At 59.1% G+C, this 115,343-nt stretch carries 92 protein-coding genes and 1 pseudogene (1 of these 93 running past the window's edge); 34 read left to right on the forward strand and 59 right to left on the reverse strand.

All coding sequences use genetic code 11. The annotated features are described in order from the left end of the window. The 4 genes from HGP17_RS23565 to HGP17_RS23580 all read right to left on the reverse strand — a co-directional run. Window positions 1–3,091: Ig domain-containing protein (locus HGP17_RS23565; protein ID WP_168812895.1), on the reverse strand; the 3,091-nt coding region annotated here is incomplete at its 3' end. A 1,046-nt stretch (window positions 3,092–4,137) separates the two neighbouring features. Next, entirely contained in the window at window positions 4,138–5,259 is a 1,122-nt protein-coding gene (locus HGP17_RS23570) for a siderophore-interacting protein (RefSeq protein ID WP_168812896.1), read from the reverse strand. 19 nt (window positions 5,260–5,278) lie between these two features. Next, window positions 5,279–6,400, reverse strand: a complete 1,122-nt coding sequence (locus HGP17_RS23575) for an ABC transporter substrate-binding protein (RefSeq protein WP_168812897.1) — start codon at window positions 6,398–6,400, stop codon at window positions 5,279–5,281. 10 nt (window positions 6,401–6,410) lie between these two features. Further along, the gene (locus HGP17_RS23580; protein ID WP_168812898.1) at window positions 6,411–8,561 is read right to left on the reverse strand and encodes a TonB-dependent siderophore receptor; all 2,151 of its coding nucleotides are present in this window, start codon (window positions 8,559–8,561) and stop codon (window positions 6,411–6,413) included. A 158-nt stretch (window positions 8,562–8,719) separates the two neighbouring features. Between HGP17_RS23580 and HGP17_RS23585 the strand changes: the two genes are divergently transcribed. Further along, window positions 8,720–9,373 (forward strand): TetR/AcrR family transcriptional regulator, encoded by a 654-nt coding sequence (locus HGP17_RS23585; RefSeq protein WP_168812899.1) that lies wholly within the window; start codon window positions 8,720–8,722, stop codon window positions 9,371–9,373. A 113-nt stretch (window positions 9,374–9,486) separates the two neighbouring features. Next, window positions 9,487–10,236, forward strand: coding sequence for a 4'-phosphopantetheinyl transferase superfamily protein (locus HGP17_RS23590; RefSeq protein WP_246704201.1), 750 nt, complete (start codon window positions 9,487–9,489; stop codon window positions 10,234–10,236). A gap of 69 nt (window positions 10,237–10,305) precedes the next feature. On the opposite strand, the gene HGP17_RS23595 is transcribed toward HGP17_RS23590, so the two are convergent. The 17 genes from HGP17_RS23595 to HGP17_RS23675 all read right to left on the reverse strand — a co-directional run bounded on the left by HGP17_RS23595 (window position 10,306) and on the right by HGP17_RS23675 (window position 39,923). Then, complete coding sequence (locus HGP17_RS23595) at window positions 10,306–17,469, reverse strand: non-ribosomal peptide synthetase (protein WP_168812901.1); 7,164 nt, start codon at window positions 17,467–17,469, stop codon at window positions 10,306–10,308. Window positions 17,470–17,598: 129 nt separating this feature from the next. Further along, window positions 17,599–19,080 carry a hypothetical protein gene (locus HGP17_RS23600; protein WP_168812902.1) on the reverse strand — a complete coding sequence of 494 codons (1,482 nt, stop codon included), beginning with the start codon at window positions 19,078–19,080 and terminating at the stop codon, window positions 17,599–17,601. Beyond that, entirely contained in the window at window positions 19,073–23,188 is a 4,116-nt protein-coding gene (locus HGP17_RS23605) for a non-ribosomal peptide synthetase (RefSeq protein WP_168812903.1), read from the reverse strand. Before HGP17_RS23605 ends, HGP17_RS23600 begins: the two co-directional genes overlap by 8 nt. A gap of 101 nt (window positions 23,189–23,289) precedes the next feature. Next, the gene (locus HGP17_RS23610; protein WP_168812904.1) at window positions 23,290–24,657 is read right to left on the reverse strand and encodes a condensation domain-containing protein; all 1,368 of its coding nucleotides are present in this window, start codon (window positions 24,655–24,657) and stop codon (window positions 23,290–23,292) included. Continuing rightward, window positions 24,654–27,128 (reverse strand): condensation domain-containing protein, encoded by a 2,475-nt coding sequence (locus HGP17_RS23615; protein ID WP_168812905.1) that lies wholly within the window; start codon window positions 27,126–27,128, stop codon window positions 24,654–24,656. Before HGP17_RS23615 ends, HGP17_RS23610 begins: the two co-directional genes overlap by 4 nt. Window positions 27,129–27,147: 19 nt before the next feature. Beyond that, entirely contained in the window at window positions 27,148–28,740 is a 1,593-nt protein-coding gene (locus HGP17_RS23620) for an amino acid adenylation domain-containing protein (protein ID WP_168812906.1), read from the reverse strand. Between the two features lie 506 nt (window positions 28,741–29,246). Then, entirely contained in the window at window positions 29,247–30,242 is a 996-nt protein-coding gene (locus HGP17_RS23625; protein WP_168812907.1) for an isochorismate synthase, read from the reverse strand. 321 nt (window positions 30,243–30,563) lie between these two features. Next, window positions 30,564–32,216 carry an AMP-binding protein gene (locus tag HGP17_RS23630; RefSeq protein ID WP_168812908.1) on the reverse strand — a complete coding sequence of 551 codons (1,653 nt, stop codon included), beginning with the start codon at window positions 32,214–32,216 and terminating at the stop codon, window positions 30,564–30,566. A gap of 1 nt (window position 32,217) precedes the next feature. Further along, window positions 32,218–33,075 (reverse strand): alpha/beta hydrolase, encoded by an 858-nt coding sequence (locus HGP17_RS23635; protein ID WP_168812909.1) that lies wholly within the window; start codon window positions 33,073–33,075, stop codon window positions 32,218–32,220. Beyond that, window positions 33,072–34,451 carry a salicylate synthase gene (locus HGP17_RS23640; protein WP_168812910.1) on the reverse strand — a complete coding sequence of 460 codons (1,380 nt, stop codon included), beginning with the start codon at window positions 34,449–34,451 and terminating at the stop codon, window positions 33,072–33,074. The genes HGP17_RS23635 and HGP17_RS23640 overlap by 4 nt, the downstream gene beginning before the upstream one ends. Window positions 34,452–34,466: 15 nt before the next feature. Then, window positions 34,467–34,712, reverse strand: a complete 246-nt coding sequence (locus HGP17_RS23645) for an MbtH family NRPS accessory protein (protein WP_168812911.1) — start codon at window positions 34,710–34,712, stop codon at window positions 34,467–34,469. Continuing rightward, window positions 34,712–36,094, reverse strand: coding sequence for a SidA/IucD/PvdA family monooxygenase (locus tag HGP17_RS23650; protein WP_168812912.1), 1,383 nt, complete (start codon window positions 36,092–36,094; stop codon window positions 34,712–34,714). Before HGP17_RS23650 ends, HGP17_RS23645 begins: the two co-directional genes overlap by 1 nt. Before the next feature lie 441 nt (window positions 36,095–36,535). Then, window positions 36,536–37,351 (reverse strand): arginase family protein, encoded by an 816-nt coding sequence (locus tag HGP17_RS23655; RefSeq protein ID WP_168812913.1) that lies wholly within the window; start codon window positions 37,349–37,351, stop codon window positions 36,536–36,538. Between the two features lie 27 nt (window positions 37,352–37,378). Further along, complete coding sequence (locus HGP17_RS23660; RefSeq protein ID WP_168812914.1) at window positions 37,379–38,053, reverse strand: HAD family hydrolase; 675 nt, start codon at window positions 38,051–38,053, stop codon at window positions 37,379–37,381. A gap of 180 nt (window positions 38,054–38,233) precedes the next feature. Beyond that, window positions 38,234–38,806: a DUF308 domain-containing protein gene (locus HGP17_RS23665; protein ID WP_168812915.1), complete on the reverse strand. Its 573-nt coding sequence runs from the start codon at window positions 38,804–38,806 to the stop codon at window positions 38,234–38,236. A 55-nt stretch (window positions 38,807–38,861) separates the two neighbouring features. Further along, the gene (locus tag HGP17_RS23670) at window positions 38,862–39,179 is read right to left on the reverse strand and encodes a hypothetical protein (protein WP_168812916.1); all 318 of its coding nucleotides are present in this window, start codon (window positions 39,177–39,179) and stop codon (window positions 38,862–38,864) included. Between the two features lie 162 nt (window positions 39,180–39,341). Next, complete coding sequence (locus HGP17_RS23675; protein WP_168812917.1) at window positions 39,342–39,923, reverse strand: TetR/AcrR family transcriptional regulator; 582 nt, start codon at window positions 39,921–39,923, stop codon at window positions 39,342–39,344. A 216-nt stretch (window positions 39,924–40,139) separates the two neighbouring features. Here HGP17_RS23675 and HGP17_RS23680 point away from each other — a divergent pair, with 216 nt between their 5' ends. Continuing rightward, the gene (locus HGP17_RS23680; protein WP_246704202.1) at window positions 40,140–41,186 is read left to right on the forward strand and encodes a YihY/virulence factor BrkB family protein; all 1,047 of its coding nucleotides are present in this window, start codon (window positions 40,140–40,142) and stop codon (window positions 41,184–41,186) included. A gap of 100 nt (window positions 41,187–41,286) precedes the next feature. On the opposite strand, the gene HGP17_RS23685 is transcribed toward HGP17_RS23680, so the two are convergent. From HGP17_RS23685 to HGP17_RS23705, 5 genes are all read right to left on the reverse strand, one after another. Beyond that, window positions 41,287–42,168, reverse strand: coding sequence for a carbohydrate ABC transporter permease (locus HGP17_RS23685; RefSeq protein WP_168812919.1), 882 nt, complete (start codon window positions 42,166–42,168; stop codon window positions 41,287–41,289). Beyond that, window positions 42,165–43,058: a sugar ABC transporter permease gene (locus HGP17_RS23690; protein WP_168812920.1), complete on the reverse strand. Its 894-nt coding sequence runs from the start codon at window positions 43,056–43,058 to the stop codon at window positions 42,165–42,167. Before HGP17_RS23690 ends, HGP17_RS23685 begins: the two co-directional genes overlap by 4 nt. A 66-nt stretch (window positions 43,059–43,124) precedes the next feature. Next, complete coding sequence (locus HGP17_RS23695) at window positions 43,125–44,384, reverse strand: extracellular solute-binding protein (protein ID WP_168812921.1); 1,260 nt, start codon at window positions 44,382–44,384, stop codon at window positions 43,125–43,127. A gap of 72 nt (window positions 44,385–44,456) precedes the next feature. After that, window positions 44,457–45,551, reverse strand: a complete 1,095-nt coding sequence (gene ugpC / locus HGP17_RS23700) for a sn-glycerol-3-phosphate ABC transporter ATP-binding protein UgpC (protein ID WP_168812922.1) — start codon at window positions 45,549–45,551, stop codon at window positions 44,457–44,459. A gap of 46 nt (window positions 45,552–45,597) precedes the next feature. After that, on the reverse strand, window positions 45,598–48,342 hold the full coding sequence (locus HGP17_RS23705) for a sugar-binding domain-containing protein (protein ID WP_168812923.1): 2,745 nt from the start codon (window positions 48,340–48,342) through the stop codon (window positions 45,598–45,600). A gap of 149 nt (window positions 48,343–48,491) precedes the next feature. Between HGP17_RS23705 and HGP17_RS23710 the strand changes: the two genes are divergently transcribed. Beyond that, window positions 48,492–49,517, forward strand: coding sequence for a LacI family DNA-binding transcriptional regulator (locus HGP17_RS23710; protein ID WP_348648984.1), 1,026 nt, complete (start codon window positions 48,492–48,494; stop codon window positions 49,515–49,517). A 105-nt stretch (window positions 49,518–49,622) separates the two neighbouring features. After that, window positions 49,623–50,081 (forward strand): GNAT family N-acetyltransferase, encoded by a 459-nt coding sequence (locus HGP17_RS23715; RefSeq protein ID WP_168812924.1) that lies wholly within the window; start codon window positions 49,623–49,625, stop codon window positions 50,079–50,081. A 130-nt stretch (window positions 50,082–50,211) separates the two neighbouring features. Here HGP17_RS23715 and HGP17_RS23720 read toward each other — a convergent pair whose 3' ends face one another. Next, the gene (locus HGP17_RS23720) at window positions 50,212–50,625 is read right to left on the reverse strand and encodes a VOC family protein (RefSeq protein WP_168812925.1); all 414 of its coding nucleotides are present in this window, start codon (window positions 50,623–50,625) and stop codon (window positions 50,212–50,214) included. A gap of 71 nt (window positions 50,626–50,696) precedes the next feature. Here HGP17_RS23720 and HGP17_RS23725 point away from each other — a divergent pair, with 71 nt between their 5' ends. Then, window positions 50,697–51,419 (forward strand): YafY family protein, encoded by a 723-nt coding sequence (locus HGP17_RS23725; RefSeq protein ID WP_168812926.1) that lies wholly within the window; start codon window positions 50,697–50,699, stop codon window positions 51,417–51,419. Window positions 51,420–51,672: 253 nt separating this feature from the next. Continuing rightward, on the forward strand, window positions 51,673–52,068 hold the full coding sequence (locus tag HGP17_RS23735; RefSeq protein ID WP_348648985.1) for a LysR substrate-binding domain-containing protein: 396 nt from the start codon (window positions 51,673–51,675) through the stop codon (window positions 52,066–52,068). Between the two features lie 26 nt (window positions 52,069–52,094). On the opposite strand, the gene HGP17_RS23740 is transcribed toward HGP17_RS23735, so the two are convergent. The 4 genes and pseudogenes from HGP17_RS23740 to HGP17_RS23755 form a co-directional block, all read right to left on the reverse strand. Further along, the gene (locus HGP17_RS23740) at window positions 52,095–52,565 is read right to left on the reverse strand and encodes a hypothetical protein (RefSeq protein ID WP_168812927.1); all 471 of its coding nucleotides are present in this window, start codon (window positions 52,563–52,565) and stop codon (window positions 52,095–52,097) included. Further along, entirely contained in the window at window positions 52,562–53,230 is a 669-nt protein-coding gene (locus tag HGP17_RS23745; RefSeq protein ID WP_168812928.1) for an alpha/beta family hydrolase, read from the reverse strand. Before HGP17_RS23745 ends, HGP17_RS23740 begins: the two co-directional genes overlap by 4 nt. Window positions 53,231–53,391: 161 nt before the next feature. Next, on the reverse strand, window positions 53,392–54,231 hold the full coding sequence (locus tag HGP17_RS23750) for an oxidoreductase (RefSeq protein ID WP_168812929.1): 840 nt from the start codon (window positions 54,229–54,231) through the stop codon (window positions 53,392–53,394). Window positions 54,232–54,284: 53 nt separating this feature from the next. Beyond that, window positions 54,285–54,539: pseudogene (locus tag HGP17_RS23755) on the reverse strand (Atu4866 domain-containing protein); the annotation flags it as partial. An 89-nt stretch (window positions 54,540–54,628) separates the two neighbouring features. Here HGP17_RS23755 and HGP17_RS23760 point away from each other — a divergent pair. Together HGP17_RS23760 and HGP17_RS23765 are read left to right on the forward strand one after the other, a co-directional pair. Beyond that, window positions 54,629–55,537: a LysR family transcriptional regulator gene (locus HGP17_RS23760; RefSeq protein WP_168812931.1), complete on the forward strand. Its 909-nt coding sequence runs from the start codon at window positions 54,629–54,631 to the stop codon at window positions 55,535–55,537. A 1,037-nt stretch (window positions 55,538–56,574) separates the two neighbouring features. After that, window positions 56,575–57,027 carry a hypothetical protein gene (locus tag HGP17_RS23765; protein ID WP_168812932.1) on the forward strand — a complete coding sequence of 151 codons (453 nt, stop codon included), beginning with the start codon at window positions 56,575–56,577 and terminating at the stop codon, window positions 57,025–57,027. Between the two features lie 217 nt (window positions 57,028–57,244). On the opposite strand, the gene HGP17_RS23770 is transcribed toward HGP17_RS23765, so the two are convergent. Together HGP17_RS23770 and HGP17_RS23775 are read right to left on the reverse strand one after the other, a co-directional pair. Next, a complete protein-coding gene (locus HGP17_RS23770; protein WP_348648986.1) occupies window positions 57,245–57,877 on the reverse strand; it encodes a CatB-related O-acetyltransferase in 633 nt (210 codons plus the stop codon). 171 nt (window positions 57,878–58,048) lie between these two features. After that, entirely contained in the window at window positions 58,049–59,230 is a 1,182-nt protein-coding gene (locus HGP17_RS23775) for an MFS transporter (protein ID WP_168812933.1), read from the reverse strand. A 100-nt stretch (window positions 59,231–59,330) separates the two neighbouring features. On the opposite strand from HGP17_RS23775, the gene HGP17_RS23780 reads away from it, so the two are divergent. Further along, window positions 59,331–60,725, forward strand: a complete 1,395-nt coding sequence (locus HGP17_RS23780) for a PLP-dependent aminotransferase family protein (RefSeq protein ID WP_168812934.1) — start codon at window positions 59,331–59,333, stop codon at window positions 60,723–60,725. 93 nt (window positions 60,726–60,818) lie between these two features. On the opposite strand, the gene HGP17_RS23785 is transcribed toward HGP17_RS23780, so the two are convergent. Continuing rightward, complete coding sequence (locus HGP17_RS23785; protein WP_205926101.1) at window positions 60,819–61,532, reverse strand: class I SAM-dependent methyltransferase; 714 nt, start codon at window positions 61,530–61,532, stop codon at window positions 60,819–60,821. A 98-nt stretch (window positions 61,533–61,630) separates the two neighbouring features. On the opposite strand from HGP17_RS23785, the gene HGP17_RS23790 reads away from it, so the two are divergent. After that, window positions 61,631–62,395, forward strand: coding sequence for an AraC family transcriptional regulator (locus tag HGP17_RS23790; RefSeq protein ID WP_168812935.1), 765 nt, complete (start codon window positions 61,631–61,633; stop codon window positions 62,393–62,395). 156 nt (window positions 62,396–62,551) lie between these two features. Continuing rightward, the gene (locus HGP17_RS23795; protein ID WP_168812936.1) at window positions 62,552–63,760 is read left to right on the forward strand and encodes a trypsin-like peptidase domain-containing protein; all 1,209 of its coding nucleotides are present in this window, start codon (window positions 62,552–62,554) and stop codon (window positions 63,758–63,760) included. 85 nt (window positions 63,761–63,845) lie between these two features. Here HGP17_RS23795 and HGP17_RS23800 read toward each other — a convergent pair whose 3' ends face one another. From HGP17_RS23800 to HGP17_RS23845, 10 genes are all read right to left on the reverse strand, one after another. Then, window positions 63,846–64,691 carry a sugar phosphate isomerase/epimerase family protein gene (locus tag HGP17_RS23800; RefSeq protein ID WP_168812937.1) on the reverse strand — a complete coding sequence of 282 codons (846 nt, stop codon included), beginning with the start codon at window positions 64,689–64,691 and terminating at the stop codon, window positions 63,846–63,848. A 43-nt stretch (window positions 64,692–64,734) separates the two neighbouring features. Then, window positions 64,735–66,156 carry a mannitol dehydrogenase family protein gene (locus HGP17_RS23805; RefSeq protein ID WP_168812938.1) on the reverse strand — a complete coding sequence of 474 codons (1,422 nt, stop codon included), beginning with the start codon at window positions 66,154–66,156 and terminating at the stop codon, window positions 64,735–64,737. A gap of 2 nt (window positions 66,157–66,158) precedes the next feature. Then, complete coding sequence (uxuA, locus tag HGP17_RS23810; RefSeq protein WP_168812939.1) at window positions 66,159–67,355, reverse strand: mannonate dehydratase; 1,197 nt, start codon at window positions 67,353–67,355, stop codon at window positions 66,159–66,161. Between the two features lie 45 nt (window positions 67,356–67,400). Next, entirely contained in the window at window positions 67,401–68,186 is a 786-nt protein-coding gene (locus HGP17_RS23815) for an amino acid ABC transporter ATP-binding protein (protein ID WP_168812940.1), read from the reverse strand. Continuing rightward, entirely contained in the window at window positions 68,183–68,842 is a 660-nt protein-coding gene (locus tag HGP17_RS23820) for an amino acid ABC transporter permease (RefSeq protein ID WP_168812941.1), read from the reverse strand. Before HGP17_RS23820 ends, HGP17_RS23815 begins: the two co-directional genes overlap by 4 nt. Then, on the reverse strand, window positions 68,839–69,504 hold the full coding sequence (locus tag HGP17_RS23825; RefSeq protein WP_168812942.1) for an amino acid ABC transporter permease: 666 nt from the start codon (window positions 69,502–69,504) through the stop codon (window positions 68,839–68,841). Before HGP17_RS23825 ends, HGP17_RS23820 begins: the two co-directional genes overlap by 4 nt. Before the next feature lie 111 nt (window positions 69,505–69,615). Continuing rightward, the gene (locus tag HGP17_RS23830) at window positions 69,616–70,449 is read right to left on the reverse strand and encodes a transporter substrate-binding domain-containing protein (RefSeq protein WP_168812943.1); all 834 of its coding nucleotides are present in this window, start codon (window positions 70,447–70,449) and stop codon (window positions 69,616–69,618) included. 23 nt (window positions 70,450–70,472) lie between these two features. Beyond that, window positions 70,473–71,198 carry a GntR family transcriptional regulator gene (locus HGP17_RS23835; RefSeq protein ID WP_168812944.1) on the reverse strand — a complete coding sequence of 242 codons (726 nt, stop codon included), beginning with the start codon at window positions 71,196–71,198 and terminating at the stop codon, window positions 70,473–70,475. 250 nt (window positions 71,199–71,448) lie between these two features. Beyond that, a complete protein-coding gene (locus tag HGP17_RS23840) occupies window positions 71,449–72,315 on the reverse strand; it encodes a hypothetical protein (RefSeq protein WP_168812945.1) in 867 nt (288 codons plus the stop codon). After that, complete coding sequence (locus tag HGP17_RS23845) at window positions 72,290–73,033, reverse strand: hypothetical protein (RefSeq protein ID WP_168812946.1); 744 nt, start codon at window positions 73,031–73,033, stop codon at window positions 72,290–72,292. The genes HGP17_RS23840 and HGP17_RS23845 overlap by 26 nt, the downstream gene beginning before the upstream one ends. Window positions 73,034–73,534: 501 nt before the next feature. On the opposite strand from HGP17_RS23845, the gene HGP17_RS23850 reads away from it, so the two are divergent. Continuing rightward, the gene (locus tag HGP17_RS23850) at window positions 73,535–75,163 is read left to right on the forward strand and encodes an MFS transporter (RefSeq protein WP_168812947.1); all 1,629 of its coding nucleotides are present in this window, start codon (window positions 73,535–73,537) and stop codon (window positions 75,161–75,163) included. 128 nt (window positions 75,164–75,291) lie between these two features. On the opposite strand, the gene HGP17_RS23855 is transcribed toward HGP17_RS23850, so the two are convergent. Beyond that, the gene (locus HGP17_RS23855; RefSeq protein ID WP_168812948.1) at window positions 75,292–76,221 is read right to left on the reverse strand and encodes an aldo/keto reductase; all 930 of its coding nucleotides are present in this window, start codon (window positions 76,219–76,221) and stop codon (window positions 75,292–75,294) included. Between the two features lie 330 nt (window positions 76,222–76,551). Between HGP17_RS23855 and HGP17_RS23860 the strand changes: the two genes are divergently transcribed. Beyond that, window positions 76,552–76,833: a hypothetical protein gene (locus tag HGP17_RS23860; protein ID WP_168812949.1), complete on the forward strand. Its 282-nt coding sequence runs from the start codon at window positions 76,552–76,554 to the stop codon at window positions 76,831–76,833. 39 nt (window positions 76,834–76,872) lie between these two features. Here the strand turns inward: HGP17_RS23860 and gcvA are convergent, their stop codons facing one another. Then, window positions 76,873–77,751, reverse strand: coding sequence for a transcriptional regulator GcvA (gcvA, locus tag HGP17_RS23865; RefSeq protein ID WP_168812950.1), 879 nt, complete (start codon window positions 77,749–77,751; stop codon window positions 76,873–76,875). A 182-nt stretch (window positions 77,752–77,933) separates the two neighbouring features. Here gcvA and HGP17_RS23870 point away from each other — a divergent pair, with 182 nt between their 5' ends. Together HGP17_RS23870 and HGP17_RS23875 are read left to right on the forward strand one after the other, a co-directional pair. Continuing rightward, on the forward strand, window positions 77,934–79,349 hold the full coding sequence (locus HGP17_RS23870; RefSeq protein ID WP_168812951.1) for an amidase: 1,416 nt from the start codon (window positions 77,934–77,936) through the stop codon (window positions 79,347–79,349). 5 nt (window positions 79,350–79,354) lie between these two features. Next, window positions 79,355–80,614, forward strand: a complete 1,260-nt coding sequence (locus tag HGP17_RS23875) for an MFS transporter (protein WP_168812952.1) — start codon at window positions 79,355–79,357, stop codon at window positions 80,612–80,614. 125 nt (window positions 80,615–80,739) lie between these two features. On the opposite strand, the gene HGP17_RS23880 is transcribed toward HGP17_RS23875, so the two are convergent. Together HGP17_RS23880 and HGP17_RS23885 are read right to left on the reverse strand one after the other, a co-directional pair. Continuing rightward, a complete protein-coding gene (locus HGP17_RS23880; RefSeq protein ID WP_168812953.1) occupies window positions 80,740–81,183 on the reverse strand; it encodes a hypothetical protein in 444 nt (147 codons plus the stop codon). An 82-nt stretch (window positions 81,184–81,265) separates the two neighbouring features. After that, entirely contained in the window at window positions 81,266–82,054 is a 789-nt protein-coding gene (locus tag HGP17_RS23885) for a lysozyme inhibitor LprI family protein (RefSeq protein WP_205926102.1), read from the reverse strand. Between the two features lie 264 nt (window positions 82,055–82,318). On the opposite strand from HGP17_RS23885, the gene HGP17_RS23890 reads away from it, so the two are divergent. Then, on the forward strand, window positions 82,319–82,645 hold the full coding sequence (locus HGP17_RS23890) for a nuclear transport factor 2 family protein (protein ID WP_205926103.1): 327 nt from the start codon (window positions 82,319–82,321) through the stop codon (window positions 82,643–82,645). A 7-nt stretch (window positions 82,646–82,652) separates the two neighbouring features. On the opposite strand, the gene HGP17_RS23895 is transcribed toward HGP17_RS23890, so the two are convergent. The 8 genes from HGP17_RS23895 to HGP17_RS23930 form a co-directional block, all read right to left on the reverse strand. Continuing rightward, window positions 82,653–83,276: a TetR/AcrR family transcriptional regulator gene (locus tag HGP17_RS23895; RefSeq protein WP_246704184.1), complete on the reverse strand. Its 624-nt coding sequence runs from the start codon at window positions 83,274–83,276 to the stop codon at window positions 82,653–82,655. Window positions 83,277–83,438: 162 nt separating this feature from the next. Next, window positions 83,439–84,737, reverse strand: coding sequence for an amidohydrolase family protein (locus HGP17_RS23900; protein ID WP_168812954.1), 1,299 nt, complete (start codon window positions 84,735–84,737; stop codon window positions 83,439–83,441). 15 nt (window positions 84,738–84,752) lie between these two features. Beyond that, complete coding sequence (locus HGP17_RS23905) at window positions 84,753–85,694, reverse strand: ABC transporter permease (protein WP_168812955.1); 942 nt, start codon at window positions 85,692–85,694, stop codon at window positions 84,753–84,755. Then, a complete protein-coding gene (locus tag HGP17_RS23910; RefSeq protein ID WP_168812956.1) occupies window positions 85,691–86,740 on the reverse strand; it encodes an ABC transporter permease in 1,050 nt (349 codons plus the stop codon). The genes HGP17_RS23905 and HGP17_RS23910 overlap by 4 nt, the downstream gene beginning before the upstream one ends. Next, window positions 86,730–88,256: an ABC transporter ATP-binding protein gene (locus HGP17_RS23915; protein WP_168812957.1), complete on the reverse strand. Its 1,527-nt coding sequence runs from the start codon at window positions 88,254–88,256 to the stop codon at window positions 86,730–86,732. The genes HGP17_RS23910 and HGP17_RS23915 overlap by 11 nt, the downstream gene beginning before the upstream one ends. After that, window positions 88,253–89,677 carry an amidase gene (locus HGP17_RS23920; RefSeq protein WP_168812958.1) on the reverse strand — a complete coding sequence of 475 codons (1,425 nt, stop codon included), beginning with the start codon at window positions 89,675–89,677 and terminating at the stop codon, window positions 88,253–88,255. Before HGP17_RS23920 ends, HGP17_RS23915 begins: the two co-directional genes overlap by 4 nt. Window positions 89,678–89,692: 15 nt before the next feature. Beyond that, entirely contained in the window at window positions 89,693–90,679 is a 987-nt protein-coding gene (locus tag HGP17_RS23925) for a BMP family protein (protein ID WP_168812959.1), read from the reverse strand. Window positions 90,680–91,047: 368 nt separating this feature from the next. Further along, the gene (locus tag HGP17_RS23930) at window positions 91,048–92,046 is read right to left on the reverse strand and encodes a LacI family DNA-binding transcriptional regulator (protein ID WP_168812960.1); all 999 of its coding nucleotides are present in this window, start codon (window positions 92,044–92,046) and stop codon (window positions 91,048–91,050) included. A gap of 321 nt (window positions 92,047–92,367) precedes the next feature. Between HGP17_RS23930 and HGP17_RS23935 the strand changes: the two genes are divergently transcribed. The 5 genes from HGP17_RS23935 to HGP17_RS23955 all read left to right on the forward strand — a co-directional run bounded on the left by HGP17_RS23935 (window position 92,368) and on the right by HGP17_RS23955 (window position 97,713). Continuing rightward, entirely contained in the window at window positions 92,368–93,033 is a 666-nt protein-coding gene (locus tag HGP17_RS23935) for a D-lyxose/D-mannose family sugar isomerase (RefSeq protein WP_168812961.1), read from the forward strand. A 125-nt stretch (window positions 93,034–93,158) separates the two neighbouring features. Continuing rightward, window positions 93,159–94,139, forward strand: a complete 981-nt coding sequence (locus HGP17_RS23940) for a substrate-binding domain-containing protein (RefSeq protein WP_168812962.1) — start codon at window positions 93,159–93,161, stop codon at window positions 94,137–94,139. Window positions 94,140–94,168: 29 nt separating this feature from the next. Further along, the gene (locus tag HGP17_RS23945) at window positions 94,169–95,671 is read left to right on the forward strand and encodes a sugar ABC transporter ATP-binding protein (protein ID WP_168812963.1); all 1,503 of its coding nucleotides are present in this window, start codon (window positions 94,169–94,171) and stop codon (window positions 95,669–95,671) included. A 9-nt stretch (window positions 95,672–95,680) separates the two neighbouring features. Then, window positions 95,681–96,700: an ABC transporter permease gene (locus HGP17_RS23950; protein WP_168812964.1), complete on the forward strand. Its 1,020-nt coding sequence runs from the start codon at window positions 95,681–95,683 to the stop codon at window positions 96,698–96,700. A gap of 23 nt (window positions 96,701–96,723) precedes the next feature. Next, window positions 96,724–97,713 carry an aldose 1-epimerase family protein gene (locus tag HGP17_RS23955; protein ID WP_205926104.1) on the forward strand — a complete coding sequence of 330 codons (990 nt, stop codon included), beginning with the start codon at window positions 96,724–96,726 and terminating at the stop codon, window positions 97,711–97,713. A 121-nt stretch (window positions 97,714–97,834) separates the two neighbouring features. Here the strand turns inward: HGP17_RS23955 and HGP17_RS23960 are convergent, their stop codons facing one another. Continuing rightward, a complete protein-coding gene (locus HGP17_RS23960) occupies window positions 97,835–98,866 on the reverse strand; it encodes an aldehyde reductase (protein ID WP_168812965.1) in 1,032 nt (343 codons plus the stop codon). Between the two features lie 288 nt (window positions 98,867–99,154). On the opposite strand from HGP17_RS23960, the gene HGP17_RS23965 reads away from it, so the two are divergent. From HGP17_RS23965 to HGP17_RS23975, 3 genes are all read left to right on the forward strand, one after another. Continuing rightward, complete coding sequence (locus tag HGP17_RS23965) at window positions 99,155–100,042, forward strand: carbon-nitrogen hydrolase family protein (RefSeq protein ID WP_168812966.1); 888 nt, start codon at window positions 99,155–99,157, stop codon at window positions 100,040–100,042. Window positions 100,043–100,098: 56 nt separating this feature from the next. Continuing rightward, window positions 100,099–101,022, forward strand: a complete 924-nt coding sequence (locus HGP17_RS23970) for a polysaccharide deacetylase (RefSeq protein WP_168812967.1) — start codon at window positions 100,099–100,101, stop codon at window positions 101,020–101,022. Window positions 101,023–101,127: 105 nt separating this feature from the next. Further along, window positions 101,128–102,888 (forward strand): ABC transporter substrate-binding protein, encoded by a 1,761-nt coding sequence (locus HGP17_RS23975; protein WP_168812968.1) that lies wholly within the window; start codon window positions 101,128–101,130, stop codon window positions 102,886–102,888. A gap of 155 nt (window positions 102,889–103,043) precedes the next feature. On the opposite strand, the gene HGP17_RS34055 is transcribed toward HGP17_RS23975, so the two are convergent. After that, window positions 103,044–103,667 (reverse strand): GntR family transcriptional regulator, encoded by a 624-nt coding sequence (locus HGP17_RS34055; protein WP_168812969.1) that lies wholly within the window; start codon window positions 103,665–103,667, stop codon window positions 103,044–103,046. Window positions 103,668–103,804: 137 nt separating this feature from the next. Here HGP17_RS34055 and HGP17_RS23985 point away from each other — a divergent pair, with 137 nt between their 5' ends. From HGP17_RS23985 to HGP17_RS24005, 5 genes are read left to right on the forward strand one after another with little or no spacing between them, the layout of a single operon-like run. After that, window positions 103,805–104,695: an alpha/beta hydrolase gene (locus HGP17_RS23985; protein ID WP_205926105.1), complete on the forward strand. Its 891-nt coding sequence runs from the start codon at window positions 103,805–103,807 to the stop codon at window positions 104,693–104,695. Window positions 104,696–104,722: 27 nt separating this feature from the next. Beyond that, window positions 104,723–106,267, forward strand: a complete 1,545-nt coding sequence (locus tag HGP17_RS23990; protein ID WP_168812970.1) for an ABC transporter substrate-binding protein — start codon at window positions 104,723–104,725, stop codon at window positions 106,265–106,267. A gap of 27 nt (window positions 106,268–106,294) precedes the next feature. Further along, on the forward strand, window positions 106,295–107,239 hold the full coding sequence (locus HGP17_RS23995; RefSeq protein ID WP_168812971.1) for an ABC transporter permease: 945 nt from the start codon (window positions 106,295–106,297) through the stop codon (window positions 107,237–107,239). Beyond that, complete coding sequence (locus HGP17_RS24000; protein ID WP_168813182.1) at window positions 107,233–108,048, forward strand: ABC transporter permease; 816 nt, start codon at window positions 107,233–107,235, stop codon at window positions 108,046–108,048. The genes HGP17_RS23995 and HGP17_RS24000 overlap by 7 nt, the downstream gene beginning before the upstream one ends. Continuing rightward, complete coding sequence (locus tag HGP17_RS24005; RefSeq protein WP_168812972.1) at window positions 108,049–109,623, forward strand: ABC transporter ATP-binding protein; 1,575 nt, start codon at window positions 108,049–108,051, stop codon at window positions 109,621–109,623. Between the two features lie 94 nt (window positions 109,624–109,717). On the opposite strand, the gene HGP17_RS24010 is transcribed toward HGP17_RS24005, so the two are convergent. Further along, the gene (locus tag HGP17_RS24010; protein ID WP_168812973.1) at window positions 109,718–110,725 is read right to left on the reverse strand and encodes a LacI family DNA-binding transcriptional regulator; all 1,008 of its coding nucleotides are present in this window, start codon (window positions 110,723–110,725) and stop codon (window positions 109,718–109,720) included. Between the two features lie 202 nt (window positions 110,726–110,927). On the opposite strand from HGP17_RS24010, the gene HGP17_RS24015 reads away from it, so the two are divergent. The 4 genes from HGP17_RS24015 to HGP17_RS24030 form a co-directional block, all read left to right on the forward strand. Beyond that, a complete protein-coding gene (locus HGP17_RS24015) occupies window positions 110,928–112,247 on the forward strand; it encodes an alpha-L-fucosidase (protein ID WP_168812974.1) in 1,320 nt (439 codons plus the stop codon). Window positions 112,248–112,281: 34 nt separating this feature from the next. Next, window positions 112,282–113,067: a DUF4037 domain-containing protein gene (locus tag HGP17_RS24020; protein WP_168812975.1), complete on the forward strand. Its 786-nt coding sequence runs from the start codon at window positions 112,282–112,284 to the stop codon at window positions 113,065–113,067. An 87-nt stretch (window positions 113,068–113,154) separates the two neighbouring features. Further along, complete coding sequence (locus HGP17_RS24025; RefSeq protein WP_168812976.1) at window positions 113,155–114,369, forward strand: sugar ABC transporter substrate-binding protein; 1,215 nt, start codon at window positions 113,155–113,157, stop codon at window positions 114,367–114,369. Window positions 114,370–114,444: 75 nt separating this feature from the next. Continuing rightward, window positions 114,445–115,343, forward strand: the 5' portion of a protein-coding gene (locus tag HGP17_RS24030; RefSeq protein WP_168813183.1) for a sugar ABC transporter permease. It continues 28 nt past the right edge of the window; 899 of the gene's 927 nt are visible here — the first part of the coding sequence; it begins with the start codon at window positions 114,445–114,447; its stop codon lies beyond the right edge, outside the window.

The following is a 115,343-nucleotide window of genomic DNA, read 5'->3' on the forward strand; positions in this document are numbered from 1 at the left end:
CGGTGACCGTGAAGTTTGTGGTAGCGGCACCCGTCGGTGTGCCGGATAGCAGGCCGCTTGGCGACAGGGTCAGACCTGCGGGAAGAGAACCGGTCGTTACGGCAAAGCTATAGGGGCTGATGCCGCCCGAGGCCGTCAGCGTCTCGCTGTAGGCATGATTGATCGGCGCATCCGCCAATGTCGCAGGCGCAATCGTGATCGTCGGCGCCACGGTCGTGATGCTGTAGGTGTTGGATGCCGTAAAGGGTGCGCCGGTTCCAGTCGAGCTGTCCGCCGCGGTGATCGTGAAGTTGAAGGTGCCGCCAGCCGTCGGCGTGCCCGTAATCCCGCCCGTCGAGGTGTTGAGGCTGAGCCCGGTCGGAAGCGCACCCGCCGTCACCGAATAGCTGTAGGGATTTGTGCCCCCGGAGGCTGACATCGTCTGGCTGTAGGCAGACCCGACCGTGCCACCCGGAAGCGCGCCCGCCGACGGGCTCAGCACGATCGTCGGCACGCCAACCGTCAGTGTATAGGGCTTTGCGACGGTGAAGGGCGCGCCTGCGCCAACGGTGCTATCCGTCGCCGTGACCGTAAAGTTGAAAGCTCCGCCTCCAGTCGGCGTGCCCGTGATATCACCACTGGATGACAGCGTCAGCCCTGGCGGCAAGGAACCGGCGATGATCGTATAGGTATAAGGCGAAGTACCGCCGGAAGCCGTCAAGCTCTCGCTATAGGATGCGGCAATCGTCGCTGCGGTGAGGGATGCCGGACCGATCGAAAGCGTCGGGGCGGCGACCGTCACACTATAGGTCTCAGTGTTGCTGTAAGGGCCAGCACCCGTCGAGCTGTCCGTCGTGGTGATGCTGAAGCTGAAGCTGCCGGCGGCTGTGGGTGTACCCGAAAGCACGGCCGTTGCCGCGTTGAAGGCAAGGCCGGTCGGCAGCGTTCCGCCGGTGACCGCATAGGTGTAAGGCGCGGTACCACCCGACGTCGTGAAGGTCTGGCTGTAGATAACGCCGACAGAGGGATTGGCAATCGTGTTCGGCGCGATCGCGACCGATGGCGCGTTGATGGTCAGGGTATAGGCCCTGGTTCCGTTGAATGGCGCGCCCGTGCCGGTTCCACTGTCGGTTGCTTTCACGGTGACGTTGAAAGTGCCGCCAGCCGTCGGAATGCCGGAGATCACGCCCGTCGAGGCATCGAGGGTCAAGCCAGCCGGTAGTGCACCTGCGGAGACTGTATAGCCGTAGGGGCTGACGCCACCCGATGCCGAAACAGTATCGCTGTAGCCGGCTCCCACGGTGCCCGCTGTGAGGGTCGCCGGATTGAGCGATATCGTTGGTTGGTTGACAGTCAGCGTATAGTTGCGCGTGCCGGTATAGGGTCCCGAGCCCGTCGAACTGTCCGTTGCCGTGACGGTGAAGGCGAAATTGCCGGCGGCCGTCGGCGTGCCCGAAAGCGATCCCGACGGGCCGTCGAGTGTCATGCCGGCGGGCAGGGCGCCTGTGGTCACTGCATAGGTATAGGAACCTGTCCCACCTGAAGCCGTAATTGTCTGGCTGTAAGCGGTGGCAACGGTCGCAGCAGCCAACGTCGTCGGCGCCACGGTGATGGTCGGAGCTGCCACAGTCACGGTGTAGCTTCGGGAACCGGTGAACGGCGCGCTCGTGCCTGTCGAGCTATCCGTCGCGGTGATAGTAAAGGTGAAGGAACCGCCTGCCGTCGGGGTACCGGTGATCGCACCCGTCGACGTATTGAGCGAAAGGCCGGTCGGCAACGCGCCTGTGAGCGAAAAGGTGCGGGGACCTGTGCCGCCTGAGGCGGAAACGCTTTGGTTATACACAAGAGCGACGGTTGGGTTGGGAAGCGTGGTCGGGCTGACGGCGATCGTCGGCGCGCCGACCGTAACGGTCAGCGGAGCCGGAGCGGAGCTGAACGGCCCGGTGCCAGTCGAACTGTCGGTTGCGTTGACCTGGATGGAGAAACTGCCCGCCGCCGTCGGGGTTCCGCTGATCGTTCCGTTTGATGCCAGAGTCAGGCCGGCAGGCAAGGCGCCGCCCGTAACCGCATACGTATAGGGCGCCGTACCGCCGCTTGCGCTTGCGATCGACTGACTATAGGCGACGCCAACGGTCGCGGCTGTAGGATTGGTCGGCGAATAGGCGATCGTCGGCGGTGACACGGTGATGCTGGCTGTCGCAGGAGCCGATGTGCCCGCACTGTTCGTGGCCGTGTAGGTGAAGCTGTCAGGCCCTGAATAGCTTGCGGTCGGCGTGTAGGTGATCGTCGTTCCAGAAGCTGTCGCAGTACCATGTGCCGCCTGAATTGCAACGGCCACCGTTGAAGCGGTTCCGCCCGTGAGGCTGAGCGTAATCGAATTGTTGGTGCTTCCATGACCAACCGTCGCCGACACCGGATTGGCGACGGGCGGCGGCAAGTTTTGGACGGACAGACTGACGGGCACGGACCTGAAGTAAGGGCCTCCCGACGAACTCAAGTGAGGGCTACTGTCGGTTACGACGACTTGAAAATTATAGTTGCCGAGCGCCGTCGGAGTTCCGCTGATCGTACCGTTGCTGGCCAGAGAGAGACCGGGCGGCAACGAGAAGCCGCTTTGCAATGCGAACGTGTAGGGTGCCAGGGCACCCGAAGCGGAGAGGGTTGTGCTATACGGCGTATTCAGATTGGCTGTCGGGGGCGGCGCAACGGTAATGCCACTGGAGGGGTTTGGAACCGTTAGCGAATAGGATTTCGTGGTGCTGAGGCTAGCGCTATCTGTGACTGTGAACGTAACGTTATAGCTGCCTGCCTGATTGGGCGTCCCACTTATGGTCGAACCGCTGAAGGACAGGCCTGATGGCAGCGTACCGCTAGACAGAACAAACGTATAGGGAGCCGTACCGCCGGTTGCACTTAATGTTTGACTGTAGTTCGTCCCGACATTGGGTGTAGCGGCTGTCGCCGGAGAGACGGTGATAGGGCTTGTTGATACCGCAATCGCCACGTTGATCGTGAATGGATGGGCGCTTGCATCTTCCAAAATGAAACTGTCACTGGTCGCGCCATCACCATTATTCGTATAAATTACCGTTTCGTTATTTGAGCCGGACACTTGTACGGTCCCGTGAGAAGGCAACTTATGCGCCGTGCTCAAAGGATTTAGGCCGAAATCATCACATTGGTAGCCGAGTTCGGGCATCGTAATCGTGCCCCCGGAGGCCATCGGATTGGTCGAGGGGGTCGTGTTTGCATCGGGCACATTGAAGGTTGTGCAGGCGGCATAGGCCACAGTGGGGCCGGTGAGTGTAAAGCCGCTGCAGATCAGAAGAAGCGTCAGCGCTATTCTTGAAACCAACTTGTAAAAGCTATCAAGTATCGATTTTGAGCTGTGAGATTCCACGACGCCTTCGTTGGACGCCTGCCCAATAAAGTGACTCAATGTATTCCTTGATTTTTCATGTGAAGCGCCGGCTTCCTTCCAAAGAAAACCCATCCATCCGGCAAGTTCATTACGCAGCTGTTCATAGCGCTTCATTTGCCCAACCCAAAAAACCGAGCAAACGCGCCGCCAGAAAGCAGGGTTATGCTCTTACAATCGTATAGTCACACTTGTGGCTTACGCCCCTCACTGAACGTTACTAATATCGAAATCGATTGAGTGGCAATTTGCTAATGCAACAATTCCTCGAGATTGCGTTTTCTAAGCACACAATTCAATTGAATGTTGTAGATTCACCACAGATTTGCGTGTGTTGGGGTGATCTTTTCAACAGGCGGCCTTGAGGCTACGAGACAACAAGGCTCTAAGTGAATTTATAATGGAATACTGATTCGCGCGACGCGTGCAACATACATCGCGGGATGTAACGGGCCTTCGATACAGCATTCGCAACCCGCGCCCACCCAACAATATCGGGGGAAATGCTGGGGTGGGCGAGCCTTTCAGCTCGAGGTCATCGGCTTGCGAAGACGTGATGATGGTCCCGAAGCAACTCTTTCGATCAACCTAAGGTGTTTTCACGTCGACGCGATGACACCGGAAAGAAGCATGCTTTGAAAAGCTTCCCGTTGCAGCCCAGCGCTCGCGGCAGCGGGCGTGGGAGAGGCCCCGCTTACGTCAACGGCGATCGAGGCGAATATTATACTTTTGCGTGCGAATTATTGCGGCAAATAGGCTTCAGCGCCGCGCGCGATGATCTCTTCCTCGCTCATGGATCTATGCCAGTGCGAGTAAAGCACAAGGCGGTCCTTCGGCAACCGGACGACCTGTCTCAGGTGGCGGTAAATCGTGCTGAAGGCCTTGTGCTCGCACCCGCCCCAGAAGAACGCGCTGCTGCGATCGTCCGGCCAACTGATCGCGCCGATGGCATCTGCGAGCAGAGGTGTCGTACCCGCCGCGGCGCCGTCGCGGTATAGCCAGCGGATCGTGACGCCGGAAGGACACCGCAACGTCTGCTCGTCGGCTTTGGCATTCACTTCTATAAAGGCGTGACCAATGGCGTCGGCGGGGAGCATTTCGAGAATTCTGGCGATCCCCGGCAGTGCGGTTTCATCGCCGGCAAGCACATGGAAGCTTGCGGGCTTAGGACCGTTGGCGGCGGGGCCGAGGATACCCACAAGATCGCCGATGCGCGCATCCATTGCCCAACGCGTCGCGGGGCCGGCGCTGGCATGCAGCGCGAAATCTATCATCAGCTCACCCTTGCCGATGTCGATCTGGCGGATGGTGTAGACGCGGGTCGGCACGGCTCCGTCCGCAGGCCAGACGACATGGCCTCGATGGTCGAGCATCGGCCAGAGCGGTTCGGTAATATCGCGAGGCTGGAAGATGAGACGACAGTGAAGCTGGTCGTCGCGATCATATCGTTCAAGGTTTTCACCGCGAAATATGATTCTGCGAAAGCCGGGCGATATATCGCTGATGGATGCTACGTGCAGAATGCGGAGGTCGTCTGGAAGCGCCGGCTCGGCATGATCGCCTTCCCAGCGGATATCGAGCTTTTCGCGGGCTGCAATGAAGCAGATCGGCCCGACGAGCGCATGCTTCAGCCGGTTGATGCCGCCGGGGTCACCAGCTTCGACAGTGAGTTTGAAGCCGCCCTGGCGCGGCTCGAATGTGGCATTGCCAAAGGGCGATCGGATGTGATGGACAGTCCCTCGCTTTTCAACAGTCATGTCGTGCGTCGAAATCGCCTCGACGATCGGGTCGATATAGTCGTCTATGCTGGCGAGTTGCACGGCTGCCCTCGCGCTATAGCGTCTATTGGCAGTTGAGGTCATTGAAATCGGCTCCATGAAATTAAATCGAGGCCCAAAGCGGCCCTTCGATCCGAAACGCTGCGAAATCCTTGTTGATCGTATCCAGAATAGCTTCGGGGTTGAGATCGGCGCAGCGGTCCGGATGCAGCCACTTGGCAGCCAGTGCAACAAACAGGATGTTCAGCGGCAGATTGGAAATCAGGCCGGTCCAGATGCCGTAGACGCGCTTGTTGCGCACGCTCGGCAGCTGGTCGAAGCCGGTTCTGCCGTCGATCAACCGCTGCAGACCCTCACGGCCAAGCTTCGGATCGATGCCGGGGCCGATGGCGGGGCGACTGCCCGAAACCCAGCCGCCGCCCGATGCGATGTAGACATCCTGTGGCGTGGCGACGACATATTCGAGGGATAGCTGCTGGAACCACGGCGCGGTGACCTCAGGTAAAGGTTGTCCGCCGGCCCGCGCCAGCAATTCGCCCCAGACCTTTCGTCCTGCGGCCCAGCAGCAATCGTCGAGCGTCGACTGCACCTCCAGGTAGGTCGTCACCGGCTTGCTGTCCTTGATAAGGGATGCAATCTTGGCAAGCTCCCGGTCAAAAAAGGCGGTGAAGGCGTCGGCTTTGTCGGCGGCATTGAGAAGCGTGCCCCACAGGCGCATGGATGCCTTCAGCTCGGCAACCGGATCGCTTTCCTGCGCGGCCGTCGTGCTGTTGCTCGCCGCATCGCTGTAGGCGACCGGGATACCCAACTCTTTCAGGCGCTCGACCATAGGGTTCTTGTCGCCGTCAGGTGTCATGAAGGCAGTCGTCACGACAAGGTCGGGCGAGAGGCTGATCAGCCCCTCGATCGAGATGGTATCGGGTGTCTGCTTGCCGACGACGCTGACGGAGTGATTGTTCAGAAGTCGTGTCTGCAGCAATTCGCTGTCGATTCTATCAACGGCAGCCCAACCCACGACCAGCGAGGCGGGGTCGGGATGCAGCAGCGACATCGTCAGCAGATCATGCGCTTCCAGCAGGATAATCCTTTTCGGCGGGGCGGCGAGCTGTAACTCGCGCCCCGCCAGATCGGTGACCTTGAGCGACGGTTCCGCCAGAGCCGGCGTCACTCGTGACAGGATTGCCGCGGCGGCAACGGTTGCGCAGAACCGGCGTCTCGTGATCATCGATGTCATCTCACCACTTGTACTTCAGGCCAGCGATAACAGTCCGTCCATTTCCGTACTGGCAAAAGTAGTTCGAACTGCAGCTGGAGTAGTATTCCTTGTCCAGGAGATTGGTGACGTTGAGTGTCGCCTCCAGCCCCTTGAGCTTCGGGTTCTTCGCACCGAAATCATACTTCATGGCTGCGTCGAGAAGGGCATAGCCTTCCGCCTTCACCTTGTTGGCATCGTCGGCGAAGCTCGAGCCGACGAAGCGGACACCGCCGCCGACGCTCAGGCCCTCAAGCGCGGGATAATCGAGCGTGTAGTTCGCCCAAAGAGAGCCATAGTAGCGCGGGACCGCCTGCGGGCGATTGCCGATAATCGATGTATCGGTGGATTTGGAGACCTCCGTGTCGAGCACCGAAATCGCGCCGATGAGCTCCAGATTGGTGGTGATATTGCCGCGGGCCTCGAATTCCAGGCCGCGAGAATGGACCTGGCCCTGCTGAATGGAGAAGCCCGGAATCGCGCCCGGTGTGAGCACATTGTTTTGTCTGATATCGAAGGCGGAAAGCGTGAAGAGCGCATCGATATTGGTCGGCTGATACTTGACGCCGATTTCATATTGCTGCGCCTTCGTCGGCGTGAACGGATTGCCGTTCGCATCCGTGCCGATGGTCGGTTCGAAGGATGTCGAATAGCTGGCGTATGGCGCGATACCGTTGTCAAACAGGTAAAGCAGCCCGGCGCGGTAGCTTGTCGCGTTGCTGGACTGGTCGGACGACGAGTGCGAAAGGAGATTGTCCGAATCCTGATTGGTCCAATCGTGGCGGACACCCAGAACGGCGCGGAGCTGGCCGAATTCGATCTGGTCCTGCAGGTAGACGCCAGTCTGGCGGAGAGACTGATTGCTGTTGATCAACGTCGAGAAAGGACCGACGGGCTGGCCGTAGATCGGGTTCGTCACATCGATCGATGTCGCCCCGCCCATCTGGTATTCCCAGCTGCTATCGGAGTGCTGAAGGTCGACGCCGGCGAGCAGGGTGTGCTTGGCGGCACCCGTGTCGAATTTGAACTCGGCCTGATTGTCGAAGGAGAAGCCCTTCGCATCTTCAATGGAGTGCAACGCGTAGCGGGGGATGATCCCAGCCGCCGACATTGGCCCCGCCATCTGCAGCGATCGCATGTCGACATCAAGGCCGGAGTAGCGGAAATTCGAGCGGACCGTGACCTGATCGTTGAAGCTGTGCTCAAACCGATAACCGGCGCCGTACTGATTGCGCTCGAAGGAATCGTAAGACGGGTCGCCGACGTTGAAACTCGGCCCGAGGTAACGGCCGAGATTTCCAGGGGCGAGGAACTTCGGATAGACCGAGTTGAAATAGCCTCCATCTGGATCGCGCTGATAATAGCCGGAGATGACGAGCGAGGTATCTTTATCCGGCTCCCACTTCAGCGATGGCGCAACGCCGATGCGCTTCTCGTCGACATGGTCATATCGCGTGCCCGAAGAGCGGCCGATGACCGAAACGCCGTATTGCCAATTGCCGTCGCTGGTGAGAGGGCCTGTCGAGTAAAGTCCGCTTTGAATGCGGCCATCCGTGCCGCCTTCGACGCGCAATTCGTTCGACTTCACATCGGACGGCTCGCGGCTGACTTGATTGATGAGACCGCCGGGGCTTGTCTGGCCATAAAGAAGTGCAGAGGGACCTTTGAGGACATCGATGCGATCGAGGAGGAACGGGTCGATCGACGGCGTGCCGAAGGCCTGGCCGCGCGGTAGTTTCAGCCCGTCGAGATAGTTGATGAAGTTGGTCGCGGTGCCGAAGTTGCCGAAACCACGCAGGAAGACCGAGTCGTAACGTGAGTTCGTATCCCGGTCCGCAAGGACGCCGGATGTATAGCGAAGCGCCTGGCTGACGGTCTGCGGGTTCTGCTCATCGATCTGCTTGCGGGTGACTGTCGAGATTGACTGTGGTGTTTCCACCACCGGCGTTGCAGTCTTTGTTGCCGAGCGAGTCGACTTGGCGATGATTTTATCGGATGTATCGTTGGAACTACTTGCGCCCTGAACGACGATCGGCGCCAATTGCGTGCTCTTTTCCTGAGCGGCGACTTGCGTGACTGGAACAAGGAAAGTGGATACCAGCAAAATATGCTTTAATGAAAGGCTGTGCTTCACGAATTATCCCCATGGTAGAAGCTGTCAAATTTTGATACTTGATTAAATCAAACGGGTACGTCCTGTCCAGTTAATATGAATGCTTTCGTCAACTTTTATGTTGGCAAGCGTGTGCAACGTCATAAGACTGGCCGGGAGGTGACGAGACGGAGAAGAAGATGGTCGCAAGAAGCATGGGTGCGGTGGCAAGAATAGGCCGCCCGCCGAAGGCAGATCAGGATATGGCTGCCGAGAGAATTATACTTGCCGCTACGGAGCTTTTCGCGGGCAGGGGGTTTGCCGGCACTTCAATGGAGCAGGTTGCATCGCATTGCGGAGCAGGCAAGGATACCGTCTATCGCCGCTTTTCTTCAAAGGTCGTACTATTCGAGGCGGTCGTGGATCATGCGCATAGAAGCGCGGTCGCGAGATTGGAAAGCATGCCGGCCGTTTCTGGCGGTCCGTTGGAGCGATTGAAGTCCCTTGTACTGCAGCTTTTGCATGTGAACATGGAGCCGGAACTTATTGCTCTGAAGCGCATCACATTCAGCGAGGCGGTTGTCTTTGAAAAGAACGGGCCAATACCGCCGCAGCCTGATCCCATCATGGCAAAGCTGGTCGAGACCGTCGGTGAAGCGCAGCAAGTCGGTGCGATCTGCCCGGGCGATGCAACCGAGATTGCCTCTCATCTCATTCACTGTATGGTCGCGTTGCCGACGGCCGCGGCAATGATGGGCAGCAATGAATTCAGTTCACGTCAGGATGTCGAAGCGCATTTTCACAGGACATGGCATTGGCTTATCAATGGTGTGAGTGGCAATAAGACTGCATAGAAGTGTCACCTATGGAATGGTAGTCGCTTCGTAGTTTCGTGTCGCATCTTTGGATAAGTTATCTCTGCGCCTGTAAGCACGCTTGTGATGCCACACGCTGGTTTTGATTGGATATGAGTGGTTATTTAAGCCGCCTGCAGGAGCAGGCCGATCATTTCCTGAGCGATGTAGCGATCCTCAGTGAGTATCCTGACAGGCTTGTTGTCCTGCAGGCGCATTATGCGGTTGAAGCTTACAACCGCTCTCTCTTTGACACCTATGATGTCGACTTTCCAATGCGGCTGATCAATGCCGTTCCGAAGCGGCTCAGCGAGTTTCTCGCTGGGCGTATGCTGGCTCAAGCTGCGTTGGAAAAGCTGCATCGTCCCAGAGCTTCCATCGCCATTGGAGAGCAGGGTGCACCCCTTTGGCCGCGCGGCATCTCCGGCTCGATCAGCCATTCACACGGGAAATGCGCCTGCCTTGTGATAGCAGGTTCGGACATGCTCGTGGGTCTCGATGTGGAAAAGATCGCAGGCGGGGCGGCTCTGGACGCCATATTGAAGGAGGCTCTTTCTCCGGAAGAGCGCGCTCGCGTTCTTCAGCAGACAATGCTTGATGCGGCCACTCTTGCGACGCTAATTTTCTCCGCCAAGGAAACCATATTCAAGACGCTCCACCCCGTCGTTCGTCAGTTTTTCGGCTTTGAGGCCGCACGCTTTAATGGCGTTTGCGACGAGAAGAATTTGTCTTTCTCGATCGTACAGCCGTTGCACCCATGCATCCCGGAGAACAAGGAAATACTGATCCAGTTCGAAATTGATGATGGATTTGTCAGAACGTGGGCGATCCTTGATTCCCCAGTATCTGAGGCACGCGTTTAGACGCTTGTTCGATCCTAACAACCCCACACCGCCAATGCATTGGCGGTGTGGCGCTTTTCATGCGCTCAATCAGCTGCGAACAGATGCCTCCTGCCCGTCGTCGACAGCGGGAAAGAAGCCGGCCTTGATGAAGTGCCTGACGTAGCGATCGAGCACCGCATCCGTCACTGGCGGTGGCGCAATGCCCGAACCCGCCAGAGCGGCCTCGATCTTCTGCTGGCCGAGAGCCGATTCCACCTCGGGGCCATCATATTTGTCGAGGTGACCTGCGAGGAGGAGAATGGCCGAGAGGGAATCGTCGCCCTGTTTTGCCCGTTCTTCCGCAGCGTTTGTCAGCCGCTCGCGCCAGGCATCGAACGGCATGACATCCAACGGATATCCAGCTCTTTGCAGCGCTTCGACGATAGCGCTGATGCTTGTCTGCATCCGGTTGGAGAGATGGTAGGTCGCGCCCGGATCGCTTCGCTCTATCAGTGCCACAAGCGCCTGCGCCACATAGTCGACCGGCGCGAGAGTGAGGCGATCGGAGCGCAGTATCGGTGCCGCCCCAAGCAGGAGCATCGACTGGATGAAGTGCCAGAAACCGACGCTTGTGCTGCAAATGCCGGTAAGACTATGGCCGCTGACACGCCCCGGGCGATGGATGATGACAGGCAGGCCTCGTGCCGCCGCCGCATGCATCAGCTCCTCGGCCACCCATTTGCTCTGGACATAACCGGTGTCTTCCACCGCGTCGATCGTCAGGCGGGTTTCCTCCATGATCACGGGAGGATTGGGCCCACGGCTCGCCACCACTGATGCCGTCGAGACAAAATGGACCGGCGTCACGCGGCTTCCGCCGGCCGCAAGCCGCAGGATCTCTTTCGCTCCACCGACATTGATCGGGGCAAGGCGCGAATAGGGATCGAATTCATTCGTCGCCCCGCCATTGTGGATGATGACGTCGAGATCATTGGCAAGTGTGTCAAATCTCTCCGACGCTAGGCCCAGCCGTGGTTGCGAGAGCTCGCCGGCAAGCCCGATGATCCGATGCTGGAAGGCTTCATCCCACAGGCCGTATAGGGTCAGCGACTTGCGGACCCGCTCGACCGCAGCCGCATCGTCCTTCGCACGCACCAGGCAATAGACACGGGCTTTGCTGTTACGCAGAAGCTCCGCCAGAGCAAAGGAGCCGATGAAGCCGGCTGCTCCGGTCAGCAGCACCGCGTTGATCGTTGCCAGGGTCGGCTGCGGAGCGATCGCCACATCCTTGGAAACCGTGATGTCTGCAGGCAGAGCAACATCGGCGCGCATGAGGCTTATCTCGCGATCGGCATCGCTGGGAATCGCCTTTGTGTCCCTGGTGTCCTTGGCCGATCCGAGGGACACGGCGAGGGCTGCCGGCGTCGGATGATCGTAGATCTGCCGGACATTGATGCTCGGACTGAGGGCCTCGCGAAGCAGGCCGACCAGGCGCACGGTGAGCAGCGAGTGACCGCCGGACTCGAAGAAATCGTCAAATCGGCCAATCGACTGACGTTCCAGAACCGAGGCGAAAAGATCGCAAATGACGCGTTCGGTCTCGTTGATCGGCTGTGCGGTTTGTATATCCGTCGTCGCCGGATCGGGCAAAGACGCGACATCGAGCTTGCCATTGATCGTCCTTGGAAGATCGTCGACGAACACGATGACGGCCGGCACCATGTAGGACGGCAGTTGCAGGCGCAAAAGCTCGCGCAAGCCGTCCGCGTCAGCCGATTGACCGTCACCGACAACATAGGCAACGAGACGCATGGAGCCATCCTGCGTGGCTCTTCCGACGACTGCCGCGCGCTTCACGCCTGCTTGCGCGACGAGAGCATTTTCGATTTCAGCGGGCTCGATGCGATAGCCGCGGATTTTCAGCTGATTGTCGGAGCGGCCGAGATAGTCGATGCCGCCGTCGGCACGCCAGCGCGCCAGGTCCCCGGTGCGGTAGATTCGTTCGCCCGGCTTTCCGAACGGATTCGCGACAAAACGTTCCGCTGTGGTCGCAGGTCGCCCGACATAGCCACGCGCCAATCCAACACCGCCGAGGTAAAGCTCGCCCGTGACACCGACCGGTGCTGGATGCAGGCCGGGGCCGAGGATATAGGCGTCCGTGTTCGCAATAGGCCTGCCAACCGTTGGCTCGGCATTCTCCGCAAGATCTGCTCCAAGAGCGTTGATCGTATATTCGGTCGGGCCATAGAGATTATAGCCGCCGACACCCGGCGCCTCACGCAGGCGCGTCCACAGATCCTGGCCGACGGCTTCGCCGCCGAGCGAGACGAAAACCACGCCGGTTCCTGCTCTTCCCTGCGGCCGGTCCCTTTCCAGAAGTCCGTGCTCGACCAGATAGCTGCCATAGGTCGGGGTTACGTCGAAGGCGTCTACTTCCTCGCGATCGAAGAGTGGCAGCAACCGATCGGGATCGCGACGCAGTTCGTCATCGATCACATAGACCTCATGGCCGGCCAGCAACCAGAGGAGCTGTTCCCAGGAAGCGTCGAAGGCGAACGAGGTCGTGTGCGCGATTTTCAGCCGGCGTCCTCCCTGGGATGCCAGAACCGGCGCAAAAATCGCCTTCTTGTGATTGACGAACATGTTGGTCAGTCCGAGATAGGGCACGGCAACGCCCTTGGGCTCACCCGTCGAACCAGAGGTGAAGATGATATAGGCGAGATGCTTCAAGCCCGCCGGCCGTTCGGTCCGCGGAAGGGTTTTCGGCAAGCTTTCGAGCTCGGCCTGCGTTGCGGGTGCGTCAAGAAGCACCACGCGTGCATCCGTCCGGTATTCCGGCGGGAGAAGCCCGGTCAGTGCGCCGACGCTGAGGATGACAGTCGGTTGCGACTGATCGAGCATCGAGCGGATTCTGTTGACGGGCGTTTCCAGATCGATCGGAACATAGGCGGCATGCGCTGCGAACACCCCGAATAGTGCCACGATCATCAGTTCCGAACGGGGGAGGAGCAACGCGACACGATGTTCCGGCGTGGCCCCTCGAGAGTGAAGGAGGTGAGCCAGCCGATGCGCCGCGGTTGCCAATTGTTCGAACGTGAGCTTGGTGTCGCCCGCCGTGACGGCATTGTCATCCGGCGTGGCCAGGGCCTGTTCGAGGAGGAGGTCGGCAACGGAGAGCGAGCCGATGTCCATCTCTTCGCCTGAAATAGACTTTGGCAACAAGGTGCTGGTCTCGGGCAGCGCGTTCATGGCCAGCAGAGGCAGATCAGCGTCACCGCTGAAGCGCTCAAGGATATGCGCGTAGGCCTGAATGAGAGCTTCTGCCTGATCTGCTGCGATGACGTCGCTGCGGAACATCAGACGCAGATCGATGGCGTTTCCCTTCGGCGTCACGGACATGCTGAGGGGATAATGTGTCGCATCGCGTACGCCGGCGTTTCCGATACGGATTCCGTCCTGGTCCGCGAAGTCGAACACGGGCAGGTTCTGGACCGAAAACAGCGTATCGAAGAGCGGACTATGCCCGGCAATCTGCTGCAGCCGCGTAAGATTGACATGGGAATGCCGCAGAGAAACGCCCTTTTGCGCGTGCAGGGCGCCGAGCGCTGCCTTTATCGATTGCCGTCCATATGCCTGAACGCGCACCGGGACCGTGTTGAACAAGAGGCCGATGATTTCGTTCACCTGCTCGATTTCCGCCGGTCTGCCGGAGACGACGTTTCCGAACACCACGTTCGAATTTCCGCTCAGCCGCATGAGGAGCGTGCCCCATGCAAGCTCGAGGACGGTGCTCAATGTCGTCGATGCCGAACGTGCGAGCTGCGACAGCGCCGCGGTGGTGTCGGCGCCGATGGAAAGTGCATGCTCGTCACTGTGCTCGGCGCTTGCCTCCAGGCCACGCGCGCTGGGATACAGAATTGTCGCCTCGCTGCCGGCGAGCACGTCGCGCCATACCGTTTCGGCATCGGCGACATTCTGCTGCGTAAACCACCGCAGATAGCGACTGAAGGGCGGCGGAGGGGCCGTGCCCGCCGGGTCGCGGTAGAGCTGGATGATCAGGCGATAGAACAGGCGGATCGACCAACCGTCAAGCAGGATGTGGTGCGCGGTCAGCAAGAGCCGATGGCACATGCCGGCTGCGTCGTCGGGCATGCGCATGAGCGCAAAGCGGATCAATGGCGGATGGGCGGCATCGAAGCGCGCGGCATATTCTTCATCCGCGATCAGGCGAGCCGCGCTCTCGTCGGCTACGCGTTCCGAGCGCCAGGGAACTTCGACATCGGCGGGCACGACCTGCACCATCCGCCCACCGATCTCGGCAAAACCGGCGGTGACGGTAGGTGTTAGTTCGATCGCCCTTTTGACGGCAAGATGAAGCCGTTCGGCATCAAGCTCGCCAAACAGATCGAGTGACGTCTGCGATATGTAGACCTCGTTCGACCCCTCCACCGCGCCAACGGTATGAAAGCGCAAGCCTTCCTGAAGCGGCGAGAGTGGCAGCACTTCGCGGACTGTGCCGAACGATTCCTCAAGACGCCGTTGATCCCAGCGCGACACCTCGACAATCGTATCGGCTACCGGCTGTTTCCCGGCGGAAGCAGGCGCTACCGCTGACAGGAATTCTGCAAAGACGCTCTGCCAGGCCTCGATGAGCTTTTCGGTCTCAGACGCGCTGCGGCGCGCATCAATGTCAAGCAGAGCCCGGCCGCGTCGCAGGTCTAGGCGCACGGCCCATTGTTCGTTCACATCATTTGGTCCGCGCTCGCGCGAGACAGGCTCATCCCCATCGTCGGTGGTGACAATGGAGAGGGTCAGATCAGGCCGCGGCACGTCGTCGAGAGCGCCGGCGACATCCGGGCTGACGTCGCGCGCCAAAAGGTAGGTCACGGCGAAATCACCGTTTATCTCCTCATCGCGATGGAGGCCAAGAACCTGGCGTGCGGCTTGCAGGAAGCTGTCGGTCAGCTGCGGCGTAAATTGCGCCTCCTGCGATCCCTGCGGCGGGGCGACGAGAATGGGGAAGCTGCGTCTGCACCAGCCGACGGCGCCTGCCAGCGTGCCTTTTGCATAGCGATCGCGGTCTGGCTCATCGATTTCGAGCAGGAGCGGCGCGGCCGAATGGCGTTTCGCCCAAAGCAGCGCGGCCACAGCCGCCGTTCTGAGTGCCATCTGATCAACAAGTTGCTGCCCAAGATCAGGAAGCGCCAGCTCCCGTGCGCTTGCCGCGAACGCGTTCTGCGAAATGTCGTCGTCGGCAGTTCGCTCCGCTGCCTGATCCAGCATATCCAGCCAGGCTTCGGTGTGCGCAACCATGTCTTCCCGCACCCCGAATTCGGCGGTGCGGGTCAACCAATCGGCATAAGACCCGGCTGCCTGCGGCGCGATTGGGCCAGTCTCGAAGCGCAGGTGCGAGAGCTCCGCAAGCAGCAAGCTCCACGATTCGTCGTCAATCCAGCGCCCAGGCGCCTGCAGCGTCAAAACCTGTGGCGATGTAGAGGTCTGATCGCCTGAGGGCGCTACCAACCAGGCGGCAAAGCGCTCGGAATCTGCAGCAGCCTCCGTTGATCCCAGGAGAATGGGGGAGGCCCAGAGATCGGCCGCGTCAGCAAAATTCCATTGTCCGCCATTGCGGTCGCGACGCAGACGCAGAGCATCGTGGCGCTCCAGCATCCGGACCAATGCGGCAACGATATCAGCCTCATGCACACCATCGGCAAGACGGATGGCACGCCTCGTGGTCGGCTGAATGCCACGGCGCTCTGCCAATATCGCAGCCAGCGACGCGGCTTCGGGGGCAAGGCGCCTATGACCGAACTCGGCCAGCTGTGACAATCGCAATTGAGGATGATGCGCGACCTGGCCGAGAATGCCGATCACCAATTCAAGCAGATGTCGTGCCGTGGATTCGTCAAAGAGATCGCATGCATAGAGCAGCGAAACCCCGATCCGCCCGCCTGCGCCTTCGTCGTGAACGACGAAAGTCAGATCGAACTTCGCCTGTGTCTGCCGGGGTTCCTCAAGCAGCATGGTCACATCGCCGAACTGCAGCTCGGGCCATGGCCTCGTGGCGGTGACCATGACGCTGAAGAGTGGATTTCGCGCGGCGACACGTGGCGGGTTGATATGCTCGACGACACTCTCAAACGGTGCATCGCGGTTGTCGAGAGCTTTGAGACCCGTATCCTGGACACGCCGGAACAGCGCGGCAAAATCAGGGTCTTCCGTGGTGTCGACGCGCACAACAACGGTGTTGCTGAAGAAGCCGACGAGCTGGTCGAGCGTGGAATCATGGCGTAGATCGACGGCCGTGCCCAGCGGTATGTCATGGCCGGCGCCAACACGCCCGAGCGCCATGGCGACGGCGGACTGAAGTGCGACAAGTGGCGTGCCGCCATGTGTTTTCGCCATTTGCCGCAGGGCCGCAGACAAGCCTTCGCCGAGCCAATGTCTGATCTGACTGCCGGAAAAGGTCGGTGAAGCCGGGCGCGGGCGGTCGAAGGGAAGAGCGATTTCCACTGGAAGATCGGCCAGCTGGCCTTCCCAGAACGCCAGTTGCTTGGCGTGCAGGCTGCCGGGAGTTTTGGCATCACCGAGATGTCGTTGTTCCCATACGGCATAGTCCGAGTAGCGGATATTGGATGCCGGCGGCAGCGCGTCGGAATTTGCGCCATGCCCGTAGGCCTGCTCCAAATCGGCAAGAACGATGCCGAAGGATCCGCCGTCGCCCGCAATATGCGGCAGCACGAGGATGACGGCGACGACGATCGTACCGTTTCGAACCACCAATGCGCGCAAGGGCGTATCGGTTTCAAGGTCGAAGGGTTCATCGCGCGCCTGGCATCCAAGCTCGTCCAGCTTCTCCTCCAGCGTTTTCGAGCGATCGTTCAATGCCAGTGTCAGATCGATCTCGGTGACATGGGGTGCGAGATATGGTTCGATAATCTGTTCCGGGACCCCGGCCACGCCGGCCCGATACCGCGTCCGCAAGATCTCGTGTCTGTGCACGACCTGCTCAAGTGCGTGCTTCAAGGCAGCGACGGAAAAGGTGGAGGCATTACCCGGCCGAAGGATGATGCAGAAGTTGTATGCAGCGGATCCTTCGGAAAGTTGCGAATGGTACCACATGCGACGCTGTGCCGATGAAAGGACGGAAGGTCCTTCACGCTCTTCGCGTCGCGGACGATCGGTCGCGACGGATTGCTCCGAATGGAGCAGGCCGGCACCCGCGAGCCGCTTCAGCAGGAGCTGTTGCTTACGATCCGAAAACGTCATCTATGTTCTCCTGTCTGATGGCGGCGAGCACTGTCGAAAGGCGCTCGAAACACGGGTATGTAATCATTCTTGCAGCCGCATTTGGCTTGGTTCATCTCTGCGGCCGGATTGATGCCAGGCGTTGCGGCGTCATGCCGGTTCGTCTTCGGCGGCAGGGCTGACAACGGGGCTGAGCACAACGTTGTCCGAGGATGTCGCGCGCCGCGTGCCGTCGCCTGCGGCGAGGCAATAGATCTCCGCTCCCCTGGCTCTTTCTCGCGCAAGCGCCATGGCATGACGCTCCGTCCAGAGTTCCCCGGGCCGCGCCAGCGGCACGCCGGGAGGATAGGGGATGATATATTCCCGGCTGTGTGAGCCGATCGCAGGCTCGAAGTCCTGCAGACCGTTTGGCCGTGCGGCGTTGTTCTGTGGACCGAGACCGGATCCCAGCAACGATAGACCTTTCATCAAGGCCTTAAGATCATGATCGGTCACGCCGAAATGCAGGCGTACGACAAGTTGGTCGCCGGCGATCGTGACAAGCACATGGTGTTCGCGCAAAAGCCAATCCCTGATGTCGCGTGAGCGCGAGCCGACATGCAGGCGCAAGACCAGGGGATCGACATCGTAATATGCGTCGCCCGTCGATGAGACGACCATTTCTGCGGTCAGCGGCTCGTTGCGCAACATGGATTCGAGTTTCGTCTTGAGCGTAACGGTGCGTGAGAATTCCGTAGCCCCGAACTGCTCTGCATGGGCGCGTGCGAGATCGAGCGAAGTCAGGATCGGCCATGACGGCGACGTGGTGTGAATGCGATAGCGCGCGAGGCGCACTCTTTCGATATCCGAGGCGGAGCCCAGCACGTGCAGGTATGAACCCTGCCGAAGCGCCGCCATGGTCTTGTGCGCCGAGTGCGTCACCAGAACGGGCGCGCGCAACGGCAAGCCGGAGGCGACAGCAAGCGCCGTCTTGTCGGCGAGCGTGGGTATGAAGGCATGCATCGCCGACCAAGCCTCGTCAACGACAACGGCCGTTGTCGGGGACGACGCTACGAGCAGCGGCAAAGCGCGATCAAGGCGCAGCTTCCGGCCATCATATCCGGTTGCCGAAAGCACCAGAATGTCGAAGGGACGACCTTCGGCTGCGCGCCGAGCAAGCAATCTTGCGGTTGCTTCGACGTCAACATAGGGATTTTCCACCGACCCGGCACGGGGTGTCGGCACAACCGTCATGGCTTCGGCTGCAAACAGCAGCGATTGATGAGCCGTGCAGTCAATCAGGACTTCGGCACCGGGAAACCGGAGCGATTCCAGGGCGATTTGATTGCTTGTCGTCGTGCCGCTCGTCCCGAAGAACGTTGCATCGGCGCCAAAGGCAGCGGCGGTCTTGCGCTGGGCATCGGCAAGAGGTCCATGCGGCGTGAAAAACGAATCCACCGCATTGCCAGACCAGCTCGCGTCGATCCGCGAGAGGTCGGCACCGAGAAGCGCGCGATAGTGCTGCGCAAATTCCGACGATGCAGCGTCGAGGACGGCCGGCCATGGGACCGCATGGAAATTGTGGCAGCGTCCGTTTCGGGTGAACTGCGCAAGGTGCATTGCAAGCGGTGCATCGAAATTCCGGTTATGCATGAGCGGGATCCCGATGCAGGATCGCAGCGATCCAGGCGTCAAGCAGCTCGCGTGCAATACCGGCGTCGCCGGCTGCGATCTCCAATTCGGTTCGATCAGCGAATGCCTGCCAGGAAGCAACAATGCGGTAGAGACGGTCGGTTCCGCAAACTGGAGCGATGCCGTCCAATGTCTGCGGCGTGACCGTGCGTCGGACAAGCAGCCCCGGACCACCGGCTATCGGGCGGCGGCGATTGAGATAATCGAGATAGGATTGTGCATCGCCGATAGCATCTTTCATGCCCGCCTGCGTGAGGACAGGCACGGCAAGGAGCGGGCCGACCTCAACGGGCTCGACCTCGACATCGGCAACAACAAGATCGCATTTCGCGACGTCGCGGGCAGCCCGTAGCACTGCGGACGTGATAAGGGTTTCACTGGTGGCGGAGATCGTCGCTCTGGCCCTGGCTTCCGGTCCCTTCGACACGTTTTCGTCCGGCCCGACCCACCATGGGCTTTTCGGGCCTGCATCGAGAATAGACTGCCAATCGGGAGCGACGGTTGGCGAAGCGTCCGTGAGCGAATGGATCGTTGCCTGTCGATGGCTTCCTGTGGCGTCTGGATCGAGCGACAGGGACTCCCTTGTCAGGTTGTCTTCCTCGATCTCCGCTGCAATGCGCGCCAGCGACAATCCATCGATGACAGCTGCATGCGCGACCAGCAGGGCATCGCTCGGTGTCACGATGACGGCGATTGCGTCACCTGTTGCGATATCGATTGCAGAGTGTGCCGCCTTCAGGATTTCCGCTGCGTCGGACCTCGGAAGCTCGATGACCTTCGCTGCGCGGGCCGATGCGGCCAGGTGGGTGCCGCGCCATAGACGCCCTCTGGCCGTGATCGTCTGCTGAAGCGCCTGATGCTTTGAAATGACGTTTGCAAGCGCCCGACGCAATCGCTCCGGGTTCGCGGAAGCTTGAAGCGCCTGCCAGGTGAGGAATTCGGAGATCGGTGCGCCGGAGAGCCGGAAGCGATGAAGCTGTGGTGGAAGGGTAGCGGATTTCGGTTGTTCTTCGACGGGGGGCGGAAGTTGCTCTACCAGTTGCGCAACCGTTGGGTATTGGAACACGGCAGCTGCGGGAAAGTTGAAGCCGGCCGCGCTGGCACGGGCGGCGAAGGATACGGCCGTCAGCGAATCTCCGCCCAAAGCGAAGAAGTTGTCGTCGATGCCGATGGACTTGCCGCCGAGAAGATCGCCGAGCAGGCGAGCAAGACGTTCTTCACGTTCGTTGCGCGGTGCGCGAGACGGCGTCTCCATCACGACGGCAGCACTCGTCGGCAATGCCTGGCGATCGATCTTGCCGCCGTCGAGCCGGGGTAGTGACGACAGTACGATCACTTCGGAGGGAACCAATGGTCCCGGCAGCCGGTCGGCCAGCCGTGCTCGAAGTTTCGGGCCGTCCTGCGGTCGGAGGCCACTCCCCGAGACGTAGGCGACAAGCTCCATGGTCGAGCCCACTGAGCGGGGAAGGACGATCGCCTCCTTCACATCCGGCGACGCGTAGAGTTCCGCGATAGTCTCGTCCGGCTCCACGCGATGGCCGCGAATGTTCACCTGATCGTCAACGCGGCCGGCAAGCTCAAGCCGTCCGTCCTCTCGCCAGCGAACGAGGTCGCCCGTGCGATACAATCGGCCATTCCTGTTGAAGGGGTTGGCGATGAACCGTGCGCTCGTCAATGCCGGCTGCGCAAGATAGCCGCGGGCGAGCTGCTGCCCCTCGACATAGAGTTCGCCGAGCGCGCCGGGCGGAGACAACGTCAGATCTGCGGACAGTACGTAGCAGCGCGATCCCGGCAACGGCTGACCGATCGATATCAAGCCGCTTTCGGCATCTTCGCGGCTCACCTTTCCGACCGTTACGTCGCCCGTCGTCTCGGTGCATCCGTAGGAATTGTGCAATGGCACGTTTTCGGCTGCGCGATAAATGGAGGCGGCGACACCGGAAAGCAGTGGTTCGCCGGTCGACAGCACGCGATCTCTGTCTGAGACGATGCCGGGTGATGTGATGGAGACAGCCTCGACCAACCCCGGGACCGCCATGAGATGGCCGATACCGTGCGTCTTCAGAAGGCGGCCGATCGCTGCCGCGTCCCGTGCCTCGCTATCGGTGGCCAGCACGATATATTCGCCTGTGACGAACGCTTCGCAAAGTTCGGCAGTTGCGTCGATCGCTGTCGGCGCGCTTTTGGCAAGCCGTGCGCCACCCAAGCCGCCCGGCCAATGCTCGGAAACCCAGGTGGTGCGAGCTGCGAGAGAGCCGTGGGTGGTTACGACGCCCTTCGGCTGACCTGTCGATCCCGACGTGAAGCCGATATGGGCCGCTTCCAACGGCTGAGGGTTATAACCGGGGTCGGTTGCTTGATCGTGTGGTGCTTGCAGAAATGTGTCGACGGAGACGACTGGTACATCGCTGCTTGAAAGTTCAAAATCGCAAATCACGAGTTTGGCGCTGGCGCTCTGAACAAGTTTCCGCAAGCGGGCCTGCGGATGGCGGGGGTCGAGCGGGAGATAGATCGCGCCGCATTTCCAGATCGCAAGGGGAGCAACGACGGTGATCAATCCGCGGCCTGCAGCCACGGCAACCACGTCCTGCGGCCCGACACCACGCTCCGAAAGATGCGCAGCCAACCGATTGGCGTGCTCATCGATCTCCGCAAAGCGATAACGGTCGGTGCCGTGTACGAGCGCGATACGTGACGGCTTGGTTTGTACCTGATGACGCCAATGCTCGAGAACGGACGTTGTGCCCTGCTCAATCTCCGGACCCCGGGAAAGCTGCATCAGGCGGTCGCGCTGGCGAGCCGGCAATTCACTGACAATCGCGCATGGCCGCTCAGGGCTGGCCGTCGCATAAAGCAGGATCGATTCCAGATGCTCCAGCATGTCCAGCACTGTTGTGGGGGCAAAAAGTTCGGAGCGGAATGTCGCTTCCACTTGCAACACGTCGCCGGTCAGAAAACCCTGGAACGTCAACGCGAATGGCGACGAACCGTTGAAGATGTTGGTCCATCGAACGTCGACATCGGGCAGGTCCGGACCACCGATGTCGCGATCCAGAAACAGGCCGAGCGTGTCGGTGAAGAAGCCGTGACCCGCCTCGCGCGGAGGAGAAAGCTCGGCAACGAGCCGCTCGAAGGACACGTCGCCATTGCTGACGGCATCAGTCACGATCTGGGCCGCCTGCGCGACGAGTTCACGAAAGCTTGCTGAGGTCGAGACGTTGATGCGCAGCAGGACCGTATTTCCGAAATTGCCGATGAGCTCCCGGCTTCCCGGCTGGTGCCTATTGGCAACCATCGTGCCGATAGTGATGTCGGATGCTCCGGTCCAGCGATGCAGGAGGAGAGCATAGGCGGCAATGAACACCGCAAAAGGCGTTGTCCGCAAGGTCGCGGCCGCCGTACGCAGGCATATGGCGCAAGTCGCCGGCATGATCCGGTCCAGTCGCGTTGCCTGCTCGCTCATGCGCGGGCCGCGCGCATGCACGGTGGGCAATGGCAGCGCCGGAGGCAGCGGCGTCAGCATCTGACGCCAGTAATCCATCTGCGCGTCGAGATTGGCCACGGACTTCGCATCGGGTGATTTCTGATGCGCCGCGATATCCGCATATTGGACCGACAGAGGCTCGATCGCCGAACCACGATAGGCAAGGCTGAGGTCACGACTGAAGACGCCGAAGCATCCGCCATCCCATACGATATGGTGAACGGTAATTATCAGGGACCATTGTGTGGCGCTGACCTTGACCAGATGCGCGCGCAACGGACCGGCGGAGGCTATATCGAAGGGCGCGCAAGCAGCTTCGCGAGCCACCCGCGCGGGATCGCCGTGTTCGATGATCTCTACCGTGGGCGGCAGTTGCGCATGAATATGCTGATAGGGCTCGCCATCTGCTCCAGTCGGATAGGTCGTCCGCAGAATTTCGTGTCGATCAACGACTGCAGCAAGCGCGCCGATCAATCGGGATTCGTCGAGGTCGCCGGCAAGGTCGATGCGAATGCAGACGTTGTAGGCACCACTTGCGGGATGCAGCTTCTGATGCAGCCACATGCGATGCTGAGCGTCTGACAAGGGCGCCGCATCTGTATTCTGGCGCCTTTGAACACCTGCTCGCGCTACACCGGTCTGATCAAGTCGTCGCCGCAAAAGTTCAACTCGCGAATTCATGGATGTTACCAGGCCTCGTGGATTGCATCGTGGATGGTGCCGTCTAGGCGGGAGAGGAGCTCGGCGACGGTGGCGTGATCGAACGCATTCCGGGCATAGGTTGCCTCAACGTCGATGACGGTTTCCGCGCCGCGCCCGCGCACGAATATCTCCAATCCCAGGGGAACGAGAGGAAACTGGACCGCCTCGTTGTGGAGCCGCTGCCAGCGAGTGGTCGCCCCGGGCAGGCGAGGGCCTTCCGTTCCGCTGGGGATGAAGACGACCAATGAATCGAAAAGAGCCGGCGGCTCTGCAACATCTTGGCCTCCAAGTGCCTCGATCATGCTCTCATAAGGAAGGTTTCGATGGGCAAAGCCCGCATCGAATTCCATCGCTGTCGCCGGAATCAAGGCTTCAGCTCTCTGAGCCTTGCCGACGGGCAGGCGAAGAACGATGTGGTTCGCAAAATTGCCGATGAGCTGCTCGGTCTCAGGCTGGTCACGGGTCAACACTGTCGTGCCGATCGTCACCTCTTCCGCGCCATTCCTGCCCAATACCTTGGCCCAGCAGGCCATGAACGCGATGAATGGCGTTACCCTGTGCCTGGACGCCAGGCGCGTCAGCTCGAGCGATGCTGTCAGCCGGTAGTCGACACGACCGGCTGCCTCCGGATGGGCCGCCTTGTTCCCGCTTTCGACAGGCAATGTCTTTGCCGGTCGCGAAGCGCCGAGCCGCTGCTTCCAGTAATCCATGTCGGCGGAGCCGGTGCCGGTCTGATGGTTGCGTTGCCACTCGGCGACATCGGCATATTGAATGGCCGGCTTCGAAGACACGGCTGCGCCGGCTTCATAAGCCTTTTCAAGCTCCTTCGAGAGCAGGGCGAACGTGGCTCCATCCCAGATGATGTGGTTCACGATCAGCGCAAGCATCACCTCCTCTGGACCGGTGCGGAAGAACAGTAGCTTCAGAGGCGCATCGGTCTCCAGATCGAACGGGATTTGCAACGCGGCCTTGGCCAATTCCGTCGCTCTCTCGGCGGACGCATGCTCGAACGATCTTGGAACATGCATGGATTTCCGTATCCGTTGGAAAGGAATTCCATCCGCGCCGAGATGGTAGGTCGTCCGCAGAATTTCATGCCGCTCGACGATGCGATCGACGGCTTCCGCGATCGCATGCTCATCCACCCTTCCTGTGAAGGTGATGAGCAGGCCGAGATTGTTGCTCACACTATCGGGATAGGCCTGCTGGTATCGCCATGCATGCTGTTGCGAGAACGAGAGGCACGCGGTTTCGGGATTGCCGCGAACCGGAATGCCTCCGGTTTTCGCGGCTGCCGCCAACCCCGCCGATGCGAGCCGCTGCCGGAGCAGTGCTTGGCGATCCACAATCATGCCGCCGTTCCCGCTTGCGACGACGCAGCCTCTGGCGCCATCTCGCCGAGATGACTTGCGACTTCATCATCGGACATGGCCCGAATTTCGAGAACGATGGCCGCGACCTCATCCAGCCTTGCCGGATCGTCGTCCTTGCGAAGCTGCTCGGCCAGTTCCGCAATGGTGGGAGAACGGAAGAGAGAACGCAGCGTCACCGCATTGGTATCGAGCTCTTCCTGCAGGCGAGAAACCACTCTTGCCGCGAGCAGGGAATCGCCGCCGAGCGCAATGAACTCCTCATTCACGCCGACATCCTCAAGGCCCAGAATCTCCTCCCATACGCCGGCGATGACGCGCTCGAGATCGGTGCGCGGCGCAACATGATCGGATCGCCCCGATTGATCGGCGATCAATTGACCGATGGCCTCCAGCTTCGGCTTGCCGTCCGCGTCCAGTGGGAACTGGTCGACGATCACGATTTGGCCCGGCAGAAGATGAGACGGGATTTGCCGTGCGAGTTGCGCCCGAAGCGCCTTGCCATTGGATGCGGCGTCGCTATCCCGGCTCGGCTCAAGCACGACCGCGGCGACGAAGCTGTTGTCATGAGGCACGACCGCAGCGTCCTTGACGCGTTTGTCGGACCTGACCGCATTCTCCACTTCGATCGGCCAGACCGCTATGCCGTGGACATCCAGCCGCTCGCCATCGTCGCCGAGCAGCTTCACCTTGCCATTTCCATCGGCGCGACCCCAAAGCTCCGTCTGCTCGTCCGCAAATAGCAGCCGGCCGGCAACGTGGTCGGGCCGGTCTCTGCCCATGGCATCGACAACACGCACATCGCGATCACCGAGACTGCGGGCAGGCGGATTTTCGGCTGAAAGCACGATCGGCCGCGTCCAGGCTTCCGGATCGTCGACGAGGTCACGCAGCGCATGTTCAAATAGCTTGAACATGGTATCGACCACACCCGGGATAAGGGCTTCTTCTCGCGTATCCCAGTTCACCAGAAGGCCATCCTCGAACTCGGTCACCTGCGCATCGAGAAGAACCTGAGGTCCTTGCGAGATAACCCAAATCGGCCGGCCCACGATCGACGTCACCGCCGGTGCGAAGAGCTCGCCAAGGCCAAGAGCGCTGGTGAAGACGACCGGCGCCAGCACAGTTTCGCCACGCTGTCGGCTGAGTTCGCGCAGGACATCGAGACCGGTATAGGACGCATGCGCTGCATCAGCATGCATGCGGTGCTGCAGCGACCGGACCCGTTCGACGAATGCGAGCGGCTTTCTCAGATCGATTTCGAGCATCACGGAGCTGGAGAAATCGCCGACGATCCGGTCGATGTCGGGATGATCCGCGGCACGGTTGAACATCGGAACATTGAGCAGGAAATGATCGGTCGCACTCCAGTAGCCGACGACTTCGGACAGCACTGTCGCGACCGTCATGGCAACGGTTACGCCATTCTGGCGGGCGATATCGGTAAGCCGCTGCTTTCGCTCTGGCGAAAGCCACAGGTGTCGCCGCGCAACTTTCGGAACCTCGCTGGCAGGCGATGCGTCGACCACCTCCGGCAGGATCGGTGCACCTGGCAGCGAATTCATTCTCTTTTGCCAGGCTTCCGCTGCAAGGCGGGTGCGCTGCTCCTGCCCGGATTTGCTGCTTGCGAGATAGTCGCGGTACGTCAGTCCAAGTGACGGGAGCTGCGCCGAGGGCGATGCATAAACGGCCGCAAAGTCGGCAAGCAGAATGCGGTAGCTGACGGCATCGGCCGCGATCATGTCGACATCGAGGTGAAGACGTGTCGCACCGTCCGGAAGTAGAGTCAGCGCAACCGACATTACCTGACCATTCTCGATATCGAGTGCCTGATGCGAGAAGGCGTTGCGTATATGGTCCAGGTGTTCCTGCACGACTTTGGAGGACTGATCGCGCATATCATGCACGACGAACGGCGCGGACAGCTTCGCCAAGACGTCCTGCTTGCCATCCGAGGTGATGCGGGTACGCAGCGTCTCGTGGCGCTCCAGCAGTCGATCCAGCGCGAATTTAAGTTTATCCGGATCAATTGCGGAGCCCGCTCCTGTGGGAGCATGGTCAAATTCCGCGTAAAGATGCGCTGCAACACCACCAAGCCTCTGGCCGCCGCTGCGCCCCACCCAGTAGGCGTGCTGCATTACGCCCAGCTGGCTAGGTTCGCTATCTGTTGACTTCGCGCGATCGGTTGCGGCGACAGATTTGGCTGCGGGCTCGGCTTCCTCGGCGTTTGCGCTGCCGACCAGCTTGTCCCAGGCCGCGATCGTCGGCTCTCGTGCCAGATCGGCAAAGCTCACCTGCAATCCGCTCCGGCGTAGCCGATTGACGAGGCGCAGCAGAGCCACCGAGTCCAATCCGGCTTCGAACAGGTTTTCGTTATCGGTAATTGCGGCCGGCTCTTCGCCGAGAATTTCGACAACGGCATCACGCAGCCACCGCTCGTTGCTAATATTCATCTGTCGTTTCCTCTGGTGATTATTGGGGGCGGTTGACGAGGCGGCGTCGCAGCAACTCCTCGCGGAGGTTTGCCTTGGCCGTCTTGCGCGCAGGCGGCGGTGTCAGTGCGCCTCGGTCCAGTTTTCGATTGGGCGTAAGCGGAAGCGCTGCGAGCAGCATGACGTGACTGGGAACCAGATGCGCCGGCAGAAGGCGCGCCAGATGGGCACGCAGATCGCGTTCATCCAGCTTGCCGCTTGCCATCACAACGTAGGCAACGAGGCAATCGTCGCCGTCGTTTCCGTCCGGGTCCGGTTTGACGGCAACCGCGCTCGCGGTGACGCCTTCATAGGCATCGAGCGCCGCTTCGACTTCGTTGGGCTCGATGCGGAATCCTCTCAAGGAGAGCTGCGTATCGGCACGGCCGATGAAGTTGAGCTTGTCGCCGAAGCATCGCACCAGATCGCCGGTTCGGTAAAGCCGGCCGCCATGCTTGTCAGGGTCCGCCACGAAGCGCGTCGCGGTCAATCCGGGGCGGCCGAGATAGCCGTGGGAAACTTGCGCTCCTCCGAGATAGAGTTCCCCGACCTGACCTTCGCCGACCTGTTCCAGCCGGTCGTCGAAGACATAGTCGTGGAATCCGGGTAGCGGCTGGCCGATCGGGCTTTCACTGGAAGCGAGGCTCATCTCCGGCAGAATGTCGATCGCCGTGACGTGCACCGTGGTCTCCGTAATCCCGTACATGTTCACCATGCGCGGGCGCGCCGGACGGCGGCCAAACCAGGCGGACAGTCGCGCGGGATCCAGCGCCTCGCCGCCGAAGATGACCAGCCTCAAGTCGGCAAGTGCCTGCGAGCCGTTGGCATCGGCGCGCTCGAGTGATGCGAACGAAGAGGGAGTCTGATTGAGGACGGTAACGCGTTCGGCTTCCAGCAAATGCAGAAGCTCATCACCGGACCACGTTGCTTCCGGCGGGACGACGACCGTTCGTCCCCCGGTCAAAAGTGGCGCCCATATCTCCCAGACCGAAAAATCGAAGGCATAGGAGTGAAACGCGGTCCAGACATCGGCAGCGCTTAAGCCGAACATCGGGACGGTCGCATCGAGCAGGGTCAGGACGCTGCGATGGGAAACGACGACACCTTTTGGCCTTCCTGTCGAGCCGGAGGTGTAGATAACGTATGCCGGATGATCCGGGTCGAGCCTGGAAATTCGATCGGAATTCTCGATGGCAGTCGCAGCCCAGCTCTCGCCGCCATCATCCGCAGACAGTTCAATCCTCGGGAGACCGCTATCCGGGATCTGGATGTCGGGCGCCGTTACGATCGTGACCGGCTTTGCGTCCGATACGAGATATTCCAGACGCGCGGACGGATAGGCCGGATCCAACGGAAGGTAGGCTGCGCCGGACTTCAGCACAGCCAGCAGTGCGACGATCAGATCGGCGGAGCGGGATAGCGAGACACCGACAATGCGATCGGGACCCGCACCCGCCGCGATGAGCCGTCGTGCCAGTCGGTTCGATCTGGTTTCAAGCTCGGCATAGCTGAGGGACTGGCCATTGTATGTGACTGCATTTACGTTGGGCGAGATGGTAGCGAAGTGCGTGAAGCGATCTGGAAGAGTGTTCATGTCAATCTCTCCGAAGACCTGACTTAGACAAGGTCTGCATCATCAACGGACCTGCCGCTTCTGATTGCCTCTCGAATTCTCTATGTTCGAAGCGTTGCTGTGTCGTCGGCATGCATAGCCTCTCTGATGCCTTGAAATGATTTGTTTCAGACGCCGCATGATTGGTGCGGCATCTGGAACGGCCCCCAATTGTGTGTCGGGAGTCGGCAAGGAAAATTCGTGTCTGGATGCAGAGAAGCTGATTGCTACCTCTGTCACCGTCGCCATTACATGTCAGGCGACAAGCACCGAGATCTCGGCAGGGTTTATAATCAAACGGAACTGTCCCGTCCAGTAATTGTTGACTATATTTCTCATATTTTTATCCTGACCCTATCAACTGACGTCACTGGCATTTGAATTGTCATTGGTTGCGCTAATGACCATCAAGAAGCGCACGATATCGCATGCATCCAACCATTGATGTCATGTGCCACGAGCACATCAAAGACATCTTCTGAGCGATCTTATCCGAGAGCATTGATGAATGTTTGTAGCTTTGTTCTGGTCTCTGTATGCTCTTTTTCGGGATCAGAACCCGCAACGATACCAGCACCTGCAAACACAGTTGCCTTGTTTCCACTCACGATACCGCATCGAAGTGTAAGGACCCATTCTCCGTTTCCTTCATCGTCCATCCATCCGATAAGTCCCGCATAGAACCCACGATCGAAGCCTTCGAGCTCTGCGATGGCTTTTCGGGCGGCCTCTTGCGGCCAACCGCCGACGGCTGGTGTCGGATGAAGGGCATAAGCAAGAGTGATAGGCGATACGTTCTCTCGCAGCATGCCGGTAATGTAAGTTCCGAGGTGCCAGATGACGGGCGTCTGTACCAACTGAGGCTCGGTGGGAACCTCGACCATATCAGCGAATTGGCGGAATGTGTCGCCAACGGCCTGAACGACGAGGGAATGTTCGACCAGATCTTTCTTTGAATTCAAGAGCCCGCGGGCAACTTCCTCGTCCGCAAGCGCGTTGGTGGCCCGCGGTATGGAACCTGCCAGCGGTGTGCTGCGGATCTTGCCCTTGTCGCTGCTCAGCACCAGTTCCGGACTTGCGCCCAGCAGCACCGCAGGTGCGTCTTCAAGACTATCGGGAAGGTCGACCCGATACACGTAAGCACTCCCGTTTCGTGCGCACAAACGCGCGTAGACGGCATCGATATCGATCGGAGCGTTGAAATCGACGGTCACGCTGCGGGCAAGGACGACCTTGTCCAGGTCGCCTGACTCGATGCGCTTCAGCGCTTCCGTAACGTTCTTTCTGTAGGCGGGAGAATCATCGCCGTGGATTTCGAAGGCGTTGCGCCGTTCTTCCTTCGGAAGCGCTGCCGTCGGGTAATCCGTGTTGAATTCCACCTCTTCAGGGATATAGAAAACCGCCTCGGCGTCAGCGTCGAAGGGCACCAGACCAACCACGATTTGTCTGGTTCCATTGTGTTTCTTTTGGCCGGCAGCGGTCATGGCCGCATTGACCGCAGCGGCAACGGAAGCGCCGTCGGAGCGCTCGGGATAAATCCGTTGAGCTACACCACGGGTTCGCAGCTGATATGCAGGCGTTGTCAAATCAAACCGGGCATTCATGCAACCATCTCCGTCTTATCATCAGGAAGACACGTCATTTTCGTTCAAACGGGCGCACCGAAATTCGCGATCACATGCATCTGTTGACCTCGGATCGCGACGGCAAACGCGGCGCGCAATTTCCCTGGAGCCGGGGTGCTGCTGACACCGCACGTCTCGAGTAAATTGCAACTGCGTATTGGTCGCCGGGCGCCCGGCGCGCTAAACCGGCGCGCCCACGGGATCAGTCACAGCCTCTTGGCCAAACTCGGCGAGAAGACGCTTGCGGTCGATCTTGCCGAAACGGGTCAGGGGGATTTCATCGACGATGCGAATCCGATCGGGGAACTTATAGGTCGCCACGCCGCGGTTTCTCAGGAAATCCTTGAGGTCGCGCAGGCTCGGCGGAGCATCGATCGGCCGTACGACGGCGCACGATGCCTGGCCGAGACTTGCATCGGGCACACCAATGACGGCAATTTCCCTCACGGCAGGATGATCGAGCAGATATTCCTCGATTTCGACGGACGAGAATTTCTCTGCGCCGCGATTGATCTGGTCGCCGGCACGGCCCTCGACCATCAGATGTCCGCTTGGCAGGCGGCGCACCAGATCGCCAGTGCGGTAGAAACCGTCGGCGGTGAAGGAGCGTTGGTTTGCCTCCGGCGCTGCCAAATAGCTGCGGATCGTGTAAGGGCCACGCGTCCAAAGCTCACCCACCTCTCCATCGGCAACTTCGGCGCCCATTTCGTCGACGAGACGGATCTCGTCGTGCGGCGATAGCGGACGGCCCTGCGTCGTCTCGACGAGATCGATCGGATCTCCCTCGCGGGTGAAGTTCAGCAGCCCCTCGGCCATGCCGAAGACCTGCTGGACGCGCACGCCGAGAAAGCCGTGGATTCTTGCGGCAACGGATGGCGCAAGCTTGGCTCCGCCGACCTGTAGAACGCGCAGGCTGTAAAGGTCGGTGTCGTCGAACTCACGCGCTTCGAGCCAGAGTGCTGCAAGCGTCGGAACTGCCGCTGTTACCGTCACCCTGTGCTTCGCGATCAGGCCGAATACGGAATCCGGGCTGGGCTCTCGAGCAAGCACCACCGTGCCGCCGACGATGAATGTGCCCAATATGCCCGGGCAGGCGAGGGGAAAGTTATGAGCGGCGGAAAGGCTTGCGAGATAGACAGTGGCATCGTCAAAACCGCAGATCTCGGCGCTGGCCCGAGCATTGTATTCATAGTCGTTGTGGGTGCGCGGGATGAGTTTGGGCAGCCCTCCCGTACCGCCTGAATGCAGGAAGAGCGCAACTGAGGTGGCATCCAGATCGGTGATCGCAGCAGCATCAGTTGCGGCCCCGACAAGCTCGCTATAGCTCGTCAACGTGGGGTCGCTGCCTGTGTCACCCACGACGAGAAGCTTTTGCAAGGATGGCACGGCTTGGCGAACGCGTTGCGCAAGCGAACGGAAATCATAACTCGCTTCGACGTCGGTGACCGCATAGGCAACGGCACCGGAACCCCTGGCAAGATGGCTGACTTCCTGCTCGCGATGCGTCGGCAGAACCATGACGGGGATGATGCCGGCCCGGATCGAGCCGAACAGCAGCGTGACGAGTTCAATGACATTGGGCAACTGCAGGATGAAACGATCGCCACGCTTGAGGCCCCATGCCTGCAGCGCCGCCGCCACCCGATCTGCGGCCTCGTCGAGCTGCGCATAGGAGAGGCTTTGCCCGGCCGAGTCGATGAGCGCGATCTTGTTCGGATTGAGCTTCGCCTGATCACGGATCGGGGCAGTCAGCTCTCGTCCACGCCAGTAGCCAAGTTCGGTATATCGTTGGGCCAGTTCGGTTGGCCACGTCCGTAAAGTCGGTTCAGACATATTACACCCTGGTACCTGCTGAGATCCTGAGCACACTCGCAGTGGCGAGCGGCCGTCGGAGATAGTCGATGATAAGGCGGTTGGCCTCTGCGGGTTTTTCGAGGTATCCGAAATGGCCTGCATCGGCGATTTCGGCATATTCCGCGCCCGGAACCACGTCCGCGACTTCCCGGCTCAATCGGGGCGGGATGGCGGCGTCATCGGCAAAGCCGATGACCAACATGGGGACGGAAATGTCTCTGTAGGCGGAGCGGCGATCGCCGAGGACCTGCGATATCTGCAGCTGAGCCTTGTGACCGGCGCTGATGCGCCCATCGTCAAACGCGAACATGTCAAGCCAGTCCTGTGCCTGACCTTCATCACGAAGTGTCGCCGGCGACAGATATTGCAACGCCATGACAGCGGCACGATAGTCGGCTGGTGGCGGGCAAGCATAGTCCGCAAGCTCGATCTCGCCGCGCGTCATGGCCTGCTGCACGGGTTCCAGCCGGGCATGGGCGGCAAGGGCGATGACGCGGGACAGGAGGTCCGGTCTCGAGAGTGCTGCTTCGACCACGATCCTGGCGCCCAGAGAGGTGCCGATCAAGGAGACGTCCTCGCAGCCGAGGTGCTCGATCAGCCCGACGACATCGTTGACCATGTCATCCATCGTAAATCCGCCCGGGCATTCATCCGTCGGCGGAATGCCGCGATTGTTCATGGAGATCACCCGGAAGCCCGCCGCTTTCAGTGCGGGTATCTGATGGACCTCCCAGACGCGGGCGGGGCTTCCCGTTCCCATCACCAGCAGGACGGGATCGCCAGTTCCACCGGTATCCTCGTATGCCAGGCGAATGCCATTGATATGAGCCGCAATCACGCATCGCCTCCGGATTTAGGCACGAGGAAGCGGCTGACGCTGCGCATCTTTTCACGCGTCTCTTCCAGTTCGCGTTCTGCGTTGGACTGCGATATGAGGCCGGCGCCGGCACGGAGCCAGGTCGCTCCACCGACTTGATAGACGGACCGAAGCACGAGCGCCGCATCAAGCCCGCCCCGCACGTCAACCGAGAGCACTGCGCCACTATACAGGCCGCGAGGGGAGTGTTCGCGAAGGCTGATCTCCCGGCACGCCTCACGTTTTGGAATCCCCGATGCCGTCACGGCTGGAAAGACGCTTGCAAAGGCGTCCCAGCAGCTGGCGCCAGATCGCAACTGGCCGCGAACGTGGGAAGCCAGATGCTGGACGCTGCCCCTGGAAACGACATCCATGAAGTTTTCGACGAATACGGTTCCGGGTTCGCTGACTTCGGCAATTTCATCCTGGGCGAGCTTCACCGATAGGGCGTGCTCGTAAATCTCCTTCGGGTCACTCAGGAGGTCTTCGCGAAGTGCTGCGTCGCGTTCAGGCTGTCCGGTATAGGCGCGGGTGCCGGCAAGCGGCTGCGCGACTACGGCGCCGGTTGCCGAGACCTCGATGATAGCCCCAGGGCTGACACCAGCCGCGGCGATGCAGCCGAGCCGCAACAGGAAGGACCGTGCGGGCGTGTTGTTGCGGCGAAGCGTCCGATAGCTCGCGATCAGATCGATCTCTTGCGAGACGGCGACGGAGCGCGAAAGGATCAGCTTGCGAAGCTTGCTGCCGTCGATTGATTTGATGGCCTCTCGCGCGGCATCGACATAGCCCGTCGTGTCATTGACTTCATCGACGTGAACGCGTGCCGACGGCTCAATCGCTTTGGCATTGCGCAACGCGTCCTGCCAGAGTTCGGCGACTTCGGGATCCGAGATATTGAGCTCGGCCTCACCTGACCGGATACGCGCGACGTTTTCCGGTACGAATAAATAGAGCAGGGTTCCAGCATCATCGGCGATGGGCAATCCCTGCAGCAAGTAGGAAAGCTCGAATGCTGCCCAGCCGAAGACGCGCGCCTCGGCGCCGTTCTGATCCGGGAGGATGCTGGCCAGCATCGACTGCACTTGCCGCAGCGGGCGATCGCCGAGGGGCTCGGTACGCGATCCGGTCGGAGCGGTCAGATGAAGGCCGTTCCGATCGAGCCGGATTTCCATTGCGCATCCCGCCGCAAAGGCGATCTCGTCGGCCTTCTCGTACAGGATGTAGGGTGCTGGCGCTATGCCGGCTTGCGGCACATCGATGGCCGACGCAAGAGCGGCTGCGGCTGTGATGATATCGACTGTCAACGGCACGATATGCGCCGACTTGGATTGCGCGATACCTGAGGTGAACACGGTCATATCGACGCTTCCTCCTCAGATGCTGCCGGAGTTCGACGCGTTGGATGCCATGTGGCTGCGCAGGGATCTTGGTCGCATATCCGTCCATGTCCTGTCGATCCAATCGAGCACCTGCTGACGCGGGGCACCATCGGGTGCGCCATAGGCGATGTTCCAGCCTTCAGGGACGCCCTTAAATGTCGGCCAAAGGGAATACTGCTCCTCGTCGTTGACCAGAGCAAAGAAAACGCCGTTTGGATCATCGAATGGATTTACGGTCATCAGATTGCTCCCAGAGTGACGCGCTTGGCATGTGATTGTTCATAGGCTTCGTATTGGGCATCGGCGGTGATCGAGTTGAGAATTTCGGCAGATCGAACAGCGACATTGGATAGCAGAGTTGAGGTCAGGCCGTGGCTATGTTGAACCCCACCGTTCAGATAGATCCGTCCCGATATATCCGGGAGATCGATGGAATAGTCTCGGTTGACAACCGGCAGGTATCCATCAAAGGAACCGGATATATCAATACCATGACCTAGCAGTTCACGCAGATCGAATGGCTTGAATCCCGTCGCGAATATGATGGCATCGAATGTCAACTGTTGACTACGGCGACCACCAATATCCCGAATTGTTGCGGAGACGCTATGCCCATTATCTTCGATTCGATCAACTTCTGTTGTTCGATGAATATGAAGACGGCGATTGCCGGTAATTGTCTCATCATATTCCCGTCTATAGATGTCATTGATTAGATCGGCATCAACTGCAGAGTAATTTGTTGGCCAGTGATAATCCAAGAGGCGCTTCTTAAGCTCTGGTGGAGCGGTATAAAACTCATCCACGGATGAAGGGTCGAAGATGCGATTGACATAGGGTGTATCGTCGGATGGTGAATATCCAAATCGTCTAAGTGACGCATGAATCTCCGCCTTTTCGTAGGTTCCATGAAGATACGCGACGACTTCTGCAGCGCTTTGTCCTGCGCCTACGACTAGAAATCGCATATCACTTCGTGATGGAAGTGCTTCCAGGCTCGATAGAAGATTATTATTGTGGAACACTCGATGACTAGTAACGACATGATCGGGTAATACGGGACGATATCCCATGCCAAGCACAACGTTGCGTGCTAGTATCGTGTCTAAATGTGTATCTCTGTTGTCATTGCATGTCGCTTTGACCGTAAAGAAGCCATTGCGCCATTCGATCTGTCTAGCGGTGATACCATAGGAAACTGGCATCGATATGCGTTTTTCTGCCCAACGAAGATAGTCGTGGAATTCCTTGCGGGAAGGAAAGAATGTCTTGAGATTGATAAAGTCGGAAAGTCTCTGATTTTCATGCAGATAATTGACGAAAGTATATGGGCTCGTGGGAGTGCGCAGGGAAACAAGATCTTTCAGAAAGCTGATCTGCATCGTTGCATTCGGCAAGAGCATACCATTGTGCCAGCTAAACTCTTGTTTTGCATCGATGAATTGCGCCGTTAGTCTCTGCTCCCTAGGCTGGCTTTCATTATATTCTTCGATTGCAATGGCGAGGCTGAGATTGGTCGGCCCAAACCCAATACCGAGAATATCAACTTCATTTGGGATCGTTTCATGGGGTATCCGACCTGTCAGATGATCGGATTCGGCGCGCGGATGTATCGTCGGCATATATAGCCTCTCTGAAGCCCCTGAGATAACTTTTTGGCCCGCGCCAGCAGCCTGACGCGAAGTTCGGAGTAACTCCCAGCGCGGAGATGGGAGTCGGCGATGTCTTGATGTGAAAGTGCCGAGGGCGCCTTTCGTCGTCGCACTGAATGTCGATGGGCAGTCCTGAGATCTCGGCAGGCGTTATAATCAAACGGGACGGTCCCGTCTAGTCATTCTTGACTATTATTATCATATTTTGTGTGGCCGTATTTTCACACCGACTTGTCGCCAAGAGGCCTCGCCAAACGACCGCTAATTGCGATCGTTGCCACTACGATAGGAGGCAAATAGGGCGACTTTGGATTTTGCAAAGCCGCCCCGATAAGTGTGCTCAGGAATGTGTATGAAAAGCAAAGCGAGCTGCGCGAGAGGTGACTTTAGGCGCGCCGGCGAAATGTCATGCTAGTTCGCGTCTATAACCGGTGAGATGACATCAATTATGACGGCAAGGGCCGAGGCGTCTTCGATGTTGTTGCCGGAAGCTTCGAACTCTGCAAGTTCTATTCCGACGATTTGCTCAGCCGGTAGTGCGCGGAAGATCGCACGCAATGAATCGGGATGCAGGCCAGCGGGGATCGCGTAGGCGGCCGGCACATAGTTGGGCTCCAGCACGTCCCAGTCGACATGGATCCAGACCGGTGCGTCTCCGATCGCCGAACGGATCGCTTCCGGATTGGCATCGGCTGGGGAGATCACATGAACACCCGACTGTGTGAGCAGTTGCTCTTCCGCTGCATCGATATCTCGCGCGCCGACGATCACGACACGAATTGGATCGATCCCTTGTCCATGGCCGCTGTCCCAAAGTCCGCAGGCGGCAGCAAGGACCATTCCGCCGAGATATCCGCTTTGTGTGGTTCGCGGAGTATTGAAGTCGCCATGAGCATCAATCCAGAGAAGGACCGCATCAGGGTGGTGTGCAAAGGCGACTGGCAGCGACGCGAGACTGGCGGAGCAAGTGTTGGCAACCATCAATGGCTTTCTGCCGCGCTGCAGAGCCGTTGCAACTGCGTTGCGCAGCGAGGTGAGCGTTTCCTGCGCGTCCGGCAGGCTCGTCGACCAATCGTCAAGTCGAGAAGGAGATGGTGTGCCGACGGCGATCGGTGTCAGTCCGGTGAGCTTTGCGATCGCCTCGGCCGTCAGCGCTGCTCCGGCGATCGCGCCCGGTGTTCTGTCTGCAATGCGGCCCTGGGACAGGATAAGCTCGTAATTCAACATAGTCTCCTTCGTTGTCGGGAAGCCGCGTCAGATGCGAGGAAGGTTTGAGAGCATGGCAAGCCCATCGCCAAATCCCTCATGGACTCGAGCGCCCTCGGCTCGAAGCTTCTCGCCTTTTTCACCGAAGCCTATTCCGAGAAACTCCAGCCCGAGATTTCGTGCGGTCTTGAGATCCCATATCCCGTCGCCGATGGAGACGATCCGATCAACACCGGATATCTCGTGCTTCAGCTTTGCCCGCTCGATGGCGTTTGAGACGATATCCTCCCGCGTCGCGTAATCCGACGCCGTCACGAGCAGATCTGCGTCGTAGGAGACATTCAAGCACGCAAGTTTTCGCAGCGCCCCATGACGGAGACTTCCTGTTGCGAAAACCGGAATCCAGTTGCTGTGTTCAAGTGCGATCAGAAATTCCGGTGCTCCTGCGATCGGCAGGAGGGGCGCGATCCCTATCTCGGTATCGAACGCTTCGATGAAGCCTTCTTCCAGCCGCTTCAGATCCGGCGCGTGTTGCCAGCGCGCTTCCTCCCAGGCTTCGGCAAATATGCCGCTATCCGAATGATGTCGATAGGCGGACCAGTCCGTTCGAAGCGCCGGAAAACCGAAACTCGACAAGGCACGTTCGAACGCTCTTTGATGCTGTGCGATGCTATCGGTCAGCGTTCCATCAATGTCGAGGACGACAATATTCTCTTTGAACATAAGCTTCGGTATCTTGAAAATGATATAGCGACCAGAGCCGCCGCCCGACAAACTGTCCGGCGGCGGCTCTGGTCGCTATATTTGTTCGGATATATTGCAGTCAACAGCATCGGCTGAGACGCATCACGAGGGCAGTCGGGATGGAGGCGTTTACGACGATGGTGGCCGGCGAGAGCCTCTTCAGGCTTCCCGCCGAATTCCGCTGACCGTCAGCCACACGGCTGAGACGATAAAATAGAAAGCGCCAAAGCCCGCATATCCGGCAATATTGGCGATGGATGGCGGTGTGGGCATCTGCGCCTGCAGGATAAAGAATGCCCCGGCGATTGCCGATTGGCCGCCGCTCAGGACCATGGCCCACTGACCGCCATTCGTTTTCCAACGGCGGATGGCTGTGCCAAGTTGCAGCAATCCCGAAAGGATTGCCCATCCGCCATAAATTGCAATTACCCAGTTCATGCTAACGGTCATGGCAGCAATGACGGCAATTGTAATCACGAGGCTGACGGCGACGTTGAACGCCTGCGTGCGGTTCCCGGCCAGCCCGCCATTGCGCGAGGCGTCGATGAAGTTGGCGGCCGCGTCCCATAGCGGATAGATGATCAACAAAAAGGTCGCGATGGCCGGCGACTTCAGGCCGATTGTCAGGGCGGCAAGCACCCAGGCGATGGAGAAGAATGCGCGGGCAAAATAATAGAGCTTGAGCCACGCATTCTGATCGTTTGACGAGATGGCAGTTTGATTGGTGTTCATGGTGATACCCTTTTGGATTGTTTCGATGGTTGAAATTCTGGCTGTTTGAAGCAGGTCAGAGGTAGCCGACGTGTCGGCCGAAGGCGGAGATCTCGTCCCAATTGCCTTTGCCAATTCGTTCGCTCTCGCCAGAGAGCCGGCGTTCGCCGGATGGAGCCGTTTGAGCAACATCCGTCATGGTCGATGACGAAAAGCCTTCAGTGCCTTGTTGCGACAGTGTGGCGGTGATCGCTGATTGCCGGTGTGCGATCCATCTGTTTTGCGGATCGGATGTGATCGAGGTCGTGCGGCAGACCTCGACACCGGATGTGGCGGACGTCGCCGCGATCGCACCGACCTTTTCCACCGTCTTTCCCTTGGGCCAGCAACTCATTTCAAAGTCTCCTGTGAGCCAGCCCAATTCGGTTGTTCGAGTTGGGCATGACCGTTCAATTCTGCGGCATTAACTCAATTTACCTACTAGTTGGTAGGTTTACTGCTCATGCAAAAACACGCTATTGTTCCGATGCGCCGCCATCGTAACTGCTTCTGGCGATTATCGGGGTCGCAGCCTTTCCAGGCTTGATTTCAGCACCGTGCCAAAAACGTCACTTTTCCCGTAAGCTCTCGCAGAGAGCATCGCGCCATGGATCGTCGCCATGAATGTCTCTGCCTCGGCTGAGGGCGATGTCGTGAGTGACAGCGTTCCCTGTTTCCCTCCACGCTCCATGACCGCTGTCAGCCATGTGGATAGAAAACGAAAATAGGCGCGAACTTCCACCGCGACTTCCTGAGGGAGCACTGGCAGTTCGCTTGCAAGCAGAGCTGAAAGGCAGAACGGGATGCTCGCATCTTCAATGCATTGCTCCCAATAGTTTGCGTAGACGTTCAGCAGCTCAAAGGCGTCCGGTACCTTTTGCTCGATCTCCAGGAAGCTGGCTTCGGCATTTTCGCGATAGCGAGCGACGAGAGTGCGCACCAGATCGGCCTTGGCGGGGAAATGATGATGGATGCTGGGTTTTCTGATCCCCACCGCGACCGCTATGTCGGCATAGCTGAAGCCATTATAGCCACCGGCGATAATCAGCTTTTGCGCGCAGTTCAGAATTTCGTCGGATGTTGTCGAAAGATTGCTCATAGGATTTATCTACCTTCTAGTAGGGAGACTGTCAACGGGAATTGGACTTTGATCGCGCCACAGGACTTCGAGATTGCCGTCTCCTCCTCGCGGACTCGGCAAATCCATTATTTTTTCATGGGCTTGGAAAGAAATGCTGGCCACATCGTTCTAGTCTTGTCGGGTGAAATGATAGACGCATTGGAGTGAAGGATGGCCGGAAAGCGTACGTTGACCATGATCCATATGGCCACCTTGATCGCGGCCGCTGTTCTCGTAGGGACGATGCTGATGCGGAAAACGCGAACTGTCGCGGGCTCAAGGCGCGTTGCTGATATCGATGATCATGGCCGCGATGCCGATGTGCCGGAAGAGCTGCCGATGAACGGGCTGAGGGATGTCTTCTGGCGCGTCGTCCACGGAATTTCGAATGACCGCGTCACCTTGATTGCCGCGGGCGTAACCTTCTACCTGCTTCTCGCGATATTCCCGGCACTTGCCGCGCTCGTGTCGTTGTATGGGCTCGTGGCCGATCCGGTCACGCTGTCCCAGCATCTGCGTGAACTGGCCGCGGTTCTTCCGCCCGGCGCCTTCGATTTGTTTTCCGATCAGCTTGCCGTGCTGACGTCAAAGCCGCATGCGGAACTCGGCACGACATTCTTCATCAGCCTTGCCATTGCGCTCTGGAGCACCCACAGCGGCACGTTGGCGCTCTTCGATGCCATGAATGTCGCCTATGAGGAGCGAGAAAAGCGAAGCTATATCAGGCTCAATCTGATTGCGCTGTGTTTTACGCTGTGCGCCATGATTGCCGCTGCTGCCGTGATCGGGCTTGTCGCGGTGCTGCCCGTTCTTCTCGCCTATGTCTGGCTCGATCATTATCAGGAAGAGCTGGCCCTGGTTGCCCGATGGCCGGCTCTCATTGTGCTGGTCGTCACGGCTATTCTGGCGATCTATCGGTTCGGGCCCAGCCGTGAGCCGGCGCGGCTGCGGTGGATGACGTGGGGAGCGGCTTTGACCGTGCTCGCATGGCTCGCGATGTCCTTTGCGTTCTCCTTCTATCTCGGTCACTTTGCAAACTACAACGCGACCTATGGCACGCTCGGCGCTCTGATCGGCTTTCTGATATGGACCTGGCTGTCCGTCACCATCCTGATCATCGGTGCCGAATTGAATGCGGAGTTGGAGCATCAAACCGAAAGGGATTCCACCACGGGAACACCGCGCCCCATCGGAACGCGCGGCGCCTATGTTGCCGATACTCTGGGAGAGGTAGCGGAGTGAAGGAGCGGCTATAATCTCCGACAATCGCTCCGGCGCCCGCCTGAGGAAGCCGGAGCGTGGCCGGTCGATGGCGAACAGAAAATACGCCGATCCAAATTGCTTATCCCTTTATCCCGGCAGACAGCATGATGGCGCGTGTGATCTGCTTCTGAAACAGCAGATAGAGGATCGCGACGGGCAATCCGGCCAGAACCGCAGCGGCCATGTCCTTCGCGAAACGAACGCCGAAGACGTCCTTTACCTGTGTAATGCCGACCGGGATGGTAATCGTGGCATCCGACGTCGCGACCAGGAAAGGCCATAGGAAATTGTTCCACGCCGCGATGAAGGTGGTGATCCCCAATGCGGTTATCACGCCCCAGTTCATGGGAACATAGATCTTCCAGAGCGTGCGCAGATGACCCGCATTGTCGAGCATCGCCGCTTCATGGAATTCCTTCGGAACCTGATCGAAGAATTGTTTGAGGATGATGATGACGGACGGCACGACGAGTTGGGGGAGGACGATGCCGCCCCATGTGTTGATCAGTCCGAATGTGTTCATCAGTACGAAATGGTTGATGATCAGCGCCTCTGCCGGCACCATCACGGAAGTAATCAGGGCTCCATAGATCAGGCGGCGGCCGGGAAACTGGATCTGGCTGAGCGCATAGGCGCAGCAAGCGCTCATGATCAGCACCAGAACGGCGATGATCGCTGATGTGCCGACCGAATTCAGGTACCATTGGACGATGCTCGAATGGTCGATCACGTAGCGATATGGCTCAAGCGTCGGTGCTTTCGGGAAGAGCCCGGGATTTCGGCTGACTACCTCGGTGTCGGATTTCAGCGATGTCACGACCGCCCAGTAAAGCGGAAAGAACCAGATCAGCGCCCCGAATGCCGTGAGTGCGGTCAGAGCGCGGCCGCTCCAGCCGCGCGAAGCGATCGCGTTCGTCGTCATGGTCAGCTCCATGGGGGAGTTCGTCGTCAGCACGCTCATTTCGGGCCTCGCGCGCGCAGGAATTGATATTGGAGGACCGAGGCAATGAGGATGATCACGAACAGAATGGTTGCGACAGCCGCACCTTCACCGCCCTTGTTCTGCTTGAAAGCCAGATCGTAGATGATTGTCATCATGACCGATTGTGCGTCTGCCGGCGTGTGCGCGAAATATCCTAGCAGATACGGCTGCGCGAAGATTTTGAATTGCAGGATCAGCTGCAATGTCAGCACAAGCGCGGTGACGGGCCAGATCAGCGGCCAGGTAATTTTTGAAAAGACACGCCAGCGACTGGCATTGTCCAGCGCAGCCGCCTCGTAGACATCGGGTGAAATGCTGCGCAATCCCGCCAGAAAGAGAAGGATGTTAAATCCGATCGTCCACCAGATCGTGACGACCGCAACCGAGGGCATGAAGTAAGTCGGCGAGCGCAGGACCGGCAGCGGTCGCCCGCCCGTAAAGAGACCGATGACGATCTGGATGACGCCGTATTGCATGTTGGCGATCCAGGTCCAGATCTGCGTCACCACCGAAACCGGTAGGATCGATGGGAGAAAAAAGCAGGCAAGCACCAGCATCTGTATTCGGCCGTTCAGGCGGTTGACGCCCATGGCGATGAAAAGCGCGAGACATGTGCCGGGAACGACGGTCAAGGCGATGAAGTAAAGCGTGTTCAGAAGTGCTTTTTGAAACTGCGGCGACGAAAGCTGGCGAACGTAATTATCCAGGCCCACCCATTCGCCGGGGCCGATCAACGGCGCGTTGGTGAGGCTCATCGCCACCATCCGCCATGTCGGGTAAGCGAATATCACCAGAAACGCGATGACTGCCGGTGCGACCAGCAGCGCTGCAACCATGGTATCCTGTTTTCTGTTGCTGACTGCGGCCATCCGTCACCTCTCTCGTTAATGCAGCCCCGGGGACCGGGAGGAGCCCCGGGGCCGTTGAAGAAAACGTCATTGAGAGTTCATGTGATCACGAAACTTCTCGAGCGTTTCCTTCACATCGCCTTCGCCGTTGAGCGGTCCGGACACCATGTTTTGCCAATCGTCGTCGAACTTCGAAGCCGCGCCCGTCAGCGGCGTCTTCGGCATGTAGAAGGCATTGATCGCCATGGCGGCATAGTCTGCCTGCGGCTTGAGCGCCTTGTAGGCGGAAGACGTGCTGACCGGCAGATAGGCCGGGATATGGCCGGCGGCGGCCCATTCCAGCGAGTTCACGTTCATCCACCGGATGACTTCGAGAACCGCGGCGCGTTTTTCCGGCGTCATGGTCTTGCCTACATTGTTGGGAATGACGAAGGAGTGCGAGTCCGACCAGTTGGCCGCCTTGCCCATCCAGGCCGGAATGTTGATCATGCCGTAGTCGAAGCCATTGCCCTTGGCGACTTCCGTTTCCATCGTCGGTAGTTCCCAATTGCCGTTCAGGAAGAAAGCGGACTGTCCGGCGATAAAGGTCGGGGTGATGGTTTCCGTGTCGATGTAAGGCTGCGCCCAACCTTGCTTCACCCAATCGGTGACCTCGTTGTAGGCCTTTTCCATCTTCTCGAAATTGTCGCCCTGGAGAAATTTGCCGTTCTCCGTCAGCTGACCGCCTTCCTGACCGAACAGGGTGTAGATATCCCGCAGATCGCCGTTCGAGGAGGAGATGACCACGCCGTTCTTTCCGGCGTCCTTGGCCTTGGCCAGCACCGCGCGCCAGCCTTCCAGCGTGTCGATACCGGTCGGCTTGCCATCCTGGCCCAGCGCGCCGAGGTCCTTCAGCACCGCTTTGTTGTAGTAGAGCACTTCGCCATGGACGTCGAAGGGAACGGCGTAACGCACGTTGTCGACCGTGGAGGCGGCAATCGCGTTTGGAGGATAGTCACCATCCTTCAGACCGACCGCCTTCAGCTCTTTCGGATCGATGGGCGAGACTGTCTTTGCGGAGACAGCGCCCGCCAGACGCGAGAGGTGATAGGTTGCGATGTCCGGTCCCTGACCGACAGCCGCGGAGGTCTGCAGCTTGGTGTAGTAAGGAGTGCCCCATTCGAGCGTCGTGCCCGTGATCTGGATCTTGTCCTTATGTTCGTCGTTGAAGCGCTGGATGAGCGCTTTCATTCGCACCCCGTCGCCGCCGGACAGAAAGTCCCACCAGACGACATTTTCGACTGCGAATGCTGGAAAGGCTGTCATCAGGGCTAACGCCGCGATCGATGTTCTCAACAGGTTGCGCATTTCACTCCTCCAGGTGATCGGTTTCCTCCCGGGCCGCCCGCTTCGGGGTGGCCTTCATGCACTGCTCGGCGGCTAGTGAGCCGCGTGATATCCCTTGCCTGTTTCATCAAAGAACATCGCCTTCGATCCATCGGCGTCAAAAGCGATTTCGTCGCCGCCGCGCGCATCCGTGACTGGCGCATCGACGCCTATGATCCGAGTTCCATCGGCAAGCCTGGCGTGAACGAGCGAGCGGTCTCCCATCTGCTCGACATTGACAACCATGCCTCTGACCGTGCCCTGTGCCGAAACAGTCAAATTCTCAGGTCGCAGCCCGAGCGCAAGCCCGTCTTGCGGCAAGCTGTCGAAGGCGGCCGCCGTTTCAAGTTTCACTCCGCCGGTGATCGTGGCAATCGTGCCCTTGGAGCCGCGTTCGATATGCCCGACAGGCAGGAAATTCATTGCCGGCGAGCCGACGAACTGCGCGACATAACGGCTGCTCGGCCGAGCGTAGATATCCATGGGCGTGCCGACCTGCTCGATCTTGCCCTTGTTCAGAAGGACGATCCGGGTCGCCAACGTCATCGCCTCGACCTGATCATGCGTGACGAACACCATCGTGGCGCCAAGGCGTTCATGAAGCTGCGACAGCTCAAGGCGCGTCCGTGTCCGCAGGCCCGCATCGAGATTCGACAAGGGCTCGTCGAATAGGAAGACTTTCGGTTCGCGCACGATCGCGCGGCCGATCGCGACGCGCTGGCGCTGGCCGCCGGAGAGCTGTGCCGGTTTGCGCTCAAGAAGATGGTCCATCTCCAGCATTCTGGCTGCCGTCGAGATTCGCGTCGCGATCTCAGCCTTTGGCGTGCCGACATTGACGAGGCCAAAGGCGAGATTTTCGCGCACGCTCATATGGGGATAGAGGGCATAGGACTGGAACACCATCGACACGTCGCGCTGGCCCGGCGCCAGCTGATCGACCCGGCGACCGCCGATCCAGATCTCACCACCGGAAACCGTTTCAAGCCCGGCAATCATCCGAAGCAGCGTCGATTTGCCGGAGCCCGACGCCCCGAGAAAGACGACGAATTCGCCGCTCTCTATACCGAGCGAGATATGGTCGAGCACGTCAACGGCTCCAAAGCTCTTGGAGACACCGCGGATACTGACGCCTGAATCTGTCCTTGCCACTCAAACTCCTCCCGGTCACGCGCGGCTGTTCAGACCTTGCAACCGCCTAGGCGGCAGCCGTTTCGATGATGCAGTCAAGCAATGTCGCAGCAACCGGATCGAGCCCTGCGGGCTCGCGCATCAGGCCGAAGGTCGTCGCCACGATATGCCCGGCACCGAGTTGCCGCTCGGCGATGGTCGCGCATGGTTTATGGATCCAGCCGGCCATCGTGCCGGCATGAACCAGTCCATCGAAATGGATGGGACGGAAGCCGGTAATGACGCGATTTGGATTGACGCCGACGAAGGAAAGATCGGTCAGCGGACCGCCCGGCAGACGCTCGAACGCTCCGGAGCGTTTCACCCAGCTGAAGCCGGTCACCCAGTTGCCTTTCCAGATCGTGCCGTTACGGTCCGTAACGCGCATCTGCGGCATCGGCTGTCCGCGATCGCCGCCGGTCGGGTAATTCCAATTCGGCTGGTCGCTGCGCAGATTACCGAAGGGAAGGGGCGCCGTATCGGCCAAGGACACGTAGCGAGCGCCGTGCTCCAGAGCGTCGATGTCGGCCTGGTCGAGCGAGGACGCGACACAAACGTCGGCTTTCTCGGCACCGACCACGTTATAGCCCAGCGCCGTCAGGTAGCGCACGATGTCCGGTTCTGCCGAGGAAACGGCAAGTGTGGGTTTGCGGCGTGCCGCGTAGACGCTCACATCCAGGCTGTTGCGGGCAATTTCACGGCCGCCAGCGGTCAGCGTGAACTGAACAGCCACCTGCTTGCCGGCCATGTCCTCGGTAAATGTAAGGGCAAGCGCCGATAGCTGAGATACCGATGTCGCCTCCAGCGGCTCGACTGCGATCTTGCCGCTTGAGCCACCATCGATGCTCCAGGTCAATTCGGCCGCCGTCGGTATCGCCTGGCCGCCGGTAGAGATTTCGAGCTCGACACTGGTCGTATCGCCGGCCCAGACTGCATAGCGCTGCATGCGCGGCACAATGACCACGTCGCTATTTATCTCATGGAAGCGGTTGTGATAGGCGCGCGTGTTGCGCTCCATGTCCATAAGGCCATTGGCTTCCCAATGGAGGTCTGTCAGCTCCGTGATGACGTAACCCTGAATGGAGGCATGCCGGCGCATTTCCTCGATTTCGAATTTGAGCGCGTTGAATTGATGCCACTGCGCGTCCTCGATGAAGGAATCGAAGGATGGAAAGACCTTATCGAACTGGTAGGTCCTAAAGCGCTGCTGGACGCCGTGGGGATAGGTTGCGCCCTCGCTGTCCCATTCCAGGCCATTGATGAACCAGAAAGGCTCCTTGCCGTCTTGCAGTAGCTTGTCGGGATGGGGGAGGCCCCAGACGCCGAACTCCGAGACGACAAGCGGTTCGTCGCCGCGGCGTTTCGCATCGCCGTTCGGCGAATAGGACCAGTCGGGACGCTTGGCGAAGCCCGAAACCCACTCGGCCCATTCCCGCGCCATTTCCGGCACAGAGGCATAATAGTGATAGTCGTCGATATCGGAGACGACATGGAAATTGGGAATGCAGGCAGAGTTGTCGACGACCAGCCGGGCAGGATCCTTCGCCTTCAGCCAATGATAGGCTTTGTCGAGCCACGCGCGCTGATCGGCGCTTTCGACAAGCCGTGTTCCCCAGTCTTCGTTGATGATGGTCCATATGACGATAGACGGGTGATTGCCGTCGCGGCGAAGAGTGCCCTCCATCGTGTCGAGCAGGCGCCTGGCCGATTTTTCCGTAAAGGTCTGAATGTTGGGAATTTCCGTCCAGACCAGCAGGCCGAAGCGATCCGCCACATCATAATAGCGAGGATCCGGAACCTTGATATGGCAGCGCAGGAGGTTGAGGCCAAGCTCCTTCGATTTGCGCGCCTGATCCTCGAGGAATTCCAGCGACGGCGGCGTGTAAATGCCCTCGGGATAATAATCCTGATCCAGCGCGCCTCTCATGTAGAATGGCTGCCCGTTCAGGAAGAACTTTCCTTCCTTGGCCTCAAAGGTGCGGAAGCCGAAAGTTTCTTCCGCCGCGTCTATGACGATACCGTTCTCGCTCAATTCCAGGACCGCACGATAGAGCGCGGGGTCGTCGAGCGACCAAGCCTCGACCTTCTCGATCTTTAGGGCAGCCGACGCGACGTCCGCGTTCTCAAGCCCGAGCTCTGTCGATGCGGCGATCGCACCATTCCGGTCAAGAATCTTGACATTCAAGGTGCCGCTGAAGGCGGCAGCCAGTTCGACGTCGATAGCAACCGCGCCGGTGGCCAGATCGGCGCGAATGGCCTGATGTGCAATATGTGCCTCGTTGCGGCATTCGAGCCAAACCGATTGCCAGATGCCGCCGAGCATGCCGTACCAGCTCTGTTTGCCATGCGGAATTTCGTCGAACGGAAAGTCCGGGAATGCCTGGGCATCGGCACTGGGCAGCGTCACCTTCACGTCAAGGCTGAGTTCGCCGGCCAGCAGGTCGGCGGGTATGACCAACTCGAACGGAAGATAACCGCCTTCGTGCGCACCGAGGAAACGGCCGTTCACCGACACTTCGGCAAAATAGTTCACCGCCCCGAAATGCACGATCACCTGACAATGAAGCCACTCCTGCGGGACGCTGAGCTTTCGCGAGTAGATCGCGGTGCCCGCCGCCGCGCGCAGATCCGGAAAATGCGCCTGCCAGGGGGCCGGTACAGCAATAGTCGTCGGCTGCTGTCCGTCCAGCTGAAAATCCCAGGTTCCATCGAGGGACAGGCGTGCACGTCGCCCGGATTGAGTGTCGGCGAAACGGCGGGAGGCGATGGTCATGAGCCGCAAGCTTTCCAGTTGGAATTAGTCACAAAATAAGTTACAGATAAGTTTCGTAACCTAAAAATATAACCTCCGCAAGACCCGCCGCTTCACATTATCAATCAGATTTTCTAACGTGCGTGGCAGATGACCGAGAAAGAATCCGCGTGAACGACAAGACAAAGAAACGCCCGACAATGTCCGACATCGCCTCCAAAGTCGGCGTTTCGCATGCGACAGTGTCGCTGGTGTTGAACGAGGCGCCGGGCAAGCGGGTGTCGGAAAGCGTGCGTACGCGTGTGCTCGCGGTGGCCGAAGAGCTTGGGTATCAGAAGACCGCGCCTGCCAATGATCCGATCGGCGGCATCATCGTGCTGTTGATCGATGACGTCATGGCCTCTCAGCATGCGGCGCCGCTGATCGAAGGCGTGCGCGAGGCAGCGGAAGAACAGGGCTTGGCGGCTCTGACTGTGGTCACAGGCGGGCAGGTGGAGTTTGCGGAATCCATTCTCGACTATCTTGGGCGGCGCCAGATCGTCGGCGTGGTTTATGCCACGCTGATTACCCAGCTGGCGCCGGTGCTGCCTTCGAAGCTCGCCAATTATCCGACTGTGCTTTTGAACTGCCATCAGCAGCGGGCGGAGTTTTCCTCGATCATCCCAGGCGATCATGCCGGCGGCTTTGCGGCGACCGAGGCACTGATCAAGGCCGGCCATCGGCGCATTGCCATGATCGATGCAGGCCGGCAGCGACTGGAGGCGGCCCGGGATCGCCTGAGCGGATACCGGCAGGCATTGACGACTTACGATATCGCCGTCGATCCGGAACTGATCCTCTCCGAGGCGTGGTCGCTCGATCTCGGACGCGACAAGATGCTGCAATTGCTTGATCTTCCGGCGCCGCCGACGGCAGTCTTTTGCTTTTCCGACAGGGTGGCCATGGGCGCCTACGATGCGATCAGGCTGCGTGGTCTGAAGATTCCGGATGATATTTCCGTCGTCGGCTTTGACGACGAGAGCCTTGCCCGCAAGATCCTGCCACCGCTTACGACGCTGAAGCTGCCCCACGAGGAGATGGGACGTTGGGCGGTGACCGAACTTCTGGAAAAAGCGGCCCAACCGAAAAAGCCGCCGGTCCGGCTGAAAATGGAATGTCAGTTGATCTTGCGCGACTCGATTGCCTCGCCACGTTAAGACTTGCAAGGATTAAGCCTTGGGTGCTGGCGCCGGGATGGGCGTTGGCCATCGCCTGAGGCCGATACCGCGTTCGAGGCAAGATCGAAGTAAGGACACAGAATTTTGAAGCACTTGACCTTTCGCAAGGCGGTCGCCGCCGATCTTGCAACGATTGTCAGCCTACTGGCGGATGATGTTCTGGGCGCAGCGCGAGAGACAAATCGACCAGAAGATGGCGCGCGCTACCGCGAGGCGTTCTCCGAGATAGAAGCGGATGCCAATCAGTTTCTGTGTGTTGTCGAGGACGGAAGTGAAATCGTTGGAACATTCCAGCTGACGATGATTCCCGGATTATCCCGCCGGGGATCGAAGCGGGCGCAGATCGAGGCCGTTCGGGTGGCTCCTTCGCGACGCAACGAGCAGATCGGGGCGGCGATGTTCAAATGGGCCATCGATTACAGCCGCGCCCAGGGATGCTCGCTCATGCAGCTGACGACCGACAAGGAGCGTCCAGACGCGCACCGCTTTTACGACCGGCTGGGCTTTGAGCCCAGCCATATCGGTTACAAGCTGCATCTGTAACTCAGAGGAATGGCTACAAACGTTGGTCTCCCGCGGAAATGGCAGCCGCATTCGGCTTGAGCTACGATCGAGCCCGCTCGGCTGACGTGCCCGAGCGAACCGAAATGATCGGGATAAAACGGTCAGCCGGTTAGGCAGTCTGAAGGTCGAGGACCCAGGTGACGCCGAAGGCATCCTTGACCATGCCATAGAGTGGCGAAAAGCCGGCGGCCCCAAGGGGCTCGATGACGGCGCCGTCGGCGGACAGTGCTGCCCAATAGCGGGTCAGCGTTTCCGCGTCGTCACCGCGGACGGATACATAGAAGGGGATTTCTCCGGCGCTCCAGGCTTTCGAGGGCGGAACATCGTAGGCCATGATCTGAAATCCATCGGCGGAGATCACCTGACCCCAAAGGATCTGGTCGGCTTGGCTCGGTTCGGCTGCCGCGTGCGCATCATGGTATGTGACGAGCGCAATCTGTCCGCCGAAAACGGATTGATAGAAGGTGAGTGCCTGGCGGGCATTGCCGCGAAAATTCAGGTGAACGACGGTCTTGATTGTCATGGACGGCTCCTTGTGCATTTCGATGAGCCTGATATAGCCGCGAGCTACTGACAGAATGCGGCAGTTGAAGAATGGCAAGAACCGATCGGCTTTTCCGCCTGTTGCAGGCGATGCGCGAGATGCCGGCGCCGATTACAGCGTCAAAGCTTGCTGCAGTGACCGAGGTGTCAATCCGGTCGCTCTATCGCGACATCGAGAGTCTGCGCCTCGCAGGAGCGCGGATCGAGGGCGAGCGCGGCTACGGCTATCGCCTGGTAGAGGACTACTCGCTTCCGCCACAGACCTTTGACAGGGCGGAGATAGAGGCGATCGCGCTGGGTCTTGCGGAGGTCAAAAACATGGGCGATCCAGCGCTTGCGAAGGCCGCTGCATCCGTCATGGCCAAAGTCGCGGCGACCTTGCCCGACGATCGGGAACTGTTTCTGTTCAATGCGATCTCGCATGTTTACCGTCCCGGCACACGCAATCTGGTCATGGCCGATCTCGACATCATCCGCACGTCCTGCTGGCAGGAGGAGATGCTGAACATCCGGTACAAGGATAGGGATGGCGTCCTCAGTGACCGCATGATCATGCCGCTTGCGCTCATGTATACGGACCAAACACTCACGGTTCTCTCCTGGTGCTGTCTGCGCGAGGCCTTTCGCATGTTCAGGGTCGATCGGATTGCCGGGATCGAACCTGCAGGACGCAGTTTTCGGCCCAAGAGAGTTTCATTGCTTAGAACCTACATGGCGCAGCTCGAAAGCGAACGCCACGCCAAGGTCGAGGATGGCATCGTCAACGTCGGATGATCGTGCATCGGTGGCCGACGCGTCCCATATCGTGCCGGCCGAAGACAGGCTTTTTGCAGCTACGCCTGCGTGGTTGGATAGAGCGTCAGGATATTGACGTTGACTCTGGCCGGCTGCGTCACCGCGTAGAGGATGGCGTTTGCCACATCTTCGCTCTCCAGCTGTTCCATGTCACACAATCTTCGTTCGACGGATTTGCGAACATCGGGGCGCATTTGGGAGACGAATTCGGTTTTGACAGCGCCAAATTGCCGTGGCTTCGCCCGACTATGTGGAGCGCCACGGCAAACCCGAAATACCAGCCGATTTGCTTCACCACACCTGTATCAACTGGCGCCAGCCGGGACGCAGCACCTGCTACAAATGGGAATTCTTCAAAAACGGCCAGTGGTCTCATGTCGCCGTTGCCGGTCCGCTGGTCGTCTCCCAGCGTGATATGGCCGTCGCGGCGGCTCTGCAGGGTGTTGGGATCGCCTTCTGGTCGGAGGAGCGGCTGCGGCCGCTGATCGATGAAGGCAAACTCGTTCCTCTGCTTGACGATTGGTGTGGCTTCTTTCCCGGCTGGTTTCTCTATTACCCGAAGCAGCGCAGGACCCCTTCGGCCGTGCGCTCCTTTGCAGAGTTCCTTCGGGATGCCAATCGCGCGTGAGCGTCCAGCAGGCGGGTCTCAGTGCCTTAGTTGCTCCGATGTTGGCATGTGTAGGGCGTCGAGCCTTGCCGATCCCGGAAAACGGCGCTGCCGCCAAGATCGACCTTGAGCGTCCAGGCGGTTTGCAGGCCGTTCGTTCCCATGAAGCCGCCGGTAAAGGCAACATCCTCGCCTTTCCAGCTGAGCGAAGTCACGCCGCCCAGATGGCGTTGATATTCCTTTGCGCTCATGACGGCACCGACAAGCGCAGTCGAACCTGTCGGCGCAGACAATCCGTAGCCGCCATTAGGCGCGCATGCGGTCATGCCGGTAACGGAAGGTCCGCTGATGCAGCTGAGCGTATGACCGAATTTCTGTGTGGAATTCAGCCGGATATCGATCTTGTCCGCCCCGTCGTCGCTGCAGACCAAATGCATTGGTTTGTCCATGGCGGCTGCCATTGCAGCGCCGGAGATCGCGACACCAATTGCTGTTATCAGCAGGCGTTTGAACGTCATTGAGGTCTCCTTGCCGCGCGAGCGCTTGCCGGCAGGCTATGGCTCCAATCGGTCACATGCCGAACCGCGGCTGCGATATTCTGTTTGGCGGTCAAACCCGAGACGGCCTTGCGTGGCCTGAAATCGTGGTCGCCATCCTCCAGCCAAAAGAGGTTGATCACGCCGGAGAGCGTGTAGGTCAAAACCTCATCCTTTGAGCCGAACAAATCTCTCGTGCCCTGGCAGATCAGCGTCGGCGTTTTCATCTGCTGCAAATGCCCGGTTCGCAGGTTGTCCGGCTTTCCAATCGGGTGGAAAGGGTAGCCAAGGCAAAGCAGCCCGGAAATCGCTCCCGCATCGTAGAGGCCATCCGCAATCATGCTTGCGACGCGCTCTCCCATGGACTTTCCGGCGATGACGACCGTCCCTTCCAGATCGAGCTCGCCGACCACATCCTTGTACTCTTGGCACAGAAGATCGGCGCGGGGCGGGGGTGCTCGCTTCCCGGAGGTTCGCCGAGCCGACATGTAGTCGAACTCAAAACGGATCACCCGCAATTCGTTTTCGGAAAGCGCGACTGCGACCGAGTCCATCCAACTCGTATCCATCGCTCCACCCGCCCCATGAGCGAGAATGATCGTGGTCTTCGCGTCGTCCGGGCCCGTGACAAGGATGTCGTGCGGCATTCGAGAGTCTCCTGCATGCGCCGTTGAATATCAGGTCAACGGAACGATGCGCAACAGTAAGGAGCTGGGTGGAGACCGCCATCGATTGGCCGCACCCAGCGTCAGCGGCTCGTTCGGCCGCTGACCTTTCCCTTGGTGCCGATTTTTGCACGAGAGCCATTTCACGCCGGAAAATCGGCGCTCAGCGTCAATTCAGCCCACTCGTCGAAGTTGACCCGCAGGTCATCCAGGCGTTTTCGCGCGACGGCAAGAGCCGAGGCGCCCAACAGCAGGCGTAAAGGCGGCGTGTCGGCTTCGTAGGCTGCGATGATCGCCGCTGCCGCGCGCGCGGGATCGCCCGGCTGGTTACCGGAAACGGATCGTGTCGCCTGGCGGCGCTTGCCGGCAGTTTCGGCATAGTCGTCGATCACAGTGGCGGACTCCATCATCGAACGACCGGCCCAATTGGTGCGGAAGGCGCCGGGCTCGACGATCGTGACCTTGATGCCGAGCGGGCTCACCTCGTGAAAGAGAGATTCGGAAAGGCCCTCGATCGCGAATTTCGTTGCATGGTAATAGCCGGTGGCGGCGAAAGCCACGAGGCCGCCGAGCGACGAAACATTGAAAATATGGCCGCTGCGACGTGCTCGCATGCCGGGCAGCACCTGCTTGGTCACATCGATCAATCCGAAGACATTCGTTTCGAACTGGGCACGAACTTCCGGATCGTTGCCCTCTTCGATTGCGGCGAGATAGCCGTAACCGGCATTATTGACGAGGACATCGATCGCACCGAAATGCTCCTGGGCCGTTGCTACAGCATGCGCGATCGAGGCCTTCGAGGTTACGTCGAGCGGCACGGCGAGGGCGCGATCTCCAAATTGAGCCGTCAGATCGTTCAGGCTCTCTGGCGCACGTGCCGTGACTGCGGCTTTCCAACCGCGCTTCAGGACTGCCTCGGCCAAGGCGTGGCCAAGGCCGGAGGAGGCGCCGGTGATGAACCAGATGGGGGAGTCTGTCATATCAATTCCTTTCAATGCAACTTTTGTCAGCGGCCGCGCGGCCGTAAGGGTCGTTAGCCGCGTTGGCGGCGCAGGATCATGCCGGCATGGTGGAGGGTATCGAGATCGACAAAGTCCCCATCGGCCGTAAAGCCGGTATCGTCCTGGTATTTGATGTGACTGCCAACGACTTGATAGTTGCCGCGATAGGCACTCTTGCGGTTGCCGCGACCCTCGTCATAGCGTCCGTTAGCGAGCAGTTCGTGGCGGATATGCCCGTCATCGGTAACCCACATGCCCACATAGGTTTGATTGCTCATTCTGCTTTCCTTTCCGTTCGTGACCCACAAAATGTAATCCGCCTATTGGACGCCATCGAGTTGCTAATTCGAAATGATCTGGTTAGTAATTCTAACCAATGAGCGACGACTTCGAGGGAATTTCAGTTTTTCTGGCAATTGCCGACGCCCGCAACTTTCGTGTTGCCGGCGAGCGCCTCGGAGTTACCCGTTCGGCGGTCAGTCAGGCCTTGCAAAGGTTGGAGGATCGCGTCGGTGTCGCTCTGGTACAGCGAACGACACGCAGCGTCCGCCTGACGGAGGCTGGAGAGCGATTTCATGACATGGTCAGCGCTTCGGCAAGGCAGGTGAGCGACGCCATTCACGCCGTCCGCGAAGTGGAAGCCCGACCCTACGGCCTTTTAAAAATCGCCGCATCCTCCATCGCGGAGCGCTTCATCTCTGGTCCGCTGATCGCCGGTTTCATGGATGCTTATCCCGATGTCCATCTGGATATCACCATCACCGACGAGGAGTTCGACATCGTCGAGCGCGGATTCGATATGGGTGTCCGGCTCGGTGAAGTGTTGGAACAGGACATGCTTGCGGTTCCGGTTTCCGAAGCGCAGCGACACCGCGCGGTCGCATCTCCGCAATATGTGGCCAAGTATGGAGCCCCCCGACACCCGCGCGAACTGATCGATCATATCTGCATCGGCTGGCGACCGCGGCCGGATGCGGCTCCTTATCGCTGGGAATTCACCGAGGATGGGCGCGATTTTACCGTTGCCGTCGATCCGGCGCTGACAACAAACGATATGGGCATGATGATACGATCCGCCTTGGCCGGCGGCGGCATCACCTTCGGCATGATCGAGACGTTCGAATCTTACTTCGCAGATGGGCAGCTGGTCCCGCTGTTGGAGGATTTTTGCCCGCCGTTCGATGGCTTCTATCTTTACTACCCCAAGCGTCATCGCCAGCCTCTGAAGCTGAAGGCCTTTGCGGATTATGTTCGAGCGCGTCGCAAGCAGTCGCTGAAAGGATAGGAGAAATCCTGCCTGAGAAAATCTTGCACTTATAGGTGTGTCCAATTGCGGGCGGTGAACCATATAGTGTGCGATCGAGAGACTATGATCGCCTCGTTCAGGTGGTCGGGCACAGGCTTGGGAGGTTCGCCATCCGTAAATCCAAATTGATCCTTGCGCGCTGGACGCCCACTATGCGAGCGCCTTCGCCTTTGACGAGCAAGCTGCCGTCCGGATGGAGCGCTGGCGAGGAAAATGCCTTTCGAAACGAAGGAAATTTTGCCCGCAATGTTGCGGCGCGGGTCTACTGGCGCGCCGAAGAGGATGGGACGGTTTCAGCCGTTCGGGATGTCTATTGTGAAGAAGGTTGTCTCTGAATGTTGAAGAAACTCAACCGCGGCCGCTCGACATGGAAACTTCGCTCATCAGCGCCCCATGCATATAAGCTGATGAAGGCTGCGAGATTGCTTCTCTTGTTGCCCATCGGCGTCTTGGCATCGTGTGCGACCGGCCCCAACGAGATTGTCAAAGATCTCGTCTCACCGAGTGGACAATACCACGTCGAGCTTCGGAAATGTCCTCAGGTGGGATCGTTGACCTGGAGCGAGGAGGTGCAAGCCACGGTTCTCGTGGCGGGAAAAAGGGGTGTCTGTCACTCGTCGAAAGACGCCATAGCGCAGTTCAGCGTGAATGCACCCGAAAGCGCTCTCGAACTCGAGTGGATATCGGACACCCAGCTCAGGGCATGGCATCCCAAGTTCAATCCCGGTTATGGGCCGGAGCGATACGTTTCCGATCCTGGTGATCCGGTGAAAGTGATCTTCAGACCGAAATCATAGTCTTGAAGAGATAGCTCGAATTGGAGAGCTGTCGCGAATGAGCATCGTATTGATCGCGGCGGCTCTTATATTTTCAGACCACAAGCTCCGTTTCGGAATCTCAACTATTACGTGCTTTCGTCGGTGTTGGCTCGGTGGCAATTCCAGCACGCTCCGCTACTTTTCCGCTCAAGCGGCTCACCTCTTCGGCCGGTGAAATCAAACTCAAGGAATCGCAGAATGCCAAATATGAAGAAATGGATGTGGCTGGTGTTGCCGATAGCGCTCAGCGCAAATTGCGTTGTTTCGACCATGGCATCGGCTGCCTTCACTCAAGACCAGACTTCATGCCCGTCGCAGAATTTCGAGACCTTCCTCACGGCGTTCATGGATAGCGCCCAGGTACAGAAAGCCCATACAAGCAGGCCGCTGGAGAGCACGTCCATCGATCCGAACGCTGAACCCGAGCCCGCGCCGGTGACAACGCAACTGGATGGCGCAGCCCTGAAGTTCCCTGTGATGCCGACATCCAAGAAGCAAAAGGCCGACGGTCTGGTTCGACGGATTTCGAAGCTTGCCGACGGCGGAATGGAGGTGATGCTGGTCAAGCCTGATACCGATTACCAGCTTTCTTTCTCGTTCCGCAAAGAGAGCTGCTGGCAACTGTACAAGATGCAGGACGATTCGCTCTGAGGCTCTCATGAGGCATTGCCGGACACTTGTCCTACGGATCTTGAGCGACAATCCGTGCCGGCGATCTCACCTCACCTGCGGGTCATGGTGCCGGCAGGTATAATGTCGTCCAGAAGAAGTGCACACGCGTTCGATTTCGAAGCGTGGATACAATCAGGGGTTGATTCCAGCCTCTGTAGGAGGCTTGTGGCGATACGGCAGTTCCAACGCTGTGGGCTTATAGCGCTGTGGACAGCGCTGATCTGAGGACCTGTGGTGTACCAAAGGGGCGGAAATGCGCAGGCAGGACCATGTCCATCGCTGTTACCGCGATGCGCGCCTGGAGCATCTGGATTGCAGCTTTGATATCGTCGTGCGGCAGAGCTACGATGAATTCCTCCCGGTATTGCCACCACCGCATATCCAGGAGCTTCGATACGATTTCGTTTTCGAAGCGGTAGCGAATGTGTTTCGCCGGAACCCCTCCGACAATCTGATAGGGTTCGACATCCTTTGTGACGACTGCGCCAGCGCCAATCACGGCACCATCGCCAATGGTAATGCCTCCCATGATCACGACGTTATCGCCAATCCACACGTCGTTGCCGATTTGGAGCGTAACCTCCTCTTCGGGGTAAGGCTTGGAATAGCTGTTTTCTTCGATGCTGCAAAAGAACGGATGGGTCGACAACCAGTTCGTCGGGTGGCGCGCCGCATTCAAGGTGCATCTACGGCCGATTGAGCAGTAGCGACCGATCGTCGTGTGACTGCGGATCATCGTCTCGTTCGCATATGATCGATAACCGACCTTCACATGCGGAAATACATTGCAATTGCCCAGTTTAACGTGATCCTCAAGCAGAATGCTCACGATTGACCCTCGCGTAAGACCCGTTGCAATTACTAGATGATTTGCCCCGTCGCGCTAATTGCAGAAAATGAGCATTAAAAATGATATTGACGTACCCTGTTGTCGCTCGAGGATCCGGGCGAGATTGACTCGCCGGATCGTAGTTGGATGATTGTGATAGAGCCACACAAGTCAGCCTAGCCTTTCTGTGCGCGGTGGAATTCGATGCTCCAATGCCAGAAAGGTCGTAAGCGTCACGCACGCGACGCCTGCGCCGATCATGACCATTGCAGTCCCGGCGTCGACAGTAGGAACCATCGCACCATAGGCGAAAGCGCCAATTCCCAGGCCAGCGTCGTAGGCAAGGTTCCAGGCTGCATTGACCGGATCGGCATCGCCGCGGTTGAGCATGAGCGACAGAGTGGCGTTCTGTTGGAGGCCGAAGGCAATACCAAGCATGGCCGCACCGAAAATGATGAAGAATACGCCATAGCCGCAGCCTAGCATCAGCGTTGCGGCGAGGCTGAGTGTGGAGCCGGCGATGATGACGAAGCGCTGGCCGCGATGATCGCCAATCCGGCCACCGGCCCATCTGGCAAGCGCAACGCCGACACTATGAAGAAACATTGCCAATGCTGCTGTTTCAGCGCCTTTTGCGCCGCCGATGGCCAGTGCGGTGATCATCGCGCCGACGGCGGTCGCCCCGCCAGCCTGAGCAACGCCTGGCCATGCCATCGCCGCCCAGAACAGGTTGCGCAGGCGCACATGGCGTGCCGCCTCTTCGCGACCTGGGAATATGCCAAGCCCAAGCAAGGGCAGCAGCGCGCTCGCCGTCGCAACCAAGGCCAAACTCGTCGGGCCTATATGGACCAGCAGCCACAGCCCGGCCGGCACGGCAAGAATTGCGGGAAGACTGAAGGCCAGACCGTAAATTCCGAGAACCTCGCCACGACGGGAGGGGGGAGCAAGCGCTGCCGCGAGACCGCCTGTCGAGATGAAGCTAAGGCCGAGACCGAAACCACGAAGTGCGGAACCCACTTCGGCGAGATACAATGAGGTTCCAAACAGCATGATGCAGGGTAATCCGAGTGCCAGCGTAGCCAGCGCAAAGACAATCCGGCGTCCAAGCAGGGCAACGAGCTTGGTGGCAAGCAGTGTGGCACCGACGGTAGCGAATGTGGAAATCGTTGTCACAGCACCCGCGGCGGGTTCCCCGCCAAGTGCTGCGACATGCGCAGGCCCGCTCGAAAGTGTCAGATAGAACGTCGTGGCTATGCCGAACGTGCATGCTCCAAGACCGCCAAGCTGCCTGATGACCGCTGGCGTCAATCGATCGGCCCCTAGGTTTACGCTGTTGTCTTCGGCAACTGACATGGTTTGGTCTCCTCGTTTGCTGACAGAGCAGATGTCTTGACGCGGCGACAGGTAGGCTTAAGATGGTCATCAATACATATCCAGATCATGGGTATTTATATTGACCAGTTTGTCGTTCGACCTTCTTTTGAAGCTTGATCGCGCGAGTCCGCTCAGCCTCGGCAGGCAGATCCAGGCTCAGCTCCGTGACGCCATTCGCGCCGGCTCGCTGCACCCGGGCGTGGTGCTCCCGTCGACGCGCACTCTTGCGACCGATCTTGGCATATCGCGGCCGGTGGTTCTGGAGGCTTATGATCAATTGGCTGCAGAGGGCTATCTGCTGACGAGGCCAGGTGCGCGCCCGGTGGTGGCCTATGTCGCCGCTCCAAGCTCACCGCCCGGCACGGCCCATGTCGCCACGCAGACTTCCCCCATCCGTTACGATTTGCGTTCCTCCACTCCCGATCTTTCGATGTTTCCCCGCAAGGGATGGCTGAAGGCTTTGCGACACGCGATCGAGACCATGCCGGCACCGGCCTTCGGCTATGATGGCCGTCATGGCACGTCGGCGCTGCGGAGTACTTTGGCCGAATATCTGGGGCGTGTCCGTGGGGTGATTACCAGTGCGGAGCGGATCATCGTCACCAGCGGTTTTGCCGAAGCGCGCGCGCTTGCCTGCGCTGTTCTGAAGTCCGCGGGCGTCGATCGACTGGGCGTCGAAGATCCCAGCTACAGCGCGTGGCAGACTGTAGATCAGGCAGGGCTGGCGCGGATCGCGATAGCTGTGGACGAGGATGGGATCGTTGTCGATGAGCTGGAGAGATCTGCTGTCCAGGCGGTGTTTGTAACGCCGGCACATCAATTCCCGACAGGTGTCGTACTGACAAAAGATCGCCGGCGCGCGCTTGTCGACTGGCTGCACGGCCGGGGTGCCTATGCGTTCGAGGATGATTACGACGCGGAGTTCCGCTACGATCAGAACCCCGTCGGGGCACTGCAAGGTCTGGCGCCGGATCGTATTTTCTATGCCGGCACCGTCAGCAAGACGCTTGCGCCGGCGCTGCGCCTCGGATGGCTGGTTGTCCCGGCCGAGCATCTGGAGGCTGCAATGAGCGAACAGCTGCGGTGGAACGAAGGAAGTCCGCGCATCGATCAGAATGCCTTGGCGGCATTTATCGACAGTGGCGATTATGATCGCCATTTGCGGATGATGCGACGCACCTATCGCGCCCGGCGGGATCTTCTGACGCAGCTGATTGCGGAACACCTGCCTCATGTCACGGTCAACGGCATCGCCGCGGGTCTTCATGCAACGCTTTCGCTGCCCGAAGGCATCGATGAAGCAGAAATCTGCGCAGCCGCCGGGCGGCGCGGCGTGGCGATCGAAGGCCTGAAGAAATATCGCCTCTCCATAGCTGGCCCACCAGGGCTGCTTCTGGGATATGGCGGTGTATCGGAAAGCGACTTACGCGTGGCTATTCGTATTATCGCCGAATCGATCGCAAATTTCCGCTGATAGTTTTTCGCAGCACCGAGGCATTTGTGCTGAAGCTATGCATGGTCGTCATCATCAGGCCGATGGGCTACGGCCGGGGTCTGCAATCGCGCCTCAGGCCAATGAGCTGCGACGAGTAAGCCATGCCCCCCAAAACAGGCTGGCAAAGAAGCGCAATGGTGCATCGAAACCCGTTTCAGCAAGAAGAGCCGCGACTGCCTTCTCGGAGCGCGGAGGTTCGGCGCCGCTCAGAATACGATCCAGCTTCGCGCGAACCGCATCGGGTGCTTCTCCGTTCATGCGCCAACGTTCGGCCCAGGCTGCCATGAAGAGCGGCTCTGAATCATAGGCGCGGTAGTTTCCGGCGAGAACCAGCGGCGCGCCGAGTTTCAGACGATCTGCCAGCTGCTGCAAAATATCGTGCTTGGCCTGATCCCCCGGCAAATGATGCAGGACGCCGATCATGATTGCCGCGTCGAAGGGCTCGGCCTTTGATATTTCCTGAAGAGTGCCGAGGATGAAATCGACCCTCGCTTCAAGCCCGCCCGCAACCACATTTGTGCGGGCGACATCCATCATGGCGGGCGAGGGGTCCACCGCTACGAACTCCCATTCCGGGCCCAGTCGAGCGGCCGCGATGATTTCTCCCGCCGTCCCACCGGCTCCGACGACCAGAATGCGAGCGCGCGGTGTGTCCGACAGCGATGCCGACAGCATGCAAGCCGACAGTTCGTGGCACGCATCGTAACCCGCAAGCGCTATCCGGCTTTGGCGGCCATATTCGTCGGCGCGGGAACGATCAAATTTGGCGGCGGAATTTTCGGTCATCTGATCCATCATCATTTGCATAGCGTCCGCTGACTGCGGACTGGTATTTCGCTTTGAACCAGCCTATCCGTCTTCAGATCACATTTCTGGATATTTACATGATCGAGCGTTCCACTGAGCCGCAAAAGCATGATCGGCTGGCGGCATTTCTGAGAGCCTATGGTTTGCGCGCATTTCCCTGCGACCATTGGTACGACGCAAATCTGCTGATCGTCGACGCCGAGGGGACGGGCGTGCCGACCCATTTGATCTATCGCCCGCAGGCGGCCGCAACATCATCCGAGGCTATGGAAGTACTGGCTGCCGCTGCCATCGATTTCAGCGGAAGCATGAACCCGTTGGTTGGGGCATTGCCGGGGGAGTTGCGCTTCGATCTCGCGTCCGAACCGCCTTTGCAAGGCCTGTCTGCGCTCATTGTCTCGGAAACCCGCGACCGGCGCTGCGGCGGCGGAACGGTTCATGCTCGCCTTTGTGAGGTTGTCGTTGTGCTCGCTATCCGAAGAGCGCTCGCAAGCGGGACAGTTAATGCCGGACTGCTGGCTGGGCTTGCGCATCATGACCTCCACGCGAGCCTCGTGGCGATGCATGAAGATCCGGCACGGCGTTGGCAGATCAAGGATCTGGCGGCCATCGCGGCAATGTCCCGCAGCCGCTTTATCGAAGCTTTCAAGCAAACGATTGGACAGCCGCCGGCGGCCTATCTCACCAGCTGGCGCCTAGCCCTGGGGCGCGTCGAGTTGCGGTCGGGGCGAAGCGCCAAGGTCGCGGCTGCTTTAGTTGGCTTTGGAAGTGCTGCTGCTTTTTCCCGTGCCTATCTCCGTCAATACGGTTATCCGCCGAGCCACGAATGCCGTCACGTCTGAACTGGAATTTAAATGCAGTTTTCTGTCGGCCGTGCAAAAACAAAATCGAAATATCGAACTCTTCTTCAAATTTTGAAAACTTAACCTTGGCTACAAGATAGAGTTGCATTGGTGCGTTACTGAGTTCTATTATTCTGGTGTTCCGGGGAACTTCGTATGTCGCCTTTGTTTCGTATACTTTTCGCGTCTATTTTATCGACAGGCATTGCATCGAACTGCCTGGCTGACAGTCCAAATTCTTCCGGCACCGGTTTTGCTGTCACCAGTGATGGATGGCTGCTGACGAATGCTCACGTGGTCGAAGCGTGCAGCCGGATCGAGGTAAAGGGAAAGGGTGACGCCACCGATCCCCGGATCGATTCCAACAACGATCTTGCCCTGATCAAGATCGCTGCTCCAGAGCCATTGAAGCCTCTTGTGTTTCGCCGATCGGCAACGCGACTTGGTGAGGATCTGATTGCGATTGGTTATCCTCTCGCCACGCTACTGGCAGATTCTGTGAAAGTCACAACGGGAAACGTCAACGCGCTGGCCGGGGTGCGAAACGACACGAGATACCTCCAGATATCCACGCCGATTCAACCTGGAAATTCCGGTGGCCCGGTGGTTGATCGGGACGGATTCCTGATGGGCATCACGAGCGCTACGCTTTCAAAGGAGACGGCCGATCAAATTGGGATAACCGCCCAGAATGTGAATTTTGCGATACGGGCGTCTGTCGCGGATCTGTTCATGCAGTCGCAAAGTATCGCGAGCCAGTCAGGCGACAGGGCTGCGGATCAGCCGCCGATCTCGACAGCCGATCTCGCCGAAAAACTGACGCCTTCGGTGTTTCAGATTCTCTGCTACGGCAAGCCGGAAGCACAAGCGGCTGTCCAGCCTCCTCAATCATCGACGAGCGCACCTGCTCAGCCGACTACGGCAGCCCTGATCGATGCCCGCGGTTGCGATGCCATTGGTTTCGATTATCGCACGGTGAAGGACGTTACCTACAGCGATTGCCACGAGATTTGCGAAAGCGATGGGCGCTGCAAGGCGATCACCTACAACACGAAATACGGTGTCTGCTTTCTGAAAGACAATGTGGTGGCGTTGATCCGGAATAGTGACGCTCTTGCAGCGTATTCTTCCATGAAGGCGACCAGCGTCATCATGTCTGATTTCACCAGCTACTCAGGAATGGATACGCCTGGTGGTGATTACAGGAGACTGCGGGATACGAACTATCTCGAGTGTTTCACGGCATGTATTGGCGACAATGTCTGCAAAGCCTTCTCTTACATTCCCAAAAAATCGGAGTGTTGGCTCAAGGATTCGCTGGGGCATCCACGGATCACGAAGGGCGTCGAGCTCGGCGTGAAATAGTATGCAAAGCGCGCTCCAGCCCTGCAGTCCGACGATATCGATCTGAGCGGTCTGGAGATCAGGAGAATGTCCATGTGCGCCCGCATCAGCCAAATACGCGTTTGAGAACGATATTGGCGCTGTCGGCCACCTGATCGCCGTCGGTGAACAGCGGTCTCCAGGCGGAGACGCCTCTTGCGACTTCGGGGCCGCTGACTGCGCTGGAAAATGCCTCGGCACCGATGATGTCCGAATAGCCGCTTTCCTTGAGGATTTGCAACAAGGGCCCGAAGTCTATCGCGCCGCGATCGAGCAACCCGCGGTCATTTTGATCCATCTCGAAATAGACGAGGTAGGGAAGAGCGCGCTTGAGCGCAGCCGCCATATCGGCCTCTTCCATGTTCATGTGGAACGTATCGAGATGGAGAAAGAGGTTGTCCGAGCCGCTCAGCTTTACGAACGCGATGGCGTCGTCAACCGTATTGAACATGTTCGTTTCGTAGCGATTGAGGATTTCCATCGCAAGACGAATGCCCATCGGTTTGGCCTCGTCGGCGAGGATGGCGAGGGAGTCCGCAGCGACTTTTCTCTGCGCATCGGTCGCCGCCGCGTCCGCCTTGCCGAACAGCCCGTAAATGATGCCGCCCATGTGATAGGCCCCCATATCGCGGGCGAGCTTCAAGGAGGCGCGATGGCGATCAAGGCCGCGTTTGCGAATGTCCGGGTCGAGACTGGAGATGTCCGCGTCCGGGAGCTGGGTCGCGGTCACGACAGGCGTAATGCCTTGCGCGTCGAACACGCGCGCAATCTCGGACGGGTGGATCGCGGCATGGTCGCGCATGGGAATGACGACATGGTTGAAGCCTTTGGCGGCCGCTTTCGGGGCGACGTACTCCACGGCTTCCGGAGACCAGCCCGGGATCCAGGCGTAGGAATGAATGCTCTTTTTCATCGAAACTCCTCATGCGCGGGTACTGCGTCGAGACCCCTGTAAATTACCGGCTCAGTTCCCCGTCGATGGTGGCCATCTGTTCGCATAGGGCTTTTTTCCAGAACGGGTTGTTCGCCAGGGCATCGGGGAAAAGGCCGGGCACATCGAGAAACGATTGAAGAGGATCGCTGACCGTGCGGGCTTTCAAAGCGGCTTCAAGCAATTCGGGTGCGCGGGGATCATTCAGGCTGTCCTGGCGCGACACAAAGCTCAGCCAGAGTGCCGTCACGTAAGCGAAACTGCCGATCTCGCCGTCCGCAGCCAGCGTATCCAAGGCCGGCGAGAAGATGCGCTGCGGCAATTTCTGTGTGCCGTCCATGGCGATCTGTGCGGTGCGGTGCGCGATTGCCGGGCTTGAAAAGCGAGCCAGCAACTCATCGATATATCCGTCGATATCAATGCCCGGCACCGGATCAAGCGTTTTCGCTGCTGCCTGCATGTGACTGCGAATTCGAGCCACATATTGTGGGACGGCCATCACGTCGCGGACGTATTCAAGTCCGTGCAATTGGCCAAGATAGGCGATCAGGGAATGCGCGCCGTTGAGAAGCCGCAGCTTCATCTTTTCATAGGGAGCAACATCCTTGACAAAGAGAGCGCCCGCCACTTCCCAGGCAGGTCGCCCGGATATGAAATGATCTTCGATGACCCATTGCCTGAAGCTTTCGGTCTCCAACGCCAGATGGTCTTCTGCACCGAGCAGAGCTCTGGCGCGATCGAGCGTATCCTGCGTTGGCGCCGGCACGATGCGATCCACCATCGTATTGGGAAAAGCACCCTCGCGTTCGATCCACGCGGCGAGTTGTTCATTCCGGTGCCTTGCCATCTCCAGTACCAGCCGCTTAACGACGTCGCCGTTGGAGGGCAGGTTGTCGCAGCAAAGCACGGTGAACGGAGCCTCTCCCGCCGCATGCCGTCGCGCCAGTCCTTCGACGATGTAACCTATCACGCCAACCGGATTTCCGGGCGAACGTAGATCGTGCGAGACTGCGGCGTGGTCATGGTCAAGGCCACCGCTGGCGGCATCGAGCCCATAGGCCTTTTCGGTGACGGTGAGGCTGACGATCCGGATCGTGGGATCCGCGAGATATTTCAAGACGTCATCGGCATCGACACTGGCGGCCAGGGCGTCGACGATAGAGCCTACGACACGAATATCTTCGCCTTCGGCGCGCCGCGCCGTTACGGAATAGAGGAAATCCTGCGCCTTGAGATCATCGACGATTTCACGCGAGCGCAGACTGACGCCGACGATGCCCCAGGCGCCGCCCGAATGCGTCATGGCGTCTTCCGTATAAATGGCCTGATGTGCACGGTGAAACGCGCCAAGCCCGATATGAAGTATCCCCGGCGTTGCGGGCGCCTTGTCCATGGCGGAGCGTGCGACATCGGCGGGCAGTTGGTATTGGCGGGAAAGCAGCGGCATACCTATTTCATTCCATGAATTGCGTGTGACAAGGCTCGCTCTATGCCCCGGAGCTCTGCAAGACCTTTCAGACGTCCAATGGCCGGATAGCCAGGCTGGGCGCCGCGTTTGAGGTCGTCGAGGATTTCCTGGCCGTGATCGGGGCGCATGGGGATCTGGTGATCGACGCGACCCTCCGCTTTCCGCCGCCGTTCCTCCTCGATGATTGCGGCCACGACCGCCACCATATCCGTCTGACCTTCGAGGTGTTCGTCCTCATAGAAGGAGCATGGCGTGGCATGCTCTTCACGCCGGACGTTGCGCAGGTGCAGGAAGTGAATGCGTGGCGCCAGCTTACGGATCATCGCAGGAAGATCGTTGGCGGCGCGGGCGCCAAGCGAGCCTGTGCAGAAGGTCACGCCGTTTGCCTTCAGGTCGACGGCTGAAAGGATCGTCTCGTAGTCTTCCAGCTTGGAGAGAATGCGGGGCAGCCCGAGCAGCGGCCACGGCGGATCGTCACCATGTGCGCAAAGTCGCATGCCGAGTTCTTCGGCAACCGGGGCGACTTCCGAAAGGAAGTCGATCAGCTGCCTCTGCAGGGCCTCGGCGTCAATGCCGGCGTAGCGAGCCAGATGTGCGCGAAGCTCTTCGAGAGAGTAGATATCGGCTGCACCGGGAAGCCCCGCGCCGACATTTCTCGAAATGGCAATCCGCTCATTCTCCGTCATCGACGAGAAGCGACGAGACGCGCTCTCGATCAGTCCGGCATCATAGTCTTTCGCCGCGCCGGCCCGCTTGAGGAGGTGGAGATCGAAGGCGACGAAATCGACAAGGTCGAAGCGCATGGTCTTTGCGCCATGCCCCGTGGACCAACGCAGATCGGTGCGAGTCCAGTCCAGGACCGGCATGAAATTATAGCAGATCGTTTCGATGCCGATCGCGTTCAGGCGCTTCAGCGTTTCTTTCCAGGCTGCGATATGGGCTTTGTAATCGCCAGTCCCGCTCTTGATGTCCTCGGAAATCGGAATGCTTTCGACAATATCCCAGCTAAGGCCGCCGGCTTCGATTTCCTGCTGACGTTTGACGATCTCGTTTACCGGCCAGGCCGTGCCGGTCGGAATGTGATGCAAGGAGCTGACGATCCCGTGCGCTCCGGCCTGGGCGGCATCCTGGACGCTGACTTTGTCGATTGGGCCGAACCAGCGCCATGTATGTTTCATTCCAATACCTCCGAAACTGAATGCTTGTGCGAGAGCGGAAACCGGTCAGCCGTCCCAGCCGAGATGGCTGAGGAAGTCGCGCGTGCGTTCCGCCTGCGGATTGTCGAAAATCTGGGCCGGCGGGCCTTGTTCGACGATGCTGCCCTTGTCGAAGACGATCACCCAGTCAGCCACGCGGCGGGCAAAGGTCATTTCATGTGTCACGACGATCATCGTCATGCCCTCTTCGGCGAGGCGTTTCATGACGTTGAGAACTTCGCCGATGGTTTCCGGATCGAGCGCCGAGGTCGGTTCGTCGAACAACATTACCTCCGGCTCCATCGCGAGAGCCCGGGCAATCGCGACGCGCTGCTGCTGGCCGCCGGAAAGATTGGCAGGGTATTTATCCGCCTTGTCGGCCAGTCCGACCTTTTCCAGCAGGGCGACAGCACGCTTGCGCGCTTCCGCGCCCGAGACCTTGAGAACGGTCAGCGGGCCAACGGTGATGTTTTCCAGAACGGTCTTATGCGGGAAAAGCTCGAAATTCTGGAAGACCATGCCCATTCGCTGACGAACCTGGCGAATGCCGGCCTTGGTCGCAGGCAAGGGCTTGCCGTCAAACAGCAATTCGCCGCTCTGGATCTGTTCCAGGGCATTGGTCGTCCGCAGCAGGGTGGACTTGCCCGAGCCGGAAGGCCCGATCAGGCAGACGACTTCACCCTTGTTGACCCGCGCCGTGACGGATCCAATGGCGACGAATTCGCCATACTGCTTGCGGATGCTGCGGTATTCGACGACGGGCGTCAGGGCGGCATTCTTTCGGTTCTCAATCTCTGCAGCCACCGTGGTCATTCTTTTACTCCCCAGGTCTTGTAGATGCGGTCGACCAGTTTGGCCTGCGGATAGCCGAGGACCCAATAGATCGCCGCCATAGCGGTCAGAATTTCCAGCACGCGGAATGTCTGTGAGCGGATTTCCAATGCCGTGTGCGCGAGGTCGCCGACGGCGATAACGGAAACGAGCGAGGTGTCCTTGAACAGGGAGACCCAGGTGCTGGCAAGGACCGGCAAGACGCGCCGTGCGGCTTGCGGCAACACTATTTTCAGCATGGCTTCCGTGTGGCTCATGCCCAGCGCCAGCGCCGCTTCCGTCTGTCCTTTGCGGATCGAATTTATACCGGCGCGGAAGGTCTCGGAATTATAGGCCGACACGTTAAGCGCCAGTGCCAGCAAACCGGTTCCGAAAGGCGAGAACGAGATATCCGTAAAGACCGGCAAGACGTAGAATGTCCAGTAGATCAAAATGATGATCGGGATGTTGCGGAAGAATTCCACGAAGCAGGCGCTGATGCCACTCAAGATGCGGTTGCTGGACAGGCGCATGAGCGCGAGCACGATGCCGCCGGGAATGGCCAGCAGCATGGTGAAGAAGGTGAGCAGGACGGTAATCAGAACGCCTTGCGCCAGCGCGCCGGAATTCTGCCAGACGACACTCCAGTCGAGGTTCATGACCGCCCCCTGTATGCGATGTTCTTATAAATGAGGTCGATGGCGCGGGTGGTCGGAAACAGGATGACGAAATAGACGACCATGGCGACTGTGAAGGCCTCCATAGGCCGGAAGCTCTGGCCGGAGACGGTTTCCGTCCGTTTCATCAATTCCGGCACGGCGATGACTGCGGCGATCGCCGTATCCTTGATGGTGATCGACACGATCGAGCCGAGCGAGGGCAGCATGCGGATCAGCGCTTGCGGTAGAACGATCTTGCGCATCACCTGTGCCTCGGACATGCCGAGCACCAGGCCTGCCTGCGTCTGCCCGGCACGCACCGAGGTAATCCCGGCGCGGACGATTTCAGCCACATAGGCGCAGATATGGAAGGTGAGCGCGACGAGGGCCGCCCAGAAGGGCGGCAGGTTGACGCCGGTCACGATCGGCAGGGCGAAATAGATCCAGATCAGCACGACGAGCACTGGAACGGCGCGCATGGAATCGATGTAGAAGACGAGTGGAATCGACACCCAGCGCGGCCCATACATTCGCCCCAGCGCGACCGCTATGCCGAAGATCAGGCTCAACGCAACCGTCAGCACACTGAGCAGGATCGTCAGCCCGAGGCCGCCGGCCAGATATTGCCAGCTGTCCACGACAGCCGAAAAGTCGAAATCCATGGCGCAGAACTCCGCCCGCGTCCGGCTGAACGCGGATCCATGTGGCGATGTTGGAATGAGGACGTCCCGACCGTCTTCGGAAAGGACGTCCCGCTAGAGCATGTTGGTCGCTTACTTCATCGTGTCGACGATGCGAGCTTCGTCGGCGTTCAGCTTTGGCTGCGTTTCCTTTTCGACCGCGCGAAGCCAGTCGAGGAAGGGAGCTTGTCCCTTATCGATCGCAAGACCGACAGGCGCTGCCTTTTCGGTCGAGTCCTGGCAATTATTGTCCTTCGGAAGGGCGGTGAGGCCAGGAACCTTCTTGCTGAGGAGAACCCACTGGATGCGGTTGATGGCTGCGGCGTCGGCGCGCTTTGCCATGATTTCTTCGATGGGAGCAGGGGCGGCAGACGAAGTCACGCCGCGCAGCTTTGCTTTCGGAAAGCGTTCCTTGACCCAGTTTTCCTCGGCGCCGCCGATGAAATAGGCGATCGTGAAGTCCGGGCTGTTCACCGCATCCACCGTCGCCGCATCAGCAAACTTCTTGTTGTTCTTCAGGCCGAACACGCACACGGAGGTCTTCGAATAGAGAACGAAATCGACAACCTTCAAGCGCTCCGGCGTTTCCGCCAGCGGCGTGATGCTCAGATCGACCTGGTTGGAGGCAAGGACGGGGACTTTGGTTTCGTGGCTCACCGGGACCGGCTGCAGCTTGACGCCAAGTTCTTTGGCATATTCCTGCGCCAGCAGCCACGCCGGACCTTCCCACGGCTCACCGGAGCCGGTGGTGTTCTCCACAAGCCATGGCGTGTTCGCAAGCACACCAACACGCAGGACACCCGCTTTCTTGATGGCATCGATGCGCGGGCTCACGCCCGGAGCGGGCACGTCCGCGGCGAAAGCCGCGCCGGCTCCGAGGATCGAAGCGGCTAGGGTCAAAACAGAGATAAACTTGGATCCGATCATGGCAATTCCTCCCGGTAGCCGTTTCAAGATTTGGATGCGTTGCTGACGTGCGGCCCCAGGCTGCCTTCGAAGAGCTCGGGCTTGTTATTGGCGAGGCGCTCGATCGTCAGAAACACGGATTGCAGATGTTCGCGCATGGCGGTTTCAGCGCCGGTTGCATCGCCTTCGATGACGCGCTTGACGATGAGTTCGTGCTGTTCGAAAATCCGGTTCAGCCAGTCTCCGCTCTCCAGCGACAGGTAGCGAACGCGATCGAGCTGCGCCTTCACGCCCTGGATCAGTTCCCAGATCGACGGATAGCCTGCGACACCGATCAGATAGGTATGCATTTTGTCGTCAGCGTCGAAGAAGCGCTGCAGATCGCTGTCGCGAATAGCGCGGCGCTGCAATGTCAGGAAATCTTCCAGATCGTCCCGAGCCCTGCCGCCTGCATTTGCGGCGGCGAGCGTGACGGTGCGGCATTCCAACGTCTCTCTGACGAATTGGCTGTCGTAGACGGCGCGCAGTTGAATCGGCGCAACGAAGGTGCCGACTTGCGGAACGATGCGAAGCAGGCCCTCGTCGGCGAGGCGGCGAAAGACTTCACGCACCGGTGTGCGGCTGACCCCGAATTGCTCCGAATACGGAACTTCCGACATGCCGGTGCCCGGCATCAGGTCGGCAGTCAGGATCCGGTGCCTAAGCGCGTCATAGATTTCTCGGACGGCAGGCCCGGATCTGCGAGCGGCATTCTCATTGATAAGGGCCATTTCGTCTCTCCTCTTGTATACTAGTAACCAAGATGGCCTGAGCTGTCAATCCCGACCGTTTGTCCGTCGGCGCAGCGACGCAAGACGGTAGCGAGCGAGGAGGTGCGGAGCAGGAGGTAAGCGTTCCGCCTAGTTTTTGGCAGAAAAGGTGATCATCCGGGATCTGTCCTGGAATTGGTGTGTGGCCGCATAGCCGTTCCGGCGGTGCGCTTGGGCGGCTATTTGATCGCCGGTCGTGTCGATGTCGCCTCTATTCCTTTGGTAGCGAGAAGTGCGACGCGTCGAATTTGATTGCCGCCGAAGGTGACAGTTTCCATTGTGCAGCCGCTGTAGTGTTGCCGCCTTCCAGGCTTCGCATGGTCGCCCAGCCGGTTTTCCCGAACCCCGGCGAGGTTTTTTCAAGCCCGATTGTCTTCTGATAGGTCTCGAGAGCGGACTTGGCGTCATCCCCAATGGCTGCGTAGTTAGCGGTATCGATCTGCCCGACGTTTAGGGCCTCGGGTTCGATTTTGTTCGCCTTCGCGATACCGCTCAACGTTGCCTGCACGGAAAGTGCGGCAAAGACATCGGCATCGCGGCTGTTTCCGGCCTTTCTCAGCTGCGCGGAAATTTCACTCCCTGCGATGGCGACTGTCCCGTAATTGCCCTGCAGAATCGCCGTCTGGAACGTCTGCGCAAAGCGCTCCCCATCACCTGGAGATGTTCCCAATGCTGCGACCCAGGCGGTGGAATTCGTCAACTGCTCAAGATTGATAGCGTCGGCAATCCCGGTTGGAATGAAGTCGTTGAACACAACTTGCGGCTCGTGGCACGAGTGGGTCGCGGTCACATCGCGGGTATGCGTGCCCCACATCGCGGCCGCCTTGTAGGAGACGCTGATATCGCATTTGGTCTCGGCAACTTCCAAGACGCCGATTTCCGGGCGCTCACCATCGATCTCTTCCCAGGAGCCGGTATCGGCGCGCCTCCAGATGCGGGCGGCCACCTTCGTGCTCCCGGTTTCAGGCGTTGATTGGGTTACGATCACCACCTTCTCCGCTGCCGCACTCACCTCCGCAGATCCCAGTATGGCCGAGGTGATGATGAGTGCGCTAAATCTCTTCGACAACGACCTCATGTGTCTTTCCCTCGATGGTCAGCTTGAGCTTGGTTTTTCCTGTACTTTGTGTGTCCGATCTTCCGAAGATCAGCAGGATAAACTGGACGAGTATCCAGAATGCGATCACCGCGACGAGCAGTACAATTCCAAGTGCGAGAAGGGTGATGTAATTCTCGAATACGAATGCCTGTACTCTGATCGAAATGTCGCGCCATGAGTGCCAATTGATCGGCTTATCCTCGATAAGCAGTATCTCGAGATCTGATTGCGTGCCTTTAACGGGATCATAGTCGACGTTATAGATGAGCCTGATCGGCACCGATTTATCGACGACACCTATTCGATAGCCGGCCTCTCCTCTCGGCGGAAGAAGCGCAGGGAACCCCACCGAGTTGTCATCCAGGACGGTCGGATTTTCTGCGAGGCGTATGCTTCCAGCGCTGACATATTGTGCCTGGGATTGGATTGTCGGCAGCTTCACCAGACAACCCGGCTGCCCAGCCGGTGGAACGCAGCTCATCCGGAAATTGCCCGCATTCACCGAGCCGGTGAGAGATTTGTTCGCGAGGAAGACGGTCTTGGTTGCGACCGGTCCGTCACTGCCATCTTCGAAGCGATACTCGATTATTCGCAGTTTCGCCGCGTGGTCGATCGCGGAGTTAAACATCCAGCCCGCGCCGGTTAATAAGAGTACCAGAAGGTACGGCGCCGCGGAGTCCTTGAAGATATTCCCCACTATGTCCCCCATCAACGAAGATCAACAACAGATCCGTGCAGATAAAAGTTACATCTCGGGTTCAGTGGTCGCCTTCAAATTTCCCGACACACCAAATGCGCGAGCTGGCAGACATTATTTGAGACACTTTAACCTGTAAGGTCGCGATGGCAATATGTCTTGAAACGAACGGCGATGTGCTGTCCTGGAAAAGCAGCGGTATCCGTTTCTTTCATACTCTTTCCAGGTATCAGTTTTGCATAATGCCTGGCACGTTCATCAGAGAATAGCGGATTTTGGACGGCGGCCGCGCGGCCCGTGGAGAACGATGGCGCTGTGCCTGACGGCGTAAGCGCATGGCGGCCTGTCCGGATGAATAAAAATCCGTTGCGAGAATATTATTCTAAAATCGCTTCCGAAATTAGCCGTTTTGTATAGGCTAATGATCGACTCGGTCGCGCTGCTCCTTGCCAGGAAATAACGTTAGGCCGATCAGACAAAATCCCGCGAAGAAAAGCCGACATGCCCAAAAGAATCTCTCCGCTCGTCGCTTTCCAGTCAAAGACCTTCCGCCTGCTCTGGTCAGCAACGCTTGTCTCGAATCTTGGTGGATTGGTGGAGGGTGTCGGCGCTGCCTGGCTGATGACCAGCCTCGCCACGTCCCACGGCATGGTGGCGCTGGTTCAATCGTCCACCACTTTGCCGGTCATGATTTTCTCGCTGGCGGCCGGCGCGCTGGCGGACAATTATGATCGACGACGGATCATGCTGATCGCGCAGATGCTGATGCTGTGCGTATCCGCAACGCTGGCCGTGCTTTCCTACAGCCATGCTTTGACTCCGTGGCTGCTTCTCTGCTTCACCTTCCTGATCGGCTGCGGCGGCGCGCTGCACAACCCGTCATGGCAGGCATCCATGGGGGATGTGGTTCCGCGCGAGCATCTGCCCGGGGCCGTGGCTCTCAACAGCATGAGCTACAATCTGATGCGCAGCATCGGGCCGGCGATCGGCGGCATTATCGTAGCGGCAGCGGGGGCAGCCTTTGCGTTCCTGTTCAACGTCTTCTGCTACTTCGCTCTGATTTTCGCGCTCTTGCGCTGGAAGACGGCTCCCTCCCGCAATACGCTTCCGCGCGAGCCTTTTGCGAGCGCAATGTCGGCGGGGTTTCGCTATGTCTTGATGTCGCCGAACCTGCTCAAGGTCATGTGCCGCGGTTTCGCCTTTGGCCTGTCGGCTATCGTCATTCTGGCGCTGCTCCCGCTGGTTGCGCGCGACCATGTTCACGGAAACGCGATCACCTACGGGATCATGCTCGGCTTCTTCGGCTTCGGCGCCATCTGTGGCGCGCTCCTGATTGCCCGGATTCGCGATCTCCTCAGCAACGAGTGGGTCATTCGCGGCGCGTTCTTCACGCTCGCCCTCAGCTGTTTCTTCCTGGCGCTCAGCCATCAATTATGGTTAAGCTGCCTGCTGCTGATGCCGGCGGGCGTGGCCTGGGTGCAGGCCTTTTCGCTGTTCAATGTCACCGTGCAGCTTTCCACACCGCGCTGGGTGGTGGGGCGCGCGCTATCGCTTTACCAAATGGCGACTTTCGGGGGAATGGCAGCGGGAAGCTGGCTCTGGGGCGAATTGGCGGACCAGCATGGCGTCACGGGCGCACTGTTTATTGCCAGCGCGGCATTGGTGGTCGGAGGATTGCTGGGTGTCCTCCTGCGCCAACCGGATTTTGAATCGCTCAATCTCGATCCTGCGAACAGCTTCAGCGAGCCGCAATTGCAGCTTGACCTGCGCTCCAGGAGCGGCCCGATCCTTGTCATGGTCGACTACAATATCGATCAGGAGAGTATACCGGAATTTCTCGAGGTGATGACAGCCTGGCGCAGAATGAGAATCCGGGATGGCGCCAAGCAATGGTCGTTGCTGCGGGACTTGGAAAAGCCGAATGTGTGGACCGAAAGCTATCATCTGCCGACGTGGATCGACTACGTTCGCCACAATCAACGTCAGACACACGCGGACGCGGAGATTTCGGAGCGTTTGCATGAGCTGCATCGAGGCGAACAACCGCCGGTGATCCATCACATGATCGAAAGGCAGACTGTGCCACGCCGCGACGACATGCCTCTGAAGCCATATCTTGATGCGACGTAACGCGACGGTCGCGCAAGGCTTTTTGAAGAGCCATCACCTCATCCAGTAGGCGAAATATTGCTTACAAAATGCGAAATCGCGGCCGGAACGATCCGGCCGCGACAGGGCTTGTTCAAGCGTCAATCTGATCAGGGTAGGGCGTGGCCTGCTGCTCTGAACAGGCGATACCACTCCTCTCGCGTGAGCGAGACGGATGAGCCCGCGGCGGCTTCAATCACGCGCTCCGGCTTTGTGGTGCCGAGAACAACCTGGATCTTAGCGGGGTGGCGGGTGATCCAGGCGACTGCGATGCCGGTCGCGGTCACGCCATAGGCGGCGGCGAGCTCGTCGATTGCATCGTTCAACTCGGCAAAATTCTCCCGATCACCGAGGAAGACGCCGTCGAAGAAGCCTTTCTGGAAAGGCGACCAGGCTTGCAGCGTCATGCCGTGGATGCGGGAGTAATCGAGGAGGCCGTTGTCACGATCGACGGACTGTTCAAGGCCGGCCATATTGGCTGCAATGCCGGCCGCGATCAGCGGTGCGTGGGTGATGCTGAGCTGGACCTGATTGATGAGGAGTGGTTGCTGAACTGCCGTCTTCAGCAACTGGATCTGCCCGGGCGTATGATTGGAGACGCCGAAATGCCGCACCTTGCCGGAGGATTGAAGCGTGTCGAAAGCGGATGCAACTTCCTCCGGTTCGACCAGCGTGTCAGGGCGGTGGAGCAGAAGCACGTCGAGATAATCGACCTTGAGGGCCGCAAGCGATTGATCGACGGAGGCCAGGATGTGCTCCTTGGAGAAATCGAAAAATCCTTTTCGGATGCCGACCTTGCTCTGGAGGATGATTTTCTCGCGCTCTGTGGCATTGAGCGAAATCGCTTCGCCGAAACGGGCTTCACAGCGGTGCGGCGCACCTCCGTAAATATCCGCATGGTCGAAAAACGTTACGCCTGCATCCCGTGCACTGCCGAACAGCCGCTGGATTTCGTCATTGCCCATGTTGGCGATGCGCATCATGCCAAGGATGATGCTCGACATATCCTGGTCGGTCTGCGGAAATCTATATAACTTCATGATGAGGTCCTTAGCGGTATTGTGAGCGGGCAGAGGATATCGCCATCTCACGGGACGATGTTGAAGCCCTGTTATCGATGGCGTGGCTCGAGATTGTTCCTTTTCTCTCAACCGCACGTCCGTGGCAATACGAGATCGCTTCGAGACCCATCGATCCTGCCATCGACGGTGATCCACAGCAGAAGAGCCGGATTCGGTCGCAAAAATCATTGCCGTGTTATATGTCTCGCTCTGCTGGCGGATCAAAAGGCGTTATCGAGCGGGTTGCGGGAGTAGGAACGTTCATCTCTCAACCCAAGGCGTCATCGACCTTCGTCTTGTTGCACAATATTGCCGACCCGGACCGAGCACGAAATCCAGGCCGATCTTCCAACGGCAACAGAAGAATTCGGTATTCAATACGGCGCACCGGTCTTTCATTCGGTGATGGTTCACTTGGAAGGTTTTCTTGCGATACAGTTTGAGGAGCGCTTCGTTCATCCGAAGGCCGATCCCGAATACAACCGTTTTTACAAGCGCTCTTTGGTCAATGACATCTCGGCTTCAATCGTCCGGTTCGTCTCTCCCGCCAGCCGTTTTCATTTGGATGCGGGGCAATCTTTCGGCCTGTGAAAGGGAATTGAGCAAGGCCGGCCCTGACGATCGGCACCGTCAACGGACACTCAATATCCAATCCCTGAACGCCACGATTTTCGGTTGATTCCGCCTGTTGTCGGGGCAGACGAGATAATAGGCGAAGTCCTCCATTCGCTTCGGTGGAAACAGTTGGCTCAGGCGCCCGTCGCGCAATTCCTCCTCAACCAAAGCGGCCGGCAGCAGTCCGGCGCCCTGGCCCGCGAGAACCGCCCTCAGCAAGAGGCCGCTGTCATCGAAAGAGGGACCCCGCACAGTGGTCCGCTCCAGGACGCCGTGCGTCTCGAACCAGAGATCCCAGGCTTTTCGCTCGGAATCGTGCACCAGCGGCCAGCGTGTCAGGTCTGACGGCTTCTCCGGTTGACCAAGATTGGCTACCAAGGCCGGCGCGGCTATGGCTATGATTTCGCCCGTCACCACATGATCGCTCTGAAGGCCGGGATAGCGTCCCATTCCATGGCGAATGGCAATGTCGACGTCGGAGCGGCTAAAGTCGACCAAGGCCGTGCTCGTGACGATCTGGAGATCGATATCCGGTTGCGCTGACCGAAAGGATGCGAGCCTCGGGATAAGCCAAGCCGAAGCAAAGAAGGGGGTAGCGCTGATGGTCAGCAGCCGCGAATCCGCCTGCGCAACAATCCGCTCGGAGGCTTCCCCGATCTGGCGAAAGGCGTTGCGGATCGAAGGCAGGTAGTCGCGCCCCGCATCCGTCAGATAAATTCCGCGTGTCACCCGCTCGAAAAGTTTGACGTTGAGATATTCCTCCAGAACCTTGATCAGTTGGCTGACCGCTCCGGGAGTTACGCATAATTCTTCCGCCGCGCGCTTGATCGACAGATGCCGGGCCGCGGCCTCGAAGGCTTTCAACGCGTTTAATGGCGGCAACCGATTTGTCATGACTAAGAAAATCTATTGTATACGGATCAAATCTTCTGCTTTGCAGATTGCGATAATTTAACATAAATCAATGATCGGATGAGTGTCAAACTCGCCATCATTCTCGGTCATGCAGCAAAATTTCTAATGTATGTTTCCAGCATTCCTGAAAGCGTGTGTATGGCTGAAAGGACCTTGTGCCAATGTCTGCCAATTTGGAATTCCATGATATCACGGAGATCAGCGAGCTGATTGGCCGCCGGGCGCTGAGCTCCCGGGAGGTCACCGAGATGCTGCTGGAGCGCATAGAATGCGTGGACGGTTCCTTGCGTTCATATGCTTGCGTCCTTGCGAATGACGCGCTTCGTCAAGCCGAGAAAGCGGATCGGGAGATCGAATCTGGATTGCATCGCGGTCCGCTCCACGGGGTGCCTGTTGCGGTGAAAGATCTCTGCTGGATCGAAGGGCTCGCGACCCCCGCTGGCTCCACCGTCCATCGGCATTTTGTGCCGCCGCGCGATGCGACTGTCGTCCGCAGATTGACCGAAACCGGTGCGGTGCTGATCGGCAAAACCCAGCTGACGGAGGGCGCCTATTCGGACTACCACCCATCCATACCGCCTGTCACCAATCCCTGGAATAGCGATTATTGGGCAGGCATTTCCTCAAGCGGCTCCGCAGTCGCGGTCGCGGCGGGCTTATGTTTCGGTTCGATTGCCTCCGATACCGGTGGGTCCATTCGTTGGCCCGCTGCTGCCAATGGTGTCACCGGTCTCAAGCCAACATGGGGTCGTGTGAGCCGCCAGGGAATCTTCGATCTGGCACCCTCGCTCGACCACATCGGACCTATCGCACGCAATGTTGCCGACGTCGCTGCCATTCTGGCGGCGATAGCCGGACACGACATTGACGATCCGACAACAAGCATCCGCGCCACCGCCGATTATAAGGCCGATACGATAGCCGCGGTAAGTGGCAAGCGAATAGGCATCGATCGACGCTGGAATGGCGAGGATGTCGATCCGGAAACGCAGGCGGCGCTTGTCGAAGCGTATGCCGTCTTCTCCGAGCTTGGCGTAGAGATCGTGGACGTTTCATTTCCGGATGTCAGCCAGATCATCGCAGACTGGACACCCAATTGCGCCGTCGAGGCAGCCGTCGCTCATCGGATGGCCTATGCCGAACATGGGGATCAATACGGACCGATCCTGTCCTCGGTTATCGAAGCCGGGAAGATGATCTCGGGGACGGCCTATCAGGAAATCCTTCTGCGCCGGGCAGCGTTTCGCGGCAGGGTCGAGGCTTTGCTTTTGTCAGTCGACGCCATTCTAACGCCGGTTCATCCCTTTGCACCGCTTTCGATCGAGACGATCGCAACGCTTGGCGAGCAGCCGGACCTCATTGCCAAGTTGCAGCGCTACACGTGCCCCTTCAACATGAGTGGCCATCCGACCCTGACGTTTCCGGCCGGAGTGGCCGCCAACGGCATGCCGATCGGGTTACAGTTGATTGCAGTAGAATTCGACGAGAGCTCACTTTTTTCCCTTGGCGCTGCATTTCAAAGAGCTACGACATGGCATCGGCGCCACCCGCACGTCGAAAGCTCTTCTGACAGGTGACAACCATGAATTCTTCAAAACGCTCGTTGGTGTTCTATGGCTGGTATGTGGTAGCAGCCGCTTTCGTCATTACATTTGTCGGCTTCGGCAGCGCCTATACGTTCAGCGCGTTTCTGGACCCGCTGCAACATGAGTTCGGTGCCTCGCGGGGATCGGTTTCGGCTGTCTTCTCGATGGCTGGCTTCCTGTATTTCTCGTTTGGCATCATATCGGCGCCTCTCGCAGGCCGGCTGGGCGTCAAGACGCTTTGTGCGATCGGTATGGTCTGCGCAGGGGGAGGGCTGATCCTGGCTGCGCAGGCGCACACGCTTATTCAAGTCTATCTTGCCTATGGCATCGGCATCGGGATTGGTGTCGGCTGCGCCTATGTACCTGCGCTTGGCGCCGTGCAGCGCTGGTTCATAGCACGCCGAGGCCTTGCATCCGGTCTGGCGGTCAGCGGCATTGGCGTTGGAACCTTCGTCATGCCGCCGCTTGCGACGTGGCTGATCGGCGGTTTCGGATGGCGTAACGCTTACACTGTGATTGGCGCGCTCACGATCATTTTCGGTATTATGGCTGCCTTTGTCCTCGAGGATGAGCCCATTCGCCGCGGACAATATCCCGATGGCATTGATGGCAGTGCCACGGCGAATACGGCTGTATCGCAATCACCGACCGACACGTCCGTGCGTGACGCTGTCCGGACGCGGCGCTTTCTGGATCTTTATCTTGCTTCGCTGATGGCATCGCTTGGCGTGTTTGTCCCGTTCGTGCATCTGGCGCCTTTCGCACGCGATCACGGCATAACGGCAACGACCGCGACATGGCTTGTCGGCGCAATCGGCATTGGCAGCACGCTCGGCCGCTTTTTTCTCGGTAGTCTGGCGGATAGAATGGGACGAGAACGCTTCCTGATCGGCATGTATGCCGGCATGGCCGTCGCCTTGGTCATCTGGCTGCTCGGCTCGTCATTCCCGCTTCTTCTGGTCTTCGCGATCGTTTTCGGGCTCTTCTACGGCGGATGGGTTGCGGTTCTTCCCGCCGTCGTCGCCGATATGTTTGGAGCACGCCATGCAGGCCGGATCATCGGGGTTCTTTACACGTCCGTTGCGATCGGGACGCTTGTCGGCCCAAGCACGGCAGGCTTCGTCTACGATATCAGCCAGAGCTATACGATTCCCATTGCCGTCGGCGCATCGACAAATGCGCTTGCCGCGCTCATGACACTGCTGGCCGTTCGCCGGGCTGAGGCTGCCAAAACACGTACATCATTTGCAGCATAGCCGGGTTGCCGGGGCAGACTATAACGGGCTAATCCCATGATGAGCGTGGAAGGGTAGTGGCGTGCTGCGCCAGCGTTGTCGGTGGGTTCGGATTGTCTGCGCCGCGCCGACGAACCTCTTGGATCCTATATCGGCTGCTTTTGGCAGGCACGGATGAGACCGCGCAAAGAGCGACAGACATACCAGATAACAATGGCAAACAATCCAAGCAATGCGAGGCCTGAAACGCTGAAGAGCTGGCCGAGATCTGTGTATCCCAGTTGCTTGGGTTCTTCGGGCGGCATGAATTGAGAGAAGAAAAATTCTTCGGCACCCAAGAAGAAATTGAACGCAGAAACCGCTCCGAAAGCCAACGAACCGACAAGTCCAATCCAGAACGTGCGGATGGCCGAGGTAACATGCTGTTCGAACACCGTTCCGCTCAGCCTGTTGCGTTGCACATACGCGATCGTAACCCCAGCAACAGCAGAAAGGCCAAACGAGATAATTCCGCAAAGATAGAGGAGCCAGATCAGGATGGCGATTTTGTTGCCGTTGGTTCCACTTGTGTGGACGGGATTCGAACTCATGCTTGGTGATTGCCCCGGTTTTGACGCGCTGCTTATTCCCAGCTGCTTCCGGTGAAGAGTGGATGTGACGGTGTGGGTATTTTCAGCCTCCCGGACATACGTTCGTGAAATTCAGGAGGTCCTGCTCCGATTCTTTGGCCTGGTCGGCTGCCTCCAACCCGAACTTTCCAATCATGTCATCGTTGCAAATCTTAACCTGAGTTCTCTTGCCGCTATCCTCAAGCACGCAATATCCGCCATAGGTGGCGTTGCTATCCGTCGACATGCCGGGCAGCTCAAGCAACTTGGTACAGCCGACTATTTCGCCGGACTTCTTCTGATCGGAAAGGGTCTGGTTGAAGGAAGCGACTCGCCAGTTTGCGTCGCGGACATCAACCGTGGAAATACATTCGGAACTCGAAGCGTCGGCTGGGGTCTGACACGTGGCCTGGTTGATGATGTACTGCTCATTGCGGGCCAGTACGGTTATCCGGGCGGTATAGATCTGTTTGAGACAGTCTGCGTCCTGGCAAATGGCGCGCGCATACTGCGCCCAGTTGCGTTGCTCCGTGATGAGAGCCTTCTTGCCGGCATGATCGGCTGCTGAGAGAGCCGTTTTGTAGGTGCGCTGCAAATCGCTATCGAGATCCGAGAGGGGCCGATCACCGCAGATCATTTTCTCAATGTTGTTTCCCGCCTTGGCGCAATCAAAACCGGCCGCGCGTGCGGGGACTGCAAGCGCCAGCAATCCGATAAACAGCGAACACGCAAAAGCGCTGGCAGCAAGCCGTAAATTCATTGGGAGTCCTCTCCATCTCGGTACAGACAGTAGCAAGCACTTCAAGATTGCGACAATGGTCCTCGAATCGATGAGGTCGATTAACGTATGCATATATCCACACGTCTCGCTGCATCAATGCACTATGGGTGATCAACCAGGAGTTTTTGATCCAACGGGATGCGCGGAGGTATATCTCGCGCGGCGAGTGCATACCCACTCTGCAGAAGTTTGTGACGCAGCCTCAAGCCTGAGCCGGGCGACATCCTTTTGCGGAGACAGGCCGTTTTCACGACTGAGCTGATTGGGGCTCCCATAGCCGACACCAAAGGCGACCGATGTGGCCGTGCCTTCTCCGGATCGTCGACTTTCAGCGGCTTGGCGAAGGTCTCGCGGATCCACCTGAAGGCGACAGCAACGCGCGACAGCGGAGCGTCTGGCAGGGCAATATCTTGCAGCATCCAGCCCAACGATCCTTCCACGGGTGAACAGTTCGACGGCCATCACGGTATCCGCGACTATGTCGAGCGCTTCTTTGAGGGATACCACACCGTAAGCCGTCTCCTTTCTCTCGAGCCGCTTCCCAATGGGCGCACCCGCGCGCGGGTCGACTTCCGGGATGACTTCGGACACGAGGTAGGACAACTGGATATCGCCCTCGATGAAGCTGGCATGATCGTGCGCATCGACGCTGATCTCGAATAGATCGCTTTTAGCTCTTTTCCGGCGCCAGAAGCATTCGGAGGATTGGCGTCAGCAGTTCGACAAGATCTTCCGGCTTCGCATCCGACAGGGCAGTGATACCAATCGTTTGCCGAAGCATTTGAAAGCCTGAGACCAAAGAAAGCATCAAAGCCGCGCGTTGAGGCGCGAGATTTCCGTCCAAGGCCGAGGTCAAGGTTTTAAGAGGATTTTTCTCGATCACGCTCTTGGCCAATTCCGCCGCGCGTTCGCTTGATGCCGACCGAATCATCATCGAGATGCCTTCGAGCGGGTTTCCTCCAGCCTCGGTTATCCCGACGAGAGCCTGGGCAAACGCGCGAGGAAAATCATCGCTTTCCAGATTCTCTCGACTGAGAATGACAGGTTCCGCATGTGCGGCCGACAGTGCTTCGGCGAACAACTCTTCCTTTGAACCGAAGTATCGATTGACAAGCATGGCCGTGACACCGGCCCCGGCGGCAATTTCGCGCACACCAACGCCCGTATAGCCGTGCGCCGCAAACAGTCGACGCGCCGAACTCAGGATCTCATCGCGCGTTACCGCCGCGTTACGTTTGCGGCGGACATGAGGATCGGACTTGGTTTCATCGCCCATTTTGAAACGGCTTTTCATTCAATTCGTCGGTATCTGACGTATACATTCGCGGAATTTCTTTTGTCAAAACAGCGACGGGCATTCCCAAACGTTTAAGACGGGATCACTGAAGACAGCCAGCCAAGTGCATAAATCATCCCAGAGGCCGAGCAGGATCCCGGAGCGAAGCTATTCCCTGATTTAGCGTGACTTTTTGCCAGGTACGTAATCGAGACCGCCGTCAATCTTTGAAGGCCGGCCGTCGAGGAAGAGTTCGCCTATGCGTGGCGCCGAGCGGGCGACAATCTTGCCGCGCTTGATCACGGCGAGACGATTGGGTTTCAGGCGAAGCGCCTCAAGTGTGTCGACAGCCTGCAGGACGACGAAATCCGCGTTGCAGCCCTTTTCCAGCCCATAACCTTCAAGCCCCATCGTCTTGGCCGAGTTGACGGTGAGGGCATCGAAGATCTTCTTCTTGTCTTCGATACCGGCCATCTGCGCGACGTGGATCGCCATATGCCCGACCTCGAGCATGTCGCCGGAGCCCATCGAATACCATGGGTCCATCACGCAGTCGTGGCCGAAGGAAACGTTGAGGCCCGCGTCCATCAACTCGCGTACGCGCGTCATACCGCGCCGCTTGGGGTAGGTGTCGTGCCGGCCCTGCAGCATAATGTTGATCAGCGGGTTCGGGATGACGTTGATCCTCGCTTCCGCCATCAGGGGGATGAGCTTGGAGACGTAATAATTGTCCATCGAATGCATCGAGGTCAGGTGCGAGCCGGCAACGCGGCCCTGCAGTCCGAAGCGTACCGTCTCCGCCGCCAGCGTCTCGATATGACGGGACAATGGATCGTCGGTTTCATCACAATGCATGTCCACGGGAAGTCCGCGATCGGCGGCGATCCTGCAAAGGGCTTCGACCGAAGCCCGGCCTTCGTCCATCGTCCGCTCGAAATGCGGAATGCCGCCGACGATGTCGACGCCCATGTCGAGCGCCCGCTCAAGCGAGGAGACGCCGTCCCTGGCGCGATAGTAGCCATCCTGCGGGAAGGCGACGAGCTGCAGGTCGATATAGGGCTTGACCCTGTCCTTGACCTCGAGAAGCGCCTCGGCTGTCACCAGTTTGGGATCGGAGGTATCGACATGGCTGCGGATGAACAGCAGTCCCTGCGTGACGGCGAGATCGCAATAACGCAGCGCACGATCGACAAGCTCTTCCTTCGTCACGATCGGGCGCAACTCGCCCCAGAGCGCGATGCCTTCCAGCAGTGTGCCCGAGACGTTCATGCGCGGCAGGCCGAGCGACAGCGTTGCGTCCATATGGAAATGCGGATCGACGAAAGGCGGGCTCACCAGCCTGTCAGTCGCATCGATCACTTCTTTCGCCTCGGCGGTGATCGATGCCTCAATTGCTGCGATCTTGCCGTCCTTGACTGCGATGTCGATGCCCTTGCGGCTATCGGGCAGATTGGCATTGCGAATGATCAGATCGAACATGGAAGGCTCCTCGGATTATCTCTCGCCACGGCGATAGGGTTGCATCAGCGCCTGCGGCACGCGGGCTCGCCTGCTCATCACGGCAAGGGCGACGATGGACAGAATGTAGGGCGTCATCAGGAATATCTGATAGGGGACGCCCTGGACTGCGGTTTGAAGGCGTAGCTGGAATGCATCAAAGAAGGCAAAGAGCAGGGCGCCGAACAACGCCCGGCCCGGCCGCCAGGACGAGAAGACGACCAGCGCGATGCAGATCCAGCCGCGCCCCTGCACCATCGTTGGAAAGAAGCTGTTGAAGGCGGAAAGCGTCAGGAAGGCGCCGCCCATGCCCATCAGGGCGCTGCCGGCGATGATCGCGCCGTAACGGATCTTCATCGGGTTGAGGCCCTGAGCCTCGGCCGCGTGCGGGTTCTCACCCGCCATGCGGATCGCAAGCCCGATCGGCGTGCGGAAGATGAGGTAGGCCATGACAAGCGCCACCAGGATCGCAAGATAGGTCGGCGCGGTCTGCGTGAAGAGGGCGGGACCGATAAAGGGCAGGGTGGAAAGCCCGGGGATCGAGATCGGCTGGAAGGGCGAGATGGTCGGCGGCGTGCCGGCAACCGGCACCACCAGCCGGAAGATGTAATAGCTGAAACTGGACGCAAAGAGAGTGACGCCAAGGCCGGAAACATGCTGCGAGAGGCCGAGCGTGACGGTCAGCGCCGAATGCAGAAGTCCGAAAATCCCGCCGGCGATCGCTGCAATCAGAAGGCCGGTCCACAGGTCGGCGCCGTGATAGACGGCGAGCCAGCCGATCATTGCGCCGAAGGTCATGATGCCCTCGATGCCGAGATTGAGGACGCCGGCTCGCTCGCAAAGCAGTGCGCCGAGCGTGCCGAAAATCAGTGGCGTGGCAATCCGCAGCACGGCAGCCCAAAGTCCGGCTGAAGCAATGATGTCGATCAGCGTGCTCATCGGCGGATCCTGTACTGCGTGAAGAACAAGGCGATCAACATGGTCAGCAGCGACAGGGCGACTGTGACATCAGCGATGTAGGTGGGGATGCCGAGGCTGCGGCTCATGCCATCGGCGCCGACGAACATGGTCGCGGTGAAGATCGCCGCAAGCACGACGCCAAGCGCATTAAGGTTGGCAAGCATGGCAACGACGATACCGGCATAACCGAAACCGGGCGAGAGATCGGTGGTGACATAGCCTTTGACGCCCATCACTTCGATCGCGCCTGCGAGGCCCGCAAGGCCGCCCGAAAGACAGGCGACCTTGACGAGGGTCGAGCCGAGGCGGACGCCGGCAAAGACGGCACCCGACGGGTTGAGGCCGGCTGCCCGAGACTGCATGCCGAAGACGGTGCGCGACTGGACGAAATAGACGATGACGGCGATGGCGATCGCAATCGCAAAGCCGATATGAAGGCGCGAACGCGCGATCAGCTTCGGCAGCATGGCGTGATCGACAAGAGCCTGGGACTGCGGCCAGCCGAATGCCGTCGGGTCCTTCAGCACGCCGTCGATCAGCATGGAGACGAAGAGAACCGCGATGAAATTCAAGATGAGGCTCGTCACGACTTCGTCGACGGAGAAGCGCAGCCGCAGCCATAAAGGCACGAGGATCAGGATCATGCCGGCGATGGCGCCGATCACCATCAGGAGCGGAATGAGGATTGGTCCGGGCACACCGGAGAGCATCTTCGACCCGAAGGCTGCAACGGCAATGGCGCCGAAATAGAACTGCCCCTCGGCGCCGATGTTCCAGAGACGCGCGCGGAAGGCAACGGCAGCCGCAAGTCCGGTCAGGATCAACGGCGTCGCGCGGGTCAGCGTCTCCGTTGCCGAAAGTCGTGAGCCGAAGGCGCCGAGCAGTATCCGCCGATAGGCTTCCAAAACAGGCGCGCCGGCAATGGCAATCAAGATGCCGGCAAGTGCGAGCGCTGCGACGATCGCAAGCACGGGAGCAAGGATCATCATATAAAGTGGACGGTGTTCGCGCCGTTCAAACCGCATTGTCGGCCCCGCTCTTTTCCGTCCATTCGCCTGCCATCATCAGCCCCAGTAGCCGCGCATCGGCCTCGTCGGCATCGATGGGCGGCGAAAGACGCCCGCCGACGATTGCCTGGATGCGATCGGCCAACCCAATGACCTCGTCCAGATCCTCCGAGATCAGAAGAACGGCGGTGCCCTGCCGGCGTGCCTCCAGAATGCGCCCGTGAACGGCGGCGACAGCGCCTTCATCCAGCCCGCGCGCCGGTTGGGCGGCGATGAGGATGCGCGGGCGCTCATGGAGATTGCGTCCGAGGATCAGCTTCTGCATGTTTCCGCCCGACAGTAGGCGGGTGCGGGTCGCAGCATTGCCGCCACGCACGTCGAATGCCTCGATGATCTCTTGCGCAAAGGCCATGCCGGCGCCTTTGTCGACCAGACCATGCTTCGAATAGGAGGACAGGCGCTCGAGCACGGCATTCTCCCAGATCGTCATTTCGCCGATGGCGCCGTCGCGGTTTCGATCTTCCGGAATGCGCCCGATCCCCGCATCGATGACCGCGGCGACGTCGAGATCGCCAACAGGCTTGCCGAACAGGAGAAGCTCGCCAGACGAGCGGTTCGAGGTGCCGGAGAGGATCTGCCCCAGGCTTGCCTGTCCGTTGCCCGATACGCCGATGATACCGAGAACCTCGCCGGCACGCACATGAAAGCTGATCTTCTTCAGGCGTTCGACGCCGCCGCTTTTGAGCGTGATGTCGCGGGCTTCCAGGGTGATATCGCCGGCGGCGCTTTTCTCGCGGATCGGTCGTGTAACACGATGCCCGACCATCAGTTCTGCGAGCTCGGCCTTGCTGGTCTCGGCCGCCTGCCTTTCGGCGGCAACCTTGCCGCCGCGCAGGACGACGATGCGGTCGGCCGTCGCCATGACCTCATCGAGCTTGTGAGAGATGAAGATCAGGGACAGGCCCTGTGCCGCCATCTGCTTCAGTGTCGAGAAGAGTTTCTCCGCCTCGATCTGTGTGAGAACCGCGGTCGGCTCGTCGAGGATCAGGATACGCGCATCATTGTAGAGCGCCTTGAGGATCTCCACGCGCTGCTGTTCGCCGACCGAGAGATCGCCAAGGCGCTCATCGGGATCGACCTTCAGGCCGAAGCGCTCCGAGATCGCCAACAGTTTTTTGCGGGCCGCCGCCGTTTGAGACCTGAGCGACCATAGTCCCTCCGTGCCGGTCATGATGTTTTCGAGCACCGTCAGGTTCGGCGCCAGCGAGAAATGTTGATGCACCATGCCGACGCCGGCCCGGATTGCCGCACGCGGCTTGCCCTGCGGCAGTTCCACATTGTGGATGAGGATGCGCCCGGTGTCGGGCACATAGTGCCCGAAGAGGATGCTCATCAGCGTCGTCTTGCCCGCACCGTTTTCGCCGAGCAGGGCAACGATCTCGCCCTTTGCCAAGGACAAGGAGATATTGTCATTGGCAATCGTGCTGCCGAAGCGCTTGCTGACACCTTCGATGGTCAGGACAGGAGTGCTCATGTCGGAAATCCTGCAATCGGGAAGCGGTGGTGCCAACGTTGCTCGGCCTCGAGCGTGGATGCAAGCTGCAGCAACAGGTTATCCTCACCCATGGGTGCCATCATCTGGACCGGCAAAGGCAGTCCCTCGGCATCCTCACCGAAGGGAAGCGTGATCGCGGGGAAGCCGGAGACGTTGGCGAGCGAGGCGAGCGGCGCAAAGGAGGCCATACGCTCGAGGTGCAGCTCGGTGTTCGAATGATCCGTGGGGAAAGATCCGATCAGCGGTGGCGCCGAGGCGAGCATCGGCATGACGATGACGTCGACAGCGTCGAAGATTTCCCACAGAATCCGGCTGGCTTTCACCGCGCCATTGAGCGAGCTCCAAAGAGCTGTAGCCGGCATGACGCGTCCGCGGGTGATGAAGGCCTGCGTCATCGTCTCGGCGGTGTTTATGTCCAGTTCGAGATCGTCAACCAGATTGGCTATATTGACGGAAATGATATCGCCGAAGGCTCGGGCGCTCGCCTCAACAGCGCTTTCCAGCTCACCCCAACGAAGGGGTATCAACTCGTGTCCCTGTCCTTCCAGCAAGCGGGCGGCGGCTTCCACCGCTTGTGCCCGATCCGGCTCGATCGCATAGCGCTGTCCGGTATCTATCAGAAGTCCGATGCGAAGCCTGCCTGCCTTGGCTGGCGATTGAGCAATATCCGCAAATGGTCCTCGGGTTTGATTTCGTACGACATCCAGCATCCGTGCGGTATCGCGCACGGAGCAGGTGACGGCGAGTTCGCTGGCAATGCCGCCCAGATGATTGCCGAAGGAGGGACCGGCGGGCACGGCGCCGCGCGTCGGTTTCAGCCCGACAAGCCCGCAACAGGCGGCCGGCACGCGGATCGACCCGCCCGCATCCGTCGCGTGCGCGATCGCCACGATGCCGGCGGCGACTGCGGCGGCGGCGCCACCCGACGAACCGCCGGCGGTCCTGCTCGGATCCAACGGGTTTCGGCAAATCGGGCCGATTGCCGGCTCGGAGGCGAGGGAGAAGCCGAATTCCGGGCTGGTGCTCAAGCCGAATGCGCAGAGGCCGGCATCGCGAAAACGGCCGGCCAGATCGCTGTCTGCACCGTTGCCGGTGCGGGTAAACAGGCGGGAGCCGGCCGTCACCGGCAGCCCCGGAAAGGGGCCGCCGAGATCCTTGGCAACCGTCGGCACGCCGGCAAAGGCGCGCTCAGAAAAGCGCTCGGGATGAACCGAGGCCTCCTGATCCAGGGCGCGCGCTGCCGCAAGCCCCGCCTCAGGATTGAGATAGGTGATGGCGCCAAGCTCGTCTTGCTTGGTGCAGGCGGCAATAGCTGCCTGCATGGCATCCACGCAGGCAAGCTTGCCGGCCTTGATCGCGCCGGCCAGCTCCGTGGCGTCGGCGAATGACGGGCTGCTCATGATCGAACCGGAGAGTTACTTCGGTTGATCCATGACCTTCGGCACTTCGAAGGTGCCCGCCTTGATGTCGGCACGGACCTTTTCCATCGCAGCTTCCGCCTCTGCCGGGGCTGCGCCCTTGACGTAGACGATGTCGCTGCCGCCTTCCTTCAGCAGGCCGTAAGCCGTGTAGCTGCGGCCGACCGGCTTGCCGGCGGCAACATCGGCGATCGCGGCATTGAGAATGGGGCGGAAGTACCACATGGCATTGGCGAAAACGGTGTCGGGATAACGTGGCGTATAATCGATCAGCGATCCCACCGACTTGATATGGCGCTCCTTGGCGGCGTCCGCCGTGCCGATGCGCTCGCCAAAGAGAACGTCGGCGCCGGCGTCGATCTGGGCGAGGCCGGCTTCGCGTGCCTTCGGAGGATCGAAGAAGGTGCCGATGAAGGAGACGAGATGCTTGCAATCGGGATTGACCGCCTTGACGCCTGCGGCGAAAGCATTGATCAGCATGTTGACTTCGGGGATCGGAACGGCGCCGACCGAGCCGACGACGTTCGATTTCGTCATCTTGCCCGCCAACATGCCGGCAAGATAGGCACCGTCGTAATTCCATGTCCCGAAGACGCCGAAATTGTCGCCGGCCGCCTCGCCACTGGAACCAAGAACAAAGGCCGTATCCGGATAATCGGCGGCAACCTGGCGCGCTTCCTTTTCCACGGCATAGGCTTCGCCGATAATCAGCTTGTTACCCTGTTCGGCGTATTCACGCATGGCGCGCGGATAGTCGGTGCCGGACACACCTTCGGAAAAGACGTATTCGATAACGCCTTCCTTGGCCGCGTCCTGCAGCGCCTTGTGAAGACAGGAATTCCAGGCATTTTCGACCGGCGAGGCGTGAATGCCCGCAACCTTGAGCGGCGCGGCGGCACGGGCGGCGGGCGCCAGAGCACTGACGCCAAGCGCGATCCCCGACGCGATGACGGCACGACGTGACATGATGATTCCATTGGTCATTTCGCAGTTCCCCTGTTTTTTGATCATTTGGTAAAAATGATAGGAGGGGGCTAAAAAAGTGTCAAGCAATTGATGTGCTCAAATAATGGGCCATCGCTGTTTTATAGACAGGAATATCGTAGCCTTACGATGAGTATGCGTTGTATTTGCTGTCGTGAAACTCACGATAGATGGACAGATACGGGCAGGGCAACGCGCCGCCTGCATGGTGCCTGCAGCGGAAACTTTGTTTGACGTCTGTTTCGCACGAGATGGCAGGTGCGCTGACTACGGGAGAATTTTACGTGCCCGGTCTTCCCATTTGCTGCCGAGCGAAGACCGCCTACCGTGCGCCATGAATGCCATCAAGACGCAAGCAAAAGCCAGATTTATATCTTCGCGGTCGATTGCCGGACGACGAGCTTCAGAGGAAGTCTATCCTCCACAGCAAGTTCCAGTTCGCCCGACATCATTTGATGCAGACGATGCACGGCGCGCTCGCCAATCTTTCGCGTCGGCTGCGACACGGTCGTCAGGCGGGGAAGAACGTAGGATGCTTCTGGAATATCGTCGAAACCCGCAATGGAGAGATCGCCGGGTACATTGATACCAAGATCGACCGCCGCATGCATGGCGCCTATCGCGGCGGTGTCGCTGGTGCCTATGATTGCGGTAGGACGCGGCGTTTTCTGGAGCAATTTCGTCGCCAAGCGTCGGCCTGCACCCAGATTGTGCTCATTGCCGTATGCAATTTGCACCGGCTTGAGGCCATGCTCAGCCAAGGCGGCGCACGCGCCGTTCACCCGCTGGATCATCGGCTCGGAATGTCTCGGTGTTGATATGATCGCGATCTCACGATGGCCAAGCTCGATCAGATGCTTGGCAAGCAACGTTCCGCCATAATGGTTGTCGACGTGAACACAAACGTCGGTGAGGCCGGGCATGGGTCGGTCGATCGCAACCATCGGAATATTTCTGTCCCTGAGCGGGGTGAACGGGTCGACTTCCTGGCGTGAGCTGGCGACGATGACCCCGTCGATCCGCTGTGCAAGCAGCATCCCCACATAGGCCTGCTCCCGGTCCTGACTTTCGGCCGTACTGCAAATGAAGGTCTGATAGCCCAAGGCAAAGAAGGCCTGCTCGATACTGTGGGCGAGAATGCCAAAGAACGGAACGTCGAGAGACGGCAGCAGCACACCGACAAGACGGCTTGGGCTTCCTCGAAGCGTCCGCGCGCCGGCATTGGGATGATAATTTATGGATGCGATTGCCTTTTCCACGCGTTCGCGCACGTCGGCGCTGACATAGCCGTTATTGTTGATGACGCGCGAAACGCTCGACTTCGATGTCTGGGCCAGTTCAGCGATTTTTTTGATATTGCCGCTCATTGCTTCAAATTTTTTCCCAGCGCTCATTGCCGCGTTTCGTGGTTGGATATCATATTATTTTTTCAGCGAAAAACATCCTTTCTTCGTATCGCCCAGGCGTCGCCAGATGGCGCATTGTGGAATGAGTCTGTGGGAACGATCCCATATTTCGCTTGACACGCGCAAGCGATTTCATCAGTTATGGGATCGTTCCCATAGTGGGAGCTCATGTGGGAACGATCCCACAATCGGATTGCTTCGGGAGGAGACGGAAATGATCGCTGGGGTTATGTGCCTGCTGTCGTGTCTGCTCCACCGCGGCCTTGTTGAAGGGATACGCTGGTGAGACGTTCAGCCATCAATCAGAAAATCGCATCGGCGAAGCAGATCGCGGGCCGCAATCTTAGGGTCCTGCCGGCATGGTCGGACTGGTCGGAAGCGGAGTATCGCGAAAATCCCGACGTCGCGAAATTTCTGTTCGACCGCCAGATGGGATGGGACATCACCGATTTTGGCGCCGGCAACTTCGCGGAGCGTGGCCTGGTGCTGTTTTGTCTGCGCAACGGCATTCAGGGCGCGGCGGATGAGCGCCCCTATGCGGAGAAGATGCTGGTCGTCGAAGAAGGGCAGGAAACGCCTTTCCATCTCCATAAGATCAAGCTCGAAGACATCATCAATTGTGCCGGCGGCAACCTGATGATCGAGTTCCTCGATGCCGCCGACGAAGATGCCCCGGTCACAGTTCGCTCCGATGGTCAGGCGATCCGCCTGGCGCCGCGCGAAGCGCTGCGATTGAAGCCGGGGCAAAGCGTCACTGTCGAACGCGGCGTCTATCATCGCTTCTATGGAGAAGCCGGCCACGGCCCTGTGCTCGCCTGGGAGGTCAGCCAGGTCAACGACGATCACGCCGACAATTACTTTCTTGAGGAACTCGGGCGCTTCTCGACGATCGAGGAAGACGAGCGGTCCGTCAATCCATTGTGGCACGAGTTGTCCGCGCACTACTGAGTGCCGCCGATAGTCTTGCGCAAACCAATCCGGGACCGTCGGTCCCGGTCCCATCATGCGAAGAGGATCGCATGCACGTCACTCGGTCATCGTCGGGCACGTGATCAATAACCGGAGGAAAACAGATGAAAATCACAAAACGCAGCATGCTGCTTGCAACCGGCGGACTGATGATGGCTGCCTTGGTGGCGACGCCTATGTCGGTTCTTGCCCAGTCGGCCAAGAAGCCAGTCATCGCAAGCGTGGTGTTCCAGGGCGACCAGTTCATGAAATCGCTCCAGCAGGGTATCCGCCAGGCGGCGACTGCCGCTGGCGCCGAGGTCCTCGAAGTCAATATCGACGGCGACCAGACGAAAGAAACACAGGCGATCGATACCTACATTTCGCGTGGCGTCGATGCCATCGTCATCGCGCCGCTTTCGGTCACGAATTCGGCCGCGGCACTGAAGCGGGCGCGTGAGGCCGGCATTACGGTCGTGGCGCTCAATGGTGGCCTCAAGGATAATTCGATCCCGAACGCGACTTTCCGCACAGCAAATGCCGATCTCGGCAAATCGTCGGGTGAAGCCGCTGCGGCCTTCATCAAGGAAAAGCTCGGCGGCAAGGCTAATGTTGCAATCCTCGCTCTCGACGGGCTGATCGCCGAGCAGAGCAAGGAGCGGGTCGATGGTTTCAAGACCGCGGCTGCGAATGGAACGCAGGTCAATTTCGTCGCACAACAGGACGCCTGGCTTCCCGAGCGGGCGGTGACCGTTGCGACCGATCTCTTGACCGCACATCCGGACATCAACGTGATCTATGCCGCCAATGAAGGCGGCACGATCGGCGCGATGCAGGCCGTCAGAAATGCAGGGCTGGCGGGCAAGGTCTTCGTCTTCGGCATCGATGGATCCGAACAGCTCGGCAAGGGTCTGCTTGCCAGCGATGATGTGCTGCAGGCGGTCACCGCGCAGTCGCCCGTTCAGATGGGCGCCGATGGCGCGAATGCTGCCCTCAAGATCCTGAACAAGCAGCAGGTGGAGAAGGAGACGGTTGTTCCGACTCTTCCGCTCAATCGCAACGATCCTGCGACCGTGAAGAAGTTCCTCGAAAGCCTGCGCGGCTGATCGACGACGCGAAATCCCGAGGGCATCCCATGACGAATGCTGACCTTCATTTGCAAAATCTGACGAAGACCTATGGCTCCGTCCAGGCGCTGACGGACTTTTCCCACCGCTTCGAGGCCGGAAAGGTCCATGCCCTGATCGGCAAGAACGGATCGGGCAAGAGTACGTTCGTGAAGATGCTCTCGGGAGCGACAAGGCCGACCTCCGGCCAGATCATGTTGGGAGACAAGCCTCTGTCGTTTGACGATCCGGCAGCGGCCTTGGCCGAAGGCATCGTGACGGTCTATCAGGAACTCAGTCTGGTTCCTCAGCTCAGCGTGGCTGAAAACATCTTCCTCGGCCGTCTTCCGAAACGAAGGGGCACGGGATTGATCGACTGGCGTGGTCTGCGAAGGCGTGCAGCCGATCTTCTGGCCCAGATGGGGATCAGCAACATCGATCCTTCCGCCCCCGTTGCATCGCTGTCCGTCGGCAAGCAGCAGATTGTCGAGATCGTCAAGGCGATGTCGCTGTCCCCGCGCATCTTGCAGCTGGACGAGCCGACAGCCTCTCTGGCCCAGGCTGAAGTCCAGCAGCTTTTCAATGTGGTGAAGACGCTGCGTGAGAAGGGTGTGACCGTCATTTACATATCGCACCGATTGGCCGAGTTGGCGCAAATTGCCGATTCCGTCGTGGCCTTGCGCGACGGTACGTTCATCGGTGCCGTTCCCATCGCCGAAGCAAAGTCCGAGGTGATCCTCGACATGATGTTCGGTCCGGTCGCGCATGCGGAAAAGGTGGAACGCAAGATCGATGCGAGCAAGATTGCACTTCGCGTGAAGGGGCTGAAGCTCGGCACGCTTCTCGAAGATGTCAGCTTCGAGCTTCGGCATGGCGAGGTGCTTGGCATCGCCGGAATGCTTGGCTCCGGCCGCACGGAAATCCTGCGCGCTATCTTTGGTGCCGGGCCGATGGACGCTGGCGACATTGAGATCGACGGCGCGAAGGTTCCGAAAGTCACGCTCGCCGAGATGAAGAAGCGCGGCGTCGGCTATGCATCGGAGGACCGCAAGGTGGATGGTCTCGTCCAGATGCTGTCCAGCCATGCCAATCTCTGCCTCGCGGCACGCTCGCGCATCGCGCCCGGTGGCATCGCCACGCTTGGCCGCGAAAAGCCGTTCGTTGCGCAGCAGATCAAGGATCTTGCCATCAAGATCGGAGATCCAATGGCGCCGGTTTCCAGCCTCTCGGGCGGCAATCAGCAGAAGGTCGTCGTCGGCAACTGGCTGAACGACAAGCCTCGCATCATGCTCTTCGACGAGCCCGGTAGGGGTGTCGACGTGCAGGCGAAGCGGCAGATCTACGAAATCATCTGGGCACAGGCCGACCGTGGGCTGAGCAGCATCGTCGTGTCGACGGAGCTCGAAGACCTCGTGGAATGCTGCGATCGCATCCTCATCCTGAGGGAAGGGCGCATTGCCGGCGAATTCATCAATTCGAACCTCGACCCGAAACAACTTTACGCGGCCTGCATGACCGCCACGACCAATTGAGGTGCTGCCATGACCGATATCAAATCAGTTGCTGACGCAAATATGGGTACTTCGGACCTATCGAGCCGCGTGGTGGACATTCTGCGCCGAAACTCGATGCTGTTGATCCTGATCGTTCTTTATATCGCCGTTGCCAATACGGCGCAGGGTTTCTTCACGGTCAACAATCAGCTCAATATTCTGAGAAATATCGCGGTGCCCGGAATGATTTCCTTCGGCATGGCGCTTTTGATTATCGTCGGTGAAATCGATCTCTCCGTGGGCTCGATGGTCGCTCTTGCGGGCTGCGTGTGCGCCTGGCTGGTGCGTTGGCTTTCCGGTGGCGATGTCGAGCCTGGGCTGTTGCCGGTCGTCCTCTCCATGGTGATCGTCATCGGGATGGCGGCGCTGATCGGGATATTCAACGGCTTTCTGCGCGTGAGATATTCCGTACCGACGTTCATTTCCTCGCTTGCCATGATGGCAGCGCTTGCAGGACTTGCCTATCTCATCACCGACGGTACGCCGATCGAATCCTTTCCGTCCTGGTACTACGTCATCGGGAGCGGACGGCTCTTCAGCGTGCCAGTGCCGGTCTACTTCCTGCTTCTGGCCTTCGCAGTGACATACCTGATGGCGAACTTTACGAGCCTCGGTCGGTCGATCTATGCCGTGGGCGGCAATGCCGAGGCCGCTCGCCTCTCGGGCATCAATGTCGGCCTGACGAAAACCGTCTGCCTCGTGATGACGGCCTGTTTTGCCGCGGCCGGTGGGATCATCTATTCGTCGCTGATCAACAGCGGCAATCCGACCGTCGCGCGCGGATTGGAGCTTGAGGTCATCTCTGCAGTGATCATCGGTGGCGTCAGTCTCTTTGGTGGGCGAGGATCCGTGTGGGGCGCGTTCATCGGCTCACTTTTTCTCGGGGTTCTCATCAACGCGATGACGCTCTGGGGCTTCAATCCCTATGCGCAGCAGGTCGTCAAGGGCGCGCTCATTCTGGCGGCTGTGTTCGTGAACTTCATGATCGACCGGCCGGTACGGCACTGACAGTTTGGATGGGGAGGATTGCGATGATCACGACGGATATCAGACGCCGGACGCCTGATCTTCGGGGGCTTGCCGATATCAGGCTTGTCACGCTCGAAGATGGACCCGGCAGGGGCCAGCGCCTGCTTGTTGCCCGCAATGCGGCAGGCCTTTGTTTCGAGGTGGCCGTCGACCGAGGCTTTGATCTTTCGCAGCTCTCGTTTCGAGGGACCAGTATCGGCTTTCACTCGCCAAACCAGTCACGCTTTCCGGCGATCGAGCCAAGCGCGGAAGATGGATGGGCGTTTCTGCGCAACTTCGACGGCTTCCTGGTTACGTGCGGTCTCGATCATTTCGGCGCTCCGGCAACCGCCGATATCTCGTCGCTGAACCATCCTCATTTAAAGTCGGTGCGCCGCCCTTTGCACGGGCGTATCGCTAGCGAGCAAGCCAGGCTTGCGGGCTATGGCGTTGATGACGAAAACGCTTTCGTCTGGTGCGAAGGTATCGTTCGCCAGGCGGGCGTATTCGGCGAAACACTGGAGCTCAGGCGGCGGTTTACCGCCCCGATCTTCGGCTCGACCGTAGAAATTGCCGATACGATAACCAACCTCGGCTTTCGCCCGACGGATCATGCCATCCTCTACCACATCAACTTCGGCTATCCCTTTCTTGACGAGGCGACCAAGGTCGAAGGGTTGCCGGCGGATTTTGCCGGCCGGTTTCACGAAATCGACCGGCGCCCGGCCGATGATTTCGGGGAGATGGTCGATATCCTCAAATCCGACGCTCTACCAAGCACAACGGGTCTGACGATTGTAAACGAGATGCTGGGTCTGAAGGCAACGCTTCGTTATTCCAGCGCCGAGCTTCCGTCTCTGTTCATCTGGCGCGCCTACCAGTCGGGCCTCTTTGCACTTGGCATCGAGCCGGCATTCGATGGCGCGGACGCGCAGGGCAGGGCGCAAATTCTGGCGCCGGGCGAAAGCAGAAAATATGGGCTGCAGGTGAGCCTCTCGGAAACACGTGCCTGAGGACTCGATCCGATTTGGTCGTTTAGTCCGCGACTCGGAGCTGCCCTGCTTGCGCAGTCTCACCCCAGTTGGCGCCGCCGGTTTTCGAAACCGCCGGCGCCCACCGTTTTAAGTGACGGGTTTAGTCGTTAGCTTTGACAATGCCGAGACGTACGAGGCTTTCGGCGCTCGCCAAGATCGCATCCTCACGCGAGCGCGGCGACCAGCCCAGCACACGCTGCGCTTTTTCACCGCTCGCGTTCAAATCGACATCGAGCAGGGGGAGGAGGGCCTTCATGGCCGGTATGTTGAGCGCCGCCTGTTCGATAGCTTCGTTGGGCAGAACCTGCGTCGAGACGTTCTTGGCGAGATCTCCCAGGCGCTGCTTCAGCACCTCCGCGATCTCGACCATCCACAGGCTCTGGCCCGACGTTGCCAGGAAGCGTTCTCCATTCGCGGCAGGATCGATCATCGCACGGACGTGGAGATCGGCCACGTCACGGACGTCGACGACGCAGGTCTTGATCCGCGGATAACCCGGCTGGCCGTCGAGCATCTGCTTGATCGTCCGGATCGAGTGCGAAATGTCAGGCCCGAGCGCCGGTCCGAGTACCATGGTCGGGTTCACCGATGCGAGCTCCAGGCCGCGCCCCTCGCTGGCGATGAAATCCCAGGAGGCCCGTTCGGCGAGCGTCTTTGACTTCTGATAGGGAGCGATATCACCGTTCAGGTCGCTCCAGTCGGTTTCGACGAAGGCGCGGCCGAGTGCCTTCTGTCCGGCGCCGATGGCTCCAAATGCCGAGGTCAGCACGACACGCTTCAGCTTGGCATCGCGCGCGGCCCGCAGCACCCGAAGATTTCCGTCGACTGCGGGCCTCACCCAGTCGTCTTCGCTTTGCTGGTCGCCCGAGGGCGTCGGGGAGGCGCCGTGAAACGCATAGGTGCAGCTCTCTGCGGCCGCTGCCCAGCCATCGTCCGAATCGAGATTGGTGACAGCGAAAGACAATCGATCGCCTGGTTCCACGCCACCGATCTTCAAATGCGCGCGCACTTCGTCCTCACGCGACAGGGAGCGCACGGTCGTACGAACCCGATAGCCGGCGCTGAATAGCGCGATCATGCAATGCTGGGCAATAAAGCCGGTTCCGCCGGTCACGAGCACAAGTTCGTTCATAGGAAATCTCCAGGTTGGGATTAGTCTGCGGCCCCGCCCCAGGCGAAGGCCGTCATCTCGATTGTGAATTATATCTACATCTGTAGACTAAAATAAGAGAAAAGTCTACAGGCGTTTTATAACGGCAACTCGATCTGCTGACCGCCGTGCTGCACGAGCCGGATAGCTCCTCGACATCGAGGCATACGCATAAACGCGTATGGAGGCGCATTCCTTGACGGACGTACATTTCCCTTCATCGCGCCGATCACGTTCCGAAAGTGGCGTGAGTTCATGAGGAGGAGACTAATGCCACGCGAAGTTACAATCTCGGCGTGCCAATATCATGTTCAGGAAATAGGCGGCTTCGAGGATCTCGCCAATCGTGTGCGGCGGCTGTTGGATCAGGCCGGCGGCTCGGACATTGTCGTGTTTCCGGAGCTTTTTACCATTGAACTGTTTACGACGCTTCCGCAATGGCGGAACCGGCCGATCGCCGAACTTGTCCTGATCGATCAGTTCAGCAACGACTACAAGGCGCTTTTTCGAGAGGAGGCGAGAAAGCGTGGCCAGTTTATCGTTGGCGGGTCGCATCTGGAAAAGGTCGCGGCCGATCGTTTCGAAAATATCGGCTATATTTTCGGTCCCGGCGACGAAGTTTTTGCCCATGCGAAGACTCATATTTTCCCTGCGGAGGCGCAATGGTCGACCTCTGAAGGAAACCAGATGCAGGTCTATGAGCTACCCTTTGCAAAGGTAGGTTTCAATATCTGCTATGAGGCGGAAATTCCCGAATGCGCAGCCACATTGGCGGAACAGGGTGCAGAGATCATCCTCACGCCCTCCGCCACGTTTACCGAGCAGGGGTTCTGGCGGGTCCGCCATTGCGCCCAATCGCGATGCATCGAAAACCAGGTCTATCTCGTCCATGCCTGCCTGGGTGGGCAGCCTGGCGCACCGCTACCGAACGGATGGGCTCGCAGCTCGGTGCTGGGACCATGTGATCTCGCCTGGGACAATCCGGCAGGAATTGTCGCGGAGGCCAAGGCAAACGTCGAGATGACGGTGACGGGCAAGGTCAATCTCGATCTTCTTTATGAGAACCGTGAGCGAGGTGCGGCCACGACATTCAAGGACCGCCGACGTCAGGCTGGATTGTACGCGGCATGGCCGTCTCATCTGCATCCACAACACTAAAGCCTGTTTCTGCGCTTTGATCGCGCAGATCGGCTCTTTCAACATAGGAGGAGATCATGGGTTCTTTAAAGCTGCCTGCGGGCAAAAAAATCGCCGTCAATCTGGGTGTCGACTTCGATGCCCAATCCCTGTGGCTCGGGGGCTTCAACCGCCCGACACCATCCTTCATGTCGCGTGGCGAGTTCGGAGCGGAGGTCGGCACGCCGAGACTGCTGGCCCTGTTCAAGAAACACGGCATTCGCACCACCTTCTTTACGCCGGCGCACACGGTCGACACGTTTCCGGAGATCAACAAGAAGGTCTTCGAAGACGGTCACGAGATCGCCCACCATGGCTACTATCACGAAAATCCAACGTTGATCAGCCGCGACACCGAACGTCGGCTGATGGACCTGGCTTTCGCCACATACAAGAAGCAGTTCGGCATCCGGCCGAGCGGCTATCGCTCGCCTTATTGGGACTATAGCGAGAACACATTGGATCTGATCGAAGAGGCCGGTTTCCTCTACGATAGCAGCCTCATGGCCCGCGATCTGGTGCCCTATCGTCCGCAACGATGGCAGGTGAATTGGGAGAAAGGCAATGTTGCCGGACCTGCCAGCAAGGTGCTCGAAATTCCGGTAAGCTGGTATCTCGATGATTTTCCAGCGCTCGCCTACACCGGCAATCAGGAGGGCATGTCCGACACCGATAGCGTTCTGCGCCGGTGGAAAGACATCTTCGACTATGGTTATGCCAATCAGAGTGATGGCGTCTACGCTATGGCGCTGCATCCCCAGATCATCGGTCAGGCCCATCACATGATCATGCTTGAGCGGCTGATCGAACATATCAAGGGCCACGATGGCGTCTGGTTTGCCACCTGCGACGAGATCGCCCGCGCGTGGGTCGATGACGACGAGGACCGTCGGCGGATGGCTTTGCCCGATGCCCGTGGCGTTTCGCCGATGCCGGCAGACTATCAGTGGCCGGGCAAGTAACGTCTCAGCCTGGTAGCTGCGGTCGGGACGGCTGCGGTTGACATTGACCCACGGCAGGAGAAAACTCCTGGCGTGGGTTCCAGATCTTTCCCGATCAGGTGTCGAATGATGGCGGAGGCCTTAAAATCTCGCGATACATGGCGATGCCTCGTCGATAAGGACGGGAGGATAGAGGAGCTCGAGGATCGAACAGGTGCTGACTATATCAAGGCCTTCGATCCTGTCGTGCGCTATGCACAGGCATTGCTGTTTTCAGAGCGAGACCATCTGGCCTTTTGCTATGCCGGCCATGAGAGCAAATGGTATCGCGTGATTGTTCATCGGAACGCAGTTGCGCATGGGCGGCAGTTTTCCTCAGTCCAGATGCAGCTGGTCGACCCCGCATTTGGCATGACCATGCGCGAACTCGACATCCTGACGCTGCTGGCCGGAGGCCTTAGCAACGAGAATATTGCCGCACGGTTGGCGATCAGCATGCGGACCGTGGCAAAACACGTCGAAAATCTCTTCGGCAAAACTCAATTATTCAGCCGCACCGCGCTGGCAAGTTATGCGGTCGACAAGGGACTCTTTCGCCTTCCGACGCCAGGAGGATGTGCCGGGCGTACGATTGGAGCAACGGAGATCGAACAAATCGCAGACCGTTTGTCCATATCCAAAGAGCCAGAACGGCATATCCAACGGATCGGCACCTCTGTTCTACGCCCGATAATGATCGGAATCCCCTATGTGGAAGAGGGGCCAGGTGCTGCCGATTCAATCGAGTTGCTCAACGGATCCGAGCTTGCGATCTCGGAAATTAATCAGCGTGGCGGTGTGCTTGGGCGAACGGTGATGATTGCACCGGTCGGTTTCAAAAGCGGCAACGAAACGAGCGCTCGAGAGGCTTATGTAAAGCTGATCGAAGCCGAGGTTGATGCAATCAGTGCGGGTTATGCCTGCTATTCGCCAGCAGTTCACGATGTGGTGGGAGAGGCCCGCCTGCCATATCTTCATGCGGCGACGATGGGGAGCGCGGTGGAGCGTGTGCGCGACAGCGGGCCTCGCCTTCGCAATATTTTTCAAACATGCGCGAGCGATATCAACTATGGCCTTGGTCTTGTTCGGTTTGTTCGCCAAATGCAACACGGCACGAGCCTGTGCGCTCGGGGAAGGCGCCTCGCCATAGTGCAGCCCACCTCACGGATGATCGACATCGGGATCGATCGTATCGAAGCAGGGCTTGCACGGAATGGATGGCAGGTCGACGTCGTTGATGTCGCCCACGACGCCCCGGATAGCTGGTCGAAGGCTATCGAGGCGCTTCATCGGCTTGCGCCTTCCATAATCGTCGTTTCCTCCTTCTTCGTGGAGGATGCGATTGCGTTTCAGCGCGCTTTCGTCAGGTCGCCATTACCCGCGATCATATACAACATCTACGCGCCATCGGTTCCGCAGTTTCGCCAGGAACTCGGCGAGTCGAGCGAAGGGATTGTCTGGGCAACGACGAGCGGCCTTTATTCGGATCGGATCGGCGGGGCTTTCCGTGATCGATACCAGACCCAGTTCGACGTCATGCCGGGCAGCTCACAGGCAGGGCTAGCCTATGACAGAGTCAACCTCCTCGTCGGAGCGTGGATGAGAACGGGCCATCCTCGCATATTCAAAGAGGTTTTGACCGGGATTCGTTCATCGATCAGCAGAGGGGTGAACGGTGCCTATCATTTCGGCAATGATGGTCAGGTCGGCCTTGCCTATCCCGACGACACCACGGATCTTTCGATCAGCCAGGCGCATCTCGTTTTCCAGGTTCAGAAAGGGCGGAACGTGATCATTGGGCCCGCCCCGTTCGCTCAGGCCCGTATGTGTATCCCACCCTGGTTCTGACCCGCGGAAGAGGCGATGCGATCAGCGGATGCGTTTAAATAAGTTGCCCGAGTTTCACTGTCCTATGGCATCGGCTCTTGGGCTGCGCAACCTTGGTTCGTATCCCATCAAGAGCATCCGAGGCAGGCTTCGGTTGCCGGCGCATGATTCCTCATTCAGGCTACAGGCTGCAGTATGTGCGCGGCCAAGACATGTTTCAGGCCCTCGGCGTCCTGCCTGCGGATCGCATCGATCATCAGGAAATGTTCGCGTGAAGATAGCCGCGCGCGCGCCATATCGGGCCATTGCGACATGGGCGATGCCGGCACGTAGCCGCGCAGGTCGATCACCAGCTTTATCAATTCGCGATTGGCGCAGAGACCGGCGAGAGCGACATGGAAGGCCTGGTTGGTTTCATAGCGGTCGGCAATACTTCCGGTCTCCACGGCAGTGTCGAACCGGCCGGCGAGTTCGGTGAGCTCGGCAAGGCTATCGTCATTTGCGCCCGCAAGAATGCTGTCGACCATCGAGATCTCCAGCGTGACGCGGATGTCCCTCAGCTCCTGCTGGCGGCGCTCATCGGGTGCCGGAACATAGAAGCCGCGCTCGGGGATCTGTTCGACGAGACGGCGTTGCAGGAGTATTTCGAGCGCGCGGCGAACATCGGCGCGCGAGGCCTGGTAGCGGCGCTCGACGTCCACTTGCTTCAACCATGTGCCTGTGCTCAACGCGCCGGAACGGATGTCCTTTGCGATGATTTCCGCGACTTCATCGGAGCGGCGCACCTTGGAGTTTTCCACGCTGAACGATTCCCATACCTAAGAATATCGCGGTTCATATCAATTTCTCCCCCCGCAATGAAGATTTCTTCTTGTCAGTTTCGTGTCGGTGTGTGATTTTGGATGCAAAATGAGATCCAAAAATAACGTGGAACGACATGCACTCATCTTCAGATCACGCGGCCTCCGGCATCGACGCCTCAATCATGTCCTCCCCGTCATCCTACGAACAGGGGGCAACGACGGTCCTTGCGCTTTCCAGCGACCCGAGGTTCAGCTACTGCCTTTATGTTCCAAAGTCCGGCGATGTCGGAGAGCGATCGCTGCTGTCGGTGATTCATGGCAGCTACCGCAACTTCACAATCCATCGCGATCAGTTTCAGGACTTCGCCGAAGCCAACAACTGCATGATCCTGGCGCCGTTGTTTCCCGGAAACGTGCTCGGCGACGGCAATCTCGATGGCTTCAAGTACATGCTCGAAGGTGATATTCGCTATGACCGGATTCTGGAACAGATGGTTTCGGAAGTCTGCATGCGCTACGGCATTGCGGATGATCGCTTCGGGCTTGTCGGTTTTTCAGGCGGCGCGCATTTCGCCCACCGCTTCTTCCTGCTGCGGCCGCACCGCTTGTGGGGCGTATCTGTCGGAGCTCCGGGATCTGTGACGCTGCTCGATCCGCACCGCGACTGGTGGACGGGCGTGCGCGATATCGAAGACCTGTTCGGGATGACGCTGGATGGCGCGCAGCTCGCCACGGTCCCAGTTCAGCTTGTCGTCGGAGACGCGGATCTCGACACCGGCGAAATTCATCATCGTCCTGGCCGGCGCTATTGGGTCGAAGGTGCCAATGATGCAGGTGCGACCAGACCAGAGCGTCTGCGCACGCTGGAGCGCTCTTTGCTGAAGGACCGCATCGCCGTTGTCTTCGAGCTGCTGCCCGGCGTCGGACACGAGGCGGAGCCGATCTTTGCGGCGGCACAGTCCTTTCTGTCGGATAGCCTCGAGGCGCATCGAGCCGGCAAGGCCCGCGACAGCAGCTCATCATAATTCCATAAAACAAGGGGAACTGCATCCATGCTTTCAACACGAACATTGCTTCTGCTGTCGAGCCTGCTCACCGCAAGCACGGCCATGGCAAGCGAAGTCAAAGTTGCGCTGACGGCCGATATTCTCAGCACCAATCCGGGTGTGACCCGTGACGACAATACCGACGGCGTGATGCTCAATATCGTCGAGGGTCTCGTGGGCTACGGCGAGGGCGGCACGGTCAAGCCGCTATTGGCGAAATCGGTCGATATCTCGAAAGACGGGCTTGTCTATACGTTCAAGCTACGGTCGGGCATTACGTTTCACAACGGCGCGGCGCTCACGTCGGCCGATGTCTTGTGGAACTGGACGCGCTATACGAACCCGGCAACGAAATGGCGCTGCCTGCCCGATGTCGACGGCACCAACGGCGTCAAGGTTACCTCCGTCGAGGCGCCGGACACCGACACGGTGGTCATGCATATCGACAAGCCGAACGCCCTGTTCCTCGATACCCTGGCACGCACCGATTGCGGCGGCACCGCCATCCTCAACAGCGCCTCGCTCAATGCCGATGGCAGCTGGAACAAGCCGATCGGCACCGGTCCTTTTGTATTTGTCGACTGGAAGAAGGGACAATCCATCAGCCTGAAGAAGTTCGATCATTATGTCTCGCCAGAGGGGACGGGGTTTGATGGCTATGTCGGCAATAAGGTGCCCAAGGTCGACACGGTGACTTTCGTCGAGGTTCCAGATGCGTCGACCGTCAAGGCCGCCCTTCTGTCAGGTGGTGTCGATGTCGCCCAGGCGCTGACCTCGGATGTCGCGGAATTGAAGACAGACAAGGGGATCGTCGTCATCACGCCGAGCGACGCCTCCAAGCACGCCATCCTGTTTCAGACGAAGGATCCCCTTTTCAGCGACGTCAAGTTCCGGCAAGCCATCGTCGCAGCCCTCGATCTCAACCAACTGGTCGGCTTTGCTTCCGATGGCCTCTCAAGCCCGAGCAGTTCTGCAGTTTTTGCGGCCTCGCCCTACAATGATGCTGTCCAAAAATCGACGTTCCAGTATGACCCGCAAAAGGCAAAGCAATTGCTCGCGGAAAGCGGCTACAAGGGGCAACCGATCAAGCTGATCGCTAACAAGCGCGCGCCCATGCCAAGTTCGCAGGTCGCCCTGGTCGCGCAGTCGATGCTGCAGGCAGCCGGCATCAATGTCGAGATCGAGATTCTGGAATGGGCGACCCAGCTGGAGAAGTATAATTCCGGTGATTATCAGATGATGTCATTCTCATACTCGTCTCGTCTCGATCCCGCCTTGAGCTTCGAGCAATTTGCCGGCGATAAGACGAAGCAGCCGCGAAAGGTTTGGGACAATGCCAAGGCCTTGGCGCTTATCGACCAGGCGAAGGTGGTGACCGATCCGCAGCAGCGTCAGCAGATCTTTGATCAATTGCACCAGATGATGCTTGCCGATGCACCGCTGATCATTCTCTATAATGGCTTGACGGCTTGGGCTTACAGGGATCGCGTCGAGAATTTCAAGCCATGGGAAGGCAAGCCGCGTCTCTGGGGCATGACGGTCAACCAGTAAGACTGACGAGCGACTGGGAGATCGGACATGCTTCGATATGTCTTGAAGCGACTTTTGTGGTCGATACCAACCATCCTGCTTGTTGCCGTCAGCGTCTTCGCGCTAATCCGCCTCATTCCAGGCGATCCGGCCCTCCTGATACTGGGAGACCGGGCAACACCGGAGACGCTGGCTGCCCTGCGTGATCAGCTGGGCCTGGACAGAGCGTTGCCCGTCCAGTTCCTGCTATGGATGGGAAACGCCTTGCACGGCGATCTCGGGCAATCGATACGCACCGGCGAGCCGGTCCTGCCTCTGATCATCGGGCGCTTTCAAGTGAGTTTCGAAATCGTGCTGCCGGCGGTGATCCTGTCTGCGGTGTTCGCGGTACCGCTTGGTACGCTCGCCGCCTGGCGGCAGAATACCAGTCTCGATATCGCGACCGTCGCCGGCGCAACCTTGCTCCTTTCGATCCCGACCTTCTGGATGGGATTGCTGCTTCTGCTGCTTTTCGGCATGCGGCTTGGCTGGCTTCCGGTCGTTGGTTACGTCTCTATCGGGGACAATTGGCTGGCAGGATTGATCTATCTCGTCATGCCCATCTCGACATTGGTCATTCACGAGGTCGGCGGCATTCTCAGAATGGCCAGGGCCTCGACGCTCGAGGTTCTTCGCCTCGATTATGTCACGCATGCGCGCGTCAAAGGCCTGTCGGAGACACAGATTCTCCTCCATCATGTGGTCGGCAATTCCTTTGGGCCGACATGGACATTGCTGGGGCTGATCATGGGAAATTTGCTTGGCGGCATTGCCATTGTCGAGACTATTTTCACGATCCCTGGCCTTGGTCGCCTGCTTGTGGATGCAATTTTTGCCAGAGACTATCCCGTCATTCAGGGCTGCCTCCTGTGCATCTCCCTTTTCTACGTCGCGATCAATCTTGTGGTCGATTTCGTCTATCCGCTTTTTGATCCAAGGGTTGCTGCATCGTGAAGCTTCGTTTCAATCTACTTGTCGGCGGCGTGACGCTCGCCTGCGTCTCGACCGCAGCCCTGATCGCTCTTGTCTGGACGCCGCATGATCCGCTGGCTCTCGGCTTTACCTCGCGCTTGCGTCCACCTGGTTCCATGTTCCTGCTCGGCAGCGATGAGTTCGGCCGCGACGTGCTCAGCCGGTTGATGGTGGGTGCCGGTCCCTCGCTCGGCATCAGCATGCTTGCCGTCTTGACCGCTCTGACGATCGGTACGGCATTCGGCGTGGCAAGCGGCTATTGGCGAGGCTGGCCGGATCGCATCGTCATGACCCTCAATGATGCGTTGATGGCGTTTCCGGGGATTCTTCTCGCCCTCGGGTTGCTCGCCGTTCTTGGGGCCAATGTGCAGGGCATCGTCCTGGCGCTCGGGCTTGCTTTCACGCCCGCGGTCACGCGCATCGTGCGCGGGACCGTCATGTCGGTGCGCGAGCGCGAATTCGTGCAGGCGTCACGCATCATGGGCAATTCGGAGATCTATACCCTGGCGCGTCATGTCCTTCCAAACTGCCTCGCGCCACTCATCGTACTTGCAACATCCATGCTCGGATGGGCGCTGCTTGCCGAAAGCGCCTTGAGCTTCCTGGGGCTTGGACTGGCGCCACCGGCGCCGACCTGGGGCAACATGCTGTCTTCGAGCAGGACATTCCTGTCGCAGGCGCCCTGGCTTGGAATATTTCCCGGCCTGGCGATCTCGATCACTCTCCTCGCCATGAACCTGCTCGGTGACGCCTTGCGCGATATTCTCGATCCGCGCATGAGAGGAATTTAGATGGCCGGCCTTCTCGAAATAGACAATCTGACGCTTTCGCGTGAGAAAACAGGCGATCCGGTGGTCAAGTCCGTCAGCTTTTCTATGCAGGCCGGTGAAATTGTCGGCATCGTCGGAGAGTCCGGTTCGGGCAAGACGATGGTTGCTCGGTCGATCTTGCGACTTGTTCCTCCCGGCCTGAAGCAGGCTTCCGGCAGCATCGTGGTCAACGGCCGGAATATCGCTGATCTTTTAACACGGGAACTGCGTTCGGTGAGAGGCGGTGTCGTCGGCATGATCTTTCAGGAGCCGATGACATCCCTCAATCCGTCGATGAAAATCGGGCGCCAGCTGGAAGAAGGATTGCGACTACATCGGCAATATCCGCGCAACGAACGTCACAGGCGTATCGTCGACATGCTCTCGCGCGTCGGCATTCGCAATCCCGAAGCCGCACTTGACAGCTATCCGCATCAATTTTCCGGCGGCATGCGTCAGCGTATCATGATTGCGTCCACGATGCTGCTGGAGCCGCAGCTGCTGATCGCCGACGAGCCGACAACCGCTCTCGACGCAATCGTCCAGAAAGACGTGCTCGAGCTCATGATCGGGCTTGCCCGCGCAAAGAACACCGCCATCCTTATCGTCAGTCATGACCTCGCGATGATCTCCCGCTACACGGATCGTACGATCGTCATGGCGCAGGGTGCAATCGTGGAGGCCGGACCGACGTCCGAGACGATGGGCAACCCGACCCATCCCTATACCCGCAAGCTGCTGGCCTCGATTCCCAGGCGAGCGCCAGCCAGGATCGAAGACGGATTGAAGCCTCTCATCGAGGTCAAGGGACTGGCGGTGGACTATCCGACGGCGGAGCGGATGGCGTGGAAAGCGGCATCGAAGCGCGTTGTCGATAATATCGAACTCAATGTCTATCCAGGCGAGGTGGTTGCCGTTGTCGGTGAATCCGGCTCCGGCAAGACCACGATAGGCAAGGCGATCACCGGCCTTCTTCAGCCATCAGCGGGTGTGCTGCTGTTCGAGGGGATGCCGGTGCAGCGCCGGAGTGCGGCCTATCAGGCCTATCGGCGCAATTGTCAGATGGTTTTCCAGGATCCCTATTCGTCGCTCGACCCTCGAATGTCGATCGGAGCCCTGGTGTCCGAACCGCTGCGTCTGGTCTCTGGCTTGGGCGCGGCTGAAAGACGCGAGCGCATGCTTTCTATGCTGAACGAGGTGGGGCTTGCCGCGGAGTTCGCCGAGCGTCTCCCGCATCAGCTCTCGGGCGGTCAGCGACAGCGGGTCGCGATCGCCAGGGCGTTGATCGGTGACCCCAAATTCATCGTCGCCGACGAACCGGTATCCGCGCTCGATGTTACCATTCGCGCGCAGGTGCTGGATCTGTTCAATCGCCTGCAGCAGCGGCACGGCTTTTCCTGCCTGTTCATCAGCCATGACCTCGACGTCGTCGAAGCCATCGCCGATCGTGTTTATATCATGCGTGCCGGCGGAATCGTGGAATGTGGAAAAACGCATGCCATTTTCACGAGTCCGAGCCATGATTATACCCGGCAGCTGCTCGCATCGCGCAGCTGAGTGTGGTCGGGCCTGAGCGGTCGGGTAGAGCGTTAGACATTGAATGGTTGATCCAGTCGCGGCATCCTTTCTCACGAAAGGATACACGCAAGAGCTAAATCCGCCGGCAGGAATTGCCCGGAACGAATTTTGGTGTCAGCACAAAGTCCTGCGGTGGCTCGACGGCGCCTTGCGGATTTGTGATGCGGTGCATGAGGCGTCTTGCAATGATGCTGCCGAGCGCCAGTGTATCCTGCACCACCATGGTGATGCGGGGTGTGATCACCGAACTCCACTGCACATTGTCGATCATGGCGAGCGATATGTCCTCGGGACAACGGAAGCCCAATTCCTGCATGGCCTGCAGCGCCGAAAGCGCCACGGTGTTGTTGGCGCCCAGGATCGCCGTCGGGCGCTCGGGCTGGATGAGGAGCCGCATGGCCGCTTCATAGCCTGCAGTCCGCGTAAACTGCCCATCGACAACAAGATTTGGATTCACCTCGACGCCGGCATTGGCCATGGTTTCGGCAAAACCGCGATATCTCTCGGTTGCCGTACGCATGTGGCTTGGACCGGTGATGAACGCAATGCGCCGGTGACCAAGCTGCAAGAGATGCTCGGTCAGCATCGCGCCGGCAAGATAATTGTCTGATCCGACGAAATCGCGCTCGATGCCCGCGACTTTCTGGTCGAAACAGACGATTGGTACGTTCAGGCTCGCCACAAAGTCGATATAGCCCTGATCATAGCCTGACGGCGCAAGCGCAAGGCCCGCGGTCTTGAGCCCGATCAGATGTTCGACCATGGCCCTTTCGCGGTCCGTCTTGCCGGAGGAATCCGTGACCACGACGAAATGCTCGTGGTCGAGAGCATAATTTTCCAGCTCGCGCCGGATATCGCCGAAGAACGGGTTGCCAACGTTGCCGACCACGAAGCCGATCATGCGGCTGCGCCCGCGTGCCAGGCTTTGCGCCAGCGGATCGGCAACAAAGCCGACTGCGGCAATAGCCTGGCGAATTTTTTCCAGCGTCTTGGAACTCACGCGCGCCGGATTGCTGAGCGCGAGCGAGACCGTTGAGACGGATACGTCAGCGAGCTTGGCGACGTCGCGAATTGTGGCCATGAATTTTTCGAACCGTTTCTATCGCCTTGGGCTTTCCTGTTGAAGGGTCTCCCTCCATGAATCACCGTCATAAATCTAACATTTGCCGAGCATGAAGCAATATGCGGAAAGAGATTTCAACAGCGCGCTTGACATAGGGCACGATAGAATCAATGATTAAATCGAACCGGTTCGATAGAGCCCTAACACTTTGGAGGATGGTGTGAGCGACGCAGCGATCAGCGGTGGCCAGAATGTGGTCGATGGCAAGGCATGGTTTGGACAAGACCGCTTCGGCATGTTCATTCACTTCGGGCTGTATGCCCTGGGAGCGCGCCACGAATGGCTGAAAAACCGCGAGGAATTCACCACCGAGGCCTATCAGAAGTATTTCGACAATTTCGATCCCGATCTCTATGACGGCCGGGAATGGGCGCGTCGCGCCCGCCAGGCCGGCATGAAATATGTCGTTCTGACGGCCAAACATCATGAAGGCTTCTGCCTGTGGGACAGCAAGGTCACCGACTACAAGGTCACCAATACGCCCTACGGCAAGGACCTGATCGGCCCTTACGTCGAAGCGCTTCGCGCAGAGGGTCTGAAGGTCGGCTTCTACTACTCGCTGCTCGACTGGCATCATCCGGATTTCCCGATCGATGCCCATCACCCGCAGCGCAATCACCCCGACGCCGCCAATCTTAATGAGGGCCGCGACGTCAAGCGTTACGCTAAATACATGCGCGACCAGGTAACCGAACTCCTGACGAACTTCGGCAAGATCGATGTGATCTGGTTCGATTTCAGCTATCCCCGCCGTGTCTACAAGGGCCTGCCCGGAAAGGGCCGCGCCGATTGGGAAAGCGACGATCTCGTCAAACTGGTGCGAGAGCTGCAGCCCGACATCATCATCGGCGATCGTCTCGACCTGCCACGCGACGCTGATCACATGCCCGATCTGGTGACGCCGGAACAATATACGCCGCGCGTTGCTCCGACCGTCGCCGGCCTGCCGGTGCGCTGGGAAGCCTGCCACACCTTCAGCGGCTCCTGGGGCTACTATCGCGACGAAACCAGCTGGAAGGATGCCGGCCAGCTCATCAACATTCTTGTCGATACGGTTTCGCTCGGCGGCAACCTGTTGATGAACGTCGGCCCGACCGGCCGCGGCACCTTCGATGCCCGCGCCATCACGGCGCTCGACACCTATGGCGAATGGATGCGGCTGAACGGCCGCGCGATTTACGGTGCCGGGCCGTCCACCTACAAGGCGCCGAACGGTTGCCGCTTTACCCAGAACGGCAACCGGCTCTACCTGCATATTCAGACCTGGCCGTTCCGGCACATTCACATCGAAGGACTGGGGCGCAAGGTGAAATATGCGCAGTTCCTGCATGACGCCAGCGAGCTGCATTGGCTCGACCCAGACGCCGAAGTCGATTCAAACATCGGTGTTGCCGTCGGCGACGGGATCCTGACGCTGGAACTGCCGGTGCTGAAACCGGATGTCGTGACCCCCGTCATCGAATTGATCCTCAAGGACTGAAGGAGATAGCAAAGCCCAGCCGCCCGGTGACGCTATGAGCCGTGAAGCCGAACTCATTGCTGCGATGACGCCTTTGATTGCCGATCTGGCGGAAGACGGCAATGGTGCTGTCGCGCTCGCCGGTTCGCGCGGCAAGGGACGCTCGGATGCGCAATCGGATTTCGATTTCAGGGTCTATGCCGATGCCTATCGGGGGCCGGAGGTTCGCCAAAGCGCTGCGTGGCGGCGTTTCGACGCCGCGCTGCGTGGCTGGCAAGCCGAGGGGATCCGCATGGACGGCGTCTGGATGCGGCGCTACGCCGGCGTTCAGCGCGATCTCGATTCCTGGCGTGCCGGTATCGTCGTGCCCAAGAGCTTCGAATGGACGATCTGGGGTTATCACCTGCCGACGGATCTTGCCAGCCAGCAGATCATCGCCGATCCACGAGGTTTGCTAGCCGGCTGGAAACAGCAGCTGGCGCAGTATCCTGAAGAGCTGAGAGCTTCGGTCCTTGGCCAATATATGCAGGTACTGCGCTACTGGTCCAAGGACTATCACTATGAGAGCAAGGTCGTTCGCCGGGATCTCGTCTTTCTTGTGGGACTGACGGGCAAGCTTGCCAACGCCATTCTGCAGACGGTCTTCGCGTTCAATCGGGTCTATTTCCCGGGCGACGGGTGGAACTTGCCGATGGCGGCTGAGCTTGAGCGGCTGCCGCCTGACTTTCTGCGGCGAATGACCGCCATTCTGGAGCCCGGGCAGGGGCCGGATACCTGGCGTCGCCAGCGCATGGAGCTGATCGGCCTCATTGCCGACTTGGAGGCCATGATCGCGGCTTGAACGAGCCGCAAGACCAAGCCGGAGGGGGAGCGTCCGGAGTGTGATGCACGTCACTGCAACCAAAGTCATTCTGGAGGAGGAACCATCATGAAACGTTCATTGATCTTTGCTGCCGCCCTTGCGGCGACTTCACTATCCGGTCTTGACGCCAAGGCTGAAGATGCCCCTGTGACCTTGACCTGGCAGATGTGGGGCGAACCCAACGATGCACAGCTCTGGCAGCAGTTGGCGGATCTCGTCAACGCGCAATATCCCGACATCAAGGTCAAGATTCAGCTGTCCGGCTGGACGGATTACTGGACGCGCCTGCCGGTACTGGCAGCCTCGGGACAGGTCGCCGACATCGTCTCCATGCAGTCGATGCGCGTCCCGAACTTCTATTCGATCCTCACGCCGCTCGACGACTATCTGAAGAGTAGCGATGTCAAGGTTGCGGACTTCGAGACATCGATCATGTCCGGGCTTTCAAGCGACGGCAAGCTCTATGCGCTGCCTTATGACGTCGGCCCGTGGATGGTCTTCTACAATCGTGACAAGTTCGCCGCAGCCGGTTTGAAGGAGCCAGCCAAGGACTGGACGTTCGACGATTTCAAGGCTGACGCCAAGGCGTTGACCAAGGACGGAACCTATGGCTACGGCACGCAGGCATTCGATTTCATCGCCGGCCCGGTCGCGCTCGGCGCGGATTATTTCAATGCCGACAATGAATTCGACCTCACCAATGCCGGTTTCGTCGACGCCTTCAGCAAATATGCGGATCTTACCGCAAAGGATAGGTTTTCACCGGTCTTTGCTTCCGCGGCCGACGCTTCCGCCGCAAGCGGTCGCTTCGCCTCGGGCAATGTCGCCATGTATATCGACGGTCCTTGGACGCTGATTACCGCACAAGCCAATGTGAAGTTCAAAATTGGCATTGCTCCGCTGCCGCGCGGCGCTGGGCCATCGCGCTTCATCACGGCCGGATCCGGCTGGGGTATTTCAGCCACCAGCCAGCACAAGGATGCTGCCTTCAAGGCGCTGCAGGTGCTGACCGGTCCGAAAGCCGCCGAAATCCTCGGCTCGGCCGGGCGCGCGCTGCCGGCCCGCCTTGCCCAGCAGACGTCCTGGTACGACGGGGCGGCTAAGAATGTCAGCGGCACTCGCGACACGCTGGAATATATGTTCGCCCACACCACGCCATTCCGCATCAACGAGAAATGGAACCAGTTCGAAAACCTGGTGATGCAGTATGTTCCGCTTGCGCTGACGGGAGACTCGAAGCCCGAGGGCGTCCTCAGCGACATTCAAAGCCAGCTACCATAGCCTTGGCACCTGGTCGGCCTGCGGCCGGGCCTACCGGCTCGACCGCGGCGCCCTGCCGAAAAGGAGAAGCTCATGATGCTGGGCAAGCACACCGACATGATCGCAAGACCAAGGCCACGCTCGCGCAAATGGTTCAGAGGTGAGGGATGGACGGCATTGTTCTTCCTGTTGCCGGGCCTGATCGGCATCGTCCTGTTTCTCGTCCTGCCGATCCTCGCCTCGATCGCGCTCAGCTTCACCAATTGGCAATTGCTTGGCACGCCCCGCTTCGTCGGTTTTTCCAATTATGTGCGCCTGTTTACGACCGACCCGCAATTCTGGACGGTCATGCGCAACACCATCTTCTTCACAGTCGAATATCTGGTGCTCAATATCGTTATCTCGTTGGGGCTGGCGACCTGGATTTCGAGCCTGAAAATCGGTCAGCGCTGGTTCCGCGTCATCTTCTTTCTACCGACTTTCACCCCGCTCATCGCCGTTGCCATGGTCTGGATGCTGATCTTTACGAGCGGCGGCCTGTTCGACAGTCTGATGGCGGCGCTGTCGCTTCCCTTCGCCGGCATTCTTAACGATCGGACAATGGCCATGCAGGCCGTCGTGCTCACCTCGATCTGGGCCGGCGTCGGCTACAACACGGTTCTTTTCAACGCCGCGCTCGACATGGTGCCGGCAACCTATCTGGAAGCAGCACGTATCGATGGCGCCACGGCCTGGGATCGCTTTTGGAAAATCCGTCTGCCGCTGATCTCGCCGACGCTATTCTTCGGCACCGTCATGACGGCGATCACCTCGTTACAGGTGTTCGACCAGATTTTCGTCATGACCAAGGGTGGCCCGGGATCCTCCACCGCGACACTCGGCTACGCTATTTACCAGCGAGGCTTTCAGAACTTTCAGATGGGCTATGCCTCTGCCATCGCCTGGGTCATGTTCGCGCTGATCATGGTGCTGACCGCCCTGCAATTCTGGTTCCA

This window comes from Rhizobium sp. P38BS-XIX, from assembly GCF_012641435.1.
GTDB lineage: Bacteria > Pseudomonadota > Alphaproteobacteria > Rhizobiales > Rhizobiaceae > Rhizobium.

Bases quoted from the DNA above. Each gene is read 5' to 3' on its own strand.
- HGP17_RS23655 (WP_168812913.1), bottom strand. From the start codon at position 37,351: ATGTTGAATTACGAGCTTATCCTGTCCCAGGGCCGCATTGCAGACAGA.
- HGP17_RS23570 (WP_168812896.1), bottom strand. From the start codon at position 5,259: ATGACCTCAACTGCCAATAGACGCTATAGCGCGAGGGCAGCCGTGCAA.
- HGP17_RS23600 (WP_168812902.1), bottom strand. From the start codon at position 19,080: ATGCATAACCGGAATTTCGATGCACCGCTTGCAATGCACCTTGCGCAG.
- HGP17_RS23905 (WP_168812955.1), bottom strand. From the start codon at position 85,694: ATGAGCACGCTGATCGACATCATTGCTTCAGCCGGACTTTGGGCTGCC.
- HGP17_RS24020 (WP_168812975.1), top strand. From the start codon at position 112,282: ATGAGCCGTGAAGCCGAACTCATTGCTGCGATGACGCCTTTGATTGCC.
- HGP17_RS23820 (WP_168812941.1), bottom strand. From the start codon at position 68,842: ATGAACCTCGACTGGAGTGTCGTCTGGCAGAATTCCGGCGCGCTGGCG.
- HGP17_RS23800 (WP_168812937.1), bottom strand. From the start codon at position 64,691: ATGAAAAAGAGCATTCATTCCTACGCCTGGATCCCGGGCTGGTCTCCG.
- HGP17_RS23740 (WP_168812927.1), bottom strand. From the start codon at position 52,565: ATGACGTTCAAACGCCTGCTGATAACAGCAATTGGTGTCGCGATCTCC.
- HGP17_RS23930 (WP_168812960.1), bottom strand. From the start codon at position 92,046: ATGAGCGGCAATATCAAAAAAATCGCTGAACTGGCCCAGACATCGAAG.
- HGP17_RS23765 (WP_168812932.1), top strand. From the start codon at position 56,575: ATGCCAAATATGAAGAAATGGATGTGGCTGGTGTTGCCGATAGCGCTC.
- HGP17_RS23610 (WP_168812904.1), bottom strand. From the start codon at position 24,657: ATGATTGTGGATCGCCAAGCACTGCTCCGGCAGCGGCTCGCATCGGCG.
- HGP17_RS23840 (WP_168812945.1), bottom strand. From the start codon at position 72,315: ATGAGGTCGTTGTCGAAGAGATTTAGCGCACTCATCATCACCTCGGCC.
- HGP17_RS23870 (WP_168812951.1), top strand. From the start codon at position 77,934: ATGTCTGCCAATTTGGAATTCCATGATATCACGGAGATCAGCGAGCTG.
- gcvA (WP_168812950.1), bottom strand. From the start codon at position 77,751: ATGACAAATCGGTTGCCGCCATTAAACGCGTTGAAAGCCTTCGAGGCC.
- HGP17_RS23625 (WP_168812907.1), bottom strand. From the start codon at position 30,242: ATGACCGCTGCCGGCCAAAAGAAACACAATGGAACCAGACAAATCGTG.
- HGP17_RS23875 (WP_168812952.1), top strand. From the start codon at position 79,355: ATGAATTCTTCAAAACGCTCGTTGGTGTTCTATGGCTGGTATGTGGTA.
- HGP17_RS23705 (WP_168812923.1), bottom strand. From the start codon at position 48,342: ATGACCATCGCCTCCCGCCGTTTCGCCGACACTCAATCCGGGCGACGT.
- HGP17_RS23595 (WP_168812901.1), bottom strand. From the start codon at position 17,469: ATGACGTTTTCGGATCGTAAGCAACAGCTCCTGCTGAAGCGGCTCGCG.
- HGP17_RS23785 (WP_205926101.1), bottom strand. From the start codon at position 61,532: ATGACCGAAAATTCCGCCGCCAAATTTGATCGTTCCCGCGCCGACGAA.
- HGP17_RS23925 (WP_168812959.1), bottom strand. From the start codon at position 90,679: ATGACCAATGGAATCATCATGTCACGTCGTGCCGTCATCGCGTCGGGG.
- HGP17_RS23685 (WP_168812919.1), bottom strand. From the start codon at position 42,168: ATGAGCGTGCTGACGACGAACTCCCCCATGGAGCTGACCATGACGACG.
- HGP17_RS23805 (WP_168812938.1), bottom strand. From the start codon at position 66,156: ATGCCGCTGCTTTCCCGCCAATACCAACTGCCCGCCGATGTCGCACGC.
- HGP17_RS23665 (WP_168812915.1), bottom strand. From the start codon at position 38,806: ATGAACACCAATCAAACTGCCATCTCGTCAAACGATCAGAATGCGTGG.
- HGP17_RS23970 (WP_168812967.1), top strand. From the start codon at position 100,099: ATGGGTTCTTTAAAGCTGCCTGCGGGCAAAAAAATCGCCGTCAATCTG.
- HGP17_RS23880 (WP_168812953.1), bottom strand. From the start codon at position 81,183: ATGAGTTCGAATCCCGTCCACACAAGTGGAACCAACGGCAACAAAATC.
- HGP17_RS23795 (WP_168812936.1), top strand. From the start codon at position 62,552: ATGTCGCCTTTGTTTCGTATACTTTTCGCGTCTATTTTATCGACAGGC.
- HGP17_RS23995 (WP_168812971.1), top strand. From the start codon at position 106,295: ATGCTTCGATATGTCTTGAAGCGACTTTTGTGGTCGATACCAACCATC.
- HGP17_RS23790 (WP_168812935.1), top strand. From the start codon at position 61,631: ATGATCGAGCGTTCCACTGAGCCGCAAAAGCATGATCGGCTGGCGGCA.
- HGP17_RS23680 (WP_246704202.1), top strand. From the start codon at position 40,140: ATGATCCATATGGCCACCTTGATCGCGGCCGCTGTTCTCGTAGGGACG.
- HGP17_RS23830 (WP_168812943.1), bottom strand. From the start codon at position 70,449: ATGATCGGATCCAAGTTTATCTCTGTTTTGACCCTAGCCGCTTCGATC.
- HGP17_RS23670 (WP_168812916.1), bottom strand. From the start codon at position 39,179: ATGAGTTGCTGGCCCAAGGGAAAGACGGTGGAAAAGGTCGGTGCGATC.
- HGP17_RS23690 (WP_168812920.1), bottom strand. From the start codon at position 43,058: ATGGCCGCAGTCAGCAACAGAAAACAGGATACCATGGTTGCAGCGCTG.
- HGP17_RS23815 (WP_168812940.1), bottom strand. From the start codon at position 68,186: ATGACCACGGTGGCTGCAGAGATTGAGAACCGAAAGAATGCCGCCCTG.
- HGP17_RS23720 (WP_168812925.1), bottom strand. From the start codon at position 50,625: ATGACAATCAAGACCGTCGTTCACCTGAATTTTCGCGGCAATGCCCGC.
- HGP17_RS23855 (WP_168812948.1), bottom strand. From the start codon at position 76,221: ATGAAGTTATATAGATTTCCGCAGACCGACCAGGATATGTCGAGCATC.
- HGP17_RS23590 (WP_246704201.1), top strand. From the start codon at position 9,487: ATGAGTGGTTATTTAAGCCGCCTGCAGGAGCAGGCCGATCATTTCCTG.
- HGP17_RS23885 (WP_205926102.1), bottom strand. From the start codon at position 82,054: ATGCATACGTTAATCGACCTCATCGATTCGAGGACCATTGTCGCAATC.
- HGP17_RS23650 (WP_168812912.1), bottom strand. From the start codon at position 36,094: ATGCCGACGATACATCCGCGCGCCGAATCCGATCATCTGACAGGTCGG.
- HGP17_RS23640 (WP_168812910.1), bottom strand. From the start codon at position 34,451: ATGACCGTGTTCACCTCAGGTATCGCGCAATCCAAGTCGGCGCATATC.
- HGP17_RS23645 (WP_168812911.1), bottom strand. From the start codon at position 34,712: ATGACCGTAAATCCATTCGATGATCCAAACGGCGTTTTCTTTGCTCTG.
- HGP17_RS23975 (WP_168812968.1), top strand. From the start codon at position 101,128: ATGATGGCGGAGGCCTTAAAATCTCGCGATACATGGCGATGCCTCGTC.
- uxuA (WP_168812939.1), bottom strand. From the start codon at position 67,355: ATGAAACATACATGGCGCTGGTTCGGCCCAATCGACAAAGTCAGCGTC.
- HGP17_RS23985 (WP_205926105.1), top strand. From the start codon at position 103,805: ATGCACTCATCTTCAGATCACGCGGCCTCCGGCATCGACGCCTCAATC.
- HGP17_RS23620 (WP_168812906.1), bottom strand. From the start codon at position 28,740: ATGAACACTCTTCCAGATCGCTTCACGCACTTCGCTACCATCTCGCCC.
- HGP17_RS23825 (WP_168812942.1), bottom strand. From the start codon at position 69,504: ATGGATTTCGACTTTTCGGCTGTCGTGGACAGCTGGCAATATCTGGCC.
- HGP17_RS24025 (WP_168812976.1), top strand. From the start codon at position 113,155: ATGAAACGTTCATTGATCTTTGCTGCCGCCCTTGCGGCGACTTCACTA.
- HGP17_RS23835 (WP_168812944.1), bottom strand. From the start codon at position 71,198: ATGGCCCTTATCAATGAGAATGCCGCTCGCAGATCCGGGCCTGCCGTC.
- HGP17_RS23965 (WP_168812966.1), top strand. From the start codon at position 99,155: ATGCCACGCGAAGTTACAATCTCGGCGTGCCAATATCATGTTCAGGAA.
- HGP17_RS23920 (WP_168812958.1), bottom strand. From the start codon at position 89,677: ATGAGCAGCCCGTCATTCGCCGACGCCACGGAGCTGGCCGGCGCGATC.
- HGP17_RS23615 (WP_168812905.1), bottom strand. From the start codon at position 27,128: ATGAATATTAGCAACGAGCGGTGGCTGCGTGATGCCGTTGTCGAAATT.
- HGP17_RS23725 (WP_168812926.1), top strand. From the start codon at position 50,697: ATGGCAAGAACCGATCGGCTTTTCCGCCTGTTGCAGGCGATGCGCGAG.
- HGP17_RS23910 (WP_168812956.1), bottom strand. From the start codon at position 86,740: ATGCGGTTTGAACGGCGCGAACACCGTCCACTTTATATGATGATCCTT.
- HGP17_RS23945 (WP_168812963.1), top strand. From the start codon at position 94,169: ATGACGAATGCTGACCTTCATTTGCAAAATCTGACGAAGACCTATGGC.
- HGP17_RS23990 (WP_168812970.1), top strand. From the start codon at position 104,723: ATGCTTTCAACACGAACATTGCTTCTGCTGTCGAGCCTGCTCACCGCA.
- HGP17_RS23750 (WP_168812929.1), bottom strand. From the start codon at position 54,231: ATGACAGACTCCCCCATCTGGTTCATCACCGGCGCCTCCTCCGGCCTT.
- HGP17_RS23950 (WP_168812964.1), top strand. From the start codon at position 95,681: ATGACCGATATCAAATCAGTTGCTGACGCAAATATGGGTACTTCGGAC.
- HGP17_RS23585 (WP_168812899.1), top strand. From the start codon at position 8,720: ATGGTCGCAAGAAGCATGGGTGCGGTGGCAAGAATAGGCCGCCCGCCG.
- HGP17_RS23955 (WP_205926104.1), top strand. From the start codon at position 96,724: ATGATCACGACGGATATCAGACGCCGGACGCCTGATCTTCGGGGGCTT.
- HGP17_RS24005 (WP_168812972.1), top strand. From the start codon at position 108,049: ATGGCCGGCCTTCTCGAAATAGACAATCTGACGCTTTCGCGTGAGAAA.
- HGP17_RS23675 (WP_168812917.1), bottom strand. From the start codon at position 39,923: ATGAGCAATCTTTCGACAACATCCGACGAAATTCTGAACTGCGCGCAA.
- HGP17_RS23630 (WP_168812908.1), bottom strand. From the start codon at position 32,216: ATGTCTGAACCGACTTTACGGACGTGGCCAACCGAACTGGCCCAACGA.
- HGP17_RS23660 (WP_168812914.1), bottom strand. From the start codon at position 38,053: ATGTTCAAAGAGAATATTGTCGTCCTCGACATTGATGGAACGCTGACC.
- HGP17_RS24010 (WP_168812973.1), bottom strand. From the start codon at position 110,725: ATGGCCACAATTCGCGACGTCGCCAAGCTCGCTGACGTATCCGTCTCA.
- HGP17_RS23895 (WP_246704184.1), bottom strand. From the start codon at position 83,276: ATGAAAAGCCGTTTCAAAATGGGCGATGAAACCAAGTCCGATCCTCAT.
- HGP17_RS23575 (WP_168812897.1), bottom strand. From the start codon at position 6,400: ATGATCACGAGACGCCGGTTCTGCGCAACCGTTGCCGCCGCGGCAATC.
- HGP17_RS23695 (WP_168812921.1), bottom strand. From the start codon at position 44,384: ATGCGCAACCTGTTGAGAACATCGATCGCGGCGTTAGCCCTGATGACA.
- HGP17_RS23960 (WP_168812965.1), bottom strand. From the start codon at position 98,866: ATGAACGAACTTGTGCTCGTGACCGGCGGAACCGGCTTTATTGCCCAG.
- HGP17_RS23850 (WP_168812947.1), top strand. From the start codon at position 73,535: ATGCCCAAAAGAATCTCTCCGCTCGTCGCTTTCCAGTCAAAGACCTTC.
- HGP17_RS23915 (WP_168812957.1), bottom strand. From the start codon at position 88,256: ATGAGCACTCCTGTCCTGACCATCGAAGGTGTCAGCAAGCGCTTCGGC.
- HGP17_RS23940 (WP_168812962.1), top strand. From the start codon at position 93,159: ATGAAAATCACAAAACGCAGCATGCTGCTTGCAACCGGCGGACTGATG.
- HGP17_RS23760 (WP_168812931.1), top strand. From the start codon at position 54,629: ATGAGCGACGACTTCGAGGGAATTTCAGTTTTTCTGGCAATTGCCGAC.
- HGP17_RS23745 (WP_168812928.1), bottom strand. From the start codon at position 53,230: ATGCCGCACGACATCCTTGTCACGGGCCCGGACGACGCGAAGACCACG.
- HGP17_RS23775 (WP_168812933.1), bottom strand. From the start codon at position 59,230: ATGTCAGTTGCCGAAGACAACAGCGTAAACCTAGGGGCCGATCGATTG.
- HGP17_RS23900 (WP_168812954.1), bottom strand. From the start codon at position 84,737: ATGTTCGATCTGATCATTCGCAATGCCAATCTGCCCGATAGCCGCAAG.